This is a genomic window from Mycobacterium sp. E2733, assembly GCF_001667585.1.
Classification (GTDB): Bacteria; Actinomycetota; Actinomycetes; order Mycobacteriales; family Mycobacteriaceae; genus Mycobacterium.
This window is the reverse complement of sequence record NZ_LZJZ01000130.1, coordinates 1-111,730: the sequence shown is the minus strand read 5'-3', so window position 1 is coordinate 111,730 and position 111,730 is coordinate 1. Positions and strand designations below refer to the sequence as shown.

Here is a 111,730-nt window from a genome sequence, read left to right as displayed (position 1 = left end):
CAGACCTCGGGTGACCCGCGGGTGGCGGCCATTCTGGAGAGCCCGCTGGTGGCCGTCGCCCACGAAAACACCGAAACCGGGGCGCTTCTCATGCACCGCACCCGCAGCAGCGCCCTGATGATGTCGGCCGCCATGGACCATGAGATCGACGTTCCCGGCCGCGTCGAGTTCAGCACCGACGCCCGCGACGATCTGGCGCGGACCACCGTGATCTGTGGGCTGCGCGCCGGGCAGAAGCTGCGCATAGTCAAGTACCTGGCGTATGGCTGGTCGAGCATGCGCTCGCGCCCGGCCCTGCGCGACCAGGCCGCCGCCGCCATCCACAGCGCCCGCTACACCGGGTGGCAGGGGCTGCTGGATTCGCAGCGCGCCTACCTGGACGACTTCTGGGACAGCGCCGACGTCGAGGTCGAGGGCGACCCGGAATCCCAGCAAGCGGTGCGCTTCGGGCTTTTCCACCTGTTGCAGGCCAGCGTGCGCGCCGAGCGCCGCGCGATCCCGGCCAAGGGGCTCACCGGAACCGGCTACGACGGCCACGCCTTCTGGGACACCGAAAGTTACGTGCTGCCGGTGCTCACCTACACCGCGCCGCATGCGGTGGCCGACGCGCTGCGGTGGCGGGCGTCGACCCTGGACCTCGCCAAGGAGCGGGCGGCCGAGCTGGGCCTGCAGGGCGCCGCCTTCCCCTGGCGGACCATCCGCGGGCAGGAATGCTCGGCCTACTGGCCGGCCGGCACGGCGGCCTGGCACATCAACGCCGACATCGCCATGGCCTTCGAGCGGTACCGCATCGTCACCGGCGACGAGGAACTGGAGAAGAATTGTGGCCTCGCGGTGCTCGTCGAGACGGCCCGGCTCTGGCTCTCCCTCGGCCACCACGACCGGCACGGCGTCTGGCACCTCGACGGCGTCACCGGCCCCGACGAGTACACGGCGATCGTGCGCGACAACGTCTTCACCAACCTGATGGCCGCGCACAACCTGCGCACCGCCGCCGATGCCTGCAACCGCCACCCAGAGGTGGCGGAGTCGTTGGGCGTCACCACCGAGGAGACGGCTTGCTGGCGCGACGCGGCCGACGCCGCGAACATTCCCTACGACGCCGGCCTGGGGGTCCACCAGCAGTGCGAGGGGTTCACCACGCTGGCGGAGTGGGACTTCCAAGAGAACCACGACTATCCGTTGCTGCTGCACGACCCGTACGTGCGGCTCTATCCGGCGCAGGTGATCAAGCAGGCGGACCTGGTGCTGGCGATGCAGTGGCAGAGCCACGCGTTCACGCCGGAACAGAAGGCGCGCAACGTCGATTACTACGAGCGGCGCATGGTGCGCGACTCGTCGCTGTCCGCCTGCACCCAGGCCGTGATGTGCGCCGAGGTCGGGCACCTGGAGTTGGCGCACGACTACGCCTACGAGGCCGGGCTGATCGACCTGCGCGACCTGCACCACAACACCCGCGACGGCTTGCACATGGCATCGCTCGCCGGCGCGTGGACGGCACTGGTGGGCGGCTTCGGCGGGCTGCGCGACGACGAGGGCATCCTCTCACTAAATCCCGCGCTGCCCGATGGCATTTCGCGGCTGAGATTCCGGCTCCGGTGGCGCGATTTCCGGCTTACTGTCGACGTGAACCATTCCGAAGTCACCTACACGGTGCGCGACGGGCCGGGCGGCCAGCTCACCATCCGGCATGCGGGCGAGGAGATCACCCTGAGCACCGATGCGCCGAAAACGATTGCGGTGCGCCACCGTAAGCCGCTGCTGGCTCCCCCGCAGCAGCCGCCGGGCCGCGAGCCACTACACCGTAGGGCGCTGGCGCGGAACAAGTAGGCATCAGCCGGACCTGAGGATCCGCCCCACCTCCGCGCCCACGGCCTGCCGTATCTCATCGTCCGTCAGCTCGTCGATTTCCGTCGCCGAGCGCAGGATCGGCGCAAACAGCCGCCAACCGAATTGCAGCGCAAGAGCATTGGCGACGGCGAGGCGCGCGTCGATCTCGTTGTCGTGAAGCGGCCGCACCCAGCCGAGTAGCGTCGCGATGTTGGGAAAGCGCTTCTGCAGCTGCCCCGCCGGATACCCGTCGAGCACAGTGCGGGCCATGACCCGCATCTGCCGGTCGAGGGCCCGGTCCAGGACGTCGGCGGGCGCCTCGGCGCTCAGCAGGGCGCTCAGGTTGGCGCCCAGATGATCGAGCACGGCGCCGACCAGATTCTCCTTGGTACCGAAGTGGCGAAACACCAGCCCGTGGTTGACGTTGGAGCGCGCGGCGATGTCGCGGATCGACGTCGCGGCAGGGCCCCGTTCGGCGAACAGGTCGGTGGCGGCCTCCAGGATCGCCGCGGCGACCTCGGCCCGCCCGGTGGGCATGTTTGCGCGGCCACTTGCGGAACGTGTAGTCATGTGACTACAGTACGCGATGTAGTCAGTTGACTACACCCCTTTTCACACGAGGATGATGAAAATGATCGGTCAGATAACCGTCACCAAGCTGGGCAGCCGCATCGGCGCGCGGGTCGACGGGGTGCGCCTCGGGGGGGACCTCGACCCGGGGGCGATCGAGAAGATCCGTCAGGCGCTGCTGGCCCACAAGGTGGTCTTCTTCCGCCACCAGCACCACCTCGACGACGACGCGCAGCTGGCGTTCGCCGGGCTACTGGGCACGCCCGTCGGCCACCCGGCCGCCGAGGTGCTCGCCGCCAAGAACGCGCCGGTCATCACGCCGATCAACTCCGAGTACGGCAAGGCGACCCGCTGGCACACCGACGTCACGTTCGTCGCGAACTACCCGGCGGCGTCGATCCTGCGGGCGGTCACCCTGCCCCGGTATGGCGGATCGACGCTGTGGGCCAACACCGCGGCCGCCTACGAGCACCTGCCGGAGCCGCTCGCCTGGCTCGTCGACGACCTGTGGGCGCTGCACACCAACCGCTACGACTACATCACGCCTGAAGCGTTGACCGACGCGCAGCGCGCATTCCGGCACGCCTTCGAGAAGCCGGATTTCCGCACCGAGCATCCCGTGGTGCGGGTGCACCCGGAGACCGGTGAACGCACGCTGCTACTGGGCGATTTCGTGCGCGGGTTCGTCGGCCTGGACAGCTACGAATCGACGGTGCTCTTCGATCTGCTGCAACGGCGAATAACCATGCCCGAGAACACCATTCGCTGGAGCTGGGCGCCCGGCGACGTGGCCATCTGGGACAACCGGGCCACCCAGCACCGCGCCATCGACGACTACGACGACCAGCCCCGGCTGATGCACCGCGTCACGCTGATGGGTGACGTGCCCTTCAACGTGCACCGTCAACGCAGCCGGGTGGTCAGCGGCGCCCCGCTCGAGGCGATCGCGAGCTAGCCGGCCGAGGGCACCGGGGTGATCGGCAACCAGCGCAGCGCGCCGGGCGCGGTTGCCGGCACCACCGGATGCTCCGGGGCGATCGGGTCCAGCCGGCGGTAGGGCTCGCCCTGCGCCGGGCGCTGATCGTTCTCGCCCTTGTTCGGCCACAGCGAGGCCGCGCGCTCGGCCTGCGCGGTGATGGACAGTGACGGGTTGACGCCCAGGTTAGCCGAGATCGCGGCGCCGTCGACCACGAACATCGTGGGGTAGCCGTAGACCCGGTGGTAGGGGTCGATGACGCCGTGCTCGGCACTGTCGCCGATGGCCGCACCGCCGAGGAAGTGCGCGGTCAGCGGGATGTTGAAGAGCTCACCCCAGGTGCCGCCGGCCACGCCGTCGATCTTTTCCGCAATGCGCCGGGTGACCCTGTTCCCGACGGGGTTCCAGGCCGGGTTGGGTTCACCGTGTCCCTGCTTGCTGGTGTACCAGCGGATGCCCAGCTTCCCGCGCTTGGTGTAGGTGGTGATCGAGTTGTCCAGGTGCTGCATGACCAGAGCGATCAGGGTGCGCTCGCTCCACTGGTGGACGTTGAGCATCCGCATCATGCGCCGCGGATCCTCGCGGGCCTGGTCCAACAGCTGCTTCCAGCGCGGCACGTCGGTGCCCTCCGGACCGGTGCCGTCGGTCATCAGCGTCTGCAACAGGCCCATCGCGTTGGACCCCTTGCCATAACGGCAGGGTTCGACGTGGGTGTCCGAGGTCGGGTGGATCGACGAGGTGATGGCCACCCCGTGCGTCAGATCCAGCTTCGGGTCCACCTCGAGCTTCCCGGCGCCGACGATGGACTCGGAGTTGGTGCGGGTCAGCACGCCGAGCCGCTCCGACAGGCGCGGCAACTTGCCCCTGTCGCGCATCTTGAACAGCAGATGTTGCGTCCCCCAGGTGCCCGCGGCCAGGATCAGGTGCGTCGCGGTGTAGGTGCGCCGGTCCCTGCGTAGCCAGCTTCCGGTGCGCACGGTGCGCACCTCCCACACGCCGTCGGGGCGTTGCTGGAATCCCTTGACCGTCGTCATCGGAATGACTTGCGCGCCAGCCGATTCGGCGAGGCCGAGGTAGTTCTTCAGCAGCGTGTTCTTGGCGCCGTAACGGCAGCCCGTCATGCAGCAACCGCACTCCAGGCAGCCGGTGCGCTCCGGTCCCGCGCCGCCGAAATACGGGTCCGGCACCGTCTTGCCGGGCGTCTTGGCGCCGTCGGGGCCGAAGAACACCCCTACCGGGGTGGGCACAAAGGTGTCACCGCAACCCATCTCGTCGGCGACTTCCTTCAGGACGCGGTCGGCGTCGGTGAAGGTCGGGTTGGTGACCACCCCGAGCATCCGTTTCGCCTGCTCGTAATGCGGCATCAACTCGTCGCGCCAGTTGGTGATGTGCGACCACTGCCGGTCGGAGAAGAACGGCTCCGGCGGCACGTAGAGCGTGTTGGCGTAGTTCAGCGAGCCGCCGCCAACGCCGGCGCCGGCCAAGATCATCACGTTCTTCAAGGGATGGATCCGCTGGATGCCGTAGCAACCCAGCCTCGGCGCCCACAGGAACTTGCGCAGGTCCCAGGACGTCTCGGCGAAGTCCTCGTCGGCGAAGCGCCGCCCCGCCTCCAATACGCCTACGCGGTAGCCCTTTTCGGTGAGCCGCAGCGCGCTGACGCTGCCCCCGAAACCCGAACCGATGATCAGAACGTCGTAATCCGGCCTCATCGCACCAGTATGGCCTTGCTCAGGGGTAACGAGCCACTGCCCCCGGGGCCGGACGTTAGGGGGCGAGCGTCACGCTGGCGTGGCGCTCGATCGTGGCCGTCGCTCTGGCGTGACGCTCGGCGGTGCCCCACGCTCGGCGCTGCCCGACGAGCCACTGCCCCCCGGCCGCAGGTGGCATCAGCTTCCAGTGGTCAGCCCGACCTTCTGGAACTCCTTGAGGTCGCAATAGCCTGCCTTGGCCATCGACCGGCGCAGGCCACCGACCAGGTTCAGGGATCCGAACGGATCGTCGGAGGGCCCGTTGAGCACCCGCTCCAGCGGCGGGCGCTCGCCCAGCGCGATCTGCAGCAGCGCCCCGCGCGGCAACGACGGGTGCGCCGCCGCGGCCGGCCAGAACCAGCCCTCGCCGAGCGCCTCGGCGGATTCGGCGAGCGGGGTGCCGAGCACCACCGCGTCAGCGCCGCAGGCGATCGCCTTCGCCAGCTCGCCGGAGGTGTGGATGTCGCCGTCGGCCAGCACGTGCACGTAGCGGCCGCCGGTCTCGTCGAGGTATTCGCGCCGCGCGGCGGCGGCGTCGGCGATGGCCGTCGCCATCGGCACGCTGATGCCCAGCACCTCGTCGCTGGTCGTCACGCCCCGGGTGGAGCCGTAGCCGACGATGACGCCGGCGGCGCCGGTGCGCATCAGGTGCAGCGCGGTACGGTGGTCGAGCACCCCGCCGGCCACCACCGGGACGTCGAGCTCGGAGATGAAGGTCTTCAGGTTCAGTGGCTCGCCATCGCTGGCCACCCGCTCCGCGGAGACGATGGTGCCCTGGATGACCAGCAGGTCGATGCCGGCCTGCAGCAGTACCGGGGTCAGCGCCTGCGCGTTCTGCGGGCTGACCCGCACCGCCGTGGTCACCCCGGCCTCCCGGATGCGCGCGACGGCGGATCCCAGCAGGTCGGGGTTCAGGGGGGCGGCGTGGAATTCCTGCAGCAGCCGGATCGCGGCCGACGGTTCGGGTTCCTTGCTGGCGGCCTCGACGAGCTGGGCGATCTTGCCCTCTACGTCGGCGTGCCGGCCCATCAGCCCCTCGCCGTTGAGCACGCCGAGCCCGCCCAGCCTGCCGAGCTCGATGGCGAACTCCGGCGACACCAGCGCGTCGGTCGGGTGGGCCACCACCGGGATCTCGAAGCGGTACGCGTCCAGCTGCCAGGTCGTCGACACGTCCTGCGACGACCGGGTGCGCCGCGACGGGACGATGCTGACTTCGCTCAGTTCATAGGTACGGCGGGCGTTACGGCCCATCCCGATTTCGACCATCCCGGCCTCAGCGCGCAAAGTAGTTGGGCGCTTCGACGGTCATCGCGACGTCGTGCGGATGGCTTTCACGCAGCCCGGCCGAGGTGATCCGGACGAATTGCGCCTGCTGCAGCGCCTCGATGGTGGGCGATCCGGTGTAGCCCATCGCGGCGCGCAGACCGCCGGTGAGCTGGTGGATCACCGAGGACAGCGGTCCGCGGAACGGCACCCGGCCCTCGATTCCCTCGGGCACCAGCTTGTCCTCGCTCAAAGCGTCGTCGGCGAAGTAGCGATCCTTGGAGTACGACTTCGCACCGCCCCGGCCCTGCATGGCGCCCAGCGACCCCATCCCGCGATAGCTCTTGAACTGCTTGCCGTTGACGAAGATCAGCTCGCCGGGGGCCTCGGCGGTGCCGGCCAGCAGCGACCCCAGCATGGCCGTCGACGCGCCGGCGGCCAGGGCCTTGGCGATGTCGCCGGAATACTGCAGTCCGCCGTCGGCGATCACCGGCACGCCCGTCGGCCCGCAGGCCGCGACGGCCTCCAGGATCGCCGTGATTTGTGGCGCGCCGACCCCGGCCACCACTCGGGTTGTGCAGATCGAGCCCGGTCCCACGCCCACCTTGACCGCGTCGGCGCCGGCATCGACCAGCGCCAGCGCCGCGGCCCGGGTGGCGACGTTCCCGCCGATCACCTCGACCTTTTGGCCAACCTCGGCCTTGAGCTTGCCGACCATGTCGAGCACCAGCCGGTTGTGCGCGTGCGCGGTGTCGACGATGAGGACGTCGGCCCCGGCGTCGACCAGCATCATCGCGCGGACCCAGGCGTCGCCGCCGACGCCGACGGCGGCACCCACCAGCAGCCGGCCGTCGCTGTCCTTGGTGGCCAGCGGGTGCTGTTCGGTCTTGACGAAGTCCTTGACGGTGATCAGCCCGGTGAGCCGGCCGTGGCCGTCGACGACGGGCAGCTTCTCGATCTTGTTGCGCCGCAACAGCCCGAGCGCCGCGTCGGCGCTCACCCCTTCCTGGGCGGTGATCAGCGGGGCCTTGGTCATCACCTCGGCGACCTTGCGCGTCTGGTCCACCTCGAACCGCATGTCGCGGTTGGTGATGATGCCGACCAGCGCGCCGACGTCGTCGACCACCGGCAGGCCCGAGATGCGGAACCGGGCACACAGCGCGTCCACCTGCGCCAGGGTGTTGTCGGGGCGGCAGGTGACCGGGTCGGTGACCATGCCGGCCTCCGAGCGCTTCACCATCTCGACCTGGCCGGCCTGCTCGGCGACGGGCAGGTTGCGGTGCAGCACGCCCATGCCGCCCGCCCGCGCCATGGCGATGGCCATCCGCGACTCGGTGACCGTGTCCATCGCCGAGCTGACCAGCGGCACTTTGAGCCTGATCTTCTTGGTGAGCTGGCTGGACGTGTCGGCGGTGGCGGGAACCACATCGGAAGCGGCGGGCAGCAGCAGGACGTCGTCGAAGGTGAGGCCGAGCATCGCGATCTTGTGCGGGTTGTCACCCCCGGTGGGCACGGGGTCGTCGATCAGTCCGCCAACGCGCACGTAGGGGCTGCCGACGAGGTCGGAACTGTCTTCCAGGCGGGACATGCCACGGGTCATCGGTGGGGCCCTCCATACGATGCGGCGCGAGAACCCCATCCTATCGGCTCGGCCGCCGCCCCGACCCGCTTGCCGGGGCGCGCCGCGGGCGCCAAAACGGCACGGGAACGACGGGCGGCTTGGCTGCTGGCGTTATCCCGGCCCGGCTGCGTAGGCTAGTGTGCGTGCGCGATCACCTCCCACCGGGTTTGCCGCCCGACCCCTTCGCCGATGACCCCTGCGATCCGTCGGCTGCGCTGGAAGCCGTAGAGCCCGGGCAACCCCTGGACGCCCAAGAGCGGATGGCGGTCGAGGCGGACCTGGCCGACCTGGCGGTTTACGAGGCGCTCTTGGCGCACAAGGGCATTCGCGGACTCGTGGTGTGCTGCGACGAATGTCAGCAGGATCACTACCACGACTGGGACATGCTGCGGGCGAACCTGTTGCAGCTGCTGATCGACGGCACCGTCCGCCCCCACGAGCCCGCCTACGACCCCGAGCCGGACGCCTACGTCACGTGGGACTACTGCCGGGGATACGCCGACGCCTCGCTCAACGAGGCCACCTCGGACGCCGACGGATACCGCCGCTGAGCGGAAGGCCCCCTCGCTAGGGATTGTTCGGCGTCACCGCCGACGGAGTCGAAGTCTGCCCGTGGTGCCTGTGCTTGCTCCAGGACTGACTCGTCGACGGCGTGACCGACGGGCTCGGCGAAGCTTCTGAGGGCGTGGTGGCCGCCGCGGTGGTCGGAGTCGACCACGCCGACGGCGTGTTCGCCGGGGGTGGCAGCGTCGCGTTCGGGTTGCGCGATTGGACCCGGACATTCAACAGCTTCAGCTGGTTCGTCAGCTCCTGTTTGCTGGCCGGGTCGTCGATCGACTGGACCAGGCTGTTCACCTCGGTGAGCTGGTTTTGGGCGCGGTCCCATTCACCCCGGTCGATCGATTCCTGCACCTTGGCGAGGTCGGCCTTGGCCGACAGCATGACCTGATTCTTCTCCTTGACCCGCGGCTGGTCGAAGAACATCGCGTGCAGCCCGTGCAGCGGGGTCCCGGGACGAGCCTCGACCACCATCGCGCCGAAGCCGCTCATCACCAACAGCGCCGCGGCGACCGATCCGAGCGTCGCCAGGCCGCGCCGGCCGCGGCGACGCTCGGCCAATCCGGTGCGCAGCGCGTCGACGGCCTCCTCGGCCGACACCAGCGCGCTGGCCGGTGGCCACCGCAGGTTGTCGCGCCAGTCCTCCAGCAAGGTGGCCATCGCGTCCATGTCGGGGTCACCGACGTGCACGGGCCGCCGCTCGGCGAGCGCGTCGAGAAGCAGATCGGTGTGGGCGAATTCGTCCAGGGATTCAGGCACAGTCACCTGCCGCGATCATTTCGGACTTCAGCCGGGACAGCGCACGGTGCTGGGCCACCCGGACCGCTCCCGTGGTGCTGCCGACGGCGGACGCGGTCTCCTCGGCGGACAGGCCGACGACGACACGCAGGATCAGGATCTCCCGCTGCTTGGCGGGCAGGATTTCGAGCAGCTCGCTCATCCGGCTGACCGAATCGGCTTCGATGGCCCGCTGTTCCGGGCCCGCGTCGGACGACCAACGCTCGGGGATGATCTCGGTGGGATAGGAGAGGTCGCGGCCCGCGGCCCGATGGGCGTCCGCGACCTTGTGCGCCGCGATGCCGTACAGGAAGGCCAGAAACGGACGCCCTCGGTCCCGGTAACGCGGCAGCGCCGTGATGGTCGCCAAGCACACCTCCTGTGCCACGTCATCCGCTGACAGGCCGCCCCGCTCGACTGTCCCGACTCGCGCGCGGCAATATCGCACGACAATCGGACGGATGGTCTCCAGCACCTCCCGTAGTGCGTTACTGTCCCCCGCCACGGCCTTGGCCACCACAGCGTCGAGACGATCCCCTTGAATTGTCATCGACGGCGGTATCTCCAACGTTACGAACCGGACACATCGCGGGCTAACCGGGCTAACTTACGAATTGACAATAACGGCCGGGAGGCCATTTCAAGCGGAACGCCACGTCGCACCGGCGCGCCGCACTTGGCCTGCGGAGACATCGCGAATTTCGCGGAGCTGTTGTGCCGAAAAGGTGAAACTGCCCAGATCAATCAGCAAGCACGCCAACGCCCAACGAAGCGGGACCAGCCCGAGCCGGCCGGCGGTGTCCAGCGCCGCCTCCGCCGCCGCCCGTGCGCGTTCGACGGCCCCGGCGCTGCAGAAGGCGGCGGCCAATACCACCTCGCTCTTGACCGCGTGCCGCGCCGACGGCACGGCCATGGCACCCGCCAGGTCCACCGCTTCTTTCGCATGGCGGATGGCGATTTCGCCGTCGCCGCGGGCCATCGCCAACTCGGCGGCCACCCACCCGCGGCGCACCGGCAGCCGGTCGGGCACCGGCCCGGCCCTCAGCTCGGAGTCCGCGCGGGCCAACAGCGTCGCCGCGGCCGCGAAGCGGCCGACGCCCAGCGCGTCGGCCGCCAGCCCGATCAGGGCGTCGGCGCGCGCCTCGGCGCCGTCGTCGTCCCTGCCGGCCAACGCCAAGGCGCGCCCGTCCCAGCCGCGCGCCGGTGCGTGCCAACCGAGTTGGCGCAGAAACGATCCCTGCGTGCTATGGGCCAGGGAGGCGAGCCGGCCGGCGGGGACGTCGCGCCGCAGCGCCGCCAGATCGCGGTAGGCGCTGCCGTAGCGACCCTGCCCGCCCGCCGCGACGGCGCGCAGCCATAAGCCCTCCGGCGTGCCCGCCGTGGGCAGCGGCCAGGTATCGGGCCGATCGCCGAAGGCGGCGGCGGCCAACTGCCCGCCAATCACGGAAGTGTGACGAGTTTCAATCATGGCGATAGCAGTAAACAGTTTGTGCTGTTCGCGTTACCGAACTGTTAATCACAATAGGTCCTGTATTAATCGCGGACGACCCTCCCCCGGCGCGTGAGCTGGGAAATCTTGTTGCCGCCAAGCGGCCGGTAGCACGGTGCGTGTTTCGCCAATGGGCAGCAGATGAACGCGGCGTTAATTCTTTTATAACCATTACATACTTTGCCGGGCTAAGTGGCTATTGACGCAAATTCACCGCCCGCCCTAACGTCTATGCATGACGGGTAGTCATCGGTGACACCACTTCAATTCAGTTGCACATCGCTTTTCGGACGCTTCGCGAACCTGACCTTACTGGGCGTGCCGTGCAGAGAGGGAAACACCAATGCCACAGCCGGAGCAGCTACCTGGACCCAACGCCGACATCTGGAACTGGCAACTGCAAGGCTTGTGCCGCGGCGTCGACTCGTCGATGTTCTTCCATCCCGACGGTGAGCGCGGCCGCGCCCGCATGCAGCGCGAGCAGCGTGCCAAAGAGATGTGCCGGCAGTGCCCGGTAATTCAGGAGTGCCGTTCCCACGCGCTCGAAGTCGGTGAGCCCTATGGGGTCTGGGGCGGCTTGTCCGAATCGGAGCGCGACTTGTTGCTGAAGGGCGACATCGGCCGCACGCGCGGCATCCGCCGCTCGGCCTGAGTTTCGGCCCGACGAGCCGGCCGCTCAGGCGGCACCGGTTTCAACGGCGCCGATTTCGGGTACGACCGGCGCATGAAAAAGGGCGTATCCTTCGCGGCCGCGGCGCTTGCGGCTGCCATCGCACCGTTGGCAGCATGCGCAAACCAACAGGGTGGCCAATCCACCACGTCGACGTCATCCAGCGCGCCCCCGGGCACGGAGCGGATGACCACGCAGTTGAAGAGCACCGACGGTAACCAGGTCGGCACCGCCACCATCGATTTCGCGAACGGGTACGCAACCGTGACCGTTGAGGCCGGACCCAACCAGGTCCTGAGCCCGGGTTTCCACGGGTTGCAGATCCACTCGGTCGGCAAATGCGACGGGGACTTCAATTCCGCCGGCAGCGTCTACCAGGCGCCGAATCACACGGGATTTCCGGCCAGCGGCGACCTGACCGCACTGCAGGTACGCAACGACGGCTCGGCGAAACTCGTCACCACCACCAACCTGTTCAACGCCTCGGACCTGAGGAGCAGCTCGGGCACCGCGCTGATCGTCCACCAGACGGCGGACAACCTGAGCGGGCCTTCGACCGGTGAGTCGGGCAAGCGGGTGGCGTGCGGTGTGCTGGCCGCGGCGGCCGCGACGACGACCTCGTCCACGTCGACGACGACCAGCGTCACGACGATCACGACGACGACCGAAGTGCCGCCGCCGTCCACCAGCACCAGCACCGTCACCGTCACCAGCAGCCCGGCGTACACGTCCGCTCCGACCACGACGGTGACCACGCCGCCGAGCCTTCCGCCCGGCACCCGCTGACGCGCCGTCGTCGCGGACGGGGCCGCCACGACACATAAAACTCTGCGACGACGAGAACGCCCGCAGCGGTTTATGTCCCGACGAACAAACTCGATCGCCGGCGGGCGCGCGCACCCTAACCTTCTGACATGCAGACGGTACTGTTCACCCTCGGGTTGGTCCTGTTCCTGATCGGCCTGCTCACCGGATTCGCCGTCCCGGCGCTGAAGAACCCGCGGATGGCGCTGTCGAGCCACCTCGAGGCCGTTTTGAACGGCATGTTCCTGGTGCTGCTCGGCCTGCTCTGGCCCCACCTCCACCTGCCCAACGCGTGGGGAGTTACAGCGGTCGGACTGATCGTGTACGCCGGCTACGCGAACTGGTTGGCGACGCTGCTGGCGGCGGCTTGGGGCGCCGGCCGCCGACTCGCACCCATCGCGGCGGCCGACCACGAGGCCTCGGTGGCAAAAGAGCGGACCGTCAGCTTTCTGTTGGTGTCACTCGGGCTGGCGATCGTGGTCGGCGTGGGCATCGTCATCGCGGGGCTGTGACGCCGCCCCACCCCCCAGACCGGACGTCGAGTCAGCTCGCGCCCGCCGCGATCGCCTCGTCCACCTCGAGGGCCCGGGCGGCCATCTCGGCGTGCGCCTTGTCCAGCGCCTCGGCCTGATCTTCGTCGGCCTTCATCAGCGCCTCGATGTTGAAGCCGGCCATGTCGAGGACGCCCATGTCCCGGAAGGCCTGCTGGACCTTGTCGCCCCACAACCCGATGTCCTTGACGATCGGCACGATGCGGCTGAACAGGTGCGAGCGGAACTGGATCATCAGCGGCGACGTGTCGACCCACTCGGCACACGCTTTGACGTCCATGCCGAGGGTCTCGAAGACCTCCTCGCCGCGGAAGCGGTCGCGCATCAGGTAACAGGCGTCCACGACGAACTCTTCACGCTCGTCGCGCTCGGACTCGGTCAGTGCGGAGTAGTAGTCCTTCAGCGAGATCCGGCCGAAGGCGACGTGCCTGGCCTCGTCCTGCATGACGTAGGCCAGCACCTGCTTCGCGAGCGAGTCCGGCGCCGCCATGTCGCGCAGCACCCCAAAGGCCGCGAGTGCGAGTCCTTCGATGAGGACCTGCATGCCGAGATATGGCATGTCCCAGCGGGAATCGCGCAGGGTGTCGTCCAGCAGGGCGGTCAGGTGCTTGTTGATGGGGTAGACCACGTCGACCTTCTCCTGCAGGAACCGCGAGAAGGCCTCGACGTGCCGGGCCTCGTCCATGGTCTGGGTGGCCGCGTAGAACTTCGCGTCCAGGTCCGGGACGACCTCGACGATCTTGGCCGCGCACACCATCGCCCCCTGCTCGCCGTGCAGGAATTGGGAGAGCTGCCAGGCCTGGAAGTGCTGGCGCATCTCGGCGCGACGTGCTTCGTCTGCGGCGTCCCACATCGGGCTGCCGAATAGCGGATGGAACTCGACGGGCAGTTCGATCGGGTTCATCGGGTCGACGTCTTGCGTCCAGTCGATGCGCGACTGGGCGTCCCACTGCTTGTCCTTCCCCTTTTGGTAGAGGGAGAGGAGCCGGGCGCGCCCGTCGTCGTATTCCCATGTGAAGCGCGCGTCGCCGGCACTGGGGACCTCCCACGAGTACGGCGTGGGCACCTCCGTGTACTTGTCTCGTGTCGTCATGCGCTCCGCCTCTCTACCTGGGGTGACCAGTGGTCATATGACAGATATCACACTGCACCGCGCGGCAGCGCGTCAAGCCTGACGTTCGTTGGGGTTCGATCCATCGGTAGCCAGTAACTACCTCGCTAGGGGCACATGAAACTGATCGGCGGGCAATGCCTGATCGTGATCGCCTCGATCGGAGGGTTGTCGCCGTCCCAAATTGAGGTCGGCCGGCCTTGCATGGTGACGTTGCCCATCCCGTATTGGGTCGGGTACCACGTGTGGCAGACATTCCAGTCCCAGTCGATGTACTGGTTCACGACGTAGGGCATCTGCTTCGGGTTGCCCGGGCACCAGCGGTGCGGTTCCATCGTGTCCGCGTGAGCGATGCCCACACCCCACCCGGTTAGCGCGGTACCCCCCGCCAGCAGTGCGGCAGCGGTGAGTCGCTTCGTCATGTGGGCAAGCAGCATGATGGCCGTCCTTTCTGGTGCCTTCGTGGCAACCAGTGCACAAGCCCCACCTCGCTACCGATCCCAACAAACCGAATCCGAGGAATCAACACCCATCGAGAAGTGGTACGACCACCCCACGAACTCACGCGGCGCGTCATGGATGAAAACTGACGCAACGCCGCCCGTGCGAAAACACCCCCGACCATCAGGCCGGAGGTGTTTTGTGTTGCTCGCTCAGTGATGGTGGTGATGCCCGTGCCCGTGTCCCTGGTCGTCCTCCTGGCGTAACAACGCCGAGGGGGCCCGGTTCAACCACCGGGCCTCCTCCGCCATCCAACATCTATGGCGCTAGAGGGCTACGCGAGCGCCCCCCGAGAACATCGAGTCGTGGAACTCGATCGCTTCCGGCACCGCGCCCTGTGGGATGTCGAACGTCACGGTGCCCTCGAGCCCGAGGCCGGGGTTGATGTCGGACATCCAGGTGTTGTCGCTGAGCGAGGTCGTCGCGTCGTACTTCTTGCCGTTGACGATCAGCTTCTGGTTGGACGCCGAGAAGTTCTGCGCCCGGTCGCCGATGTTGGTCACGCGGATGTTGACGGTGAAGAACTCACCCTTGGCGTGCTGCGGGGGGTAACCCTCCTTGGTAGCTGACCGCTCGGGGGCACCCAGCACCTGGAACTCGAACTTGCCGTCCCGCACCGCGGATCCAGCGGGAGCCCCGGCATCCCCAGCGGGCTTCGCCGGGGCGGTGGAGTTGGCCGCTGAGGGGACCGACGCGGCGGTGTTCGCAGACTGCTTGTCGTGGCCGTTGGTGCTAGCGAAGGCGATCAGGAGCACCGCTACGGTCACAGCGGGTACGAGCCACTTGGCCCTGTTGGACTTCTTCTCGGGGACCTGGACAACGCCGGATGGCGGTGCGGGAAAGGGCGCGTAGTTCTCGGTCCACGCATTGCCGTCGAAGTACCGCTGGCGGCTCGGATCAGATGGATCGGGATACCAACCCGCTCTTGGCTGCGTCATCAAAAACCCCTCTATTTAGCTGCGCTACCCATAGGTCGGTGACAGTTAACCACAGCGTCAATAAAGGCGCGGAGGAACCACATCGCGACTTACCCAACTGCCGCAAAAGCGGTGTCGCTGCCGAGTGACAAGCTGCTCACTCCGTAACCGGTACCTCCGCTATCCACTTGCTAGCCGGTACATCTGACGGAGGTATGTAGACGTACGGCGGGACCAGATGGCCGATGCAGGTGATGCCGCTCTCTTCGAGCTCTTCGTAGCTGACCACGCGATCTTCTTCGTTGTCGTCCTGGTCATGGCCGTATCGCATAAGCGCATCGTCACAGCTCAGGCCGACAGGCACAAGAGGTGCATTAGCTGGCATGAAGTGTCCTGCAAAGGGGAACTGATCAGGTGACGGTCTTCGCGGAGGTCACCAAGACCGACTCGGACGGCAACAAGATCACAACCCCCGGCACGATCGGAGTCGTCTGCCGTGCTGTTGTGCAACCGCTGTCGTCCTCGGAGGACGACCGAGCACAACTTCGAAGTATCGCCTTCGGTTGGTGGGTACTCCGGTCTGCTCGGCGCACAGAGCGCCGTGGAGTGGAACGGCAAGCGGTACGCCATCGAAGGTGACGCTCGGATATACAACGGCTCCCGCCGTACGGCTCACGTCGAGTACCTCATAGCTCGGAGATGACTAGCTTGCGCCGATCGGAAAACGCGCATCGGGGTTTCGATCTCCTGGACCGATGTGTAATAAGTCTGTTCACCAGGTTCCCCGATAAACTGAGTCGTTAACAGTTCAACTCTGGAAATCGTCGTGTGGCTTACCTCGCGTTGACCGCAGACGAAAACACCCCCGGCTCTCGGGGCCGGGGGTATCTCGTTCAGCTCACTCAGTGGTGGTGGTGATGACCGTGGCCGTGGTCGTCGTGCTCGTCGGCAGGCTTGTCTACAATCGCCGTCTCGGTGGTCAGCACCATCCGGGCTACCGACGCCGCGTTGAGCACCGCGGACCGGGTCACCTTGACGGGATCGATCACGCCGTCGGCGATCAGGTCACCGTAGGTGAGCTTCTCGGCGTTGAGCCCGTGGCCGGCCGGCAACTCGCCGACCTTGTTCACCGCGACCGCACCGTCCAGGCCGGCGTTGGTGGCGATCCAGTACAGCGGTGCCGCAAGCGCCTCGGCGAACACGTCGACCCCCGCCGCCTGGTCACCCGACAGCGACCCGCGCAGGTCCTTCAGCGCTTTGCGCGCTGCGATGAGGGCCGACCCGCCGCCCGCGACGATGCCCTCCTCGACGGCGGCTTTGGCGGCCGCCACCGCGTCCTCGACGCTTTCCTTGCGCTCCTTGAGGGCCGTCTCGGTGGCGGCACCCACCTTCAGCACGGCCACGCCGCCGGCCAGCTTGGCCAGCCGCTCCTGCAGCTTCTCGCGGTCCCAATCGGAATCGCTCTTCTCGATCTCGGCGCGTAGCTGCTTGATCCGGTCGGCAACCGCATCCTTCGAACCACCCCCGTCGACGATGATGGTGTCGTCCTTGCTGACCACCACGCGACGGGCGGAGCCGAGCACATCGGTGCCCACCTCCCGCAGCAGCAGGCCGGCGTCGGGGTTGATCACCTGGCCGCCGGTGACCACCGCCAGGTCCTCGAGGAACGCCTTGCGCCGGTCGCCGAAGAACGGCGCCTTCACGGCAACCGCCTTGAGCGTCTTGCGAATCGAGTTGACCACCAGCGTCGCCAGGGCTTCACCCTCGACGTCCTCGGCGATGATCAGCAGCGGCTTCCCCGACTCGGCGACCTTCTCCAGCATGGGCAGCAGGTCGGGCAGCGAGCTGATCTTCTCCTGGTGCAACAGGATCAGCGGGTCGTCCAGCACGGCTTCCTGCGAATCGAAATCGGTTACGAAATACGCCGACAGGAAACCCTTGTCGAAACCGACGCCCTCGGTGAACTCCAGCTCGGTGCTCAGCGTCGACGATTCTTCGACGCTGACCACGCCGTCGGTGCCGACCTTGGTCATGGCCTCGCCGACCAGCTCGCCGAGGTGCTGGTCGCGCGACGACACCGTCGCCACCTGAGCAATCCCGTCCTTGCCGGAAACCGGGGTGGCCGCCGCCAGCAGCGCCTCGGACGCCGCGTCGGCCGCCTTGGAGATCCCAAGGCCGAGCTCAATCGGGTTGGCGCCGGCCGCAACCAGGCGCAGCCCGCCCTTGACCAGCGCCTGCGCCAGCACGGTCGCGGTCGTGGTGCCGTCGCCCGCCACGTCGTTGGTCTTGGTGGCCACCGACTTGACCAGTTGCGCGCCCAGGTTCTCGAACGGGTCTTCCAGGTCGATCTCACGCGCGACGGTGACGCCGTCGTTGGTTACCGCGGGTCCGCCAAATGCCTTGGCCAGCACCACATGCCGGCCGCGCGGACCCAATGTCACCCGGACCGCGTCGGCCAGCGCGTTGACGCCGGCCTCGATTGCGCGCCGCGCGGTCTCGTCGTACTCAATTACCTTGCTCATCAGGCTCCTTGTTTGAATGGTGGCGACCCGCTTCGCCCGGCTTCGCCGCGCTTGCGAACGCCACTACCCGCTATGGTGGCGACCCGCTTCGCCCGGCTTCGCCGCGCTTGCGAACGCCACTACCCGCTAACGCATGCCGCCCCGGAAATCACCCGCGGCCATGCGCGGGGATCGCCGGGGCGGAACACGGTGCTTACTTCGATACGACGGCCAGCACGTCGCGCGCCGACAGGATCAGGTACTCCTCGCCGTTGTACTTGATCTCGGTGCCGCCGTACTTGCTGTAGATGACGGTGTCGCCTTCCGAGACGTCGAGCGGGATCCGCTTCTCGCCGTCCTCGTCCCAGCGGCCGGGACCGACTGCGACGACGGTGCCTTCCTGCGGCTTCTCCTTGGCGGTGTCAGGAATGACCAGACCGGACGCGGTCGTGGTCTCGGCCTCGTTGGCCTGCACGAGAATCTTGTCCTCGAGTGGCTTGATGTTCACCTTCGCCACGATTGGAGCCCTCCACTAGTTAGATCGGGTCCGGGGCTGGTGCCCCGGAATTATCAAGGGATTCGGCAGTCGTCCGAGCCCGAGCGCCGTCGTCGCGGGTGCCGGCACAGGGTTTGGCCGATTGCCACCTAGCACTCTATACACGAGAGTGCTAGCACTCAAGGGCGCCCCCGTGCGTCCGCGATGTTCGCTACGGGCGATCACCTGACCTGTGCTTTTACCACCGGAAGCCCCGGATCGGTGGGGGCATCCAACGGTGACTGCGGCGCCCCGGCGGCCACCAGGTGCGCGGCGAAGGAAGCGATCATCGCCCCGTTGTCGGTGCAGAGCCGGGGCTTGGGGATCCGCAGCGCCAACCCGGCCGACGCGCACCGCTGCTCGGCCAGCTCCCGCAGCCGCGAATTGGCCGCCACTCCCCCGGCGATCAGCAGCGTCGAGACGCCGAGCCCGGTCGCCGCGCGCACCGCCTTCATGGTCAGCACGTCGGCGACGGCCTCTTGGAATCCGGCGGCGACATCGGCGTTCACCGCGTCCGGGTGACTCTCCAGATAGCGCGCCACGGCCGTTTTGAGCCCGGAGAAGCTGAAGGCGTACGGGTCGTCACGCGGTCCCGTCATCCCGCGCGGGAAGTTGACGGCGTTCCGATCACCGGCACGGGCCAGGTCGTCGAGCACCTTGCCGCCCGGATAGCCCAGCCCCAGCAGCCGGGCCACCTTGTCGTAGGCCTCGCCGGCGGCGTCGTCGACGGTGCTGCCCAACTCGACGATCGGTTCGCCGAGGGACCGCACGTGCAACAGGTGGGTGTGGCCGCCGGACACCAGCAGCGCCACGCACTCCGGCAGCGGCCCATGCTCGTAGACGTCGGCGGCCAGGTGCCCGCCCAGGTGGTTTACGGCGTAGAACGGCACGCCCCACGCGGCCGAATACGCCTTGGCCGCTGCCACTCCCACCAGCAGGGCGCCGGCCAGGCCGGGCCCGATGGTGGCGGCCACGATGTCGGGCTGCCGCAGGCCGGCTGCCGCGAGCGCCCGCCGCATGGTGGGACCGAGCGCCTCCAGGTGCGCCCGCGACGCGATCTCGGGGACCACGCCGCCGAAGCGGACATGTTCGTCGACGCTGGACGCCACCTCGTCCGCCAACAGCGTCACGGTGCCGTCATCATCGAGCCGCGCGATGCCGACTCCCGTTTCGTCACAGGAGGTTTCGATGGCCAGGACGGTCGTCATCGTGCTGCCCGCCGCATCGTGTAGGCGTCGGCCCCGCTCGCCCGGTAGTAGCGCCGGCGCAGGCCGATCTGCTCGAATCCGACGCTGCGGTACAGCGCGATTGCCGCCTCGTTGTCGGTACGCACCTCCAGGAAGACGACGCCGCCGTCGGCGAAGACGAGCAGCTCGTCGAGCAACCGGCGGCCGATCCCCTGACCTTGATAGGCGGTGTCCACACCGATGGTGTGCACCTCGTACTCGAACGGCGGGGTGCGGCCCAGCCGCGAGATGCCCGCATACCCGACGAGCGTGCCGCCGGCCCGGGCGCCGACGTAATGGTTGTGCGGGCTGGCCAATTCCCGGTTGAACGCCGCCGCGGGCCAGGGGTCGTCGCCGTCGAACAGCTGGCGTTCGAGCTCGGCGCAGCGCGCCGCGTCGGCGGGCATCAACGCGCCGAGCGTCACGGGCTCGCCCAGGGCGGTCATCCGCGTGCCGCCATCGGTTTGGCGTCGGGGCGGCGCAGATACAGCGCCACCAAGGGCAGCGGGCGCTGCGACCAATCGGGCACCGCGGCGACCAGCCCGGCCGGTGTGGGATAGATCGGCCCGCGGTGGGGCAGGTCGAACAGCGCCGCATGCTCCTTCGAGCCGGCCACCGCCTGCGCTGGTCCCGGGTCGACGTCGGCGGCGGCGTTGACTCCGGGCCCCTCCATGCGAAATCCGTCGCGATAACGGGCCCAATAGATTTCGCGCCGGCGCGCGTCGGTCACCACCAACGTCTCGCCGGTGGTGCGCACGCCGATGGCGTCCAGGCTGCACACCCCTCGCACCGGGATGCCCAGCGCATGCCCGTAGGCGGCGGCGGTGGCCATCCCGGCCCGCAACCCGGTGAACGGGCCCGGGCCACAGCCCACCACGACGGATTCGAGGTCCCCCACCTTCAGCCCGGCGTCGGCGAGGGCCTCCAGCACGTTCGGGGTGAGCCGTTCGGCGTGCGCGCGGGCGTCGACGGTGACCCGCTCGGCCAGCACGGTCAGATCGTCACGGCGCACGATCCCGGCGGTGACTGCCGGCGTTGAGGTGTCCAGGGCGAGAACGATGCTCATGAACGAATCCACTGCCACGACGCGATGCGCACGTCGGATCCGCTGAGGCGTTCCAGGCGAATGTCGAGGTGCCGCTCGGCGAGGCGTTCGACCAGGCCCTCGCCCCACTCCACGACCACCACCGCGCCGTCGAGATCCGTGTCGAGGTCCAGCGAGTCGAGCTCGCCCAACAGGTCGGCGCCGTTCTGATCCAAGAGCCGGTACATGTCGACGTGGATCATCGCCGGTGCGCCGGGCCGCCGCGGCGGGTGCACCCGCGCCAGCACGTACGACGGTGACGTGACCGGGCCGTCGACGTCCATCGCCGCGGCAATGCCCTTGGCCAGCACCGTCTTTCCCGCGCCGAGCGGACCGGTGAGCACCACCACGTCGCCCGCCCGCAGCCCCTCACCGAGCCGTGCGCCCAGCGCGATGGTGTCCTCGACGTGTTGCAGCGTGGCAGTCCCCTCATCCACGGCGCCGCAGCCGTTCCCGCATCCACCGCACCGCCAGGGCGGTGCGGCCGGGGGTGGCCCGCTTGACCAGCCGGACCAGCCCGTCGTTGATCGCCTCGGGCTTGTCGAGCAGCGCGAGGTGGCTGGCCCCCCGAACGATGACCAGCTCGGACTGCGGCAGCGAGGCCGCCATCTTGCGGGAGTATTCGTCGGGGGTCAGCAGGTCGTGGTCTCCGCAGGCGATGAGAGTCGGGATGCGCAGCAAGGTCCACAGCCCGGCGGTCTCGTCATGGGCCTCCAGAGCGTCCAGGAACTCCACCATGGTGGGGATCGGGGTGCCGTTCATCATTCGCTGCGAGAAGGCGTCCAGGCTCCGGCTGACGTGCAAGTCGCTGAAGGAGGCCGCCCGCAGGACCGGGCCGATCAGCGAGCGCGACACGTTGCGGCCGCGGTGCATCAGCTTCGGCGCGGACCGTGCGGTGAACCGGAACGCTTCCAGCGCCGGGTTTTTCAGGATCTCGCCCAGCGGCGACTCGGCAACGCCTTCCGCCGCAGAGGAAATCAATGCGGCGCCGACGATCCGGCGCCCGTACTGGCCGGGGAATTGGCGAGCGTGCGACAGCACCGTCATGCCGCCCATGGAGTGGCCGACGAGCACGACCATCCCGCGGGGCGCGACCACCTGAAGCACACTTTGAAGGTCCTTACCGAGTTGAGTCAGGGTGTAGCTCTCGGGCGCGGCCTCGTCGGATTGTCCGTGGCCGCGCTGATCGTAGAAGACCATCCGGACGCCCGGGCCCACGTGTTCGGGCAGCCGCGTCCGCTGAAAATGGAAGGCGCCCATCCGAAGACAGAATCCGTGGACGAAGACCATGGTCAACGGCGCGTCGGCCGGGCCGGCTTCCCGGATTGCCAACGACACCCCGTCGGGGGTGGTTACCACGGACCGGCGATCGTCGTGTATCCGCTCGAAATCCTCGTCGGCGTAAGGATCTTCGACGCCGTGGGTGCGCTGGATCATCGAACGGCGGGCGGAGGCTCCGACGATGGTGGCGAGGGCAGTCACCCCCGCCCCTCCCGCAAGCCAGGCCCCCTTCTGGCGCCTGCGGGTTCTTTCACGGCTCAATGTTTTGCGCCTCGCGGTAGGTCCTGGTGACGCGCCCCCGGGGGCTGGTCACCACTTCGTAGTGGATGGTGCCGAGCAGGTCGGCCCAGTCCTGGGCGGTGGGTTCGCCGCTGCTGCCGGGCCCGAACAGGATCGCCTCGTCGCCCTCGGCCACGTCGGTCCGGCCGGGCCCCAGGTCGACGACGAACTGGTCCATGCAGATCCGACCGACCCCGGGCCGCCGCTTGCCGTTGATCAGCACTTCCAATCGTCCTCCCAACGACCGGAAGACGCCGTCGGCGTAGCCGATCGGGAGCAGGGCCAAATTCGTGTCGCGCTCCGCGGTCCAGGTGTGCCCATACGACACACTCTCGCCCGCCTGAATCGACTTCACCAGTGCCACAGGGCATTTCACCGTCATTGCCGGCACCAGCCCCATGTCTCCGAGTTCGGGCACCGGGCTCAGGCCGTACACCGCGATGCCGGGTCGCACCAGGTCGAAGGCCAGATCGGGACGCGACATGGTGGCCGACGAGTTCGCCAGGTGCGCGACCTCGAACCGCACCCCTTGTTCGCGCGCCTGGGCCAGCATGTCGCTAAACCGTTGGGCCTGAAGATCGTTGACGGGGTTGGCCGGCTGATCGGCGAATACCATGTGCGACATCAGTCCGCGCAGCCGAACGGCTTCCTCGGCGACGGCCCGGCGCAGCGCGGCCAGCATCGAGGGGTACTGCGCCGGGTGGACGCCGTTGCGGTTGAGCCCGGTGTCGGCCTTCAACGTGACCGTCGCGGTCCGGCCCGTCCGGCGCGCCGCGTCCAGCAGCTCGTCCAGCTGACGCTCCGAGGAGACGGCGATCTCCACGTCGGCCAGCAGCGCGGGCCCGAAGTCGATGCCGGGCGGGTGCAGCCAGGCCAGCACCGGCGCGGTGATCCCGTCGGCGCGCAACGCCAGCGCCTCGGCGACGGTGGCGACGCCCAACTCGGCCGCCCCGCCGGCCAGCGCCGCCCGCGCGGCCGGGGTAGCCCCGTGGCCGTAGCCGTCGGCCTTGACGACGGCCATCACCTGCGCGCGGCCGGCATGCTCGCACAACGTCCGGACGTTGTGCTCGATGGCGCGCAGGTCCACCACGGCCTCCGCGAGGAGGCCGGGTGTCAGCGATATCGGCGTAACGGCCATGGCGGCCATTGTCCCAGAACCGGTCCGGCAAGCCGACCGTCGAGCCACGAAGCTCACATTCGCCCAGGCCGTCACATCAGTCCCTGTGGTGGCCGACACACAATTTGCCCCACCGTTGAGCGCCGATTCCGCTCAGATCGTCTGGTGTCGCCCGAAGTACTTGTGGTCTTCGCTATAACCGCCGTACCCGCTGCCGATCTCGGAGTAATGGGCCAGAAACTCGATGCCCTTGATCCACTTCACTTGCTTGAAGCCGTGCTGTAACTCGTTGCGCAGCCGCAACGGTGCGCCGTGGCCGTAGCTCAGCGGTTCGTCGTTCATCGTGTAGGCGAGCATGGTCAGGTGGTGGCCCATCTGCTCGATGGGGTGGACGTTGTAGTAGATGCCGCCGGTCGCGCCCAGGCCCATCGAGTAGAACGCCACCCATTGCGCCTCGGGCTTCGGTTTGACGATGTCCATGATGGTCTGCATCGACACCCCGCCCCACTTGGCGACGCCCGACCAGGCCTGGATGCAGAAGTGCTGGGTGATCTGCTCGTGGTAGGGCAGCGCCTTCAACTCGTCGAGTGAGAACTCCCTCGGATGCGCGACGAGGCCGGTGACCCGCAGCCGCCAATCGCGAAAGCCGTTGCGCTCCAACTCCTTGTACTCGACGCTGTCCGGCAGCCGGCCGTTGTGCCAGAAGTACGGCGAGATGTCCTTTTCGGTGAAGGCGCCCGGTTCGGGATTCATCCGCTCCAGCAGGCGTTGCAGCGGCCCCACCAGGGCGTCCCCCACCCGCTGCACGACACGGGGATGCCGGATGGTGACGGGGGTGGCCGCCACCCAGCCGACCGCAGTCACCACCATGGCCACACAAAAGACGGCGAAACCGATCCAGCCGGTGTCGTCGCGGTTGGCGAACATGTGGTTGAGGTTGCGCAGCGCCTCGGTGGCAAAGACCAGGGTGACGTGCACCAGGATGAAGAAGAGGAAGAACACCAGCACCAGGAAGTGCAGCGAGCGCGCGGCCTGAATGCTCAATCGCTTGCTGATCACGGTCAGCCGCATCGACAGCGCCGGGGACATCCCCAACCCGGTGATCAGCGCCGCCGGCGCCGCGATGAACACCACCGTGAAGTAGGCCAGCAACTGCAAACCGTTGTAGGCGATCCACCCGTTGTCGTTGGCCGGCCAGTCGAGCGACAGGTACTGGATCGCCACCGACGCGGCGTTGGGGAAGACGTCCCAACTCATCGGTACCAGGTGGCGCCATTGCCCGGTGGCGAAGAGCAGCACGTAGAAGACCAGCCCGTTGACCAGCCAGAGCACGTCGGTGCCCAGGTGCCACCAGCGGGCCAGCCCGATCGAGTGCCGGAAGCCGGGCAGCCCGAACTGCCCGGGCAGGGCGACCGTGTCGTCGTTGGCGGTCCAATACCCCTCCGGCACCGGCGGTCCCACCCGCACCCACTCGTCCTTGCCGGGCGTGCAGTTGCGGCTGAAGTACAGCCGCGGGTGGTCGCACAGGATCTGGATCCCCGACCGGATGATGAAGGTCATCAGGAACAGGTTGAAGAAGTGCGTCCAGCCCTCCCAGGCGTGCATGCCGCGCGGGACGCCGCGGCTGTCGGTGCCCGGGTAGCGCTGGATGAACGCCTGCACCGCCGGCATGTTGTGCAAGCCCTTGCCGATCGCCACCGCCGCCACCAGGAGCGCGAAGCCGATGGGCAGCAGCCACAGCAGGTTGAACCATTTGTCCCGGCCCACCCGCAGCTTCGGCGCGGTCGCGCGTCTGGTCAGATCGAACCCGCCGCCGTAGGTCTTCAGGTCGATCTGGTCGTGGGCGGGATGGATTTCGGCGCTGTATGACTCCAGCGCCAGTTCGACCAGTTCCACCTCTTTGAGTTCCGTGGATCCGCCCGACGCCTCCCCGGTCCCGGGCCAGTTGATCTGCTGTACCGAATGCTTGCCGCTGCCCGCGCTGCTCATGCGAGTGCGCTTACCCCACGGCCGGGCTGCGAAACCGGCCTAGTGCGCGAAGTGCTGCGCGGCGTAGTGGCCGCCGGGTTTCAGCTTGTCCAGCGAGGTCAGCGCCGAGACGGCGTCGTCGTGCAGTGCGCGGGCCAGGTCGGCCGACAGCCCTTCGCGCACCACGACGCGCAGCACCGAGACGTTGGTGGCGTTGTCCGGCATGGTGTACGCGGGCACCTGCCAGCCGTACGTGCGCAACTCGTGCGAGACGTCGAACTCGGTGTAGCCGCGGTCCCCGGCGAGCCGGAAGGCGACCACCGGTATCGCCGAACCGTCCGAGATGAGCTCGCAGTGGTCGCTGACCCGCAGTTGCTCGCCCAGCCACCGCGCCGTCCCGGACAGCGCCTGCATCACCTTGGCGTAGCCGTCGCGGCCCAGCCGCAGGAAGTTGTAGTACTGGCCCACCACCTGGTTGCCGGGGCGGGAGAAGTTCAGCGTGAAGGTCGGCATGTCGCCGCCGAGGTAGTTGACCCGGAATACCAGCTCGTCGGGCAGGTGTTCCTTGCTGCGCCACACCACGAACCCGACGCCGGGGTAGGTCAGGCCGTACTTGTGGCCGCTGACGTTGATCGACACCACCCGGGGCAGCCGGAAATCCCACTTCAGTTCGGGGTGCAGGAAGGGCACCACGAATCCGCCGCTGGCGGCATCGACGTGCACCGGGACGTCCACCCCGCCGCCGGCCGCCAGCTTGTCCAGCGCGCCGCAGATCTCGGCGACCGGTTCCAGTTCACCGGTGTACGTGGTGCCCAGGATCGCCACCACGCCGATGGTGTCCTCGTCGACAGCGTCGACGACCTGTTCCGGCGTGATGACGTAGCGGCCCTCCTCCATCGGCAGATAGCGGGGCTCGACGTCGAAGTAGCGGCAGAACTTCTCCCACACCACCTGCACGTTGGAGCCCATCACCAGGTTGGGGGTGCGGCCCTTCCAGTCTCCCCCTTTTTTGGAGCCGACTTTCTGGCGCCACCGCCACTTCATGGCCAGCCCGCCCAGCATGACCGCCTCGCTGGAGCCGATCGTGGACACCCCGCACGCGCTGTAGGGGTCGGCGTCGTTCAAATCCTCGGCGTGGAACAGGTCGGCCACCATGCACACGCAGCGCTGCTCGATGGCCGCGGTCGCCGGGTACTCGTCCTTGTCGATCATGTTCTTGTCGAACGTCTCGGCCATCAGCCGGCCCGCCTCGGGGTCCATCCACGTGGTGACGAAGGTGGCCAGATTCAGCCGCGAGCTGCCGTCGAGCATCAGCTCGTCGTGAATGAAGCGGTAGGCGGCCTCGGGGTCCATCGACTCGTCGGGCATCCGCAGTGCGGGTACCGGCGCGGTGAACAGGCGCCCGGTGTAGGCGGGCGCGATGGCGTGGGCCGGCAGGGACGGATGTTGGGGCACTGCGGAATCCTCTCGTTATAGGGCGGCCAGGGCGGCCCTGATGTGCGGCACGATGCGCGACGCCGACGTCGGCGCGTCGCCGGGACCCGGGTCGGCGGCCGACAGCGCCGCCGCCCGCGCGTGGACGAAAGCGGCCGCCGCGGCGGCCTCGACCGCCGGCAGTCCCGCCGCGAGCAGCGCGCCGATCATCCCGGACAACACGTCGCCGGAACCGGCGGTGGCCGCCCAGGATTGCCCGGCCGGGTTGAGGAACACCGGGCCGCCCGGCTCGGCGATGACGGTGACGTTGCCCTTCAGCAGCACGGTGGCGCCGAAGGCGTCGGCCAGCTTTTGGCACGCGCCGACCCGGTCGTCCCCTGGCGGGTAACCCGCCAGGCGGGCGAATTCACCGGCGTGCGGGGTCAGCACCGTCGGCGCCTTCCGGTTGGCGACCAGCTCGGGGTGGGCGGCCAGGATGGTCAGCCCGTCGGCGTCCACGATCACCGGCAGGTCGGTCTCCAGCGCGAACCACAACGCGGCGGCCCCGGTGTCGTCGGTGCCCAAGCCCGGCCCGACGACCCAGGATTGGACCTTTCCGGCCGACGTGGGGGTGGGCGACGCGATCACCTCGGGCCAGTGCGCGAGCACCTCGCGGTGCGCGCTGCCGGCGTAGCGGACCATGCCGGACGTCGCCGCGACCGCGGCACCGGTGCACAACACGGCCGCACCCGGATACGTCGATGAGCCGGCCATCACGCCGGTCACGCCCTGGGTGTACTTGTCGTCGTGCGGCCCGGGCACCGGCCAGCGGGCGGCCGCGTCGGCGGCCTCGAAACCCAGCGCCTCTATTCCAGCGGGCCCCGGCAAGCTCAGCCCGATGTCGATCAGCTTCACCCGGCCGCAGTCGGCGAGCGCGTGCACGGGTTTGAGCCCGCCGAAGGTGACCGTAAGCGCCGCGTGCACCGCGGGGCCGGTGATCGCCCCGGTCGCCACGTCGATGCCGCTGGGGATGTCGACGGCGACAACCGGGATGCCCGCGTCATTCGCCGCGGCGAAAACGTCGGCCGCGGCCGGACGCAGCGGCCCGGATCCGGAGATGCCGACCACCCCGTCGATGACGAGATCGGTTGTCGGCGAAACACTTTCGACAATGCGCCCACCGGCCTTGGTGAACGCCTCCAGCCCCTTGCGGTGGGTGCGTTCGGGGTTGAGCAGCACCGCGTAGGCGGCCGCGCCGCGCCGGCGCGCGAAGGTGGCGGCCCACAGCGCGTCACCGCCGTTGTCGCCCGAGCCGACGACCGCGCACACCCGGCGGCCGGCCACCCCGCCGGTGCGGGCCCGCAATTCGGCGACGATCTCGGTGGCCAGCCCGAAGGCCGCGCGCCGCATCAAGGCCCCGTCGGGCAGGCTGGCCAGCAGCGGTGCCTCGGCCCGGCGGATCGCGTCTACGGAGTAGTAGTGCCGCACGAGTGCCACATTACGGGTCAGCGGCCGCCCGGCTCAGGCAGATCCCTCGGGTGAGCGGCGGCGCCGCGCGGCGGCCCGCAGGCGCGCCGGGCTCAGCTGCCGGGGGTCCTGGTGCCGCGTCATCGGGTAGAAGCAGAGGCCGACGAGGATCGAGGTGAAGTGCCCGATCGCGGTGAAGTTCAGCTCAATCCGGTCCATGGCGATCAACGGGAAGCCGAAGATGATGAACAGGACGCCCAGGTAGCCCCAGCGCCACGGGCGCGCGATGTGATAGGCCAGCACGGCCATCACCCCGACCAGGAAGTAGCTGACGCCGATGTCGCGGGCGTGCACCAGCCGCTCCGACGCGTCGTGTTCCTCGATCGCGAAGTACAGCAGCCCCTCGCTGAAATAGGTGGACAGGATGTGGGCGCTCAATCCCACTGTGAGCCAGCGTAATTGGCCCAGCCAGTGTTCGGCCGGGGCCAGGAACAACGAGAACAGGATCAGGTACGGGGCCAGGTTGTCGCCGTCGATCCACAGCAGACTGGAGAACAGCACATCGAGCGGATCCCGCGCCAACCCGTGGATGTTGGTGGAATGGTGCATCAGCATCGAGTGCAATTGCCGCTGGGGCAGCCAGTGCTGGGCGAGCGTCGTGATCAGCAGGACGAGCAACCACCCGTACGTCAGCGGCGCACTGCTGACGTAGTGCCAGACCGCGAGCCCCATGTTGCGCAGTCGGGACCGCACCGGTGCATTCGTCACTTCACTACCTTCGCACGCGGACCGTTGCGTCGCTGCACCTAAGCGGCGGACGCGCCGGGCCGTCGGACATGTGACAGCGGCATACCCGCGAAAAGCATTGCGGCATAGCGGGTTGTCACGGGCTCGAGGGCGCCGGGGCCGGATTCGCCGGGGCAGGGGCCTCCGGGCGCAGGTGCCGCCACCAGCACATGATGTAGAGCAGCATGGAGATCACCAGCACGACGAGCACCCACAGCACGAGCGTGATGTCGATCCAGCCGCCGAAGGGCGGCGAACCCGGCAGCGCGTTGCGCAGCGGTACCACCGCGAAGAGCATCGCCGCATACCACGTCGTCATCGGCGGCTGGAACTTCCGCCGGTCGCGCACCGTCTGAACGGCGACGAACAGGCCCAGGCCGGCGATGGCGACCAGGACGCAGAGGATGACGATCCCGAACGCCGCCGCGCTGAGCGAGCGGTGCACGCTCACCTGGTAGGGACCGGTTCCGTCGGCGGACACCCGCCAACCGGAGAGGTGGTTGACGAAGGTCACCGGCACCCGTTCGGGGACGTTGCCGGGGCCGTGCATGAGCTCGATCTCGACGGGCCCCGAGCCGTAGTGGTCGAAGGGCCAGTTCTCGATCTCCCCCGCGATGGTGAGCGGCACGGGGAAGACACCGGGCAGCATGCCCTTGGTCCACGAGCGGCGGACGGGCGTCGCCACGGATCGCACTCGGAGGTTGAGGTCTTCGTTGAGATGCTGGGTCTGCGGATCCAGCAGAGCCGATCCCGGCGAGATGGACAGGTTGGCCATCAGCACGCTGTAGTTGGACTGGATGTCTTCGATGACCAGCGTGGCCGTGCTCCGGTCGCCGCCGGCCGGGGTTTCCTGGTGGTAGCGGTGACCCCCGCTGTCGGCATACAGCGCAACCGAGCCGACATACGCCGCAATGATGCCCACGACCAGAGCGATGATCCCGTATCTCACGACGCCCCCTACCCAGCTTGGCCCCGAGGCCGTCTCACGGATGAATCGCTTGCCCAGGGGGCAATGTAGTGGAACAGCTGGCGGAAACATCTTGAAACGGAAGGAATTCGATCCAATCCCGGGGGTCAGCCCGACGGCACCGGGACCGGATCCGGCGCCGGGGCGGCGACCTCGGGGACCTCGGGCCTCAGATGCCGCCACCAGCAGGCGATGTAGAGCAGCATCGCCACCACGAGCGCGACGATCACCCAGAGCACGATGGTCACATCGATCCATGCCCCGAACGGGGGCGACCCGGGAAGCGCGTTGCGCAGCGGTACCACCGCGAAGAGCATCGCCGCATACCACGTCGTCATCGGCGGCTGAAACTTTCGCCGGTCCCGCATCGTCTGAACGGCGACGAACAGGCCCAGGACGGCGATGGCGATGAGCACACCGCAAATCACGATCCCGAACACCGCGGTACTCATCGCGCGGCGCACGCTCAGTCTGTACCCCTCGTGGCTGGCGATCTTGGTCGCGGAGACCTTGAATCCGGGCAGGTGGTCGACGAGCCGCACCGGGATGAGCTCGGGCGGTTTCGTCGTATCGCCACCATGGAATAGCTGCACCTCGATCGGCCCCGAGGTGTAGTTGTCGAACGGCCAGCGTTCGACGTGACCCGCGATGGTCAGCGGGAGCGGAAAGACGCCGGGAAGCATGCCTTTCGTGTAGTCGCGTCGACTGGGCTGGGCCGACGATCTGACGCGCACCATCAGGTCTTCCTTGAGACGGTGGGTGACCGGATCCAACATCGCGGGTCCGGGTGCGACAGCCACGTTGGCAACCACCGCGCTGTAGTTCGACTGCATCTCTTCCACGGTCAACGTCGCCGTGCTCCGGGTGGCCGTCTCCGCGTTGTCGTTCAGCGTGCCGGCCGAAACCGTTTCGACCGTGTTCTGGTAGAGCTCGATCAGCGCGACGTAGGTCCCGACGATGAGCACGATGACACCCACCGCGGCGAATCTTCTGGCCGACGATCGCATGCTGCTCCTACCCCTGTGGAGTCGATCTGTCCCAGGGAAACTTAGCGGAGCGACTGCGGTTTTCGCGGCGATACGGCCGGAGCGGCGCTGGCTATGCTCGCCTATTCCACGGTGACGGACTTGGCGAGGTTTCGCGGCTTGTCGACGTCGTAGCCGCGGGCCTGCGCGACCGACGCGGCGAACACCTGCAGCGGGATGGTCGACAGCAACGGCTGCAGAAGCGTTGACACCGAAGGTATTTCGATCAGGTGGTCGGCGTAGGGCCGCACGGTGTCGTCGCCCTCTTCGGCGATCACGATGGTGATCGCGCCGCGGGCCTGGATCTCCCGGATGTTGGACAGCAGCTTGGAGTGCAGGGTGGCCTGCCCCTTGGGCGAGGGCATGACGACGATGACGGGCAGGTCGTCCTCGATCAACGCGATCGGGCCGTGCTTGAGCTCGCCCGCGGCGAATCCCTCGGCGTGCATGTAGGCCAGTTCCTTGAGTTTCAGCGCGCCTTCCAGCGCCACCGGGTAGCCGACGTGGCGCCCCAGGAACAGCACGGTCTCCGACTGCGCGAACCGATACGCCAGGGCGGCCACCGGCTCGATCATCGCGAGCACCCGCGCGACCAAGTCCGGCATGGCTTCCAGCTCCCGATACTCCCGCTCGACCTCGTCGGGGTACTTCGTGCCGCGGGCCTGCGCCAGCGCCAGGCCCACCAGGTAGTTGGCGGCGATCTGGGCCAGGAACGTTTTCGTCGAAGCGACGCCGATCTCGGGACCGGCGCGGGTGTAGAGCACGGCGTCGCATTCGCGGGGGATCTGCGAGCCGTTGGTGTTGCAGATGGCCAGCACCTTGGCCTTCTGCTCCTTGGCGTGCCGGACGGCTTCGAGCGTGTCGGCGGTTTCCCCGGACTGCGAGATGGCGACCACCAGGGTGCTGCGGTCCAGCACCGGGTCCCGGTAGCGGAATTCGCTGGCCAATTCGACTTCCACGGGCAGCCGGGTCCAGTGCTCGATCGCGTATTTGGCGAGCAGCCCGGAGTGATACGCGGTGCCGCAGGCCACCACGAACACCTTGTCGATCTCGCGGAGCTCTTGGTCGGAGAGCCGCTGCTCGTCGAGCACGATCCGGCCGTCGACGAAGTGCCCGAGCAGAGTGTCGGCCACCGCGGCGGGCTGCTCGGCGATCTCCTTGAGCATGAAGTACTCGTAGCCGCCCTTTTCCGCGGCGGCCAGATCCCAGTCGATGTGAAAGTGGCGAGCACTCGCGGCCTCATCGTTCCCGTCGAAGTCGGTGATCCGGTAGCTGTCGGCGGTGATCACCACGGCCTGGTCCTGGCCGAGTTCGATGGCGTTGCGGGTGTGGGGGATGAACGCGGCCACGTCCGAGCCGACGAACATCTCGCCGTCGCCGATCCCGATCACCAGCGGCGTGGAGCGGCGGGCGGCCACGATGGTGCCGGGCTCGTCGGCGTTGGTGAACACCAGCGTGAAGTGGCCCTCCAGCCGGCGCAGCACCGCCAGCACCGAGGCGGCGAAGTCGCCCGCGGTCTCGCCGTGCCGGTAGGCCCGCGCCACCAGGTGCACCGCGACCTCGGTGTCGGTGTCGCTGGTGAATTCCACGCCCAGGGCCTCCAGCTCGTGGCGCAGGATCGGGTAGTTCTCGATGATGCCGTTGTGGACGACGGCTATCTTGCCGGCAGCGTCACGGTGCGGGTGCGCGTTGCGGTCGGTGGGGCGCCCGTGGGTGGCCCAGCGGGTGTGGCCCAGGCCGGTGGTGCCGCTCAGCGATTCCGGCGGCATCTGGGCGACCGCTTCCTCCAGGTTGGCGAGCCGACCGGCGCGGCGGCACACGGTAAGCGTCCCGGTGCCGTTGACCAGTGCGATCCCCGAGGAGTCGTAGCCCCGGTACTCCATCCGGCGCAGCGCATCCATGACGACCTTGCAGGCAGGCTGCTGCCCGACGTAGCCGACGATTCCGCACATTCACAACAGGGTAGTGCAGCCTTCGGCCCAGCACGGCATGCCGACGCTGACGTTAGGGCCCCCACCTGCGCGAAAGGCCCACGTCGACCGGCCCCTACCGCGGTTTTCATCTCGTACTTTGCAAGCACATTGGCGCGGTCTTCTTCTGCCAGCACCGCCGCCGGGCACCGCTACTGGGACGGAGCCCGGTGGACGTCGTGGACAAATCCACCCGGATTTCCCCCGCAGGCACGCTGACCGTCCGCTTCATGTTGTCTTCATAAACGGTAGAAACGTCTTCACCTGATGTATTTGTGGCGTTTTCGTCTGCGCCATCGCTCTAGCAATCCAGCTACCTAGAATTCTGCATATCAGCCAAGACTGGCAACCAGCGAAGCCAGCAGAAAGGACAGCTTGTTGACGCCCGCCTGAACATCATCACCTGGATCTATCCGGTGCTCATGCGCGCAGCGCGAACAAATCTTTTCAGCAATAACCGTTTATGACTGACATCAATGCCGACAGTCCAGCTACCCAGTGCCTCCATTTAAAATCCTGCAATCAATTCCGCTCAATACGGAGAAGTAAACCGCCGGACAGGTAAATGTTCATAACTGTTAATCCGAAATTTTTGTAAGCCTTCTTCAAGGGGAGAATCATGACTGCGGTTCTGTTCGACGATGTGGTGACCACTTCGCCCGGGGCCAGCCTGACGCTGACGCCGGCGCCGGCAGCCAAGCGGCGCCGCCGTGAGCCGATCGGCGGTGGCGACCCGATGGTGGACGCGGCCGCCCGACTGCTGAGCATCCCGCTGCGCCAGGTGTATGCGGTGCTCTGGCGGGTGGGCGTGATCGAGGTCAGGGCCTGAGCGCGATGCGCTAACGTCGACGCGTGGCCCGCACCCGCAAGCTCGTCGCAGCCCTCAGCCGCCGTGGCCCGCATCGCGTTTTGCGCGGTGACCTGGCGTTTGCCGGTTTGCCCGGGGTGGTGTACACGCCGGAAGAGGGGCTGAATCTGCCCGGGATCGCGTTCGGTCACGACTGGCTCACCAAGGCCGCCAACTATTCGGGCCTGCTCGAGCATCTCGCGTCGTGGGGCATCGTGGCCGGCGCCCCCGACACCGAGCGCGGGCTGGCCCCCTCCGTCCTGAACTTCGCCTTCGACCTCGGCACCGCCCTGGACATCGTGTCGGGTGTGCGGCTCGGGCCGGGCAAGATCAGCGTGCATCCCGCCAAGCTCGGCGTTGCCGGGCACGGTTTCGGCGGCTCGGCCGCGGTGTTCGCCGCGGCCGGCATACCGAACAAGCTGGCCGCGGGGGCGGCGCTGTTTCCCGCCGTCACCAGCCCCCCGGCCGAGGCACCGGCGACGACGCTGAAGCTGCCGGGGTTGATCTTGACCGCACCCGGGGATCCGCAGTCGCTGACGTCCAACGCGCTGTCGCTGTCCCGCGCGTGGGAGGCGGCCACGCTGCGCATCGTCAGCAAGGCAAAGCCGGGCGGGCTGGTGGAGGGCCGGCGGTTGACGAAGGTGTTCGGCCTGGCCAGCCCGCACCGACGCACGCAGCGCACGGTCCGCGCGCTGCTGACCGGTTACCTGCTCTACACGCTGGGTGGCGACAAGACGTACCGCGACTTCGCCGATCCCGACGCCCACCTGCCCAAGACGGATCCGCTGGATCCCGAGGCGGCGCCGGTTGCCTTGGAAGAGAAGATCGTGGCGCTGTTGAAGTGATGCGGTAGCGGGTAATTGCCCACTGTGTCGAACGTGCCAGCGCTGTATGCCCGCTGGATCACCGAGCTGTGGGCCGGCCGCCCCGTCGCGGCCGAGATCGTCACCGACGACTTCGTGGGGCACTGGCCCGGCCGCGAAGTTCATGGCCCGGCCGAGCTTCAGCGGATCGTCGAGGAAACCCGAAACATGATGGCGGACTTGACCTTTGCCATCGAGCTCGGCCCGCTGTCCGAGGGCGACCTGGTGGCGGGCCGCTGGGTGGGCACGGGCCGCGGCCCGGACGGCCCGGTCCACTTCACCGGCAACGACATCCTCCGCCTCGACGGCGACGGTCAGCGCTTCGCGGAGTACTGGACGGGCACCTCGGCGGGCTGAAGTTCCCGAGCCGTCGCGGCGCGCGGGTGCCGCCGTGATATCTGTCGTGGATGCGCATCGGGATCGCTCTGGATTATTCGGGCGGCTTTCATCAGGCCGTGGACCGCGTGGTCGAGCTTGAGCAGGCCGGCATCGACATCGCGGTGGTGGCCGAGGCGTACGCCTTCGACGCGGTGAGCCAGCTCGGGTACTTGGCCGCCAAGACGAACACCGTCGAGTTGGCCTCGGGCGTGTTTCCCATCTATATCCGCACGCCCTCGCTGCTGGCGATGACGGCCGCGGGGCTTGACTTCGTGTCCGACGGGCGCTTCCGGCTGGGGATCGGCACGTCTGGACCGCAGGTGATCGAGGGCTTTCACGGCGTCGAGTTCGCCGCCCCGCTGAGCCGCACCCGCGAGATCGTGGAGATCTGCCGCAAGGTGTGGCGCCGGGAACGGCTGGAGTACAACGGCAAGCACTACCAGATCCCGTTGCCGCGGGGCCGCGGAACGGGTCTGGGCAAGTCGCTGCAGCTCATCAATCATCCTGTGCGCGAACGCATTCCGATCACGATCGCGGCGCTCGGCCCGAAGAACGTCGAGCTGACCGCCGAGATCGCCGAAGGCTGGCAGCCCGTCTTCTACCTTCCCGACAAGGCCGCGTCGGTGTGGGGCGACGCGCTCGCGGCCGGTGCGGCCAAGCGGGATCCGGCGCTGGGGCCGCTTGACGTCATGGTGCACGCGTCGGTGGCCATCGGCGACAACGTCGACGACCGGCTGGCGTGGGTGAAGCCGCAGCTGGGCCTCTACCTCGGCGGGATGGGCGCCAAGGGCCGCAATTTCTACCACGCCCTCGCCACGCGTTACGGGTTCGGCGAGGTCGCCGACCGGGTCCAGGAGCTGTACCTGTCCGGCCGCAAGAAGGAGGCCATCGACGCGGTGCCCGACGAACTGGTGCGCGGCATGTCGCTGGTCGGCCCGCGCGGGTACGTCGCCGAACGTCTGGCGGCGTTCTCCGAGGCCGGCGTGACGACGCTGTTGCTCAGCCCGCTGGCCACCGACCGCGCAGAATCCATCCGCTTCGTCGAGGACGTGCTGCAGCTGCGCCCCGCCTGAGCCCTCACTGTCCCGCCTGCGGTAGCTGGTCGGCGGCGATCTCGCAGGGCGTCTTCCCGTCGGTCGCCGGAGCCGGCGGATCCCCCGCCGGTGGAGCGGCAGCCGGGGCAGGCGCGTCGACCGGGGCGGCAATCGGCGGTGGCGGCGGACCGGCAGGTACCGGCGCATCGGCAGGTAAAGGTGCGTCGACCGGTTGAGCCGCCGCCTCGGGCTGGGTCTCTTCGGTGTCCTCGGCGTCTTCGGCCTTCGCGGGCTCGTCGCCCGTAGTGTCGGTCTCGTCGTCCTTGTCGTCCGCCTCAAAGGGGTCCTCGTCGAAGGCATCTCCGTCGTCGAAGGGATCGGCGGCGCCCCGCTCGTCACCCGCCGAGCCGAGCAGACCGCCGACCGCGTCGACGATCCTGCCGGCCAACCCGAGGAGACCGGCTCCCCCGCCGCCGAGGCCACCGCTCAGATCACCCGCCGGCATGCCGGCGCCAGCACCGAGCCCGGTTCCCCAGTCCGGTTGGGACGCGGCCGGGACCGGTGCCGGAGCGAGCGTCGCCGCGGTCGGCGCCGGATCGACCGGCGGATCCGCCGGTGGGCTCGGCGCCGTCAGAGTCGGATCCACCGGCGGGCTCGGGACCGCGGCCGGTTGCGTGACCGCGACGGGCGGTGCGCTGGATGGGAACGGCCGCAACGGTTGGTAACCGGGCCCGAGATCGCCGGGGGCTTCGAAGCGCGCCGTCGGCACGGCGGACATTCTGTCGGTGACCATGTCATAGGAGGTCGCCACCCCGTCGCGCGTCGAGCGCATCGTGGTCAGCCAGTCGTCGCGAATCTCGTTGTCCACGTAGGGCATCACCTGCGCGCGCACCACCTCTTCGGCGGCTTGCCGATCGCCCGCCCCGGCCGTGACCGCGGCCGCGGCGGCCAACCACGCCGGTCGCTGCGCCTGCGTGCGGTCATCTACGGCGATGGCGGTCGCAACCTTCGAGTCGACCAAGTACCAGAGGTTGTCGCGCAGCGATTCGCACCGTTGCGCCGCCGCGCGCAGTTCGGTGACCACCGCGGCGGCGGCGTCACAGTGGCGCTGAAGAAACCGCGCCGCGCCCTCGCCGCCCGGGCCGGTCCACGCCGCGGCCAGCTCGGCCGTTTGGGCGCGCTGTATCCGCAGCGCTTCCATGACCGTCTCGCCCGCCGCCCGCAGCTCCGCGCAGTCGCGGTCGAGGGTGCGCAGGTCCAGGCCGTCTTCGGTGTCGTACCAGTCGCGGACCTGCGTGGGGTGCGCCGTCAGGTCGGGATGGTGGTAGCCCTCGACATGGCAGGCCTGCACATAACTCTGGGTGTGCTCGACGGCGGGCAGGCCCTCGGCGAGGCGCTCCGCGACGTCCATCCGGTCGGCCACGATCAGGCGATCCGTGCCGCGGCATACAGTTCGGCGTCGGCGTAGCGGTCGGCGCTGGCCCGCAGGGCGGCTGCGATCTCGACCGACGCGCGCGACCATTGCGCGACTTGGGCGGCCAGCCGCTCCAGCTCGACCCGCAGCGCCTCACCTCGCGCGGTGTGTGCCCGCCCCGCGCTGGGCCCGCCGAACGCCAACCGGCCCAGCTGATCGCTGAGGGCGCGGTCGATGATGTCGGCGGCGGCGCGGAATTGGTCGGCGATTCGGTGCGTCGCCGGAACGTCAATCTCGGTACGGGCCAACGTGGCCGGTCGTACTCCCCTGTCGAATCTCATGCCTAATCCGACGCTCGGAGATGCGCCGGGGTTCCGTCCGCATTCAGTGTGCGGAGCTGACCGCCTCGGCGACTCGATTCGCGACGCGCTGGGCGACGTCCGCCTCGGGCGCTTCCACCATGACCCGGATGACGGGCTCGGTTCCGGAGGGGCGCAACAGGATTCGGCCCGTGTCGCCGAGTTCGGCCTCGGCGTCGCCGACGGCGGTGCGCACCGCGGGCGCCGCGGCGGCGATGTCCTTGTCGGCGACGCGGACGTTGATCAGCACCTGCGGTAGGGTCTGCATCGGCGCGGCGAGCGCGGTCAGCGACGAGCCCGTCTGCACCATCCGGTTCATCAGGCGCAGTCCGGTGACGATGCCGTCCCCGGTGGAACCCAGCGCGGGCATCACGATGTGGCCGGACTGCTCGCCGCCGAGGCTGAAATCGCCGGCCCGCAGTTCCTCGAGGACATAGCGGTCACCCACGCCGGTGGTGCGCACGGTGATCCCGGCGGAGCGCATGGCCAGGTGCAGCCCGAGGTTGCTCATCACGGTGGCCACCAGCGTGTCCGAGGCCAGCTCGCCAGCCTCCCGCATCGCCAGCGCGAGCACGACCATGATCGCGTCGCCGTCGACGAGGTCGCCGTTGGCGTCGATGGCCAGGCAGCGGTCGGCGTCGCCGTCGTGGGCCAGGCCGAGGTCCGCCCGGTGGGCGATGACCGCGGCGCGCAGCGAATCCAGGTGTGTCGAGCCGCAGTTGTCGTTGATGTTGAGGCCGTTGGGCTCGGCGTTGATCGCGATCACCCGGGCGCCGGCCGCGCGGTAGGCGCGCGGCGCCACCGACGAGGCCGCGCCGTGCGCGCAGTCGACCACCACGGTCAGGCCGTCGAGCCGCAACGTGGTGGCCTTGCTCAGGTGGCGCAGGTAGCGGTCGTCGGCATCCTCGGCGTCGATGACGCGGCCGATCCCGGCGCCGACGGGGCGCGGCCCGGCCTCCGCGGTGACCAGCGCCTCGATCCGGTCCTCGGTGTCGTCGTCGAGCTTGCGGCCGCCGGGGCCGAAGATCTTGATGCCGTTGTCAGGCATCGGGTTGTGCGACGCCGAGATCATCACCCCGAAGTCGGCGTCATACGCGCCGGTCAGGTAGGCCACCGCGGGCGTGGGCAAAACCCCGACCCGCAGCGCGTCGACGCCCTGGCTGGTCAACCCGGCGATCACCGCGGCCTCCAGCATCTCGCCGCTGGCCCGGGGGTCGCGGCCGATCACGGCGACGCGCCGGCCCGGTCCGCCCGAACTCGCCAGGTGCCGGGCGGCCGCGGCGCCCAGCTCCAGCGCCAGTTCGGCGGTCAACTCCCGATTGGCGACCCCGCGGACGCCATCGGTGCCGAATAGTCGGCCCATGCGGACAAACCTCTCACAATCGACGGTTCAGCACCTAACGTGCCCGTTCTTTTCTGACCGAAACGGGGCGCGTTTGCGCGCAGACACGCCGACGCAAGCGCGGGGCTTCCCAGTTCGAAGCCCCGTTGCGGCCAGAAAGTGATGGTTGATCAGCGCTTGCTGTACTGAGGCGCCTTGCGGGCCTTCTTCAGGCCGTACTTCTTGCGCTCGGTGGCGCGCGGGTCACGGGTGAGGAAGCCGGCCTTCTTCAGCGCGGGCCGGTCCTCGGGCTGCGCCACGATCAGCGCCCGGGCGATGCCGAGGCGCAGCGCACCGGCCTGCCCCGACGGGCCGCCGCCGTGCAGCAGGGCGAAGATGTCGAAGCTCTCCACCCGGTCGACCGTGACCAGCGGAGCCTTGATGAGCTGCTGGTGCACCTTGTTGGGGAAGTAGTCCTCCAGGCTGCGGCCGTTCAGGTCGAACTTGCCGGTGCCGGGCACCAGGCGCACCCGCACCACGGCCTCCTTGCGGCGGCCGACGGTCTGGATGGGCCGGTCGAAGACGTACGCCTCGGCGGCCGCGGGGGCGGGCGCCTCGGCCGGAACGTCAGGCGTCTCCGGGGTGGCCGTGGATTCCAGGGCCTCGGTAGTTTCGGTCACTGGGCCACCTGCTTGATCTCGTACGGAACCGGCTGCTGAGCGGCGTGCGGGTGCTCCGGGCCGGCGTAGACGTGGAGTTTGCGCTGGATTTGACGGCTGAGCTTGTTTTTGGGCAGCATGCCGACGATCGCCTTCTCGACGACGCGGTCGGGGTGCTTGTCCATCAGCTCGCCGATGGTGCGCGAGTGCAGGCCGCCGGGATACCCCGAGTGGCGGTAAGCCAGCTTGCTCTGCAGTTTGTCGCCGCTGAGGGAGACTTTGTCGGCGTTGATGACGATGACGAAGTCACCGCCATCGACGTTGGGGGCGAACGTCGGCTTGTGCTTGCCGCGCAGCAGGGTGGCTGCCGCGACGGCAAGACGGCCAAGCACCACGTCCGTGGCGTCGATGACGTACCACGACCGCGTGGTGTCACCCGCCTTTGGCGCGTAGGTGGGCACAGCGCTTACCTTTTCTTTCTCGAGGTGGATCCCGGGTCGAGCCGGGTGCCGGTCAGGCGTTCGCGGTGGGTCCGAAAGGAAGGGTTCTCGGCGACCGACATTGACCCGAGGCCCGGCGTACCGCACGCCAACCGAGCAGCTTACCGATGCGTGTCCCCGCAGGTCAAAACGACTGTGTGGTCCCGGCGGCTCTCCTCCGACCGGGACCACACAGACGGCCATGGGCGCGGCTACCGTCCCCAGAGGCCGGCCGCCCGCCGATCGGCGTCCGCCACCTGGTCTGCGCCGTCGCGCACCGCGTTTCCGAGGTCGATCAACATCTCGTTGAGGGCGGTCGCCGCCTGGTGCCACTTCTGCTGCTCAACCTGGTAGGCGGCCGCGGCCTCGCGGGTCCAGAGCTGCTGCAACGGGGCGATCTGCGACCTCAATTCGTCCAGCGCCGCGTTGAACCGCGCCGATGTGGTGTGGATTTCCTGGCGCACCGAATACTCGATTTCGCCGAAGTCATAGGAAAGCGCCGAATCCACGGATGATCCCTTCGATCACAGTTTCCCGCCGGCGGCGGTGATGTGGTTTGCGTGGTCGTGGCCGGCCTCCTGCAGCGTGGCCGCGTTGTGCCGAATCGTCTCGCCGATCGCGTGCAGGACGTGATAGAGCCGCAACGACTCGGCGTTCCAGCGATCCACCACATCTTTGAACCGCGCGGCCGCGACCCCACCCCATACCGATGGCGGCACCCCGCTCATGCGGCCGATGAACGCCTGCAGCATGGCCCGGATTTCCTCGTTGCGGGCGTCCGTCATCCCCGCGACCGACCGCATCAGGTCGAAGTCGGTACTCAGTGTGTCAGGTGCAGCCATATTGAGTTCGACCCCGGCGATCCTCATTTGGTTCCACCCGATTCCCAGGTTCATCCGATGGCGTGGGCGGACCGTACCGCCTGCTCGCAGACCGCGCGGACGGCATCTTCCATCGCGGGCCGGCTCTGGCACCCGAGGCTGATCCGGACCGGCCCGTCCACGAACACCGCCCATCGCACGTGATGGCCGGCGCGGACTTCGCGGTACGTCACCGCCGGTCTGCCGGCACTGGTCCCGGAGGGATTGAAGTCGACGAACACACCCGGGGGTTCGGCGTCGATCGCGTGTTTCAACCGCTCGGCGGTACCACTCAGCGTCTCGCCGGCGATCGGTGACTGGGTGACGTGCAAGGCCACTTCCGGATCGGACGGCGAAGTCACCTGCACACGGGCCGAGCCCGGCCCGGCGACCACTCGTTGGGTGGGCCAATCCGCGGGCACCGTGAGTGCGATCCGGCCTTCCACCAGGAATGCGGGGGGCGCGGCCTCCACCCGCGACGGGGCCACCGTGCCGTGCCGGCCCAGGGTGACGGCGGCCGGGGCCGCCGCGGCCAGCACCATGGTGGCCGCGCCGAGACCGCTCAGTGTCCGTGCGCGCGATCGGACACGATCGCCAGGTCCGCGTTGTTCAGTCGGCTCGTCGTGATCGGACGCCCCGGATCGGGCCAGCCGGGCCAGCCGGGCGTCGTCGATTCGCAGCACAGTCTGCCCGCCGCCGCGCACCGCGTCGGCGATCGACGCCGCAAGGGCGGTCGCTCCGGCGACCGTGCCCGGCGTGTCGATCAGGACGGTGGCAGCGGGCAGGCCGGCGACGATGGTCGCCACCTCGTCGGCGACGCGACGCGGTTGCGGCCGACGCGCTACGGCGACTTCGGCGCCACCTATCACCACCATCCGCTCGGTGATCTCCACTACGACCGACGATTCCGCAAAGGCAGCCCGCGTCAGCAACCACGACCGGGGTCGCGCCAGGACACCATCGAACACGGTGGCCGCTGCCGCGCTGACCACCCCGACGCGCGACGACGACCACCAGGACGGATGCACGACGACCGTGCCCTTGCCGCGCGTACAGGCCGCCGATCGCAGCGCTTCACGCCACAGCGAAGCAACGGCGACCGGGTGCCCGCCCACCAACGTGACCCGATCGTCTATCGCGTCGAGGGCCGCCCGAACGATCTCGGACGCCTCGTTGTCAGCGACCGCGCTTGCCCCGCAACATAATCGGCGGACGGTGCCGGGACCCGCTTCGACGACCGCGCGATGTGCGTTCACGGCCGAGTCCAGGCCACCTGGACGAGCTCTTCGTCGCCCGCGCTGGTGTGCAGGAAACCGCGGCCGGGCGGTAACCGCGCTGGGCGACGGGATGCGAACGGCACGTCCCCGACGGGAGATCCGCTCATCACCAGCGTCATGCAGCCGAGGTCACGTAGGCCCGCCAGCAACGGCTCGAAAAACGCCCGCTCCACCCCACCGCTGCGCCGCGCTATGACGAGATGCAACCCCAGATCCGTTGCGTAGGGCAGGTATTCGGCGATCGGCGCCAGCGGGTTGCCTGCCGGACCGGCGACCAGATCGTAATCGTCGACGACGAGGTAGAGATCGGGCCCCGACCACCAGGCACCGGAACGCAGTTGGGCATGGCTCGCGTCGGCCGGGGCCATTCGGCGCCGCAACAGGTCGAGCAGGTCTGGCAGCATTCCGGCGAGCGCGCCAGGCGACATGGCATACCCCGCGAGGTGCTCGGACTCGACGACGCCGAGCAGCGAGCGCCGGAAATCGACGACCACGAGGTGGGCTTGCGCGTGGGTCTTCGTCCGGACTATCTCGCGGCACAGTGTCCGTAGCGTCGCGGTCTTCCCGCACTCCTTGTCGCCAACCACGAGAAGATGAGCCTGTCGGTCGAACTCACACGTCACCGGCCGCAGCCGACGCTCGTCGATGCCCAAAACGATTTGTCCGCCGCCCACCCGGTCTACGAGGGTGTCACGCTCCACCATGCTGGGCAGCAACGGTATTGGCGGAGCAACAGATTCGGCCGGACCGATCTCGGCCAGGGGCAGGGCGATCATCATGTGCGAACCGTCGCCGGCAAGACCGCGGCCCGGTTTGCCGTGGGGCACGTGTTGCGCGGCTTTGCGGTCCACTTCGGAATCGGCGGGGTCACCTAACCGCAGCTCGATGCGGGTGCCGATCTGGTCCCGCAGTGCCGGCCTGATCTCGGCCCATCGCGAGGCTGACAACGCGACGTGCACGCCGAACGAAAGGCCTTGCGTCGCAAGAGCGGTGATCGACTCCGCCAGCGTGCCGAATTCCTCGCGCAGAGTCGCCCAGCCGTCGACGAGAAGGAAGACGTCCCCAAACTGATCCGTGTCGGGCGCCGTGCGTTGCGCCCGTAGCTGACGGTATTGCGTGATCGACCCGATTCCGTGGTCACCGAAGATGGCCTCCCGCGAACGGACAACCGACTCGCATTCGGCAACGATCCGCGCGACGAGTCGCTGTTCGGCCCTGCCGGCGACCGCACCGACATGCGGGATTGCCCGTGTCGATGTCAACGTCCCGCCGCCGAAATCCAGGCAGTAGAACTGCACCTGCACCGGGTCGTGAGTGGCCGCCAGCGCCGTGATCAATGTGCGCAGTGCCGTCGACTTACCCGCCTGCGGCGCCCCGACAACCGCCACATTGCCTGCGGCTCCGCGCAAATCGACCATCAGCGGTGTCCGGGACTGCTCGAAGGGACGGTCGACTATGCCGAGCGGAACCGTCAGGGCGGCCGGCTCGAGCACAGCATCGCGAAGCAGGCTGTGCAGCTCGGGCGCCCTGCCCAGCGGCGGCAGCCAGACTCTATGCGCGGGCGGCCCGTGGCCGGACAACCGGTCCAGGACCGCGTGCAGGACCGTCCGCTCGGTGGATCCGCGGGCCTCGATGGCATGGGCGATCGCGCCGACTCTCTGAGTGCCGAACGGACGCACGGAAGGTCCCGGAACGGGTGCTGCGGCCGGGGTACCGGCATGCAGCGGTCCCGACACGTATGCAGCGTGGAATCGGGTCAGCTCTCCGTCGCTCGTGCGGAGGTAACCCGCCCCAGGAGTATTCGGCAGTTGATGGGCGTCGAGTGTTCCCAGCACCGCGCGCGATTCTCCGGCCGATAGGGTTTTCAAGCAGAGCCGATAGGAAAGGTGGGCATCCAGTCCGCGCAACCGGCCCTCGTCGAGTCGTTGGCTGGCCAGTAACAGATGCATGCCCAACGACCGGCCGAGCCGCCCGATCGCCACGAACAGGTCTGCGAAATCCGGATGCTGGCTGAGCAACTCGGAAAATTCGTCCACGATGACGAACAAGGTGGGCAGGGCCGTCGATGCGGCACCGGCCCGGCGCACCCGTTCGTATGCCGCGGCGCTGACACAGCCCGACTCGCGCAGCAGCCGTTGTCGACGGTTCATTTCACCGGCCAGGGCGTCGCGCATCCGAGCTACCAGCGGCGCGTCGTCGGCGAGGTTCGTGATGACCGCGGCCACGTGCGGCGCTCGCGCGTAATCGAGAAACGTTGCTCCGCCTTTGAAGTCGATGAGCAGTAGATTGAGCACATCGGGAGCGTTACGCGCCATCATCCCCAGTGCGATCGCGCGCAGTAGCTCCGACTTGCCCGACCCCGTGGCGCCGACACAGAGGCCGTGTGGGCCCATGCCGTTCTCCGCGGCCTCTTTGATGTCCAGCTCCACCCGGGTGCCGTCAGCCCGGGTCCCAATCGGGACGCGAAGCCGATCGCGGTGGTGTTGGCTGCGCCACAACAGGACCGGATCGAAATCGTCCACATCGCCGATTCCGGCCTGGCCCGGCCAATCCGCACGGTTGTCGCCGGGAAGGGCCGTGCCGGCCCGGTACATCGCCAACCGGCGTGCACATACCAGCGCGTCCAGGGGGTCCAACCAGTCCGGATCCGTCAGCGTCTGAGCTTCACCCGGCCGGCTTAGCGTCACCGGCGCACCGTCGCGACCGCTGCCGACCTCGACGAGGGTCGCGCCCCCGAAGTCGTCGACGTTCTCGTCCAGGTCGGCGATCACCACCGCGTGCGCCGGCCCCGCACCCGTGAGCGCGCTTCGCGCCTCCCGCACACTCCGATACACCATCCGAACCGCGCCCAACCCATCGGCAGCGGTCGGATGCTGGTTGTGCGGCAACCATTTCAGCCACTCCCACCACGCACCGCTCCGGTCGCTGGCCACCGCGACGATCAGTAGCTCATCGGGAGGGTGCAAGACGGCAAGTTGGCAGATCATCGCGCGCAGCGTCCCCCGCGCCGCGGTCGCATCGCCGTCGACCCTCACACGCGGGAGCCCCCGCAAGCCGATGGCCGCCGGCGCGACGATCGTGGAATGCGTGCGCAGGAAGTGGTGCAGGGCGGTGGTGATCACCGGGTCGGCAGGCTCGCCGGTCGGCGGGGCTACCAGGCGGGTGGCCAGCGGCTGGGTGGCAGTGCCGAATCGAACTAGGCAGAAGTCGGGGTCGGTCGCCCGCCGCTCCCACATGCGGGGGCCGCCGATCAATGTCCACAGGGTGTCGGGGTCGGGCTGACTCCATATCAGCGACGAACGCTGTGCCACAGCGGTTTCGGTGACGATTGCGCGCAGCCGGCTGAGGTATTCGAGGTAGCGAAGGCGTTCGACGTCGATGCCGCCGCCCTGGCGGCCCCCGCGCCCGGCCAGAGCCGTCACCACCGACGAGGCCAGCATCACGATCGGGAATGCCAGGAACATCGGGGCGCGGCTGCCGCCCAGCCCCGACCCGAAGACCGCCGCCATGACGCTCATTCCGGCGACGGTCAGCACCGCCGGCAACAGGCGCAGCAGGCCTGGTGCCGCCGGAGACGGTGGCCCGGGCGGCGGATCGACAACGAGGTCCGCGGTCGGTACAGCCGGTGGCCGGAGCCGCGCTCCGGGCACGAAGACTTGGGTCATCTCCTCCCTCCTCTTTCGCGACCGTAGGTAGCACCGAAAACCACGACAAGTCACCTGTGGACAACCGCATGCCCGGCGGCCGAAACCTGGCTATGTTCGCGGCAATCCAACCGAAGGGGTCCCCGTTGCCTGCGACCGATCCGGGATTGCGCCGTGTGTCAATCCATTCCGGCGCCGATGCCGTCGACCTGTCTCTACCGGCCGGGATTCCCGTCGCCATTCTGACGCCATCGATCGTCGACCTCCTAAAGGTCCGCGACGGCGACGACGATCTGACCGCCAGGCGCTATCACCTGTCACCGCCAGGCTCCTCGGCCCTGGATCCATCGAAGACGCTGGCGCAGAACGACATTGCCGATGGCGCCGTTCTGCTACTGAGCCGGTCGTCCGCCCCGCCACCGATCACTCGTCATCACGACGTCGCCGAGGCCATGGCGGAGGCGCTGTCGTCGGCTCCGGAGCCTGGGACAAATGCCCGGCGTCGACTAGCGGCCCGGCGCATCGGTGCGGTCGGCGCGAGCTGCTCGACCGCCATCGGCATGCTCGCGCTCGTGCGAAATGCGCTCAGCGGCAACCCCGACCACGGGCTCCGCACGACGGCGGGCGTGGCGGCAGGCGCCGCCCTGGTCGCACTGCTGTCCGCTGTGGTTGCGCACCGGGCCTCTCGGAACGCGATCGCCGGGCTGGCGCTGAGCGCGATGGCCACCGCGTTTGCGGCCCTCGCCGGTTTTCTGGCGGTGCCTGGCGCCCCCGGCGTCTGCAACGTATTGCTGGCCGCGACAGCGGCCGCCGTCACCTGCGTGTTGGCGATGCGGGCATCGGGCTGTGGCGTGGTCACCCTGACCGCCGTAGCGTGCGTCGCGACGATCGTCGCCGTGGCCGCACTGGTGGGGGTGATCACCGCCACCCCGCCGCACGCCCTCGGCGCGGGCGCGGCGCTGTTGTCACTGGGCCTGCTTGGGGCGGCGGCGCGGGTGTCGATCGTATTGGCGGGGTTGTCGCCCCAGCTGTCGCCGCCAGCGGAAATGGACGGGACCGAAGCAAGCGCGGCCCACCTGGCGGCGCAAGCGCTCCGCGCCGACGCCTGGTTGTCGAGCCTGCTTGGCGGGTTTTCGTCAGCGGCGGCCGTCGGCGCCGTCGTCACCGTTCTGGCCGGCGCACCTCGCCTGTCCTGCATGGCATTCGGCAGCATCACCGGCGCCTTGCTCCTGCTACGGGCGCGTTCCGGTGACGACACAAGAACGCAGACGTTCGCCATCGCTGGAATAGCCGTGGTGGGAACAACTTTCGGTGTCGGCGCCTTGAGCACAACCGGGCACGGGCCGTGGGTCGCCGCCGCGGCGGCAACGCTGAGCGCCGCGGCGCTGTACCTCGGTTTCGCCGCTCCGGCGATGTCGCTTTCGCCGCTTACGCGGCGAAGCTTCGATGCGTTGGAGTGGCTGGGCCTGGTTGTGTTGGTCCCACTGACGTGCTGGATATGTGGACTCTATGGCGCCGTCCGGGGATTGAATCTCAAGTGAGGACCTCGCGCGTCGTCCGCCTCCTGTCGGCGTCGGCGCTGGCATGGGTGGCGCTGCTCGGAGCGCCGCGGGCGCAAGCGGTTTCGCCGCCACAGATCGACGATAGGTGGTTACCGAAGCCCGCGCGGCCCGCGCCCCCGTGGCCGACCGTGCAACGCGAGGTTTGTGCGACGATGACGACCGGATCGGCGCCTAACCGGCTGACTGACCTCCTCGACCTGGCGCGGGTTTGGCAGCTCACCCGTGGCACCGGACAACGGGTCGCGGTCATCGACACCGGCGTCTCGCCGCATCGCCTGCTATCCGGTGTGGTGCCGGGCGGGGATTATGTGTCCGGCGGCGACGGGGCCCAGGATTGTGACGCGCACGGCACCCTGGTCGCCGGAATCATCGCTGCTACAGCGGATTCAGGCATTGCTCCCGAAGCCACCGTGATCAGCATTCGCCAGTCCAGCGGGAAGTTCTCCCCCGCCAACGACCGGTCCCAAGGGGGCGTCGGCGACGTCGACACCATGGCGAAAGCCGTCCGCACCGCCGCCGATCTCGGCGCGTCGGTGATCAACATCTCCTCGGTCGCCTGCGTTCCGGTCGCGTCGGCGCTCGACGATCGCGCGCTGGGCGCCGCGCTGGCCTACGCCGTCGACGTCAAGAATGTCGTCATCGTGGCCGCGGCCGGCAACACCGGCGGAGCCGGGCAGTGCCCTCCCCAGCGCCCGGACTCCACCTGGCAGACGGCCACGGTTGCGGTCAGCCCGGCGTGGTACGACGACTTCGTGCTGACCGTCGGTTCGGTGGATCCCGAAGGCGCGCCGTCGGCCTTCACCCTTGCCGGCCCTTGGGTGGACGTCGCGGCCCCCGGCGAGGCGGTGACACCACTCGGCTCGGAACCGGTGTCCGGCACCAGTTATGCCGCGCCGGTGGTCAGTGGGCTGGCCGCGCTGATCCGGGCGCGGTTTCCGATATTGTCCGCACGGCAAGTGATGCAGCGGATCGAGTCCACTGCGCATCACCCACCCGCCGGTTGGGACCCCCTGGTCGGCAACGGCACCGTCGACGCGCTGTCGGCGGTCAGCACCGATACCGGTCCACCCGGGACCACGTCGACGCCTACGCCCGCGCCGATCGCCGCACCGCCACCGGCCGCACCACAGAACGACCACGCGCGGGACACCGCTTTGCGCGGCGTCGCCGCCTGCCTCGCCGCGCTGGGGGTTGCGCTGGCCGCCGGTGTGGCCAGGCGGCGACTACGGACTTCCCGCCACGAAGTCACGGGCGGTTGACGCCTTCTCTCTGCTCAGCTCCGGTCCGGCCGGAAGGGCCCCCAGAACCGGCCACGGCGCCGGGTTCGCCGCCGCTAGCCCAAGGTCGTGTGCGGCGTCGTCGTCGTGGATCGCGAACCGCACCCCGCTGTCGGTGACCAGGTACCGCGTGCCGCCTCGCACGTAGGCGCTTCGGCCGGGCGGCAGGTACACGGCGTCCAGCGCCGGGCCCGGGCCGTCGGCCTGGGACAACGTCACCGGCGACTGACCGACCGGCAGCGGCAGCCGACTTCCGGCCAGGAAGGTGACGCTGGATTGACCGGGTGGACCGGGCTGCCACGAGACGCACAAAGCGCTGCCGTCCGCGAGGGTGGGCGCCCGGTCGGGGAAGCCGGCCACCGGCAGCGCCTCGACGACCGGAGCCGTGCGAATCGCATCGGGGGCCACCGGGATGGCATTGGTCGTGCCCTGGGAGTCGCTGGAGCGCAGGAGGTCGGCGGCCACCTCTCCGATGCGCTGGACCCCGGCGGCGAGCACCGCGTAGTACTCATCACCCCCGGCCCGTGTGATGCGCACCACACTTCCAACCGCAAATGCGGGCACCGCGGGCGCTCTTCCGCCGGCGCCGCGGATAAGGGGCGTCCTGATCGGTGGCGCCTCGGGGATAGCGTTCAGCAACGCGGAGGACACGCGTCGCGGCGCCCGGCCTTCCAGCCGCAGTGCGCGCACCACTGCGGCGTCCGCGAGGTCCACCAGCGCCCGCTTGCCGTCGTAGAGCAGATAGGTTGGCGAACCCGAGGCGGGTACGACGAGGGCGGCCTGCCCGGTACTCAGCCGCCAGACCATCGCGTCGTCTGTGCGGCCCACGACGACCGTCGTCGCGGCGGCCCCGTCCGCATCGCAGATCGTCCAGGCCGCTTCGTCCGCCGACAGCGGCTCGCCGATCAAGTGCGGTGCGCCCGGAATACCCAGCAGCGGCCCACGTTTGACGCGGGCCAGGTCCGCTTCGGGCACCGGCCGGGGATTCGCCGCCGTCGCCGCGATCAACCGGGCCGACGCCAGGTTCAGGACCGGGTGCCAGGTATCGCCCACCCGCACATAAAGCGCTCCGGATTCCTGTCCCATCACCAATTGGGCGCCGTCGAGCTTCACACGTGGCCGCAGCAAAGCAAGGAGCGCAGCTCCCGCGATGGCGATCGCCGCCAGCGCGCACCCGATCGTCAGCGCCACCGTCTGCGCGCGCGAGCCGGCGCTGAGGGTATGGATGTTTCCGCCCAACAACGCGCACTCGAGGCGACGCAGCAGGAACCGGTATCCGCTGATGTGCAGCCGCGTGGTCGGCTGACGGGGCATTCATTCCCCCAACCTGCGTAGTCGTTGCGCATACGGTAGAGCGGCCGACGTTGGGGCCGCTTAATTGATCCACAGGTCAGCGAACTTTCGAACCGTGCTTAGGGTAGGTAAAGTTACGGCGTGCTTTCTCACCGGATAGGTCGCTGCGTCGGGCTCGGGGCCTCTGCACTGGTCACTGCCTCTGGCCTGGTCTTATCCCCCGCCACGGCGCCAACAGCCTCCGCCTTCGACTGCCCGGACGTCGAGGTCATCTTCGCCCGTGGCACCAACGAGCCGCCCGGTCTGGGCCGGGTGGGCGACGCCTTCGTGGACTCGCTGCGCCAGCAGACCAACCTGAACATCCTGCCCTACGGCGTGAACTACGCCGCCAGCAAGCTGCAGCTGCACGGCGGTGACGGCGCCAACGACACCATCGACCGCGTCAAGAAGAGCGTCGAAACCTGCCCGAACACCAAGATCGTGCTGGGCGGCTACTCCCAGGGCGCATCGGTGATGGACATCGTGGCCGGCGTGCCGATCGGCGGCATCAGCTGGGGTAACTCGCTGCCGGCGCAGTACGCGAAAAACATCGCGGCCGTCGCCACCTTCGGTGACGTGGCGGACCGCGCCGGCGGCACGCTGCCCAGCCAGAGCGCGCTGCTGGGATCCAAGGCGATCGACCTGTGCAACCCCAACGACCCCATCTGCCATGCGGGCCCCGGTAACGAGTGGAGCGGGCACACCGAGGGCTACGTCCCCGTGTACACCACCCAGGCCGCGGCGTTCGTCGCCCAGAAGTTACTGGCCGGCTCGGGTCAGTCGGTGCCCGGGTTCGGGCCGCCGCTCGGCCCCGTTCCGACACAGCCCGGCGGCCAGCCGTCACCGATCTACGGGCAGCAGACCCCGCCCGGGTCCCCGCCCTCGATCCACGGCGGAACCGGTCCCACGCCCGCCCCGTCCGCGCCGACCACGGTGACTCCGCAAGCTCCTCTCGTCTGAATCGTTACCGGCCCGCGACCAACGCGCCCCTAACATCGTGGGGTGCGGCTCATTCCGTTGACGCTGGGCGCCGGGCTGCTCGCCGGCGCCGCGATAGTGGTTGCTCCCCAACTGCTTCCGCAGGCCTTCGCCTCGTGCCCCGGCGTTGAGGTGGTGTTCGCCCGCGGAACCGACGAACCGCCCGGCGTCGGCAAGGTCGGCGGGGCATTCGTGAACTCGCTGCGCCAGCAGACCGGCAAAAGCGTTGGCGCATATGGGGTGAACTACCCGGCCAATAAGGACTTCCTGGCCGCCGCGGACGGCGCCAACGACGCCAGCAACCACATCCAGCAGATGGCCGGCAACTGCCCCAACACCAAGCTGGTGCTCGGCGGTTACTCCCAGGGGGCCGCCGTCGTCGACATCGTCACGGCCGCACCGTTGCCCGGCCTGGGCTTTCGCCAGCCCCTGCCGGCCGCGGCCGCCGATCACGTCGCCGCCGTCGCCCTGTTCGGGAATCCGTCGAGCCGGGCGGGTGGGCTGATGAGCGCCCTGACCCCGGAATTCGCCGGCAAGACAATCGACCTGTGCAACCCGGGCGACCCGATCTGCTCGGGCGGCACCCGGTGGGCATCGCACTTGAACTACGTGCCCGGATTGACCAACCAGGCCGCGCATTTCGTCGCGACCAAGGTTTAGCGGGTACGCAAGTCCCGGGTGACCAGGTTGCGCGCTTCCAGCTGGTCATCGGGCGGATAGTCGACGCTCACCAGCGTCAGCCCGTGCGCCGGCGCCGCCGCAAAGCTGCTGGAACGGCTCGTGGCGGTGAGCAACTCGCGGCACCACGACACCGGGCGCCGGTGCTCGCCCACCGCAAGCAGCGCCCCCACCAACGACCGCACCATCTGCCAGCAGAACGCGTCGGCGGTGACATGCGCGGTGATCAGGTCGCCGTCGCGCGACCACTCCAGGCGTTGCAGGTCGCGGATGGTGGTGGCGTTCTCCCGCTGACGGCAGAACCCCGCAAAGTCGTGCAATCCCAGCAGGTCTCGCGACGCGGCGGCCATCGCGCCCACATCCAGGGGGCGCGGCCAGGCGGTGACGTAGCGGGCCTGCTGCGGCTCCACCCCGTAGGGCGCCGTCGACAACCGGTAGGAGTAATGACGCCGCAGCGCCGAGAACCGGGCGTCGAAACCCGCTGGGGCGCGGACGATGTCGAGCACTCGGACATCGGTGGGCAGGAACCGGCCCAGTCGGCGCACCAGCGGTTCGAATTCCGTCTCCCCGATGCGCGGGGCGCGCGGATAGGCGTTCGGCAGCGCGGACGACGGCACGTCGACGTGGGCCACCTGCCCGGTGGCGTGGACACCGGTGTCGGTGCGCCCGGCCGCCCGCAGCCGCATCGGCGTGCGGAAGACCGTCGTCAGCGCCTCGTCGAGCACTCCGGCAACCGTGCGCTGACCGGACTGGGGTGCCCAGCCCGCGAATTCCGTTCCGTCATAGGCGATGTCGAGCCTGAGACGGACGGCGTCGCTAACTCTCGTCAGCCTCGTCAGCCTCGGCGGCCTTCTCGGCCTCGGCCCGCGCGGCGACGGCCTTGTCGGCCTTCTCCTCGGCCTTGGCCTGAGCGTCGGTGGCCTCGCCGGCTTCGCCGGCCTCGGCTTCCGAGGTCTCGGCCGGCTCGGTCACCTCTTCGGCCGTCGGGCCGACGGCTTCCTCAGGCTCGACCGCTGCCTGAGGTGCCGCCGCCGCCGCGACCGGAGCTTCCTTGGTTTCCGGAGCCTTTTTGGTCGCCTTCACCCGGCGCGCCCGGTCGGCCTCCGACGTCACCGTCTTCTCCAGCACCAGCTGGATCACGGCCATCGGAGCGTTGTCGCCCTTGCGTGGCTCCACCTTGATGATCCGGGTGTAGCCGCCGTTGCGGTCGGCGAAGAACGGCCCGATCTCCTCGAACAGCTTGTGCACGACGTCCTTGTCGCGGATCTTCTTGAGAACCTCTCGACGATTGTGCAGCGTGCCCTTTTTCGCATGCGTGATCAGCTTCTCCGCATACGGCCGCAACGCGCGCGCCTTCGGCTCCGTCGTCTTGATCTGGTTGTGCTCGAACAGCGACGTCGCCAGATTGGCCAGCAAGGCCTTTTGGTGCGAAGATGACCCGCCGAGGCGAGGGCCCTTGGTGGGCTTGGGCATTGCGCTATCTCCTAAGTGGGGCCGGCCCCCGTATCAGGTAGGGCCGGGACGGACTTCTATTACAGCTGTTCGGTTTCCGCGTAGTCCTGGTCGTCGTAGGCGCCCTCGGTGGACCAGGTGCCGGTCGCCACGTCGTAGCCGGCGACCTGCGACGGGTCGAAGCTCGGCGGGCTGTCCTTGAGCGACAGGCCCAGCTGGTGCAGCTTGACCTTCACCTCGTCAATCGACTTCTGACCGAAGTTGCGGATGTCGAGCAGGTCGGACTCGGTGCGGCTCACCAGCTCGCCGACGGTGTGCACACCCTCGCGCTTGAGGCAGTTGTACGACCGCACCGTCAGGTCCAGGTCGTCGATCGGCAGCGCGAACGAGGCGATGTGGTCGGCCTCGGCCGGCGACGGCCCGATCTCGATGCCCTCGGCCTCGACGTTGAGTTCGCGTGCCAGACCGAACAATTCGACCAGGGTCTTACCGGCCGAAGCCAGCGCGTCGCGCGGGGTGATCGAGCTCTTGGTCTCGACGTCCAGGATCAGCTTGTCGAAGTCGGTGCGTTGCTCGACACGGGTGGCGTCGACCTTGTAGGTCACCTTGAGCACCGGCGAGTAGATGGAATCAACCGGTATGCGGCCGATTTCGGCACCGGAGGCCCGGTTCTGCACCGCCGGGACGTAACCGCGGCCGCGCTCGACGACGAGCTCGACCTCGAGCTTGCCCTTGTCGTTCAGCGTCGCGATGTGCATCTCGGGGTTGTGCACCGTGACACCGGCGGGCGGCACGATGTCACCCGCGGTGACCGCACCCGGGCCCTGCTTGCGCAGGTACATGGTGACCGGCTCGTCCTCCTCGGAGGACACGACCAGGCCCTTGAGGTTCAGGATGATCGCGGTGACGTCTTCCTTCACTCCGGCGACGGTGGTGAACTCGTGCAGCACGCCGTCGATGCGAATGCTGGTGACCGCCGCGCCGGGAATCGACGAGAGCAGTGTCCGGCGCAGCGAATTGCCCAGGGTGTAACCGAATCCGGGCTCCAGGGGCTCGATGACGAACTGGGAGCGGCTGTCGGTGAGGACTTCCTCCGACAGTGTGGGTCGCTGAGAGATCAGCATGGTGTTTCTTCTTCTCCTTCTCGGCACCCGCTATTTGATGCCGTTAGGGTTTTCGAGCCGGCCGGCTCGAAAGTCCGTTACTTCGAGTAGAACTCGACGATCAGCTGCTCGGCGAGCGGCACGTCGATCTGCGCCCGCTCGGGCAGCTGGTGGATGAGGATGCGCTGGCGCTCCCCCACCACCTGCAGCCAGCTGGGAATCGGGCGGTCGCCCGCCGTCTCCCGCGCGATCTGGAACGGCACCGTGTTCAGCGAACCGTCCCGCACGTCGATGATGTCGTACTGCGACACCCGGTAGCTGGGCACGTTGACGTGCACGCCGTTGACGCTGAAGTGGCCGTGGCTGACAAGCTGGCGGGCCATCCGGCGGGTGCGGGCCAGCCCGGCCCGGTACACGACGTTGTCCAGCCGGCTTTCCAGTATCTTGAGCAGCTCCTCACCCGTCTTGCCGGGCTGCCGGGTTGCCTCTTCGTAGTAGCGGCGGAACTGCTTCTCCATGACGCCGTAGGTGAAGCGGGCCTTCTGCTTCTCCTGCAGCTGCTGCAGGTATTCGCTTTCCTTGATCCGCGCGCGGCCGTGCTGGCCGGGAGGGTAGGGACGCTTCTCGAAGGCCTGGTCGCCACCGATGAGGTCGGTGCGCAGCCGGCGCGACTTGCGGGTGATGGGTCCGGTGTAACGAGCCATGATTGCTTCCTAGACCCTTCTGCGCTTGGGCGGACGGCAGCCGTTGTGGGGTTGCGGGGTGACGTCGGAGATCGCGCCGACCTCGAGGCCAGCGGCCTGCAGCGAGCGGATCGCCGTCTCCCGGCCCGAGCCCGGGCCCTTGACGAACACGTCGACCTTGCGCACGCCGTGCTCCTGGGCCTTGCGCGCGGCGTTCTCGGCGGCGAGCTGCGCGGCGAACGGGGTCGATTTCCGGGAGCCCTTGAAGCCCACATGACCCGACGACGCCCAGGCGATGACGTTGCCCTGGGGGTCGGTGATGCTCACGATCGTGTTGTTGAACGTGCTCTTGATGTGCGCGGCACCGTGCGGGATGTTCTTCTTTTCCCGCTTGCGGGTCTTCTGCCCCTTCTTGGGGGCAGAGGATGCCTTCTTGGCTGGTGGCATGGGCGATTACCTGGCCTTCTTTTTGCCTGCGATGGTGCGCTTGGGGCCCTTGCGGGTGCGCGCATTGGTCTTGGTCCGCTGGCCGCGCACCGGCAGGCCGCGGCGATGCCGCAGGCCCTGGTAGCAGCCGATCTCGATCTTGCGGCGAATGTCGGCCTGCACCTCGCGGCGCAGGTCACCCTCAACCTTGAGGTTCGCTTCGATGTAGTCACGCAAGTGGGTCAGCTGGTCGTCGGTGAGGTCCCTGGTGCGCAGGTCCTTATCGATCCCCGTAGCTGCCAGGATCTCGTTCGACCGGGTACGGCCGACGCCGAAGATGTAGGTCAGCGCGATCTCCATCCGCTTGTCGCGCGGCAGATCGACGCCTACTAATCGAGCCATAGGTGGCGTTTCCTCTTTTTCTCAGCGGAGGTCTTTTCCCAGCCCGTTCCCGCTTCGCGGGGCCCGGCCTCCGTCCGGGCGTGGATGAACCGGCCCATCTCTGTAGATGCCAGCCGTTCACTGGTGCTGGGAGGTCTGCATTCAGTTGTGGAGCAAGCGCTTGCGTATCAGGTACATGGCGGCGCCGCGTATGCGATCGCCGCTAGCCCTGACGCTGCTTGTGACGCGGATCCGAGCAGATCACCATGACCCGCCCATGCCGACGGATCACCCTGCACTTGTCACAGATTGGCTTGACGCTCGGGTTCACCTTCACGGCTGTTCGATCCTGTTCTTTGTTGTCTGATTCGGGCTTTACTTGTACCGGTACACGATGCGGCCCCGGGACAGGTCGTAGGGAGACAGCTCCACCACCACCCGGTCCTCGGGCAGGATGCGGATGTAGTGCTGCCGCATCTTGCCGCTGATGTGGGCGAGCACCTTGTGACCGTTCTCCAGCTCAATGCGAAACATCGCATTGGGCAGGGGCTCGACCACGCGGCCCTCGACCTCTATGGCACCGTCCTTCTTGGCCATAACTATTTAGCAATCCTCGTCTTTGGTTTCGTATCCTGTGTGCGCCCTTACCGGCGCAGCATTCGCCCGACTAGAAACGTGAGCCGGTTACAGGAAATTCCTCAGACAGGCACGCAAAAAGTCGGCGCGGATGACGCACCGTTGTCCCACAATACCTGGTCGGACGCCCGGACCCAAAATCGCGGACAGCGAAATCCGGCCGGCCGCTAATCCGCCTCCTCGACCTGCCGCCAGCGCCCTGACGAGGGCATACTTATCCCCGATGACGAGCCCCGCGAGCCCAGCAACCCCCTCACTTCAGCCTCGCAAGCCGGTCCTGCTGACCGTCGACGACGATCCCTCCGTCTCCCGCGCGGTCGCCCGCGACCTGCGTCGCCAATACGGGGACCGGCACCGCATCGTGCGGGCCGAGTCGGGCCCCGACGCCCTCGAGACGCTGAAGGAGCTCAAGCTGCGGGGCGAGACGGTCGCGGTGCTGATCGCCGACTACCGGATGCCGCAGATGAGCGGCATCGAATTCCTCGAGCGGGCGATGGACCTCTACCCGGCGGCGCGCCGGGTGCTGCTGACGGCCTACGCCGACACCCACGCCGCCATCGACGCCATCAACGTCGTCGACCTCGATCATTACCTGCTCAAGCCGTGGGATCCCCCGCAGGAGAAGTTCTACCCCGTCATCGACGCGCTGCTGGACGCCTGGCGTGCGGCGCCCGAACGTCCCATCCCGCACACCAAGGTGATCGGGCACCGCTGGTCGGAGCGGTCCTGGCAGGTGCGCGACTTCCTGGCCCGCAACGGACTGCACTACTCGTGGTTCATGGCCGACGAGCCCGACGGCGAGCGACTGCTGAAGGCGGCCGGCGAGGATGGCCTGCGGCTGCCCATCGTGGTCACCGAACGCGGCGACGCCCTCGTCGAGCCCACCGACGCGCAGCTGGCCGACACGCTGGGCCTGACCACTACGCCGTCGCAGGAGTTCTACGACCTGATCGTCATCGGCGGCGGGCCGGCAGGGCTGGCCGCCGCCGTGTACGGCGCCTCCGAGGGGCTGCGCACGGTGCTCATCGAAGGCACCGCGACGGGCGGTCAGGCGGGCCAGAGCTCACGGATCGAGAACTACCTGGGCTTCCCCGACGGGGTGTCGGGCGGCCAGCTGGCCGACCGCGCCCGCAGGCAGGCCGAGAAGTTCGGGGCCGAACTGATCACCGCCCGCACCGCCACGGCGCTGGAGGTCAACGGCCCCAAGCGGACCGTGCGGTTCGCCGACGGTGGCTCGATCGACGCGCACGCCGTCATCCTGGCCACCGGCGTCGCCTACCGCCAGCTGCCGGCGGAAGGCTGCGGCGAGCTGACCGGTCGCGGCGTCTACTACGGCGCGGCCGTGTCCATCGCGTCGGAATGCGCGGGCGAGGAGGTCTACGTCGTCGGCGGGGCCAATTCCGCCGGCCAGGCCGCGATGTATCTGTCCCGCGAGGCCAAGTCGGTGACCATCGTGGTGCGCGCGCCGTCGCTGGACGCCTCGATGTCCTACTACCTCATTCAGCAGATCCAGCAGCGACCCAACATCACCGTGCGCACCTGCACCGAGGTGCGCCGCGCCGTCGGGGACGACCATCTGGAGCGGCTGACCCTGGTCGACAACCGGACCGGGGACACCGAGGACGTCACCTGCGCCCGGATGTTCATCTTCATCGGCGCCGCGCCGCGCACCGAATGGCTGGACGGGGTGCTCGCCCGCGACGACCACGGCTTCGTCCTCACCGGGCCGGACCTGCGCAACGTCTGCGGCTGGACGCTGGACCGCCCGCCCCACCACCTCGAGACGAGCGTGCCGGGCGTGTTCGCCACCGGCGACGTGCGGGCCGAGTCCGCCAAGCGCGTCGCGGCCGCCGTCGGCGAGGGATCGATGGCCGTGATGCTCGTGCACCGCTACCTGGCGGAATCGTGACCGCCAAGACGCCGTGCGAGCCCGACGAGCTGCGCAGCCTGTTCCTGTTCGAGGCGCTCACCGACGAGCAGCTGGCGGTGTTGTGCGCCAACGGGCACATCGAGAACTACGAACCGGGCCCAATCTGCGTCGAGGGCGAGCCGGCGACCTGCTTCTACGTCCTCATCGAAGGGGAGCTGATGATGTCCAAGCTCTCCGGCGGCCAGGACATCGAAACCAACCGCACTTCGCAACGCGGCGTGTACTGCGGGGCCTGGCGGGCATTCACCGGCGGGAAGCAGAAGAGCTACGACGCCTCGGTGCACGTGACCAAACCGTCGCGGTTCTTTGTGATGGATGCGCCGGTGTTCGCCCGGTTCATGAAGGACCAGTTCCCGATGGCCGTCCACCTGCTCGACGGCATCGCCGTCGGCACCGACCGGACCCGCCGGATCATCGACAACCGGGAGAAGCTGCTGGCGCTGGGCCGGTTGTCGGCCGGGCTGACGCATCAACTGAACAACCCGGCGGCGGCGATCGCCCGCGCGGCGGCCGACTTGCGGCAGCGGGTCGCCGGCATGCGCCAGAAACTCGAGATGCTCGCCGACGGCACCGTCACCCCCGAGGCGCTGCGGGCGCTGGTGCGGCTCCAGGAAGAGGTGGCCGCCCAGGTCGCCAAGTCCGCCTCGGCGAACATGAGCGCGATCGAGACGGCCGATCTGGAGGACGCGGTCGGCGAATGGCTCGAGGATCACGGCGTCGAGGGCGGTTGGGAGATCGCAGCGACGTTGGTCGAGGGCGGCATCGACACCGATTGGCTGGAACGCATAGCCGCGGCGACCGAGGAGCTCGGCGCGTCGACGTCGCTGGAGAAGGCGATCCGCTGGCTGACCTACACCGTGGAGGGCGAGCTGCTGCTCAACCAGATCTTGGAGGCGAGCAAGCGGATCTCGGCGCTGGTCGCCGACGCCAAACAGTATTCGCAGATGGATCGGGCCCCGTTCCAGGTGGCCGACGTCCACGAACTGCTGCACAGCACGCTCACGATGTTCGCCGACCGGTTGGGCAAAGACGCCGGCGTCCAGGTGGTCAAGGAATTGGACCGCTCGCTTCCCCAGATCCCTTGCTACCCGGGTGATCTCAATCAAGTGTGGACCAACATCATCGACAACGCGATCGCCGCGATGCGCGACACGGGCGGCACGCTGACCATCCGCACCTGTCGGGACGGCGAGAACATGGCCCGCGTCGAGATCTGCGACACCGGGCCCGGGGTGCCCGAGGAGGTGCGCGAGCACATCTTCGAGCCGTTCTTCACCACCAAACCGTTCGGCGAGGGCACCGGTCTGGGGCTGGATCTGGCGTTCAACATCGTCGTCAAAAAACATCGCGGGGACCTGCGCGTGGAATCGGCGCCCGGCGACACCCGGTTCATCGTGCTGCTGCCGCTCGAGACGCCGCCGGCCGTGGATTTAGACCTTTCGGAATAGCCGCACCAGGCGCCCGGTTGGGAACAACCATGACCGATGCAGCGAGCAAGCCCGATCTCGGCCGGTTCGGATCGTTCGGACGCGGCGTGACGCCAGAACAAGCCAAAGACATCGAATCCCTGGGCTACGGGGCCGTGTGGGTGGGCGGTTCGCCGCCGGCCGAGCTGGCCTGGGTGGAGCCCATCCTCGAAGCGACGACCACCCTGCAGGTGGCCACCGGCATAGTCAACATCTGGACGGCCGCGGCCAAGCCGGTGGCGGAGTCGTTCCACCGCATCGACAAGGCCTATCCAGGCCGCTTCTTGTTGGGCATCGGCGTCGGCCACCCTGAGGCGCACACCGAGTACCGCAAGCCCTACGACGCGCTCGCGGAGTACTTGCAGCAGCTCGACGACTACGGGGTGCCCGCCAACCGTCGAGTGGTGGCCGCGCTGGGCCCGCGCGTCCTCAAGCTGTCGGCGGAGCGCGCCGCAGGGGCGCACCCGTACCTCACCACGCCCGAGCACACCGCGCAGGCGCGCGAGTTGATCGGCCCGTCGGCCTTTTTGGCGCCCGAACACAAGGCGGTGCTGACCACCGACCCCGAGAAGGCTCGCGCGGTCGGCCGCAGGGCGCTCGACATCTATTTCCAGCTCGCCAACTACCGCAACAGCTGGAAGCGGCTCGGCTTCACCGACGAGGAGGTCACCAAGCCGGGAAGCGACCGCCTGGTCGACGCGGTGGTGGCCTACGGCACCCCCGAAGCGATCGCGGCCCGGCTGAAGGAGCACCTCGATGCGGGGGCGGACCACGTGCCCGTGCAGGTCCTCACGAAGGATGAAAACCTGGTTCCTGCGCTGGCCGAATTGGCGGGGCCGCTCGGGCTGAGCTAGCAGACGTTAGAGGGGGACGTAGATGACCGAGGCAGTAGGACTCAAACCCGACCTGGGCCGATTCGGTGTATGGCTGCCCACCCGCTCCATCACCCCCGAACTGGCGGCGCGGATCGAGTCGCTGGGCTACGGCGCCGCGTGGATCGGCGGTTCACCGGACGCCGAACTGTCGTGGGTGGAACCGGCCCTCGAGCAGACGACGTCGCTGCAACTGGCGACCGGGATCGTCAACATCTGGACCGCGCCGGCCCGGGCCGTCGCAGAATCTTTCAAGCGCATCGAAAACGCCCATGCCGGAAGGTTTTTGCTGGGAGTCGGGGTTGGACACCCCGAGCGCACCGAGGAATATGCCAAGCCGTACGACGCGCTGGTCTCCTACCTCGACGAACTCGACGCGGCGGTGGTGCCGACCAGTCGCCGGGTGCTCGCGGCGCTCGGGCCGCGCGTGTTGCGGCTGGCGGCGCAGCGCAGCGCCGGCGCGCACCCGTATCTGACCACCCCGCAACACACCGCCAAGGCGCGCGAACTGGTCGGCAAGTCGGTGTTCCTGGCGCCGGAACACAAGGTGGTGCTCACCACTGACGCCGACCACGCCCGCGCGGTCGGCCGGCAGACGGTCGAGTTCTACCTGGGCCTGAGCAACTACGTGAACAACTGGCTGCGGCTGGAGTTCACCGAAGCCGACGTCCGCAAGCCGGGCAGCGACAGGCTGATCGACGCGGTGGTTGCCTACGGCAGCCCGGAGGCCATTGCGCAACGCCTCCGCGAACACTGCGACGCCGGGGCCGATCACGTGGCAGTCCAGGTGCTGGGCGCTGGAGACGACGACGCGCTGATCTCTGCGCTGAGCGAATTGGCCGGGCCGCTGGGGCTGACTAGCGCAAGCTGACCGACCCACTCGGTTAGGGTTTGGGCATGCGGTTACTGGTCACCGGCGGCGCTGGCTTCATCGGCGCGAATTTCGTGCACAGCACCGTCCGCGAGCACCCCGAGGACTCCGTGACGGTGCTCGACGCCATGACCTACGCCGGCCGGCGGGAGTCATTGGCCGACGTCGAGGGCGCCATCCGGCTGGTGGTGGGGGACATCTGCGACACCGAACTGGTCTCCCGGTTGGTCGCCGAGTCCGACGCGGTGGTGCACTTCGCCGCCGAGAGCCACGTGGACAACGCGCTGGACGACCCGGGCCCGTTCCTGCACACCAACGTCGTCGGGACGTTCACCATCCTGGAAGCGGTGCGGCGCCACGGCGTGCGGCTGCACCACATTTCGACCGACGAGGTCTACGGCGACCTCCAACTCGACGACCCCCACCGATTCACCGAGTCGACGCCGTACAACCCGTCGAGCCCGTACTCGGCCACCAAGGCCGGCGCCGACATGCTGGTCCGGGCCTGGGTGCGGTCGTACGGCGTGCGCGCGACGATCTCGAATTGCTCCAACAACTACGGGCCGTATCAGCACGTCGAGAAGTTCATCCCGCGCCAGATCACCAACGTGCTCACCGGCCGGCGGCCGAAGCTGTACGGTGGCGGCGCCAACGTCCGCGACTGGATCCACGTCGACGACCACAACAGCGCCGTGCGACGGATCCTGGAAAAGGGCGAAATCGGCCGCACCTACCTGATCAGCTCCGAGGGCGAACGCGACAACCTGAGTGTGCTGCGCACGCTGCTGAAGATGATGGGTCGCGAACCCGATGACTTCGACCACGTGACCGACCGCGTCGGTCACGATCTGCGCTACGCCATCGACCCTTCGACGTTGTACGACGAACTTTGTTGGGCCCCAAAGCATACCGATTTCGAAGAGGGATTGAGCGCCACCATCGACTGGTATCGTGCCAACGAATCATGGTGGCGCCCTTTGAAGGACGCCGCGGAAGCCCGTTACGAAGAGCGTGGTCAGTAGATGAAGGTTCGCGAACTCGCCATCCCCGGCGCGTGGGAGATCACCCCCACCATTCACGGCGATTCCCGTGGGCTGTTCTTCGAGTGGCTCACCGACCACGGGTTCACCGAATTCGCCGGTCACCGCTTGGATGTCCGGCAAGCGAACTGTTCGGTCTCGTCGGCCGGCGTGCTGCGCGGCCTGCACTTCGCCCAGCTGCCGCCGAGCCAGGCCAAATATGTGACCTGCGTGCGCGGCTCGGTTTTCGACGTCGTGGTGGACATTCGGGAGGGTTCACCGACGTTCGGACAGTGGGATTCGGTGCTGCTCGACGACAAGGACCGCAGGACGATTTACATCTCGGAGGGCTTGGCGCACGGCTTCCTTGCCCTGCAGGACGATTCGACGGTGATGTACCTGTGCTCGGCCGAATACAACCCCCAGCGCGAGCGCACCATTTGTGCGACCGACCCGGCGATCGGGGTCGACTGGCCACTGGTGAACGGTGTGGCCCCCAGCCTTTCCGACCGCGACGCCGCGGCCCCCGGCTTCGACGAGATCCGTGGCGCCGGTCTCTTGCCCAAGTGGGACGAGACGCAGAAGTTTATTGACGGGATGCGTGACCGATAACCGTCACGGGATTTTGGGGTCGCGAGACGGTATAGCGGCGACCAAGCATTCGGTTGGTTGTCTCCTGTGCGAACGCATCGGATCCCATTTTGGCAAATTAATCCCCGCCCGCTCGTGGTAAATGGTGGAATCGGTGGTGCGGGGGAGCGCGAATCCACCTTTGTGGTGCTCAGAAACGCTACGATGGCGTCGAGCAATGGCGCTCGGGCGAAGGGGGCCGATGAAGCTAGGGCACGTCTTCAATCCGCGGAGCAACGCATTGAACGCGTGGCGCCTGCTGCTGGCGGCCGAAGTGATCGTGTGCCACTCCTGGGGGATGACGGGCCGCGTCCCGTCGCTGCGGCCTTTCTATCAGTTACTTCTCAACGTAGGCGTCGACGGGTTCTTTGCGATTTCGGGGTTCCTCATCACCGCGAGTTGGCTCAGCAACCCGCGGCTCCGTGAGTTTCTCGGCGCGCGGGCCCTTCGCATCCTTCCCGGATTTTACGTATGCCTGCTGGTGACGGCCTTCGTCATCGCCCCGATCGGCGTGGCAATGCAAGGCGGCTCGGGTACGAAGCTCATAACCTCCGGCGCGTCGTTGGAGTTTGTCTTGAAAAACAGCGCAGTGGCGCTGTTCAAGTTCGATATCGGCGGCACGCCGCGCGGCATACCGGCGGCGGGTGCGTGGAATGGGTCGCTGTGGTCGCTCATCTGGGAAGTGATGTGCTACCTCGTAGTGGCCGCCATCGGCGTCGTCGGACTCGCCAACCGCCGTTGGATTTCCCCGGCGATATTTGTAGCGGCCCTACTCGGGACCATCTCCTTGCCGACGATTACCGTCGCCGAAGGCACGGGCGATCACCAGCAAGGCGGCGCGGCCTTCGCGCTGATATATCTGGCCGCACGGGCGGCGATCATGTTCTCGGCGGGCGCGTTCCTGTACCAGTGGCGAGATGTGATCCCCGCTCGGTGGTCACTGGTCGCGGTGAGCGTGGTTGTCGTTGCAGCGTCAAGCGTCCTCCCTAACTACCGAATGGTTGCCGCGATCCCGCTTGCCTATGCGGTGATCGTTTCGGGGGCGCTGATCCACAGCCGACGCCTTCGATTGCGTACGGATCTGTCCTATGGCGTCTACATCTACGCGAGCCCGATGCAGCAGGTGCTGGCCATGAACGGGCTTATCTGGCTTACTCCCTTGGCCTTCGCCGCCCTGTCGGCGGTGGTGACGTTGCCGCTGGCCGCGCTGAGCTGGTTCCTGGTGGAGAAGCCGGCACAAGCGTTGAAACATCGCTTGAAACGAAAGGAGCTGGCCTCCCACGTCGCCGAGGATGGGAACGGTTGCGCCGAGCCGGTGGTCGTCACGGACCGGCCGACGGCCCAGGTCCGCGATGCCTTCCCGCCGCACGCGCCGGCGCCCGAGGTACTCAGCCCACAAGTCGCAAACGGGCCGACGACCAACGGCTCCCGCCCGCGTCTCGACCAGCCGGAAATCCCGACGGTCCCGAACAAGGTCGTCGTGCAATTGCATCCGAATCGGACCGCGAAGGATGGGCTCGGATGAGGTCGCCGGGTGCGGCTCGGGCTGCCAGGGTACGAAAAGCCCAGCACCTCAACCGTTCTCGATAAGCCGAACGCCAATCCAGCAGCTGCTGGCAGTCGGCGGCCGCAAATGGCTAAATCCATTCCCGTTCCTCGTCGTTGCGACGACGGCGACGCTGCCGCTGGCCGCGGCAAGCTGGCTTTTAGTCGAGACCCCCCGAGAGCAGACAACGCAAACGGTGCTCGTGCTGCCACGGAGATTCGAGGTACCACGCTTCCTCCGGAATTCCGGGTCACCGCCTGGTCACGGCCGATACGATGGCCGACTACGGGCCGGGTATAGACGACAGGCGGAGGCGGATGAAGCTCGGACTGGTATTCGATCCGCGAAACAACGCGCTGAACGCATTCCGGTTGGCGCTGGCGGCCGAAGTGATGCTCTTTCATTCCTGGCCGATCACGGGTCGCATGCCGCCCGCGCTGATTCTCCAACTGTTCTTCTCCGTGGGCGTTGACGGGTTCTTTGCGATCTCCGGATTCCTCATCAGCGCCAGCTGGCTCAACAACCCACGAGTCCGCGACTACCTGGTCGCTCGAGGCCTGCGCATCCTTCCCGGGTTCTATGTCTGCTTGATCGTGACCGCGTTCGTCATCGCCCCGATAAGTGTGGCGATTCAAGGTGGCTCGGCGGTCAGGCTGCTCCTATCCAGCGACCCGATTGAGTACGTCTGGAAGAACTCGGCGGTGGCTTACCTTCATCAGGGTGTCGGTGCCACACCGAGCGGGATCCCGGATGCGGGGAAATGGGACGCTTCCCTGTGGTCCCTGATCTGGGAATTGATGTGCTACCTGGTCGTCGCTGTCATCGGTGTCACCGGACTCGCCAATCGCCGGTGGGTGTCCCCCGCAATATTGCTGCTGGCGGTGTTCGGGGCAATGGTGCTGCCGCCCCTGACGTTTCCGGGCGTATGGACTATCCCGCAGCTCGCAGTGCGATCGGCGATCATGTTTGCGGCCGGCGCGGTCCTTTATCAGTGGCGAGACGTGATTCCCGCCCGGTGGTCACTGGTCGCGGTGAGCGTGGTGATCGTCCTGGTGGCAGGTCTATTGCCCGATTACCGCGTGGTGGCCGCGATTCCGCTGGCCTATGCCGTAATCGTGTCGGGTGCCTTGATCCACAACAAGCGCCTGAGATTGCGTACGGATCTTTCCTACGGCGTCTACATTTACGCGTACCCAATGCAGCAGTTGCTGGCGGTCTGTGGGCTCATTTGGCTGCATCCGATTGGGTTTTTTCTCGTTTCGGCGTTGGCCACCCTGCCTCTGGCGGCGCTGAGCTGGTATTTGGTCGAAAAGCCCGCGCAAACTCTAAGGTCTCGTCTCAAGCGGAAGTGGTCTGTCCGCGACCTTGCTGAAGTTGGCGAACTTCCCGGTCCCGCGCAGTCGCCAGATCCCCCGCCCACAGCAGCACCGTCAACACCTCCGCTCCCACACTGATCGCGGCGTGTGGCGCGGGCTGCCAGCCCTGCTCGAAAAAGCCCAGAACCCCAACCGTTCTCGATAAGGCGAACGCGACCAGCGACCCGCCCGCCAGGGCGGCACCGGCCCAGCGGAGCCATGCGGGACCGCCCAGGAGGATCAGAGGGGCTATCGCGAACGACGCACTGGCCTGAAACAAGAAGGCGGCGCCGACGTCCGGGATGTGTCGATAGCCGTGCACATAGAGGTAGGCGTGGCTGGTGGCACTGACCGCCAGTGACGCGGCCAGGCCGATGCGAATCAGCAGAGTCATTGCAGCGCCCGCTCTTTCAGCGCCAGGGCCGCCTCGCCCCTGGTGTAACTCACCTCTCGGATGCCGAGCGCGTCCCGAAGCTTGCCGGCGGGCAGGGTGACCGGCTTGGGCGCCGGTCCGTCACCGGGCCGCGGCAGCGGGTACGCGGTCGTCGTCCCGCTGTAGAACGTCACATTGCCTTCCGTCTTGGAAAACAATTGGTGCACATGCCCGTTGAGGCAGGTGACCGACGAGAACCGGCGCAAATAGCTCAGCGCCCGGGCCGCGTCGTCGGTGCCCCAGCCCCAGTTGGGATACATGGCGAACAACGGGATGTGGCTGAACACGATGATGGGAGTGTCGCTCGACAGCCGCGCGACGTCCTTCTCGACGAACGCCAATTGGTCGGCCCCCAGATGCCCGAGCTTGCGCAGGTTCAGGGTGTTCACCAGTGCGATCACGTGCACGCCCGCGGTGTCGAAGCTGTACCAGCCGTCACCGACGGATCCCGCACCGAAGGCGCTTCGATACTTCTGCCCCGCGTCGTCGACCGAGTCGTGCTCCCCGGGCACGGTGAACACGTGCGGCGTCTTGAGTGCCGTCATCATCTGCTTCACCTGGTCGAACTGCTCCGGGCCGGACAGGTGCGTCAGGTCGCCGGTGTGAACGACGAAATCCGGTGTGTAGCCGAGGTTGTTGACCTGCTCGATCGCGTGGCCGAACGTGCCGGCGACGTCCGGGTTGGGCGCCCCGGTGAAGCCGATGTGGCTGTCGCTGATCTGGGCGAACCTCAGGGTGGGCCTGGCGTGCGCGTGCTCGGCCGCCGCACCCGCAACATGCGAAATCACCTCACCGCCAACCACGGCGAAGCCCACCGCCGCCCCGAACCACGCCGTGTGTCGCATCAGCTGGCGGCGACTCATGTTCGGGTTCATCGCGTCACCACCACGCTCCCGCGCATCATCGGGTGGATGGAGCAGACGTAGTCGAAAGTCCCGGCGTCGGAGAAGGTGTGGGTGTAAGTGGCCCCGGTCCCCATCCCGGGTGAGTGGAACGAACCGTCGGACGCGGCCACCGTGTGCGGTTCTTCGTCGCGGTTGGTCCACGTGACGGTGGTGCCCACGGTGACGGTCAGCGTGGCGGGCGCGAACGCGAACCCATCGATGTTGACCTGGTCGCCGCTCACCGGAGCCGCCGGCGCCGTCACGGAGCCGATGGGCATGCTGCTACCGGAGCCGGCGGCGGGCCGCGAAGCCGAGCACCCCGCCAAGAGGACTGTGGCGGCCAAGGCGACCGCGGAGTGTTTTCGAAGCATCATGCCCAGGAATAGGGCGGCGGGTTACACCACTCAGGCCGGCTGATCGGGACGCGGGGGCGCGAACACCTCGATGACGCCGTCGACCTCACGAACCAGCAACGCCGGCAACGGCTTCGGTGCGATCGGCAGTTGATGGGTGAGCACCTGCCCGCTGGGCGAGAACGACGTCGAGTGGCAGGGGCAGCGCAGCGTGTCGTCGGGCGCGTCGAACCAGAGCCGGCACCCTTGGTGCGTGCACACCCCGGAGACGGCCTGAGGCTTGCCTTCGACGCGGCGGACGAATCCGCTGACCGAACCCAGGTCGAAGGGATGCATGACCCCGTCGGGTAGCTGCGAGCTGGCCGCCACCCGCTGCCAGGTCCCGGCGTTGGGCGTGAGCGGCGCATTGTCGGCGGCGGGGACCCCGCCGGACTGACCGGCGATCACGGCTCGGTCGATGGACACGGCGGTGACGGCGGCGGCCGCCGCGGCCGACGTGCCGACGATGACCTGGCGGCGGGTGCTGCTGTGCTTCGGCGCCGCTTGCGGGGGCGCGTCGGACATCTGCTCGGCGAGGCGACCGTGCAGCTCGTCGAGGAATTCCGGGCGCGGGGCCTCGCCCCGGCGCCCGGCCGCGCGCAATTCGATCGCCGTGCGCAGCTGCGCCGCCTCGAAATCGTCGGGCGCGAACGGCCTGGGCCGCCGGCCCCGCAGCAGGTCGTCGACGTATCGGCGCAGCCCTCGCGCGTTCATGGTGAGCCCCCATCGTTGACCTGCGCCGCCAACCGCAGCGCGCGATGCTGGAGCACCTTGGCGTTGACGACGCTGACCCCGAGTTCCGCGGCGGAAGCCTTGATCGAATGCCCTTGCAGGAAGCGCAATTCCAGGATGTGCCGGTAACGGTCCGGCAGGTTGTCCAGAACCCGGGCAACACGCTGCGGCGCGGTGCTGATCGCTTCCTCGCTTTCCGGTGGTTGTTCGATGTCGTCGATCGAGGTTATCTCCCGGCCCAGGGTTTCCCGCCAATGCGCGGCCAGCACCGTGCGCGCGGTGACCCGCAGGTAGGCGCGCACCTCGCCGACGCTCGCGGTCAGCCGGAGCGGCCGCAGCGCGGCGAGAAAGACCTCGGCGGTGAGGTCCTCGGCGTCGGCCCTGTTACCGACCCGGGCGAACAGCGTGCGGTAAACCCAGGACGCGTTGTCCTGGTACACGGCCTCCCAGTCGGGATAGCCATCGTCAAAGCCGCTGTCGGGCACCGCCCGCAGCGGCCGTTTGACGGGTTCGCTTTGTGCCGCCACGTGCCTCCTCCACCCGATGAATATCGGGCCGGGTTACACCGGTTATCACGGTGCGGCAAGCGAGGTTTGTTCACTGAGCAGTTCGTCGAGTTTGGTGGCGGTGGCCGAGAACACCGACTTGGCGATGCTCAGCAGCCGGTCGCGCACGCGGGGCTTCGCCGACGCCGGCGGCAGCAGATGGCCGATCAGATGCCCGAACAAGTCCAAGCGCGCCGCGGACAGCCAGGCGGTCAGGTCCGGATCGTCGAGCCAGCGCAGCTGGTTGCTGTAGTCGGCCAGCGCCAACCGCAACCAGTCGACATCGGTGTCCGGATGGGGCAACGGCACGCAAAGCGCGTTCTTCACCTGGTCGTCGGGGTACCCGGCCTCCACATGCGCGATCAGCGCGGCGCTGAAGATCTGCTGGCATCCGCGCACGCTTTGCAGCGTGATCCGACCGGCGTCGAAAATCGGTGTCGCCGGACGCTTTTCGGCGCCGTCGGCGGTGCAGTCGATGTACAGCGCGTCGCCGTTGTGCCCCACCGTGCCGCCCTCGAGCACCATCCGGTCCGCGTCGGCTCGCAGGAGGTGACCCATGCGCACCACATCGCCGATGCGCCGCAGCTGTTCGAGTTCGGCCCGGGTGACGGTCGCGCAGCGATACATCGTCGGCCGGATCGCCGGATCGATCCGCAGCACACTGCCGGCGTCCTCGAGCCGGGAGAACAAGTCATCGACGGACGCGGCGTCGTTGATCGCGCGCAGCTGCGCGATGAAGCCGGCTTTGATCTTGTCGGCGAACAGGGGCCCCGGCTGCATCGTCGCGCGATCCAGCAGCCAGGAGTCGCGGGGCATGATCCAGGTCAGCCGGTCCGGCGCGATGCCCTGGCCGAGCAGCCACAGGCAGGTGTCGATGCCGGTCTTGCCCGCGCCGACGATCACGTAACGCTGGTGCGCGCCGAGCCTGGGCAGGTCGTTGGGGGGCACGCAGGTGATGCCGGGCGCGACCGGGTAGGGCGGCGGGCGCATGGCCGGCACCGTGACGTGCATGTACGTGGCGTCGACGATGCGGCGCGCCGCGTCGACGGTGTGGTCCCCGCCGGCGAGCGTGGTGAAGCGGCCATCACCGCGGTATTCGCTCATCGGGAAGTAGGAGACGCGCCCGCTCGCCAACAGCTGCTGGCGCATCACATGGTCGTAGTAGGCGCACACCTCCCCGGCGGTGGCCAACTCGTAAAGCCCTCGGTTCCAACCGATTTGGTCGATGGAGTCGCTGCCGAGGCGAAGCGAATTGACGCCGTAGAACGCCGACGGCTGATGCAGCCGCACGAACGGGTAGGCCATGTTCCAGTGCCCGCCCGGCTGGTGATTGCGGTCCACCAGCACCACGCGGGCGTCCGTCTCGGACACCAGCGTGTCGACGAACGCCATGCCCATGGCGCCCGCGCCGACCACCAGGTAGTCGGCCTCGATGGTGTGCATACGCCTGAAGGCTAGCCTGCTCCGCCGAGGTCGGCCGCCGCGGCGCGGAGGTCGTTCAAGGCTTTGCGAGCCAGTTCGGCGAGGTCTTGCTCATTCTCTGCGGCAACCAATTCGGCGTAGGCCTCCTTGAACGCGAGCACCCCCAACTCGGCCGCCAGGGCCGCGGCGCGGGCCGGTACCCCCCGCGCGCGCAGCGCGTCCGCCATGGCCGCGGCGAGGCCGACCTGTTTGAGCGCGTCGCGCTCCTGCAACTCGGTGCTGGTGGCGATGACGGCTTGCACCCGGGGACCGAGCTCGCGGTTGAACGGCGTCATCGGCCCTGCGGCCCGATCGAGCCCCGCGGCGACGGCGGCGAGCGGACTCGCATCCGCCGGAGCCGAGGCGATGCCGTCGGTCAGGAGTTGCGCCAGGGTCTCCTGACCGGCCGCCAGCACCTCGCGCTTATCGGGGAAATACCGGAAGAACGTGCTCTTGGTCAGGCCGGCCTGATCGGCGATCTCGGCGACGGTGGTCCGGTCGTAGCCCTGCTCGGAAAACAGCTGCAGCGCGGCGGCGACCAGCCGTGCTCGCGCATCCGGTTCCCAGCGGGGCATCCCGCCATCGTAGGTGATGGGACTTTTATCCCATCACTCTGTAGCGTGATGAGACATCAGTCCCATCACTCAGAGGAATTGCTCATGCGCGTTTTCGTCACGGGTGCCACCGGCGGGATCGGCTTGGCCGTCGTGCCCGAGCTGATCGGCGCGGGTGGGTGGCGACCCACCCACCCGAGACTGCTCGAGGACTTGGAGGCCGGCGGCTATCCGGCGTGAAACCGGTGTCCTTGCGACGCCCGGCGACGGTTACTAGGATATCCAAGTATCCGCCTCTCCTGTGCGTACGAACCCGAGGACACCATGACCACACAGATCCCCCACTTCATCGATGGGCAGCGCACCGCCGGCCAGTCCACCCGCACCGCCGACGTCTTCAACCCCAGCACCGGCGAGGTGCAAGCGCAGGTGCCGATGGCCGGCAAGGCCGACATCGACGCCGCGGTGGCCTCGGCCGTCGAGGCCCAAAAGGGTTGGGCCGCGTGGAATCCGCAGCGGCGAGCCCGCGTGCTGATGCGATTCGTCGAGCTCGTCAACGACCACATGGACGAGCTCGCCGAGATGCTGTCCCTCGAACACGGCAAGACGCTGGCCGACTCGCGCGGCGACGTCCAGCGCGGCATCGAGGTCATCGAGTTCTCCATCGGGATTCCGCACCTGCTCAAGGGCGAATACACCGAGGGCGCCGGCCCGGGCATCGACGTCTACTCGCTGCGCCAGCCCCTGGGCGTGGTTGCCGGCATCACGCCGTTCAACTTCCCGGCCATGATCCCGCTGTGGAAGGCCGGGCCGGCCCTCGCGTGCGGCAACGCCTTCGTGCTCAAGCCGAGCGAGCGTGACCCGTCGGTTCCGGTACGGCTGGCCGAGCTCTTTCTCGAGGCCGGCCTCCCGCCGGGCGTCTTCCAGGTCGTGCACGGCGACAAGGAAGCCGTCGACGCCATCCTGCACCACCCCGACATCCAGGCGGTGGGCTTCGTCGGCAGCTCCGACATCGCCCAGTACATCTACGCCACGGCCGCGGCCACCGGGAAGCGGTCGCAGTGCTTCGGCGGCGCGAAGAACCACATGATCGTGATGCCCGACGCCGATCTGGACCAGGCCGTCGACGCGCTGATCGGCGCCGGGTATGGGAGCGCCGGCGAACGGTGCATGGCGATCAGCGTCGCGGTGCCCGTCGGCGAGCGAACCGCGGAACGGTTGCGCGCCAGGCTCGTTGACCGGATCAACAACCTGCGTGTCGGGCACAGCCTGGACCCCAAGGCCGACTACGGTCCGCTGGTCACCGAGGCCGCGCTGGCGCGGGTGCGCGACTACATCGGCCAGGGCGTCGAAGCGGGCGCCGAACTGGTGATCGACGGCCGCGAGCGTGCGAGCGACGACCTGACCTTCGACGATGCCAGCCTCGAGGGCGGATTCTTCATCGGCCCAACGTTGTTCGACCACGTCACCCCCGAGATGTCGGTCTACACCGACGAGATCTTCGGGCCGGTGCTGTGCATCGTGCGCGCCCACGACTACGAGGAGGCGCTGCGGCTGCCGTCGGAGCACGAGTACGGCAACGGCGTGGCGGTGTTCACCCGCGACGGCGACGCCGCCCGCGATTTCGTCTCCCGGGTGCAGGTGGGCATGGTCGGCGTGAACGTGCCGATCCCGGTTCCGGTGGCCTACCACACCTTCGGCGGTTGGAAGCGCTCCGGATTCGGCGACCTCAACCAGCACGGCCCGTCGTCCATCATCTTCTACACCAAGACCAAGACGGTGACGTCGCGGTGGCCGTCCGGCATCAAGGACGGCGCCGAATTCGCCATCCCCACAATGGATTAGGGCCCTATGTTCACCCTCAACGACGACGAGCGGGTCATCACCGAGACGGCGGCCGCGTTCGCCGCCAAGCGCCTCGCCCCGCACGCCCTGGAATGGGACGCCGCCAAACACTTCCCGACCGACGTGTTGCGCGAATCCGCCGAGCTCGGCATGGCGGCGATCTACTGCCGCGAGGACGTCGGCGGCAGCGGCCTGCGCCGGCTCGACGGGGTCCGCATCTTCGAACAGCTGGCCATCGCCGACCCGACGACCGCCGCGTTCCTGTCCATCCACAACATGTGCGCGTGGATGATCGACAAGTTCGGCACCGCCGAGCAGCGCAAGGCCTGGGTGCCGCGGCTGGCCTCGATGGACGTTATCGCCAGTTACTGCCTCACCGAGCCGGGTGCCGGCTCGGACGCCGGCGCGTTGAGCACCCGGGCCGTCCGGGAGGGCGGCGATTATGTGCTCGACGGCGTCAAGCAGTTCATCTCCGGCGCGGGCGCATCGGACGTCTACGTGGTGATGGCCAGGACCGGCGGCGAGGGTCCGCGCGGCATCTCGGCCTTCGTCGTCGAAAAGGGCGCCGCGGGGCTCAGTTTCGGGGCGCTGGAAGAGAAGATGGGCTGGCATGCCCAGCCCACCGCGCAGGTGATTCTGGAGGGCGTGCGGGTACCCGCCGAGGCCATGCTGGGCGGAGCGGACGGCGAAGGCGCCGGCTTCGGGATCGCGATGAACGGCCTCAACGGCGGCCGGCTCAACATCGCGGCGTGCTCGCTGGGGGGCGCCCAGTCCGCGTTCGACAAGGCCGGTGCCTACGTGCGGGAACGCGAGGCGTTCGGCAAGGCCTTGCTCGACGAGCCCACCATCCGGTTCACCCTGGCCGACATGGCCACCGGGCTGGAAACGTCGCGAATGATGTTGTGGCGGGCCGCGGATGCGCTGGACAACGACGACCCCGACAAGGTCGAGCTGTGCGCGATGGCCAAGCGCTACGTGACCGACACCTGCTTCGACGTGGCCGATAAGGCCCTGCAGCTGCACGGCGGCTATGGCTACCTGCGTGAGTATGGTCTCGAGAAGATCGTCCGCGATCTGCGGGTGCATCGAATCCTGGAAGGGACCAACGAAATCATGCGGGTGGTCATCGGCAGGGCCGAGGCCGCGCGCGTGCAGGCGAGCGCGTAGAAAGGTCGGCGATGACCGAGCACCTGACGGTGGCTTTCCTGGGTCTGGGCAATATGGGCGGGCCGATGTCGGCGAACCTTGTTGCCGCCAAACATGCGGTGCGCGGGTTCGACCCCGTGCCGGCCGCCGTCGCCGCCGCAGCAGGCAACGGGGTCACCACGTTCGACACCGCGGCCGACGCGGTGACGGGGGCCGACGTGGTGATCACCATGCTGCCCAACGGCGACCTGGTGAAGCGGTGCTACGCCGACGTGCTGCCGGCCGCCCGGTCGGGCGCACTGTTCATCGACAGCTCCACCATCTCGGTCAACGACGCCCGCGAGGTGCACGCGCTCGCCGAATCGCAAGGGGTCGCGCAGCTGGACGCGCCCGTCTCCGGCGGGGTGAAGGGCGCCGTCGCCGGGACGCTGGCGTTCATGGTCGGCGGCGACGAGGCGGCCCTGGAGCGCGCCCGTCCCGTGCTGGAACCCATGGCGGGCAAGGTCATTCACTGCGGCGCGGCCGGTGCCGGGCAGGCGGCCAAGGTGTGCAACAACATGGTGCTGGCGGTGCAGCAGATCGCCATCGGCGAGGCGTTCCTGCTGGCCGAAAAGCTCGGGCTCTCGGCGCAGTCGCTCTTCGACGTCATCACCGGCGCGACCGGCAACTGCTGGGCCGTGCACACCAATTGCCCGGTGCCGGGACCGGTGCCGACTTCGCCGGCCAACAACGACTTCAAGCCGGGTTTCGCGACCGCACTGATGAACAAGGACCTGGGCCTGGCCATGGACGCGGTGGTCTCGACCGGATCGGCGGCGCCGCTGGGCAGACACGCCGCCGAGATCTACGCCAAGTTCGCGGCCTCCCACGCCGACAAGGACTTCAGCGCGGTGATCGAGATGCTGCGCGACAGCTGAGTCCGGCCTCGGCGAAGGATGGTCTCTGGTTCAATCCGAGAAGTCGCCCGCGTCGCGGCGCAGCGTCTCGATCGATGAAACCAGCGCCCGCGCTTCGGCTTCGGACATTCCGATGTCGGCGAACACCTGCTCGTTGAGCGTCACCGTGGCGTCCTCGACCGTCGAGCGGCCCAGGTCGGTGATCTGCACCAGGGTGGTGCGCCCGTCGGTGGGGTGCGGCACCCGCTGCACCAGCCCATCGGCCTCCAGCCGGCGGATCGCATGCGTCACGCTGGTGACGTGGACCTGCAGCCGGTCGGACGCCTTGGTGATGGGCAGCGCGCCGGTCCGGCTGAACGCCAGCAGGCGCAGCAACTCGTAGCGCGAGAAACTCAGGTCGTAGGGACGCAACGCGGTCTCGACGCGGGCCAGCAAGATCTGGTGCGCCCGCATCACCGATGTCACCGCGACCATGCCCTGCGCCACGTCGCTCCAACCGGAGCGCTCCCAGTTGTCGCGCGCCGCGGCGATCGGATCACGCTTCGGCGGTCGTGAGGCAGCCACGCCCCTTCATACCGCACTTGGCGCGCGAGCGTGGCCTTTCCCCAGCGCCGACAGCACCGCCAGTGTCGAGGCACGATTGCCAACGGTGATCCGCGCACCGCCGTCCGGGTAGCACCGCACCCGCGGGCCGCCGCCGGTGAAAACCTCATGCCACGGCCCACCCCTCGAGGGCAGGTACATGAAGTTCGCGTGCGCGTCCGTCGTGTAGATCCCCAGCGCGCTCAGCCGCATGCGGAGATAGCAGCGCTCGGCGTTGATCACCCGGACCCGCTGCAGCAGTTGGCCTTCCGCGCCGTAGGACGCGGCGACCGCGACCAGACTGGTGATCGGGGCGCCGAACGGCAGCTGATGGGACCACAGCCTTGAGGCCAGCTCCTTCGATGCCACCCCGTAACCGATCCGCAGCCCCGCCAGGCCGTACGCCTTGGAGAAGGTCCGCACCACCACCACATTGGGGAAGCGGGAGACCAACGCCGACACGGCGATGCGGTGCTCGGGTGCGGTGAACTCGATGTACGCCTCGTCGAGCAGGACGACGGTGTCACGCGGCACGCGGCGCAGGAACGCCGAAACCGCGGCCGCGGACTCGAGCGTCCCGGTGGGATTGTGCGGCCGACACAGGACGACGACCCGGGAATCTGCGGCGGCGCGGGCCAACCCGTCGAGGTCGTGGTGACCGCGCTCGTCCAGGGGAACCGTCCGCGTCTTCAGCCGCGCCATCCGCGCGAGGATCGGGTATCCGTCGAAGGTCGGTGTCGCCATCGCCATCGTGTCGCCCGGAGCGGTCAGCGCCTGCAGGGCCAGCAGCACGACGCCCGTCGCGCCGGCGCCCGGCACGACCCGGTCGGCCGGCACCCCGATATGGTCGGCGATCACGCCGCGCAACCGCTCGGGCAGGAACTCCGGGTAACGGTTGACGGCGTGGACCGACCGGATCAGCGCCGACCGCACCGCCGACAGCGGAGGGAACGGATTCTCGTTGAGCGACAACGCAAGCGGATCCACCGCCTCGGGCAGCGCGTCGCGGCCGTCGCCGGACACCCGGCTCGGGACGGGTTGCATCAGCCTCGCCCGCCCCAGCGCACCGCCGCCGCACCGGCGAAGTCGCCGGCATGTGCGAAGGCGGCCATCATGACGACGTCACCGGTCTCGACCTGGCCGTCGGAGATGGCGCGGTCCAGGTTGATCGGGATCCCTGCCCCGAACAGGTTGCCGCACTCGTCAAAGGTGTCTCGATGACGTTCGGGCGGCAACTCGAGCGCCTCGCGCCAGTTGCGCAGGAACACCCGGTTCGGCTGGTTGGTGACCAGCAGGTCGATGTCCTTGGCGGGCAGTCCTATTCGATCGCACACCGCCAGCGCCACCTCGGGAACCTGCCGGTTGCCGCGGGCCAGCACCTTGGTGATCTTGCTTTCGGTGAAGCCGATGCTGCCCTCACCGGCCCCGGCCTGCCACCACTTGCGGGGAGGGTCGTACGACAGCGTCATTTCGCCGGCGTATGCACCGTAGGTGCGGCACTCGACGTCGAGAATGGGCGACTGGTCGCCCAGCGTGACCAGACCCACCGCCGCGCCATCCCCGGGCACCGCGGACTGCGCCTTGCGGCGGATGGTCGGCTGATCGAAGAACTGGCCGGCCGCGTTCTGTGCGATGGCGATCAGCGCGGTATGCCCGTCGCCGGAGGCCAGCAGTTTACGAGCCACGTTGAGCGCCAACACAAAAGCCGCGCAGCCGCCGTTGTTGAGGTCGAGCACCCAGGACGGCCGCATGCCCAGCCGGTGCGCGATGCCGCCGCCTTGCCCGTAGAAGGCCATGTCCGGCACCTGCGTGTGGGTGATCAGCACATCGGCGCCCTCGACCACGTCGTGGCCGTGCCGCTCGATCATGCCCTGCGCCGCCCGTTCGATCATGTCGATGGAACTCTCGTCCGGCCCGACGTGGTGGCGAAACTTCGGGGCGCGGAACATCACGTTCTCGCGCAGGTCGTCGGACTCGGCGAACTGCGCGTAGTAGTCGGCGCCGATCGGCTCACCGGGCAGATAGGTGGAGACGTCGATCAGGCTGACGTTCGGTTGGCTCATGTTGCTACCTCATCCATTTCGGAGTCGCCGGCAGGCCGTTGCGGTGCCGGTATTCGGCGATCGCCTTGAGGTTCTGCAGCTCCAGCGCATGCCCGGCACCGAACATGTCCCAGAAGTCGCCCACCCACACCGGCCGCTGCGCCGGTGCGGTCTCCGGATACGGGTTGTTGTCATAGAACGGATGATGACAATTGGTCCACAGCACAACCGATCCCGGCTTGTCGAGCACGAGCTGCGCGTCGACGACGCGCATCAGATAGATCATCCACAGGTGCTTGCCCTGGTCCCACGCGCAGTGGTAGTCGACCGTCCGCGCCGCAGCGTTGGCAATCGTCCGCGTATAGATCTTCGTCTCCGAGCCGAGCCGGTCGTAGGCCAGCCACAGCCCCGGTTCGTCGGTGGGCGTGAAACCGCGCAGGCTGTAGGTCCACTCCTCGAGGCTGCGCGTGTCGGCCAGGTACTCGTACAACTCATCGGGCGGGCACGCAACGTAATCGTTTACCGTGCAGTACTCCCCGAAAACCTGATCGTGCGGGTAGACCGACCGCATCATCTCCATGATGATCGGGGTCGCCTTCTCCCGCGGGCTGGTTTCGATGCGGACCACCCCGTCGATGGGGGTGGGGATGTCCTCAAGCGCTGGCAGCGACATCGGTCCGGTTCTCCTTCGCGGTCGGAACCTGTTCTGTGACAACCGCGTTTCCTGACAGCGCGGTGAGAAATGGAGCAAACGGCGGGATCTCGTCGGCGTCGCATTCGACGCTGACCACCGCCGGGCCCTCGATGTCGAGCGCTGTCCGAAGCGCCGCGGCAAGTTGGGCGGGGTCGCTGACGTCGACCGATGTCAGCCCGGGAAACATCGCCGCCAGACCGGTTCCCAGCGCGCTGGGCCGGAAGCGGTTGTAGCTGTAGCGGTTCTCGTAGAACAGCTGCTCACGGGTCACGCACATCGCGTGGGCGTTGTTGTTGAACAACACGAATGTCACGGGAAGCCGGTATTGCACCGCGGTGTGCACTTCCAGCCCGTGCATGAAAAAGGCGCCGTCCCCGGCGATCACGACGGTGCGGCCGCGGGGCCGGCCGCCGTTCGCACGGCCGAACGCCATCCCGATCCCGGCCCCGAAGCTGTAACCCATGCCGCCCATGCCGAGGGCGGCAACGAACCTGCCGCCGCGCCGCGCCGGCAGGTAGTGGATCGCGGCCGCGCCCGTGTTGCCGGCGTCGACCACGATGTCGGCCCCGTCGGGCAGGGCACGGTCCAGCACCGCCATGGCGTCGCGGTACCGCACGCCCGGCCCGGCGCAGTCCTTCGGCGTCAGCTCGGTGCGCCGCACCAGATCCGGCACGCGCACGCCGCTCGGGCGTCCACGACCGCGCAGCGCCTGGGTCAGCAGGCGCAGCGAAGCGCGCAGGTCGTCGGTGTGCACGTGAGTGCAGCGCAGATAGGGGCGCGCCGATCCGATCGATACCGTTCGCACCGCCGCCAGCGCGTCGTCCAGGCCGCCGCGCGCGGTTACCGTCAGCCGGGTGCCGACGATGAGACACACGGCGCTGGCGGCCAGCGTTTCGGCCACGCTCGGATGGCCCATCACGCCGGTCACGCCGAGGGCCGACGACGAGCCGAAACCCGGTGTGCCGGCGACGTCTTTGGCGTCCGGGACGGTAGCCACCCGCGCACGCAGCAGCGCGCGCAGGTCCTCGAGTTCGGCCCGGGCGTCGTCGCGGGCCACCTGCTCGCCGGCGATGATCGTGACCTGACCGGTCGCCTGGCGGAGTTCCCGGGCGATGGGATGCGGGTCGCCGATCGACGCGCTGAAACCGTTGACATGCTCGGCAGTCTCATCGACGGCGATGAACGCCTGCTGAATGTCCTTGGGCAGCAACAACACCGCCGGGCCACCGGTGCGCGCAGCACTGATCGCCCTGGGCAGCGCCGACACGATGTCCGCGGGCGCGAGCAGGCGCTCGCAGAACACCGACACCACCGAGAACAGCGCCCGGGCATCCAGTGATCCGTTGCGGCCGCTGGTGTCCTGGAAGCTGCCCCTGCCGTCCATCGTGGTCGCGGGCTGGCCGACCAAGGCCAGCACCGGAACCCGGCTCGCGAACGACTCGCCGAGGCCGGCGACCAGGTTCAGCGCTCCGCCACCCGACGTCGCCGCCACCACACCGAGCCCCGCGCCGCTGCGGCTGTACCCGTCGGCCATGGTGGCCGCCGAGAACTCGTGTTTGGCCAGCACCGCAGTGAGCTCGGGCCGGAAGTGCGCGGCGTCGTACAGATCCTCGATGTTGGCGCCGTCGACACCGAAAACATGATCCACCCCGAGCGAGGCGAGGTGTCCGACGATGTGATCGACCACCCGGTACTTGCCGAACATGTTCTGACGCTCTCCTGACGTCCGCCGTGCATTCACCCGATGACACGAGCCCGGCACTTGGTGGGTTCACCCGCGAGTGAACCGCGCGCCGGCGGCCCTCGTGGTGTCTAGATGACCATCGAACTGCGCAACGTGGTGCGCGAGTATCGGGTCGGCGGTCAAACGGTCCGGGCGGTCGACGGGATCAGCCTGCGCCTCGCGGGCGGCCAGTTCGTGTCGGTGGTCGGACCCTCCGGCGCGGGTAAGAGCACGCTGCTTCACCTGCTCGGTGCGCTGGACTCCCCGGATTCCGGCTCGATCACGTTCGATGGCGAGGAGATCGGCCGCCTGGGCGACGAGCAGCAGTCGGAGTTCCGTCATCACCGGGTCGGTTTCATCTTTCAGTTCTTCAACCTGTTGCCGACGCTCTCGGCCTGGGAGAACGTGGCGGTGCCCAAACTGCTCGACGGCGTCCGGCTGGGCAGGGTCAAACCGGACGCGATTCGGTTGCTGGACCGCGTCGGGCTCGGCAACCGGACCGAGCACCGGCCGGCGGAGCTGTCCGGCGGCCAGATGCAGCGGGTGGCGGTGGCGCGCGCGTTGATGATGGACCCGCCGCTCATCCTCGCCGACGAGCCCACCGGCAACCTCGACTCCGCGACCGGCGCCTCGATCTTGAAGCTGCTCGCCGAGGTGGCGCACGAAGACGGGCGCGGTCGGCTCGTGGTGATGGTGACCCACAATGCGGACGCCGCCGCGGCGACCGATCGGGTGATCACGCTGCAGGACGGCCGGGTCGGTTCGGACGTACCGGCGGTCCCTGCGTGAGAATCACGGCGGCGGCGAGCCGACTGCGCGTGTTCAGCCTGCGTGAGCTCGCCGTGCACCGCCGGCGCACGCTCGCGTCGATCGCCGTAATGGCCGTTTCCGCAACGTATTTGGTCGCGATCTTCGGCATTTTCGGCTCGATCACCGGATCGGTCAACCGACTGGCCGACGGGATCGCCGGCGCGGCCGCGCTGGAGGTGTCGGGCATCACCGACGCCGGATTCCCCGACACGGTACTGGCCGACGTCGCCGCCGTTCCCGGCGTCGCCACCGCGGCGCCGATGATCCGGACCTCCGCGTCCACGGCGACGGGACCGGTGCTGCTGTTCGGTGCGGACGCGAACACCGCCGCACTGGGCGGTGCCCTGAAGGACGCGGTCGCACGGCCGGTGCAGGCGCTGTCCTCGACGCCCAACGGCGTCCAGGTCGGGCCGCGGGTGGGATGTGCGAAAGGACAGACGCTGCAACTGGGCTCGGGCTCGGTCACGGTCAGCGAGGTGCTCGCGGAAAAGCAGTTCGCCGACCTCAACGGCGGGCACTACGTCCTTGCCCCACTTGCGTTGGCGCAGAGCGTCACCGGACGCCCCGGGCAGCTCGACTCGATCCTGATCACCACCAAGCCGGGCGTCGACGCGGGCGCCGTCCGCGCCGCGATCACCGCCGCGGTGCACGACCGCGCCATCGTCGCCGCCCCGAGCCTGCGGGCGGCGCGGGCCGGTGACGGCGTCAAGCTGATGAACTACATGGCCCTGCTGGGTGCCGCGGTCGCGTTGGTGGTCGGCGCGTTTCTGATCTACACCACGATGAGCATGGCGATCACCCGGCGCCGGCCGGTCATCTCCATGCTGCGCGCGATCGGCGGCCGGCGCGTCACCATCGTCGGCGACATGCTGGGTGAGGCGGCGATCCTCGGGCTACTCGGCGGGGCCATCGGCTCCGGCATCGGAATCCTGGCCGGTCGCACGGCAATTGGCCGCCTACCCCCGGCGATGACCCAGGGGCTCGAGGCCCGCGTCCAGTACTGGCTGCCCGGCTACGCCATCCCGCTGGCGCTCGCGGCCACGGCGCTCACCAGCGTGGCCGCCTCGGCGATGGCCGCGCGGCAAGTGTACAAGGTCGCGCCGATCGAGGCGCTGGCGCCGGTCGGCGCGTCCGCGGCGGACGTCGTGCCCCGCTGGCTGCGGGTCGCCGCCGGGGTGGGCGCCGTCGCGGTGTTCGCGGTGTCGGTCTGGGTGGTCCTCGGCCAGCACGGCACCTTCGCTTTCGTCGCGATGGCCGCATTGCTGAGCGCCGAGATCGCGCTCGGCTTCGCGCTCGCCGCACCCATCGTCAAGGCCACGGCCGCGGTGGCCCGCGTCTTCGGACCGTTCGGCGCACTCGCGGCGGCCACCATCGAACGCGCGCCGCGACGAGTGTGGGCCACCGTGATGACCGTGCTCATCGGGGTGGTCACCACCGTGGTGATCACCGGCACCAACGCCGACATGATCCGCTCGGCCCGCGCCATGTTCGCTCCCGTCGCCGACGTCGGCGTGTGGGTGAGCGCGAATCCTCCCGACAGCTACCCCACCGACGCTCTGCCGCAAGGCCTTTCCGAAAAGGTGGCCGCGGTGCCGGGAGTGGCGCGGGTGACCGAGGGCGCGTTCGGGTTCGCCGTCGTCGGCGGCACGCGCGTCCTGCTCGACGGCTTCTCCGACGGAACACACGATTCGCTGTTCCGCGCGCTCGACGAACGGGTGCGCGCCGACGTTCTGGCCGGCCGCGGCGTGGTGCTCACGCAGAATTTGGGCACCACTCTGCACGTCCGCGCCGGCGACCGGCTACAGCTGCAGACGCCGCACGGCCCGCGCCAGACGGCGGTGCTTGCCCTGGTGCCCTTCTTCTCGACCGTGATCGGAACGGTCGGAATCGATCTCGGGCACATGCGGGCGTGGTTCGATCGCCCGGAGGCGACACTCCTGCAAATCACCGCCGCCCCGGGGGTGGACGCGCGGCGCCTGTTGACGGAGGTCCGCCGCGTGGTGCCCGCCCCGAACCACGTGTACGACGGCCGCACGGCGCTGGCGGGGCTGGAAGCCCCGTTGCATCAGAGCATGTTCATCGCCAACGCCGTGTGGATCATCGTCGTGGCCGTGGCCGCCGTCGCGCTGCTCAACACGCTGACGCTGTCGGTGCTGGAACGGCGCCGCGAAATCGGTGTGCTGCGGGCCATGGGGTCCAGCCGGCGGTTCACCCTGCGGACGGTCCTGGCCGAGGCCGCCGGAATCGGTTTTGTCGGCGGCATTTTGGGGCTGCTTTTCGGGTTGATCGACCAGTGGCTGTTCAGCCTCATCAGCGGGGACATCATGAATTTCCAGGTCGGCTTCCGCCTGAGCCCGACGCCCCTGGTGTTCACCGCAGGGGCACTGGCGATCTGCCTGCTCGGCTCGCTGCCACCCGCGCAGCGGGCGGCGCGGCTGAACATCATCGAGGCCGTCAGCGTGGAGTGAGGACCGCGAACCCCTGCAAATGCGGTTTACACGGGAAGGGCACCGGCGTGCGCGGGACGGTGCGCAGCCCCGTGATGTCGAATCCGGCCGCCGCTATGGAATCCAGGGTTCTCCGGTTCGGCTCGCAGCCGGCCGCCAGCCACGACCACGGCTTGGCGACCATGTCCTGCAACCGGCCGGTCGCGCCGTCCCCGCGCACATGCTCGAGGACCACCAGCCTGCCTCCGGGCGCGAGCACGCGCCGGATCTCGCCCAGCGTGGCGGCCACGTCGTCGACCGAGCACAACACCAGCCCGATGTGCACCGAGTCGAAAGCGTTGTCCGGGAAGGGAATCGATTCACCGGTTCCCGCGACGATGTCGACGGCGATGCCGTGGCGACGGGCAAGCCGGGACGCCATCCGCCGGAACGGCGCGTCCGGCTCCACGGCGGCGACCGTCGTCACCGCGGCGGGCAGGAACCTCAAGTCGGTGCCCGGCCCCAGACCGAGCATCAGCAGCCGGCCGGTCGCGTTGCTGAGCGCCTCACGGCGATAGCGGTGATAAAAGAGTCGGTCGAAGACCGGCTGGCCGAACCTGTACACATACGGGAACAACGGATTACGGCGCGTCATTGGCACCCAGATCCATTCGGAACGGCGGGTATTCGTCGCGCATCAGGGACACGTACACGGCCACCCGATAGCGCCACCGAACGATGCCCAGCAGAAGATCGAACATGCCCACCGGGATGGTCCCCGTGCACAACAACGACACCGCCGCCATCACGCACAGCACCTGCAGCAGCGGCTCCATCGACCAGCAGAGCAGCACCTGCGGGATGGCCAGCAGCCACTTCACCAGCACGGCCCAGTTCCTCAGCCGCTCCGGGTAGTCGACCTGCAGATCGCCCGGGTAGTCGGGCCGCGACGCGAGGGTGAAGGGCGGATACCTGTCCGTGCTGTTCATCGGGAACCTGAAGTTCATCACCCGCCACGACCAGCGCAGCACGCCGACGTTGAAGTCGAAGATGGGCCGCGGATACCGCCCGGTGAACAGGATGGCGACGCCGGCCACGACGGTCGACAGCGGGTATATCAGATACAGGCCGATCAAGATGGGGTAGTGCGGGAACGCCAGCACGCACCACTTCACCAGCCAGAGCCAGCGTGAGGGTGTATCGAATTCCCCTCGCACCCTGATGGATTCGCCCGGACTGCTCATGCGCTGGATCGGCTGGTCGTCACTGCCCCCAGTTCTCGGCTGATCTCCGCGGACATCCGCGGGTGACTCGTCCAGCGCAGAAACATCGTCAGTGCGCCGGCCTGCAGCCGGTCGGGGATCAGGCCGGCCGGCCGCAACACCAACTCACCGTGCGACACCGGCAGCGACGCCACCCGGGACACGGCCCTCACCTTGCGCCGGCGGGTCTTCTCATACCAGCGCAGCGCGCTCGGCACGTCGCCGTTGGGGGCGCCGCCCTGCAGACCCGACAACGCCTTGCACAGCACCATGGTGTCCAGCAGCGCCTGGTTGGTCCCCTGCGCCAGGGTGGGTGGCATCGTGTGGGCGGCGTCGCCGAGCAACGTGACCCGGCCCCGGCCCGCCGGGGGTATCGGATGCCGGAAATGCGGATAAGGCGAGTGCGCCAGATCGTCGTCGGTCAGGGTAGCCAGCACCCGGTCGACGGCTTCGGACCAGCCGGTGAAGTGGGACCGGATCGTCTCGATCGGACGTTGCGGCCGCACGAAGCCGTACGACCACGGCAGGTCGAACCACCACTGCACCTCGGAGCCCCCGGCCGGCCACAGGCCAAGGTTTCCGCGCTCGCCGATGACCATGAGCGCGGTGTTTTTGTCCGGCATCTCCGCGAGCGTGATGAGCCCCTGCCAACTGCACCAGCCGGTGGGTTTCGCCTCCGGCCCGCCGACGCTGTCCCGCACCATCGAGTGCAGGCCGTCGGCGCCGATCAACAGGTCTCCCTCGGCCGAGCTGCCGTCGTCGAACCCGACGCGCACGGCGTCGCGCGTGGCGGCCAGCGCGATGGCGCGGGAGTCGCATCGAATGCGGTCGGCCGGAAAGCCGTCCAGCAACCGTTCCAGCAGGACCCGGCGCGGAACCATCCGGACGGGCGCGCCCAGCCGATCCGCCATCGCGGACACATCGAGCGTCGCAAGCGGATGCCCGGTGGCAGTCACGGCCCGCACGGTGGACAGCAGCTGACCGGCCCGGTCCATGTCGACGCCCAGCTGCCGAAGCACCGTGTCACCGTTGGACCAGATCGTCACCGCGCCGCCGGGAGCCCGCACATCCGGTCGACGCTCGAAGACGGTGACGTCGTGCCCGTCGCGCAGCAATCCCCGGGCAACGGCGATGCCCCCGACACCGGCGCCCACCACCAGCGCCCTCAGTGGACGCCCGCGGCCAGACACCTGCGCTCCCGACCCCTAGAGCGAACGCTGCAACAGAACCTGGCCGCTATCGGCGGCCACCACCTGCACCGCGGCGATCTGGTCGACCGGCGTCGAGATGCTGCCCGCGGGCGTCGCGGTGTGGCCGGGTTCGGCCACCCAGGTCGCCAGCCGGGTCTGGCTGCCGTCGCGACCCACCACGACCATCGCCAGCGTGTCGTGGTGCGCGTTGAGCGGGGCCAGACACACGCACCGCAGGTTGATGGAGGTTCCCCAGTGCTGGCTGGACAGCTCCACCGTCGACGCCAGCAGGGTGGTGCCCACCTGCGCCATGGGCGCCGAGGACGCGGTCACCTGCTGCGACGGGGACGAGGAATACCCCTGCACCCCGACGAACACGCCGATCGCCAGCACCACCGCCGCGGCGGACGAGGCCACCCAGGTCACTATCCGCGTGCGCCGCCGGCGCCAGCTCACCTTGCCCAGCAACGACGCCAACAGCTCCGGCGACATCTCCGGTGTCGCCGACAATGCGGCGGCCGGACTTGAGTCGTTGATCGCCGCCACCTCGTCCGGGCCGAGCTGCGAAAGCAGGGCCGGCACACCGCTCAGGTCGGCGACGGCCCCCCGGCACGCCGGGCAGTGCGCCAGGTGCGCCTCGAACTCGCGCCGCTCCGCGGCCGACAACGAACCCAACACGTATGCGGCATCCCACGTCACGTACGGGTCGTCCGGCGGGCCGATGCCCCGTAACGGCGTCTTCATCTCATCCATCTCCCCAGCACCCTTCAAGCATTCGGAGCCCCTCAGCGGGTAACTCCAAGTTCCTGCAGAGTGAGTCGCAACGCCCGCACGGCGTAGTGTAATCGCGACTTCACCGTTCCTTCTGCGATCCCGAGGTCTGCAGCAATCTGCGCGGTGGTCCATCCGCGGTAGTACGACCGGTCGATCACGGCCCGGTGCTCGGCGGACAGCTGCGCCATCGCGTCGGCGATCAGCAGCTTGTCCAGGGCCGCGTTGACCTCGTCCGGGGTCGACCGTTCGGGCGCGCCGGCCTCGTCGGTCGAACCGACGACGTTGCGGAACCGCGCGCTGCGACGGTCGTCGATGATCATGTTGCGGGCGACGGTGAAAAGCCAGGCCCGCGCCGAGCGCTCGGTGTCCCCGACGACCTCGGGATGCTGCCAGGCCCGCAGCAACGTCTCCTGCACGACGTCCTCGGACTGGGCGGCATCCCCCGTCAGCCGGAGCGCGTAACGCCACAAGACCGCGGCGTGCTCGTCGTAGAGCGCCTTCATCAGAGCGGCTTCGGCGACCCCCGACGCCCTCCAACCGCCTGCCACACGAGCCACTCGATCACCTCCGACTACAGAAACGAGTCGAGCGGGTGCGTGGTTCAACAGCCACGACCCGCAGCGCCCGGCTTCGCCGCGCTTGCGATCGCGGCTAGTTCAGCCGGCTAAGCCAGAGTCAGGATGCGCGGCCCGGCATCAGTGACCGCGACGGTGTGCTCCCAGTGTGCCGCACGGGAGCCGTCGGAGGTGGTGACGGTCCACGCGTCGTCGAGCACCACCGTCTTGCCCGAGCCGAGGGTGAGCATCGGTTCGATCGCGAGCACCGAGCCGGGGGCCAGCAGCGGGCCGCGTCCGGGCGACCCCTCGTTGGGCAGGAACGGGTCCATGTGCATGTGCCGCCCGATGCCGTGGCCGCCGTAACCCTCCACGATCCCGAACGCGCGCCCGTGCCGGTCCGCGGCCGCGCGCGTGCCGGTTTCGATGGCGTGCGAGACGTCGGTCAGCCGGTTGCCGGGGACCATCGCCGCGATCCCGGCCTCCAGCGATTCCCGGGTGGCGTCGCAGAGCGCCTGGTCGGCCGCGTCGAGGGCGCCGACGCCGAATGTGATCGCGGCGTCACCGTGCCAGCCGTCCAGGATCGCGCCGCAGTCGATGGACACCAGGTCGCCGGGCGCCAGGATCTCTGCGGCCGACGGAATCCCATGCACCACCCGCTCGTTGACCGACGCGCAGATCGACGCGGGGTAACCGTGATAGCCGAGGAACGACGGTATCGCGCCCGCCTCCCGGATCACGGACTCGGCGATGTGGTCGAGGCCCAGCGTCGAAACCCCGGGCACCGCGGCCGCCCGCACAGCCTGCAGCGCGGCCGCGACCACCGCCCCTGCCGCCGCCATCGCGTCGAGCTCGTCGGCGCTGCGCTGCGGCACGACTTTACGACTCCGCAGCCGCGCCAGCGCGCTCATGCCTATTTGCCCAGCGCTTGCAGGGCGCGGGCGAACACTTCGTCCATGGTGCCGATGGCGTCGACCGTCTTGAGCTCGTCGCGGTAGTACTCGAGCAGCGGCGCGGTCTCGTCGCGGTACACCTTCATCCGGTTCAGGATGATGTCGTCGGTGTCGTCGGCGCGGCCGCGCGCTTTGAGCCGTTGCAGCAGCTCGTCCTCCGAGACGCGGAACTCCAGCACCGCGTCGATGTCGGTGCCGCGGCGTTCGAGCATTTCGTGCAGCGCCTTGGCCTGCTGCGTCGACCGCGGATACCCGTCGAGGACGAAGCCGCCGGCCGCGTCGGAATCGCTGAGCCGGTCGTCGACGAGCTGGTTGGTCAGCTCCGCGGGCACCAGGTCGCCGGCGTCCAGGTAGCGCTTGGCCTCCAGGCCGAGTTTGGTTCCGTTCTCGATGTTGCTGCGGAACAGCTCACCGGTGGAGATGTGCGGGATCCCGAGCTTGTCGGAGAGCTTCTGGGCCTGCGTCCCCTTGCCCGCCCCCGGCGGGCCCAGCAAAACGACTCTCACTTCAGGAACCCTTCATAGTTGCGCTGCATCAGCTGGCTCTCGATCTGTTTGACCGTATCCAAACCGACGCCAATCATGATCAAAACCGCGGTGCCGCCGAACGGCAAATTCTGAACCGCCCCGCCATTGCCGATTTGCAGGAACAAGTTGGGCAGCACCGAGATGGCGCCGAGGTAGATCGAGCCCGGCAGGGTAATCCGGCTCAGCACATAACGCAGGTAGTCGGCGGTGGGCTTGCCCGGCCGGATGCCGGGGATGAACCCGCCGAACTTCTTCATCTCGTCGGCACGTTCGTCGGGGTTGAATGTGATGGACACATAGAAGTACGTGAAGAAGATGATCAGCCCGAAGTAGATGCCGATGTAGATGGGATCGCTGGGATCGGACAGGTAGCTGCCGACGAACTTGTCCCACCAGCTGTTGCCCACTCCCCCGCTGCCGCTGCGGATCAGCTGGGTGATCAGGTGCGGAATGTAGATGAGCGACGACGCGAAGATGACCGGGATGACGCCGGCCTGGTTGACCTTGAGCGGCAGGTACGTCGAGGTTCCGCCGTACATGCGCCGGCCCACCATGCGCTTGGCGTATTGCACGGGGATGCGGCGCTGGCCCTGCTCGACGAAGACCACGCCGACGATGATCACCAGGGCGGCCACACAGACGGCGGCGAAAATCATCCCGCCGCGGCTGTCCAGGATCGTCTTGCCCTCGGACGGGATGCGCGCCGCGATACCGACGAAGATCAGCAACGACATGCCGTTTCCGATGCCCCGCTCGGTGATCAGCTCGCCCATCCACATCACCAGGGCCGCGCCGGCCGTCATCACCATCACGATGACGACCAGGGTGAAGATGCTCTGATCGGCGATGATGTCCAGCGAGCAGCCCTGTAGCAACCCGCCGTTGGCCGCCAGCGCCACGATGCTGGTCGCCTGCAGGATCGCCAGCGCGATCGCCAGGTAGCGGGTGTACTGCGTCATCTTGGCCTGGCCGGACTGGCCCTCCTTGCGCAGTTCCTCGAACCGCGGGATGACCACCGTGAGCAGCTGCACGATGATGCTGGCGGTGATGTAGGGCATCACCCCGACCGCGAACACCGTGAGCTTCAGCAGCGCACCGCCGGAGAACAGGTTGATCAGTGAATAGATCTGCCCGGCCGCGCCGCCGCTGGCCTCCTTGATGCATTGCTGGACGTTCGGGAAATTGACGCCAGGGGACGGCAAGGCAGCGCCCAGCCGATAGAGAACGACGATTCCCAGCGTGAAGAGGATCTTCCGTCTCAGGTCGACTGTCCGCAGCGATGAGATGAAAGCCGAAAGCACTCTTCCTCCTGCGCAGCCGGGGGTGTCCTGTATTACGCGCCCAACACCCGCAGGCCAGGACGTACGGCCGACCTATCTACGGCGCGTCAAACCGTGTACGAGACTAACAGCTGATCTGGGCAAGTCCGTCCAGGGCCGTCAACCTCAGCCCATTTGAGACCCGTAAAAAGCACAGCAAGCCGTAAGCCGTCGAGCGTAGAGTGCTCTTGGTTCGTTGCATTTGCTAAGTAAATGGGAGCAGCATGACACGCACTGACCAAGACAGCTGGGACCTGGCCTCCAGCGTCGGTGCCACGGCCACGATGGTCGCCGCGGCCCGCGCGCTGGCCACCGAGGCCGCCGACCCGATCATCGACGACCCGTTCGCGGCGCCGCTGGTGCGGGCTGTCGGCCTGGAATTCTTCCGCCAACTGGTCGACGGTGAACTGGCTCCGGGGGACGTAGAGGACGGCGAACGGGACCTGCAGCTGGAAACGGATTCGATCGCGGTGCGCACGCGCTTCTTCGACGACTTCTTTCTGAACGCCGCCCGGGACGGGATCCGCCAGTCGGTGATCCTGGCCGCCGGCCTCGACGCCCGCGCATACCGGCTGGGCTGGCCGCCCGCGAGCGTGGTCTACGAGGTGGACCAACCCAAGGTCGTCGAGTTCAAGACCGCCGCCATGGCGGAGCTGGGCGCCGCCCCGACCGCGGACCGGCGGACCGTCAGCGTCGATCTGCGCGACGATTGGCCGGAAGCGTTGCGGCGCAGCGGTTTCGACCCGACGCAACCGACGTCGTGGAGCGCCGAGGGGCTGCTCATGTACCTGCCACCCGAAGCTCAGGACCGGCTCTTCGACAACATCACCGAGCTCAGCGCGCCCGGAAGCAAGCTGGCCACCGAATTCCACGGCGACTCGGGCCGGACGATGAGCGAACGCGCGCAGCAGCTCAACGAGCGGTGGGCAAACCTGGGATGCGACATCGACCTGTCGGGGCTGTTCTTCGACGGGGAGCGCAGCAACGTCGTGGACTACCTGACCGGCTGCGGTTGGCGGGTGAGCACCCGGGAGCGACGCGAGTACTTCGCCGACTACGGCCTCGTCTTCCCGGACAACGAGAAGTCCCAGCTGCGCAACATCGTCACCGCCACCGCGACGCTGACCTAGGCGCCGGCAAAAGCCCGAGGCCGCCAACGGCTTTGCCGTGGCTCAGGCGGGCCGGGCGGACGGCGCGCGCACCACCATCGGCACGGCGGGGAAGCACCACGCCATCTCGGTGCGCGACTTGCGCAGCGCGGCCGTGCCGTAGCCCTTCTTGCGGTGCTCGGGGTGGATCCAGATGCGCACGTTGACCTCGCCACCGAGCAGCTCGCCGAACACCATCCCGACCTTCTCGCCGGAATCGACGGCCACGAACCAGGCGGCCTCCTCGTCGTCGAGGCGGCCCAGCGCCGCGCTGATCTCGTCGTCGAGGTTGCCGGCCGGCACGCCGGATCCGTCGCCGGCGGCGCCCATGTCCTCGGTGCGGGCGGCGAAGATGTCGCGGTCTTTTTCGGCGGAGAAGGGCCGCAGCTCCAGGGTCTCCCCCGAGCTGGCCGGCCGCTCGCCGAGGGTGAAGCTGAGCTGCTTGTTCAGGTCCTCGAGTTCGGCCAGGATCTTGCGGCGCGAGTCGATGGTGAGCCGATCGAACGACATCCCCATCACCGCTTCGGCGGCCACGTGGGAGGTGTCGAGCAGGCGGACGATCGCCTCGACCGCGGCCGCCTTGTTCTCGGACTCCACCACGACGTCGGCGATTTCATGCCGCCGTTCAAGAGCTTTCAGCAGGGCATCGGCGATCTCGCGACGGGCGGCTTTGCGATCGTGGTCGGTCATTGCACCAGCCTAGAACGCCGCCGGGGGGAGCGCGCCACATCTCCGGGTTCCCAGTTCCAGGAACCGCTGGTAGCGGTCGTCGACCGCGAGCGCCCACGCGGGATCGGGTTCGACGACGCGCTCGGTGGAGACCCAACGGGCGGCGTCGGCGATCGAGGTTTCCAGGCCGGCCGCCATGCGCGCGAGGAAGGCCGCGCCCAGCGCGGCCCCCTCAGGCACCGCCGACACCTCCACCGGCCGCCCGGTGGCGTCGGCGATGGCCTGCATCCACGGTCCGACCCGGGTGCCGCCGCCCGTGGCGACGACGCGTGCCACCGGCGCCCCGCTCAGCTCGATGAGCTGGCGGACCACGAACCCCGACGCCTCGTAGGCGGCCCGGCGCAACGCGGCCGCGTCGTGGGTGAGGTCCAGCGCGTCGAGCACGGCCCGGCGATCCGGGTCGTGGAACGGGGTGCGCTCCCCGCGGATGTAGGGCGACCACACCGGCACCCGCCCGGGCTGCGCCGCGGCCGGGTTGCCGGGCGCGATCACCCGGTCCACCCAGCCGAGGAACAGCCCGCCGGCATTGCTGGCCCCGCCGATCTGACTCTTGCCCGCGGCGGTGTGCGGGATGGTCCACAGGCCCGGCACCTGCCGGGCCTCGGGGATGGTGGTCCACACGATCAATGTCGTGCCGCACAGCACCAGCACGTCGCCGTCGCGGTCGGCACCGGCCACGATCTGCTCGCACAACGCGTCGATCGCGCCGATCCCCAGCGCGGCGCCGCCGTGCACCTGCCCCACGGCGGCGCCCATGCTCTCCACGCGCGGCATCTGATCCGGCCGCGCGCCGCGTTCGGCGCACGCATCTGGATTCCAGCCCGTCCCGTCGAACAGCGGGTACGCGGTCGCGGCGGTGGCGAAGTCGATCACCGCCTCGCCCGCAAGGGCGTGGTTGGCCACCGCCGGCGCCGGCCAGTAGCCGGCCGCGTCCGGCGCCTGCGCCGCCGTCCAGCGCAAAAACTCGGCGGCCTCGCCCAGGGCCGGCAGCGGCTGCGCCGGTTGTTCGGGTGTTCGGCCGCGTTCGTCGCCGTACAGCAGGCCCGGCGTCATCGGCACGCCCGCGGCGTCGACGGCTGTCAGCGACGGCACCATCGCCGACACGGCCACCGCGCGGACGTTCGGCCCGGCATTCAGCTGCTTCAGGGCGGCCACCGGCCCGCGCCGCCACGCCTCGCCGGCGTCGTGCTCGAGCCGGTCGGGCGCCGGCACCCGCAATTCGTGCGGGACGCGCGCCCGCGCCGTCACCCGGCCGTCGGCGTCCGCCGCGACCGCTTTGACCGCCGTGCTGCCGATGTCGATGCCGATTGTGACGACTTCACGTGACACGGGCGTCACCGTACGCCAGCATTGGGGTTCGTGACATCAAGACCGCGCGCCCTGGTGACGGCCCCGCTGCGGGGGCCGGGGTTCGCCAAGCTGAAGCAGCTGGCCGACGTGGTGTACGACCCTTGGATAAGTGAGCTCGAGCAGACCCCGCTGCGGATCTACAGCGCCGAACAACTGGCCGACCGCATCTCCGCCGAAGCCGCCGATGTCATTGTGGTGGAAAGCGACTCGGTAAGCGGCCCGGTGTTCGGGCAGGGCCTGCGCGTGATCGCGTCCACCCGCGGGGACCCGAACAACGTCGACATAGCCGGGGCCACGGCGGCGGGTGTCCCGGTGCTGAACACCCCGGGCCGCAACGCCGACGCGGTGGCCGAGATGACGGTGGCCCTGCTGCTCGCCGCCACCCGCCGGCTGTTGCCCGCCGACGGAGATGTCCGTAGCGGCAACATCTTTCGCGACGGCAGCATCCCGTATCAGCGGTTTCGCGGCTGGGAAATCGCCGGGCGCACCGCGGGTCTGGTGGGCCTCGGCGCCGTCGGCCGCGCCACCCGATGGCGGCTGTCCGGCCTGGGAATGCGGGTCATCGCCCACGATCCGTACAACGACGAGGCCGAGCACGGCCTCGACGAGCTGCTGGCCGAGGCCGACGTCGTTTCCCTGCACGCGCCCGTCACCGACGACACGGTCGGCATGATCGGGGCGCCGCAGTTCGCCGCCATGCGCGACGGCGCGGTCTTCCTCAACACCGCCCGCGCCCAGCTGCACGACACGGACGCGCTCGTCGACGCGCTGCGCGGCGGCAAGGTGGCCGCCGCCGGCCTGGACCACTTCGTCGGCGAGTGGCTGCCGACCGACCACCCGCTGGCCAGCATGGCCAACGTCGTGCTGACGCCCCACATCGGGGGCGCCACGTGGAACACTGAGGCTCGGCAGGCGCAGATGGTGGCCGACGACCTGGAAGCGCTGCTCGCCGGCGACACGCCCGCCCACATCGTCAACCCGGAGGTGCTCGGCCCATGACGTCCGTGAAATCGGTGGCCCAGCCCGAAACCGCCGTGCTGGACGCGGCCAAGGACATGCTGCGCCGCGGTCTGGTCGAGGGAACCGCGGGCAACATCTCCGCGCGGCGCTCCGACGGCAACATCGTGATCACGCCGTCGTCGGTCGACTACCGCGACATGCAGCTCGACGACCTCGTCCTGGTCGACCCCGACGGGGCCGTGCTGCACGCCGCGGACGGCCGCTCGCCGTCGTCGGAGATGCAGCTGCACCTGGCCTGCTACCGCGCGTTCGACGACATCGGCAGCGTCATCCACAGCCATCCGGTGTGGGCGACCATGTTCGCCATTGCGCACCAACCGATTCCGGCGTGCATCGACGAGTTCGCGGTGTACTGCGGCGGCGACGTCCAGTGCACCGACTACGCCGCCTCCGGCACGCCCGACGTCGGCGCCAACGCCGTCAGGGCGCTCGACGGGCGGGGTGCCGCGTTGATCGCCAACCATGGCCTGGTGGCCGTCGGGCCGCGCCCGGACAAGGTGCTGCACATCACCGCCCTGGTCGAGCGCACCGCCCAAATCGTCTGGGGCGCAAGGGCACTCGGGGGCCCAGTGCCGATCCCGGAGGACGTGAACCGCAATTTCGCCAGCGTGTACGGCTACCTGCGCGCGAACGCCTGATGCACCCGGTCCGGTTCGGCCAGGCGCGCGTAACGCGAGTCGCCGAACTCCAATTCGACCTGGCGACACGTCTTTTCGCGCAGACGCCGCCGTCCGGTTGGCGCGACAACGCCGACCTGCTGGTGCCGGACTTCTTCGACCCGACCACCGATCAGTGGCACATCGCGATCCAGAGCTGGGTCGTCCAGGTCGACGGGTTGACCGTCGTCGTGGACACCGGTGTCGGCAACGACCGCCAACGTCCCCACATGCCGCCCCTCGACCACTTGAACACCGGTTTCCTGGCCGCGCTGCGCACCGCGGGCGTCGACCGCGCCGCCGTCGACGTAGTGGTCAACACCCACATCCACTCCGACCACGTCGGGTGGAACACCATGCTGGACAACGACTCCTGGGTGCCCACCTTTCCCAACGCGCGATACATGGTGCCGGCCGCCGACTACCGTCACTTCGCGCCCGACGGGCCCGCGGCGAGGCAAACGCCGCGCAACGAAGAGGAAGCGGCCCAGCAGCGCGGCGACCAACTGGTGTTCGCCGACAGCGTCGCGCCCATTGACGAAGCGGGCCAACTCGTCGAGTGGTCGGGCGATTACCAGATCAGTGCGTCCCTGCGGCTGCGGCCCGCGCCCGGGCACACGCCGGGATCCTCGGTGCTGTGGCTGGACGCGGGTGAGCCGGCGGTCTTCGTCGGCGATCTCACCCACAGCCCGGTGCAACTCCGCCGACCCGCCGACGCCTGCGCCTTCGACATCGACGCGCCGGCCGCCGCGCTGACCCGCTGCCGGATATTCACCGAGGCCGCGCAGGGGAAAGCGGCCGTGATACCCGCGCACTACCCCGGCCACGGCGGCGCGACGATCCGGGCCGTCGAGGACCAATTCGACGTCGACCATTGGCTGGATTTCGGGCCGCTTTGAGCATCGCCGAAGTTACGGTTGGGCATGGCGCGCTACCGAGTGGTCCAGTGGTCGACCGGCAACATCGGCAAGCGAGCGCTCGGCGCCCTCTTGGAGCGCGACGACTTCGACGTGGTCGGCGTCCATGCGTTCGGTTCGGACAAGGTGGGCCGCGACGCCGGCGAGCTGGCGGGCCAGGCCTCGGCCGGTGTTGTCGCGACCAACGACGCCGACGCGTTGATCGAACTTCGACCGGATTGCGTGTGCTACATGCCCCGCGCCATCGACTACGACCTGGTGATCAGGTTGCTGCGCTCCGGCATCAACGTCGTCACGACGGGTGATTTCCTGACCGGCACCCATCACCCCGTCGAACTCCCGGCGCTCGAGGCGGCCGCGCGAGAGGGCCGCGCCACCTTCCTGGGCACGGGATTCGAACCGGGTTTCATCAACGTCGTCGCCGGCTTCCTCACCGGCGCATGCCGGAAAGTCCACAGTGTCAAGCTCGTTGAGACACTGGACTGCACCACCTATCCCGTGCAGGACGTGTGGAAGGTGCTCGGATTCGGCAAACCACCCCGTGAGCGGCTGACGCACCTCGACCCACAGGCGCAACGTTATGGCCTCGGTTACTTCGAGACGCTGGACATGATCGCCACCATGCTGGGTATCCAACTCGACTCCAAGGACGCGTTCGTCGAGCCCGCGGTGCTGACCCGAGACCTGAATCTGGGCTGGGTGGACTACGCCGCCGGCACCGCCGGGGGCCAACGCCGCACCTATCGCGGCTATCGCGGCGGCCGCCCGGTGATCGAGCTGGCCATCTGCTGGACCATGAGCGACGACGCGCTCGACCCGAGATGGACCGACCCCAAGGGCTTCAGTGTGGTGATCGAAGGCCAGCCGCGCGTGGACGCGACCATCCGGTTCGGCGAGCCGGGCGAGGACGTGATGACCGTGCTGATGGACAGCACCGCCGTCGCGGCGGTCAACGCCATCCCGTTCGTCTGCGACGCGCAACCGGGCGTCATCACCCCGATCGACCTGCCCATCACCGGGTCCCACGGAGCCGTTGTCTGAGTTGCGGCAGTCAGGCCGCCCGGCCGCGCCATGCGCGGGGCGAGACACCGTGGGTCCGGCTGAACAGCCTGCTGAAGTAGCCCGCGTCGCCGATCCCGACCCGCCCCGCGACCTCCGCGATAGGAAGAGCGGTTTCGGCGAGCAACCGACGCGCCTCGGCCATGCGGCGATCGGTGATCCACTCCCCGACGGTGCGTCCGGTGCGGCGCCGGACCACGGTGGTCAGGTGTCCGGGGGTGATCCCGAGTTCACCCGCCACGTCGCGCAGCGACAACTGCTCGCCATGCCGACGGTCGATCACCTCGAATACCTCGGCCAGCAGCGGTTCACCGCTGCGCCGCAACTCGGCGACCACCGGACCGGCCAGGCGCGCCAGGTCGATCAACAACAGGGTGAGGTGCGCCAGCGCCGCCTGCCGATAACCGTCCTGCCTCGTGTCCAGTTCCGCTTCGATCGAACGGATCGCGGCATCCCACGCCGGCCGGCGATCCGCGGGGACATCCAGGCGCAGGATCCCGCCGGCCTGTCCGTGCAAGAACGGGAACAGCAGTGGGTGCGCCCGCCACGCCGGCCACGGCGATCGCGCGTCCTCGCCGAGCGCCGCGGGGTCGAAGAACACCGCCACACCGGCGTCGTGAAGCTCTAGCCGCCCGGGTTCGAGCACCCGACCGGCGGCCGCCACGTAGACCAGCCCGGCGGCGGGAAAGTACCAGAGGGCCGGAAAGTCGTGAATGTGGCGACCGCGCTCGATGAAATCCTCGGGACCCGAACGCACCACCGACACCGGTGGCGTGTCCGGGTCGGTGCGATATTCGTAGATCGGCACCCCCGCCTGCCGCCGAACCATCCGAGCAGGCCGCGTCATGTCGCCAAAAATAGTCTAATTTTCGCCGAGGATCACCCAATTATTCTGCGGTCCACCGATTCACCATGGACTACGTGACGAAGCATCATCCACATGACTACCTGCCCGCGGCCGGCCACGACGCGCTGCTACCCTGCTACGACTTGATCTCACGCCTGCTGGGCATCAAACGTGTCCACCAGGCTCTCATCGCTCAGGCCGACCTGGCCGAGTGCCGACGCGTGTTGGAGATCGGCTGCGGCACAGGGAATCTCATCCTTCGGGCCAAGCGCGACTATCCCCACCTGGAGGCGGTCGGATGCGACCCCGACCCGCGGGCGCTCGACCGGGCGCGGCGAAAGGGAAGCGATGTCCGTTTCGAGCACGGCTACGCGGAGCGGCTGCCCTACGCCGACCGCGAATTCGACCGGGTGCTGTCGTCGATGATGCTGCATCATATCGACGAACAGGCGAAAACCGCTGCGGCTCAAGAGGTCTTCCGCGTACTGCGGCCCGGCGGCAGGCTGCACCTCGTCGACATCGGCGGTGAGCAGACCACCGACCACGGTCTGCTGGCGCGGCTGGTCAGGCGCAACCCCCACGCGGCCGCCAACCTGGGCGACGCGATCCCTCGACTGCTGAATGCGGCGGGATTCGACTGCGCCGAAGTCGCATCGGAGCCGCACCGCGTCCTCGGGCGAGTCAACTACTACCGCGCGACCCGCCCTGCCTGACGCTGGTCGATAGCGACCTTCACCGCTCCACTTTCGCCCTGGTTGGCGATCGCCAGGAACGCGTCGCGCCACTGCTCGAGCGAGAACGTGTGGGTGAGCATCGGACGCAGGTCGACCCGGCCGGCGGCCGCCAGGTCCAGGTAGTGGGCGATGGCATGCTTGCGCTGCCCGTCGACCTCTTCGACGCCGAAGGCGTTGGAGCCCACCAGGGCGATCTCCTTGAAATACAGGGGACTCCACTCCCAGCGCCCGGGCGCGTGAACGCCGGCCTGCACCAGCGTGCCCCGGGAGCGCAGCACCCGCACCCCCACCTCGAACGTCTCGGGTTTGCCCACGGTGTCGTAGACCACGTCGACCGCGCCCGGGTGCGCCATCGGCAGGCCCAGCAGCGGCTTCCGCAGCCGGCCACCGCCCCAGGCGACCAATTCTTCGATGACGGCCCCTCGCGGTTCGTGCGCCAGCACCTCGGCGGCTCCGAACCGCCGGGCCAGCTCTGCCTGGGCCGAGAAGCGCGCCACCACCGCGACGGCCACGTCCGGGTAGAGCGCCCGCACGATCGCGACCGCGCACAACCCCAGCGAGCCGGCCCCGTACACCAGGGCGCGGCCGGAGCGCGGCGGCGGGTGGCGGGTGATCGCGTGCAGGGACACCGAAAACGGATCGGCGAACACCGCCGCCTCGTCCGGGATCGAATCCGGGACACCGAACAGCATGCTGTCGTGCGCGGGCATCAACTCGGCGTAACCGCCCGTCACGTCGGCGGACACCCCGGTGTGGATGCCCGGCTTGATGTCCCCGTCGGTGAAGCTCCAGCAGAGACTGAAGTCACCGGCCTCGCATGCGGGACAAGGCGGTTCGATGCGGCGGGGTCCGCAGGACAACCACGGGTTGAGCACCACCCGCTGCCCCACCTCTAGCCCGCGGGCCTTCGGCCCCAGCGCCACCACGTCGGCCACCACCTCGTGACCCATCACCTGCGGGAAGGAGCAGAAGGACGACATGGCGTTGTCCGCGTCGCCCTCGCCGAGGTCCATCAAGATCTGCTTGGAATCCGAGCCGCAGATGCCGGTCAGCCGCGGCCGGGTCAGCACCCAATCATCGTGCGGCAGGCGCGGTTCCGGCACCCGCCGCAGGGCCGTCGGGGTCCGCGCCAGGTTCGCCGTCAGCGTGTTGGCGCCCTCGGCGACCTCGAACGGCTCCGGCGGCACGCCGTACACCAGGGCTCTCATCGCGGCGACTCCCTGGTTTTGAGGCCGGCCGCGCTGGCGATGAACGCGTCGAGGTCGGCGTTCTTGGCGTCGACGACCGCTTTCAGGTCGGGCACGTAGTGCTCGAAGCCGTCGCCGTCCATCGCCGCGATGATGCCGTCGGCCACCGCGTCGGCGGCCATCTTCGGCCCCTGGTACAGGGGTTCCTCGCTGCCCGGCTGGTCCCAGATCTCGGTGTCGACCGGACCCGGTTCGATCAACTTCACCGAGACACCGGAGCCGTGCAAATCCACTGCCATCGCCTCGCTCCACCCACACAGCGCGAACTTGCTTGCGCAATAAGCGGATTCGTGGATGATTCCGAGCCGGCCACCGACGCTCGACACGTTGACGATCAGGCCGGATCCGCGCGCCAGCATCCGTGGCAGCAGGGCCAGCGTCAGCCGCATCGGGGCGAAGAAGTTCACCCGCATGACATCCTCGACCTCGTCCGCGGCCAGCGCGGTGACGGGCCGCCGCTTCGGCACGGCGGCGTTGTTGATCAGCACGTCGACGCCGCCGAGCGCGTCCCAGGCCCGGACGGCCAGGTCGCCCAGCGCCGCGGTGTCGGCCAGATCGGCCACCCACATCGCCGACTCCGGTGAGGCCCGCCGGCAGTCCGCCAGCACCGCTTCCAGCCGGTCCCGCCGGCGCGCGACGAGCCCCACCACTGCGTGCCGCGCGGCCAGCTTTCGCGCCAGGGCCGCCCCCAGTCCTGACGACGCACCCGTGATGAGCACCCGATCAGCCATCCGTCAAGGTTGCCGCGAATCACGGGAAGCGTACAGTGGTGGAGGCTTGTTAAATAAGCTAAATATTAGATGGACTATTCCTGAACAGGGGCGAATATGACTTCAACCAGGTATGAGGGCGACACCTGGGACCTGGCGTCCAGCGTCGGGGTGACCGCGACGATGGTCGCCGCCGCCCGCGCGGTGGCCACCCGCGCCGACCGTCCGCTGATCAACGACCCGTTTGCCGAGCCGTTGGTGCGGGCCGTCGGCGTGGACCTGCTCACCCGGCTGGCGACCGGCGAGGTGAACCCGGACGAGCTCAACGACGCGCACGACGGCGCGACCGGGTCCGCCGGCGCGATGTCCCGGATGGCCGACAACATGGCGGTGCGCACGAAATTCTTCGACGAGTTCTTCCTGGACGCGACGCGTGCCGGCATCGAGCAGGCGGTGATCCTGGCCTCGGGTCTGGATGCCCGCGCCTACCGGCTGACGTGGCCCGCCGGGACCGTCGTCTACGAGGTAGACCAGCCGCAGGTGATCGACTTCAAGTCGCGCACGCTGGCCGACCTGGGCGCGGCACCCACCGCCGAGCGGCGCGTGGTGGCCGTCGACCTGCGCGACAACTGGCCCGCCGCGTTGCGGGCCGCCGGATTCGACCCGGCCCAACCGACCGCGTGGAGCGCCGAGGGTCTGCTGGGCTACCTGCCCCCGGCAGCGCAGGACCGCCTGCTGGACACCATCACCGAGCTCAGCGCGCCGGGCAGCCGGCTGGCCGTCGAGAGCGCGCCCAACCCCGAGCCCGGCGACGAGGACAAGCTGAAGGAGCGCATGCAGCACATCTCCGAACGCTGGCGTGCGCACGGTTTCGACCTGGACATGGCGGGGCTCGTCTACTTCGGGGACCGCAACGAGGCCGCCCCCTACCTCGGCGAGCGCGGTTGGTCGCTGAACGGCGTCAGCATTCGGGAGTTGTTCTCCGCCAACGGGCTTCCGCCACTCGAGGACGACGACGTCCGCATGGGCGAGGTGCTCTATGTAAGTGGCACCTATGAGTGAGGGACGCACGCAAGGTGACAGCTGGGGACCCGGGTCCAGCGTGGGAGCGACGGCCACCCTGGTCGCCGCATCCCGCGCGGTGGCGTCGCAGGGACCCGATGCGTTACTCGACGACCCGCTGGCCGCCCCGCTGGTCCGCGCCGTCGGCCTGGAGCCCTTCATCCGCATCGTCGACGGACAGGTCGATTTCGAGGACGGCCCGCTGTTCAATCGCAAGGCCCGGGCCGAGCAGATCACGGTTCGCACCCGGTTTTTCGACGACTTCTTCACCGCCGCATCCGAAGACGGTGTGCGGCAGGCGGTGATCCTGGCGGCCGGGCTGGATACCCGCGCCTACCGGTTGCGGTGGCCGGCGGGGACCCTGGTCTACGAGATCGACCAGCCACAGGTCATCGCGTTCAAGACCGACACGCTGGCCGGCCTCGGCGCCGAGCCGACGGCCGAGCGCCGCGCGATCGCCATCGACCTGCGGGACGACTGGCCGGCGGCGTTGCGGGACGGCGGGTTCGACGTGACGCAGCCGACGGCGTGGAGCGCGGAAGGGCTGCTGCCCTATCTGCCGCCCGAAGCGCAGGACAGGTTGTTCGACAACATCACCGCGCTCAGCGCGCCCGGCAGCCGGGTGGCCACCGAACACCTGCCCGATCCCAACGCGTTCTCCGACGAGCGGTTGCAGCGCATCAGCGAACGGTGGCAGCGCTTCGGCTTCAACCTCAACGCGGCCGACCTGTTCTACCAGGGCGAACGCAGCGTCGTCGTCGACTACCTGAGAACCCACGGCTGGCGGGTGACCGCCCACCCGGCTCGTGAGCTGTACGCGCAGAACGGGTTTGAATTCCCCGAGGACGAGATGTCGGCCACGTTCGGCGAGTTGAGCTACGTCGCCGCGACGCTGGCGTAGCGGGTTGGCTAGGGTCTTCTTATGTCACGCGCTCACGACGACGAGTGGGATCTGGCGTCCAGTGTGGGCGCGACCGCGACCATGGTGGCCGCCGGGCGCGCCATGGCGACGAAGGATTCCCGCGGCCTGATCCACGACCCGTTCGCCGAGCCGCTGGTGCGCGCGGTCGGGGTGGACTTCTTCACCAAGATGATGGACGGGGAGCTGGACCTCGAGGCGATCGAGAACGCGTCGCAGGTGCGCATGCAGGCGATGGTCGACGGAATGGCCGTGCGCACCAAGTACTTCGACGACTACCTCATCGACGCCACCGGCGGCGGAATCCGGCAGGTGGTGATCCTCGCGTCCGGGCTGGACTCGCGCGCCTACCGGTTGCCGTGGCCGGACGGCACGGTGGTCTACGAGATCGACCAGCCCCGCGTGATCGAGTTCAAGACCGGCACGTTGGCAGGCATCGGCGCGGAGCCGGCCGCCACGAGGCGCACCGTGCCGATCGACCTGCGTGCCGACTGGCCGACCGCCCTGAAAGCGGCCGGGTTCGATACGACGGCGCCGACCGCGTGGCTGGCCGAGGGCCTGCTGATCTACCTGCCGCCGGAAGCCCAGGACAGGTTGTTCGACAACATCACCACGCTCAGCGCGCCTGGAAGCACGATCGCCACCGAATTCGTGCCCGGCATCATCGATTTCAACGCGGACAGAGTGCGGGAAATGTCCGGTTCCTTCCGCGACCACGGCGTGGACATCGACATGGCGGGGCTGGTCTACGCCGGCGAACGCAACCACGTCGTGGACTATCTGCGGTCCAAGCGCTGGAACGTCGAAGGCACGACCCGAACGGAACTGTTCCGGCGCCAGGGCATCGACGCGCCCGCCCCGGAAAACGACGATCCGCTCGGCGAGATCATCTTCATCAGCGGCGGTCTCACCGGCTAGCTTTCTAGAACCGCGACGGGCCCGGCCACAGCACGCTGGCGCCGCTCAGCGTCTGCTCGACGTTGCCCAGGATGCCGGTGACCGTGCGGCCCAGCAGGGCGGCCAGCGCGTCCGGCAGCGACGCCGCGGCGGGTTGCGACGAGGCCCGGGGCCGCACCATGTCCAGCAGCGAGGAGCCTGGATAGTTGACGATGCGGACATCGCTGTCCTCGTCCAGGTCGGCCAGGACCTTGGCCCGGCGCACCGCGGTACGGAACCCGCCGAGTTCGTCGACCAAGCCGCGGTCCAGGGCGTCGGCGCCGGTCCAAATCCTTCCCTGCGCAACACGATCGACAGCCTCGGCCGTCAGATTGCGGGCTTCGGCGACCCGCTGCACGAAGTCCGCGTAGAACAGGTCCGCCTCGGCTTCCCGATGTGCCTGCTGCTCGGGCGTGAACGGCGCGTCGATCGACCAGGCGTCGGCATTGGCGTTGGTGCGCACGGTATCCGACCCGACCCCCAACCGCTCCAAGAGATCGCGGATCACCAGCTTGCCGGTGATCACACCGATCGAACCCGTGACCGTCGCCGGGTTGGCGACGATCGCGTCGGCCCCCATCGAGACGTAGTAACCGCCGGAGGCGGCGACCGCGCCCATGGACGCCACCACCGGCTTGCCGCGCTTGCGGACCCTGGTCACCTCGCGCCAGATGCTTTCCGACGCGGTGATCGTGCCGCCGGGGCTGTTCACCCGCAGCACGATCGCGGACACCGAGTCGTCGGCGCCGGCCTCCCGCAGCGCCGCCCCGATGGTGTCGCCGCCGGCGGTGGCGGCGCCCAGCGGCAGGAACTGCGGACCGCCGCGTCCGTCGACGATCATGCCGTCGACGGTGATGACGGCCAGCGTCGGCTTCGGCCGGCGGCCGGGAACCGGCGGCTTGGGTGGGGCCAGCCGGGAGCGGGCCGCACCGGCGTAACGCGCCAAATACAGCCGCGGTGGGGCGGTGTCGTCGGAGACATCTTTGACTCCAACCAGTTCCGCTATCCGGGCGTAGGCTTCGTCGCGGAACCCGATCCGGTCGAGCAGGCCGGCGGCCACGGCGTCGTCGCGCAACAGCGGGGCGCGGTCGGCCACCGCGTCGAGCGCGCCGGCGTCGAGCTTGCGCGATTCGGCGATTGCCTGCCACGCCTGCTGCTGCAGGCTTTCCAGCATCCGGGTGACGGCCTCGCGATGGGCCGTCGTGAAGCCGTGCTCGGTGAAACGGTTTGCCGCCGACTTGTATTGGCCGCGCGCGACGAATTGGGGTTCGATCCCGGCCTTGTCGAACGCGTCGCGCAGGAAGGTGGCGTTGCTCGCGAAGCCGATCAGCCCGACGCTTCCCGACGGCTGCATCCAGACCTCGCCGAACGCCGAGGCCAGGTAGTAGGACAGCGTGCCAGGATAGGTTTCGGCCCACGCCAGCGACGGCTTGGCGGCGGTGAACGCCACGATGGCCTCGCGCAGCTCCTGCACCGCCGCCGGCGGGGATGCCGCAAGTTGCACCCGGGCGATCAGTCCGGCCACCCGCGGGTCGTCGGCGGCACGGTGGATGGCGGCGACGGCGTCGCGCAGCGCCATCGGCCTACCGCCGGTGAAGATCGCGAGCGGATCGAATCCCGCCGCCTCCGGCGGCGCGCTACGCAGGTCGAGCTCGAGGACACAGCCGTTGGGCACGCCGTGGTGACGGGCGGTGTCGACGCGGTCGGCCAGCGCGCGGACGTCGTCGATCCCGGGCATAGAGGGCAGGAAGGCGAACATGTTTGCAGCGTACCGACACCGCAGCCGTACGGTGGTGGGGTGAGGCTCTCCGTCGCCATCCCCCAATTCGACTACGACCGGTTCGACGCCGAAGGACTGCGTGCTTACCTACTCCGCGCCGAGGAGCTGGGGTTCGAGGGGGGTTGGGTGCTCGAGCAGATCATCGGGGACGCACCGCTGCTGGCGCCGCTCGAACTGCTGGCCTACTGCGCGGCCTGCACCGAGCGGATGCGCCTGGGGGTCGCCGTGCTGGTGACGTCGCTGCACGATCCGCTGCAGCTGGCCTCTTCCGTCACCGCTGTCGACCGGCTCAGCCATGGCCGCCTGGACGTCGGCGTCGGGACGGGCGGCGGCTTTCGCAGGTTCGCGGCGTTCGGCGTCGAAAAGGCAACGTACATCTCGTATTTCACCGAGGGCCTGAAGCTGATGAAGGCCGCCTGGTCCGACGAGCCCCGGGTGACGTTCCATGGCCGGTTCCGCGACGTCGACGACGTGCCGATTGCGCCCAAGCCGGTGCAGCGGCCGCACCCGCCCATCTGGTTCGGCGGCCTGGTCCCGAAGGCCCTGGCCAGGGCGGTGCGCCACGGCGACTCGTTCATGGGCGCCGGTTCGTCGACCACCCAGGCCTTCGCCGGTGCCGTGACCGTGGTGCGTCGTGAACTCGACGAACAGCAAAAGGACCCAGCGCATTTCACCATCGGCAAACGCGTCTACCTGATGGTCGACGATGATGCGGCGCGGGCACGTGAGCGCGTGCTCGCGGGGCTGCGGCGGATCTACGGGAAGATGCCCGGCGTGGAAGACGTTCCGGTGTCGGGCACGCCCGACGACGTGGCACGCGGGCTGCGCGCGGTGATCGACGCCGGGGCCGAATACCTACTGCTCAATCCCGTCGGCGTCGACGTGTCAGAGAACCGCGAGCAAATGGAACGCCTTGCCGCGGAAGTCATTCCGCGGCTAGGCTGATTACAGCTCGGTCGCCGAGCCGCCCGCGGCGGTGATCTTCTCGCGAGCGCTGCCGCTGAACTTGTGCGCGGACACATCGACCTTGACAGTCAGCTTGCCGTCGCCGAGGACCTTGACCAACGAGTTCTTGCGAACCGCGCCCTTGGCCACCAGCTCGTCGATACCGATGGAACCGCCCTTGGGGAACAGCCGGTTGAGGTCGCCGACGTTGACGATCTCGTACTCGGTGCGGAACCGGTTGCGGAAGCCCTTGAGCTTGGGCAGCCGCATGTGAATCGGCATCTGCCCGCCCTCGAAGGTGGCCGGCACGTTCTTGCGGGCCTTGGTGCCCTTCGTACCGCGACCGGCCGTCTTGCCCTTCGAACCCTCGCCGCGACCGACGCGGGTGCGGGCGGTCTTCGACCCGGGCGCGGGCTTCAGGTCGTGCAGCTTGATCGTCATTTCTTCTTCCCTCCGGTCCCTGCGGCTTGCGCCTCGGCCGGCTCCACCTCGACGAGGTGGTTGACCACCGCGATCAGGCCGCGGGTCGCTGCGTTGTCCTCACGGATCACCGAGTGGCGGATCCGTCGCAGGCCCAGGGTGCGCAGGCTCTCCCGCTGCTTCCAGCGGGCCCCGATGGTGCTGCGCACCTGGGTGATCTTCAGTTGGCTCATTGCGGTGCCGTTCCCTCACGCGCGGCACTGGCGGCCAGCGCTTCACTTTCCCGTCGCGCCTTGAGCATTCCAGCCGGGGCGACGTCCTCGATGGGCAGTCCGCGCCGGGCGGCCACCTCCTCGGGACGCTGCAGCAGCTTGAGCGCGGTGACGGTGGCGTGGACCACGTTGATCGCGTTGTCGCTGCCCAACGACTTGGCCAGGATGTCGCGCACCCCAGCGCATTCCAGCACCGCACGCGCCGCGCCGCCGGCGATCACACCGGTACCCGGACTGGCCGGGCGCAGCAGCACCACGCCGGCGGCGGCTTCGCCCTGCACCGGGTGCGTGATGGTGCCGCCGATCAGCGGCACCCGGAAGAAGCCCTTGCGCGCCTCCTCCACGCCCTTGGCGATGGCGGCCGGGACTTCCTTGGCCTTGCCGTAGCCGACGCCGACCATGCCGTTGCCGTCGCCCACGATGACCAATGCGGTGAAGCTGAAGCGCCGACCACCCTTGACCACCTTGGAGACGCGGTTGATGGCGACGACCCGCTCCAGGTAGTTGCTCTTGTCGCCGTCGCGGTCGCGGCCACCACGACCGCCGCCATCGCGCCGGCCGCGGCTGTCGCGGTCACCGCGCGAGTCACGGCTGTCTGGGGCGCCCTGCCCGCCGGCCGACTGTTCCGCCATTATGCGGTCCTTCCGGTCTTGTTCGAGGTCTCGATCATCTAGAAACTCAATCCGTTCTCGCGGGCGGCATCGGCCAGCGCCGCGATCCGTCCCGCGTAGGTGTACCCGCCGCGGTCGAACACCACGGTGTCGACACCGGCGGCCTTGGCGCGCTCGGCGATCAACTGGCCGACCCGCACGCTGCGGGCCTTCTTGTCACCCTGCAGGCCGCGCACGTCGTCCTCGATGGACGACGCGGCGGCCACCGTGGTGCCGTTCTCGTCGTTGACCAGCTGCACGTGGATGTGCCGCGCGGATCGATTGACGACGAGCCGCGGACGCTCCGGGGTGCCCGCAATCTTCTTGCGAAGCCGGGCGTGCCTACGCAACCGCGAGACCCGACGAGTTTCGGATACGTTCTGCCCCACCGGCTTTCGCGCGACGGTGTCAGCTTGCTTTTGCGCCATGACTACTTACCTGTCTTTCCGACCTTGCGGCGGATCTGCTCGCCCTCGTAGCGCACGCCCTTGCCCTTGTACGGGTCGGGACGGCGCAGGCGGCGGATGTTCGCCGAGATCTGGCCGACCTTTTGCTTGTCGATGCCGGTGATCGAGAACTTCGTCGGGGATTGGACCGCGAACGTGATGCCCTCGGGCGCCTCGATGACGACCGGATGGCTGTAGCCCAGCGCGAACTCGAGGTTGGCGCCCTTGAGCTGGACGCGGTAACCGACCCCGAAGATCTCCATCTTGGTGGTGTAGCCCTCGGTCACGCCGGTGACCAGGTTGGACACCAGGGTGCGCGACAGCCCGTGCAGCGAGCGGTTGCGCCGCTCGTCGTTGGGACGGGTGACCACGATGGCGCCGTCGTCGTTGCGGGCCACCGTAATCGGTTCGGCGACCGTCAAATTCAGGCTGCCCTTGGGCCCCTTCACCGAGACGTTCTGGCCCTCGATCGTTACGTCGACTCCGGCGGGAACCGGAACCGGCTGCTTACCAATGCGCGACATAATCTATTGCTGCCTCTCCCGCTACCACACGTACGCGAGGACTTCGCCGCCCACGCCCTGTCTGGCTGCCTGACGGTCGGTCAGCAGGCCCGAGGAGGTCGAGATGATCGCCACGCCCAGGCCGCCGAGCACGCGCGGCAGGTTGGTCGATTTCGCGTACACCCGCAGACCGGGCTTGGACACTCGCCGCAGACCGGCGATGCTGCGCTCCCGGCTGGGTCCGTACTTGAGCTGGACGACCAGCGACTTGCCCACCCGAGCGTCTTCGGTCCGGTAATCGCTGATGTAACCCTCGCTCTTGAGGATCTGGGCGATGTTGGCCTTGATCTTGGAGTGCGGCAACGTCACCTCGTCGTGATACGCCGAATTGGCGTTGCGCAGACGTGTCAAGAAGTCTGCGATCGGGTCCGTCATCGTCATGACAGCGTTGGTACCTTCCTCGCGGTGGTTCCCGGTCCGGGCCTGTCGCGCGCCTGTTCTGGGTTGGTCTTGGGGTCCTGGTTCTTACCAGCTGCTCTTTTGCACGCCGGGCAGCTCGCCCGCATGCGCCATCTCGCGCAGGCAGATCCTGCACAGGCCGAATTTGCGGAAGACCGCGCGCGGGCGGCCGCACCTGTTGCAGCGCGTGTAGCCGCGCACCGCGAACTTCGGCTTGCGTGCGGCCTTGTTGACCAGTGCCTTCTTCGCCATCTACTCAGTTCTCCTTGAAGGGAAAGCCGAGGGCCCGCAACAGCGCTCGTCCTTCGTCGTCGGTCGTCGCCGAGGTGACGACGTTGATGTCCATTCCGCGGACCCGGTCGATCTTGTCCACGTCGATCTCGTGGAACACCGACTGCTCGGCCAGCCCGAACGTGTAGTTGCCGACACCGTCGAACTGCTTGGGCGAAAGCCCGCGGAAGTCACGGATACGGGGCAGCGCGATCGAGGTGAGGCGGTCGAGGAACTCCCACATCCGGTCTCCGCGCAGGGTGACGCGGGCGCCGATCGGCATGCCCTCGCGCAGCTTGAACTGCGCGATGGACTTGCGCGCCCTGCGGATCTCGGGCTTCTGCCCGGTGATCAGCGCAAGGTCGTTGACCGCGCCGTTGATCAGCTTCGCGTCCCGCGCCGCATCGCCGACGCCCATGTTGACGACGACCTTCGTTACGGTCGGGATCTGCATGACGTTCGCGTAGCCGAACTGCTGCTGCAGCGAATCACGAATCTCGCTGCGGTAGCGCTCTTTCAGGCGCGGCTGAACCTTCTCTGTTGTGGTCACGCTAGATGTCCTTGCCGTTGCGCTTGGAGATACGAACCCGCTTGCCGGTCTCCTCGTCGACCCGGTAGCCGACGCGGGTGGGCTTACCGTCCGAGTCGACCACCATGACGTTGGAGGCATCGATCGGCGCCTCCTGGGTGACGATTCCACCCGACTGGGCTCCGCGCTGGTTGCTCGAAACCGCGGTGTGCTTCTTGATCGAGTTGACGCCCTGGACCAGGACCCGGTTGCGCTCGGGGTAAACCTTGAGCACCTTGCCTTTGGCGCCCTTGTCCTTGCCGGCGATGACCAGGACGGTGTCGTCCTTCTTGATTTTCATCTACAACACCTCCGGGGCCAGCGAAATGATCTTCATGAACCGCTTCTCACGCAGCTCGCGGCCGACGGGGCCGAAGATGCGCGTGCCGCGCGGGTCGTTGTCGGGCTTGATGATCACCGCGGCATTCTCGTCGAACTTGATGTAGCTGCCGTCCGGGCGGCGGCGCTCCTTGACCGTGCGTACCACGACGGCCTTGACAACATCCCCGCGCTTGACGTTGCCGCCGGGAATGGCGTCCTTGACGGTGGCGACGATGACGTCCCCGATGCCGGCGTAGCGTCGCGACGAACCGCCGAGCACCCGGATGCACAAGATCTCCTTGGCGCCGGTGTTGTCGGCGACCTTCAGCCGCGATTCCTGCTGAATCACTCGATCTCCTGACCTGGTTGCGTGTGCACGGCAGGAGGCAAGCCACAGCCCACCGAATAACCTGACATGCGCGGTCTTTGTCACCGAAGGGCACGCGGGGCCGATTCGCACCGGCCGAGGTCTGCCCAAGGCAACCCCTAGAGTCTAGGGGAAGACCAGCTCAGAGCCAAATTCACGGCCCAGGCGGCTTAAGGGCGGCTTAGGGGCAGGTTCACGGAGCCGTTTCGCCGATTCTCCGGATATCACGGAGGTGGTGCACGCCTTCGTGCATCGCCTGGCGCACGAACCAGCGGGCGGTGCGCCGCTCGCCCGGCAGCCGGGTCGCGATGCGGTCCCAGTCGTGGTCTTTGACGCGCGCGACCTCGTCGCGAAAGCCCGCCACGGCTGCCCCCAGTTCGTCGAGCGTGGCGTCGATGTCGCAATCGTTGTACCGGAAGCGGCGGGCCCGCAGATCGTTGAACATCGGCTCCAGGGAGGGCTGGTGCTCGGTGCGCACGCGGTACAGCCGGATGGTGAAGGAGACGTAGACGTCGCGCAGATGGCAGAGGTATTCGGCGACCGACCACACGTCGGGACCGGGCCGTGACCGCCGCGCCCCGGGCGGGATCGCGGAGAGCGCCTTCCGAACGGCGTCCGGCAGGCCGGCGATGACGCCGATCGCGTCCTCGGTCCGAGTGTCCGAGTAACTCATCCCACAGGCAGCGCAGACGTGGTCTTCGGCGGCCAGCGGGGGCAGGGGCGCGGGCATGTCCAAATCCTTCACCTAGGTCGGCCGCAGCTCTGCGCCGCCGCGAAGGATTGCCGGCTCAGCCGTCGATGTGCATCGGCGGGTCGGCGAAGGCGGGATCCGCAGGGTGCTGGTCGGGACCCATCGACTCGCAGTGCCCGTCGGGCACCAAGTAGGAACTGGCGCCGTTGGGAATCAAGCGGGGAACCGCCACGCAACGTTGCCAGGTGCCGTCGGGCTGGACCGGTCCGTCGCACTTGCTGAGAACGTTTCCTCCGTACTGGCAGCCGGCGCTGGCCGGCGCCGCGAAGGCGATCAGCTCTGCGGCCAGTAGCAGGCCGGCCAAGCCTCCGACGATGCCGCGCTTCATGCTTGCCTCCCGTCACCAACCCAGCCGACAACCAATGACGCTACCGCTTAGGCGAGCGGCGTTGGCTGCCTTTGAGGTCCCGAATGCACCTCTTCTTCGGCTGGGTCAGGACTGGAGTTCGAGGAGCGCGGCTCTCAAAGCTTAAGGGCGCGCCCGGCGAGTGGCGTCTATTCGCCGTCGCCTCCAGGTAAGACCGATGATGGCTCGTCAGAATGGTGGCGGATCGTCATCG

The 111,730-nt window shown here is 68.5% G+C and carries 118 protein-coding genes and 3 pseudogenes (1 of these 121 cut by a window edge); 39 read left to right on the top strand and 82 right to left on the bottom strand.

The window, feature by feature from the left end; all coding sequences use genetic code 11:
• Positions 1 to 1,830 carry the 3' portion of a glycoside hydrolase family 65 protein gene (locus tag A5678_RS23690; RefSeq protein ID WP_068047704.1) on the top strand. Its footprint begins 537 nt before the window's first position, so only the last 1,830 of its 2,367 coding nucleotides appear in the window; its start codon lies off the left edge, out of view; the stop codon is at positions 1,828 to 1,830.
• Positions 1,831 to 1,833: 3 nt separating this feature from the next.
• On the opposite strand, the gene A5678_RS23685 is transcribed toward A5678_RS23690, so the two are convergent.
• Entirely contained in the window at positions 1,834 to 2,400 is a 567-nt protein-coding gene (locus A5678_RS23685; RefSeq protein WP_068047701.1) for a TetR/AcrR family transcriptional regulator, read from the bottom strand.
• A 61-nt stretch (positions 2,401 to 2,461) separates the two neighbouring features.
• Here A5678_RS23685 and A5678_RS23680 point away from each other — a divergent pair, with 61 nt between their 5' ends.
• Positions 2,462 to 3,355 carry a TauD/TfdA family dioxygenase gene (locus tag A5678_RS23680; RefSeq protein ID WP_068047773.1) on the top strand — a complete coding sequence of 298 codons (894 nt, stop codon included), beginning with the start codon at positions 2,462 to 2,464 and terminating at the stop codon, positions 3,353 to 3,355.
• On the opposite strand, the gene A5678_RS23675 is transcribed toward A5678_RS23680, so the two are convergent.
• The 3 genes from A5678_RS23675 to guaB all read right to left on the bottom strand — a co-directional run bounded on the left by A5678_RS23675 (position 3,352) and on the right by guaB (position 7,990).
• Complete coding sequence (locus tag A5678_RS23675) at positions 3,352 to 5,088, bottom strand: GMC family oxidoreductase (protein WP_068047698.1); 1,737 nt, start codon at positions 5,086 to 5,088, stop codon at positions 3,352 to 3,354. The two genes, A5678_RS23680 and A5678_RS23675, sit on opposite strands and share 4 nt — an antisense overlap.
• A gap of 177 nt (positions 5,089 to 5,265) precedes the next feature.
• Entirely contained in the window at positions 5,266 to 6,393 is a 1,128-nt protein-coding gene (locus tag A5678_RS23670) for a GuaB3 family IMP dehydrogenase-related protein (RefSeq protein WP_068047695.1), read from the bottom strand.
• Between the two features lie 7 nt (positions 6,394 to 6,400).
• Positions 6,401 to 7,990 (bottom strand): IMP dehydrogenase, encoded by a 1,590-nt coding sequence (gene guaB, locus A5678_RS23665; protein WP_068047692.1) that lies wholly within the window; start codon positions 7,988 to 7,990, stop codon positions 6,401 to 6,403.
• Positions 7,991 to 8,154: 164 nt separating this feature from the next.
• Here guaB and A5678_RS23660 point away from each other — a divergent pair, with 164 nt between their 5' ends.
• On the top strand, positions 8,155 to 8,562 hold the full coding sequence (locus tag A5678_RS23660) for a DUF5319 domain-containing protein (protein ID WP_046186907.1): 408 nt from the start codon (positions 8,155 to 8,157) through the stop codon (positions 8,560 to 8,562).
• Positions 8,563 to 8,578: 16 nt separating this feature from the next.
• Here A5678_RS23660 and A5678_RS23655 read toward each other — a convergent pair whose 3' ends face one another.
• From A5678_RS23655 to A5678_RS23645, 3 genes are all read right to left on the bottom strand, one after another.
• The gene (locus A5678_RS23655; RefSeq protein ID WP_231983744.1) at positions 8,579 to 9,334 is read right to left on the bottom strand and encodes an anti-sigma-D factor RsdA; all 756 of its coding nucleotides are present in this window, start codon (positions 9,332 to 9,334) and stop codon (positions 8,579 to 8,581) included.
• Complete coding sequence (locus A5678_RS23650) at positions 9,321 to 9,896, bottom strand: sigma-70 family RNA polymerase sigma factor (protein WP_068047685.1); 576 nt, start codon at positions 9,894 to 9,896, stop codon at positions 9,321 to 9,323. Before A5678_RS23650 ends, A5678_RS23655 begins: the two co-directional genes overlap by 14 nt.
• A 90-nt stretch (positions 9,897 to 9,986) precedes the next feature.
• Entirely contained in the window at positions 9,987 to 10,814 is an 828-nt protein-coding gene (locus A5678_RS23645; RefSeq protein WP_068047682.1) for a hypothetical protein, read from the bottom strand.
• A 364-nt stretch (positions 10,815 to 11,178) separates the two neighbouring features.
• On the opposite strand from A5678_RS23645, the gene A5678_RS23640 reads away from it, so the two are divergent.
• The 3 genes from A5678_RS23640 (at position 11,179) to A5678_RS23630 (ending at position 12,821) form a co-directional block, all read left to right on the top strand.
• Positions 11,179 to 11,487: a WhiB family transcriptional regulator gene (locus tag A5678_RS23640; RefSeq protein ID WP_046184677.1), complete on the top strand. Its 309-nt coding sequence runs from the start codon at positions 11,179 to 11,181 to the stop codon at positions 11,485 to 11,487.
• 72 nt (positions 11,488 to 11,559) lie between these two features.
• Positions 11,560 to 12,291, top strand: a complete 732-nt coding sequence (locus A5678_RS23635; RefSeq protein ID WP_068047679.1) for a superoxide dismutase family protein — start codon at positions 11,560 to 11,562, stop codon at positions 12,289 to 12,291.
• A gap of 128 nt (positions 12,292 to 12,419) precedes the next feature.
• The gene (locus A5678_RS23630; protein ID WP_068047676.1) at positions 12,420 to 12,821 is read left to right on the top strand and encodes a hydrogenase; all 402 of its coding nucleotides are present in this window, start codon (positions 12,420 to 12,422) and stop codon (positions 12,819 to 12,821) included.
• A 31-nt stretch (positions 12,822 to 12,852) separates the two neighbouring features.
• Here the strand turns inward: A5678_RS23630 and A5678_RS23625 are convergent, their stop codons facing one another.
• The 19 genes from A5678_RS23625 to glmS all read right to left on the bottom strand — a co-directional run bounded on the left by A5678_RS23625 (position 12,853) and on the right by glmS (position 32,990).
• A complete protein-coding gene (locus A5678_RS23625; RefSeq protein ID WP_068047673.1) occupies positions 12,853 to 13,953 on the bottom strand; it encodes a ferritin-like domain-containing protein in 1,101 nt (366 codons plus the stop codon).
• A 125-nt stretch (positions 13,954 to 14,078) separates the two neighbouring features.
• Positions 14,079 to 14,408 carry a hypothetical protein gene (locus A5678_RS23620; protein ID WP_068047670.1) on the bottom strand — a complete coding sequence of 110 codons (330 nt, stop codon included), beginning with the start codon at positions 14,406 to 14,408 and terminating at the stop codon, positions 14,079 to 14,081.
• Between the two features lie 330 nt (positions 14,409 to 14,738).
• On the bottom strand, positions 14,739 to 15,410 hold the full coding sequence (locus tag A5678_RS23615; RefSeq protein ID WP_082945712.1) for a DUF4352 domain-containing protein: 672 nt from the start codon (positions 15,408 to 15,410) through the stop codon (positions 14,739 to 14,741).
• Between the two features lie 136 nt (positions 15,411 to 15,546).
• A complete protein-coding gene (locus A5678_RS27345; RefSeq protein WP_156747054.1) occupies positions 15,547 to 15,720 on the bottom strand; it encodes a hypothetical protein in 174 nt (57 codons plus the stop codon).
• A 571-nt stretch (positions 15,721 to 16,291) separates the two neighbouring features.
• The gene (gene groL, locus A5678_RS23605) at positions 16,292 to 17,911 is read right to left on the bottom strand and encodes a chaperonin GroEL (RefSeq protein ID WP_068047664.1); all 1,620 of its coding nucleotides are present in this window, start codon (positions 17,909 to 17,911) and stop codon (positions 16,292 to 16,294) included.
• A 193-nt stretch (positions 17,912 to 18,104) separates the two neighbouring features.
• Entirely contained in the window at positions 18,105 to 18,407 is a 303-nt protein-coding gene (groES, locus tag A5678_RS23600; protein ID WP_007167930.1) for a co-chaperone GroES, read from the bottom strand.
• Positions 18,408 to 18,607: 200 nt separating this feature from the next.
• Entirely contained in the window at positions 18,608 to 19,633 is a 1,026-nt protein-coding gene (tsaD, locus tag A5678_RS23595; RefSeq protein ID WP_068047661.1) for a tRNA (adenosine(37)-N6)-threonylcarbamoyltransferase complex transferase subunit TsaD, read from the bottom strand.
• Entirely contained in the window at positions 19,630 to 20,097 is a 468-nt protein-coding gene (rimI, locus tag A5678_RS23590; protein ID WP_068047658.1) for a ribosomal protein S18-alanine N-acetyltransferase, read from the bottom strand. Before rimI ends, tsaD begins: the two co-directional genes overlap by 4 nt.
• Positions 20,094 to 20,717: a tRNA (adenosine(37)-N6)-threonylcarbamoyltransferase complex dimerization subunit type 1 TsaB gene (gene tsaB, locus A5678_RS23585; RefSeq protein ID WP_068047654.1), complete on the bottom strand. Its 624-nt coding sequence runs from the start codon at positions 20,715 to 20,717 to the stop codon at positions 20,094 to 20,096. Before tsaB ends, rimI begins: the two co-directional genes overlap by 4 nt.
• Positions 20,714 to 21,172: a tRNA (adenosine(37)-N6)-threonylcarbamoyltransferase complex ATPase subunit type 1 TsaE gene (gene tsaE / locus A5678_RS23580; RefSeq protein WP_068047651.1), complete on the bottom strand. Its 459-nt coding sequence runs from the start codon at positions 21,170 to 21,172 to the stop codon at positions 20,714 to 20,716. The genes tsaB and tsaE overlap by 4 nt, the downstream gene beginning before the upstream one ends.
• The gene (locus A5678_RS23575; RefSeq protein WP_197502235.1) at positions 21,165 to 22,217 is read right to left on the bottom strand and encodes an alpha/beta fold hydrolase; all 1,053 of its coding nucleotides are present in this window, start codon (positions 22,215 to 22,217) and stop codon (positions 21,165 to 21,167) included. The genes tsaE and A5678_RS23575 overlap by 8 nt, the downstream gene beginning before the upstream one ends.
• Before the next feature lie 49 nt (positions 22,218 to 22,266).
• A complete protein-coding gene (gene alr, locus A5678_RS23570; RefSeq protein ID WP_068047768.1) occupies positions 22,267 to 23,433 on the bottom strand; it encodes an alanine racemase in 1,167 nt (388 codons plus the stop codon).
• Between the two features lie 132 nt (positions 23,434 to 23,565).
• Positions 23,566 to 25,401 (bottom strand): molybdopterin-dependent oxidoreductase, encoded by a 1,836-nt coding sequence (locus A5678_RS23565; protein WP_082945710.1) that lies wholly within the window; start codon positions 25,399 to 25,401, stop codon positions 23,566 to 23,568.
• A 39-nt stretch (positions 25,402 to 25,440) separates the two neighbouring features.
• Positions 25,441 to 26,835 carry a glutamate decarboxylase gene (locus A5678_RS23560; RefSeq protein WP_068047645.1) on the bottom strand — a complete coding sequence of 465 codons (1,395 nt, stop codon included), beginning with the start codon at positions 26,833 to 26,835 and terminating at the stop codon, positions 25,441 to 25,443.
• Between the two features lie 15 nt (positions 26,836 to 26,850).
• Positions 26,851 to 28,281 (bottom strand): bifunctional ADP-dependent NAD(P)H-hydrate dehydratase/NAD(P)H-hydrate epimerase, encoded by a 1,431-nt coding sequence (locus A5678_RS23555; protein WP_068047642.1) that lies wholly within the window; start codon positions 28,279 to 28,281, stop codon positions 26,851 to 26,853.
• 33 nt (positions 28,282 to 28,314) lie between these two features.
• Positions 28,315 to 28,992 (bottom strand): rhomboid-like protein, encoded by a 678-nt coding sequence (locus tag A5678_RS23550; RefSeq protein WP_068047763.1) that lies wholly within the window; start codon positions 28,990 to 28,992, stop codon positions 28,315 to 28,317.
• A gap of 151 nt (positions 28,993 to 29,143) precedes the next feature.
• On the bottom strand, positions 29,144 to 29,995 hold the full coding sequence (locus A5678_RS23545) for a DUF4436 domain-containing protein (RefSeq protein WP_068047639.1): 852 nt from the start codon (positions 29,993 to 29,995) through the stop codon (positions 29,144 to 29,146).
• Between the two features lie 125 nt (positions 29,996 to 30,120).
• Positions 30,121 to 31,020, bottom strand: a complete 900-nt coding sequence (locus A5678_RS23540) for a DUF4436 domain-containing protein (RefSeq protein WP_068047636.1) — start codon at positions 31,018 to 31,020, stop codon at positions 30,121 to 30,123.
• Positions 31,021 to 31,121: 101 nt separating this feature from the next.
• The gene (gene glmS / locus A5678_RS23535; protein WP_068047634.1) at positions 31,122 to 32,990 is read right to left on the bottom strand and encodes a glutamine--fructose-6-phosphate transaminase (isomerizing); all 1,869 of its coding nucleotides are present in this window, start codon (positions 32,988 to 32,990) and stop codon (positions 31,122 to 31,124) included.
• Between the two features lie 637 nt (positions 32,991 to 33,627).
• On the opposite strand from glmS, the gene A5678_RS23530 reads away from it, so the two are divergent.
• From A5678_RS23530 to A5678_RS23515, 4 genes are read left to right on the top strand one after another with little or no spacing between them, the layout of a single operon-like run.
• Positions 33,628 to 33,837 carry an Rv1535 family protein gene (locus A5678_RS23530; protein WP_068047631.1) on the top strand — a complete coding sequence of 70 codons (210 nt, stop codon included), beginning with the start codon at positions 33,628 to 33,630 and terminating at the stop codon, positions 33,835 to 33,837.
• A gap of 23 nt (positions 33,838 to 33,860) precedes the next feature.
• Entirely contained in the window at positions 33,861 to 34,700 is an 840-nt protein-coding gene (locus tag A5678_RS23525) for a dienelactone hydrolase family protein (protein ID WP_068047628.1), read from the top strand.
• Between the two features lie 24 nt (positions 34,701 to 34,724).
• On the top strand, positions 34,725 to 35,075 hold the full coding sequence (locus tag A5678_RS23520; protein ID WP_068047625.1) for an ester cyclase: 351 nt from the start codon (positions 34,725 to 34,727) through the stop codon (positions 35,073 to 35,075).
• A 50-nt stretch (positions 35,076 to 35,125) separates the two neighbouring features.
• Positions 35,126 to 36,169: an LLM class F420-dependent oxidoreductase gene (locus A5678_RS23515; protein WP_068047622.1), complete on the top strand. Its 1,044-nt coding sequence runs from the start codon at positions 35,126 to 35,128 to the stop codon at positions 36,167 to 36,169.
• Positions 36,170 to 36,173: 4 nt separating this feature from the next.
• Here A5678_RS23515 and A5678_RS23510 read toward each other — a convergent pair whose 3' ends face one another.
• The 9 genes from A5678_RS23510 to eccCa all read right to left on the bottom strand — a co-directional run bounded on the left by A5678_RS23510 (position 36,174) and on the right by eccCa (position 46,164).
• Positions 36,174 to 37,553 carry a hypothetical protein gene (locus A5678_RS23510; RefSeq protein WP_068047619.1) on the bottom strand — a complete coding sequence of 460 codons (1,380 nt, stop codon included), beginning with the start codon at positions 37,551 to 37,553 and terminating at the stop codon, positions 36,174 to 36,176.
• Positions 37,554 to 37,555: 2 nt separating this feature from the next.
• Entirely contained in the window at positions 37,556 to 37,885 is a 330-nt protein-coding gene (locus A5678_RS23505; RefSeq protein WP_068047616.1) for a type VII secretion target, read from the bottom strand.
• Between the two features lie 43 nt (positions 37,886 to 37,928).
• Positions 37,929 to 39,266: a phosphoglucosamine mutase gene (glmM, locus tag A5678_RS23500; RefSeq protein ID WP_068047613.1), complete on the bottom strand. Its 1,338-nt coding sequence runs from the start codon at positions 39,264 to 39,266 to the stop codon at positions 37,929 to 37,931.
• 149 nt (positions 39,267 to 39,415) lie between these two features.
• Positions 39,416 to 39,904: a 30S ribosomal protein S9 gene (gene rpsI, locus A5678_RS23495; protein ID WP_082945708.1), complete on the bottom strand. Its 489-nt coding sequence runs from the start codon at positions 39,902 to 39,904 to the stop codon at positions 39,416 to 39,418.
• On the bottom strand, positions 39,901 to 40,344 hold the full coding sequence (rplM, locus tag A5678_RS23490) for a 50S ribosomal protein L13 (protein ID WP_068047610.1): 444 nt from the start codon (positions 40,342 to 40,344) through the stop codon (positions 39,901 to 39,903). Before rplM ends, rpsI begins: the two co-directional genes overlap by 4 nt.
• A 230-nt stretch (positions 40,345 to 40,574) precedes the next feature.
• Complete coding sequence (locus A5678_RS23485) at positions 40,575 to 40,871, bottom strand: WXG100 family type VII secretion target (protein WP_068047607.1); 297 nt, start codon at positions 40,869 to 40,871, stop codon at positions 40,575 to 40,577.
• A 15-nt stretch (positions 40,872 to 40,886) separates the two neighbouring features.
• On the bottom strand, positions 40,887 to 41,204 hold the full coding sequence (locus tag A5678_RS23480; protein ID WP_068047759.1) for a WXG100 family type VII secretion target: 318 nt from the start codon (positions 41,202 to 41,204) through the stop codon (positions 40,887 to 40,889).
• Between the two features lie 50 nt (positions 41,205 to 41,254).
• Positions 41,255 to 42,478: a type VII secretion-associated protein gene (locus A5678_RS23475; RefSeq protein ID WP_068047604.1), complete on the bottom strand. Its 1,224-nt coding sequence runs from the start codon at positions 42,476 to 42,478 to the stop codon at positions 41,255 to 41,257.
• The gene (eccCa, locus tag A5678_RS23470; RefSeq protein WP_068047601.1) at positions 42,475 to 46,164 is read right to left on the bottom strand and encodes a type VII secretion protein EccCa; all 3,690 of its coding nucleotides are present in this window, start codon (positions 46,162 to 46,164) and stop codon (positions 42,475 to 42,477) included. The genes A5678_RS23475 and eccCa overlap by 4 nt, the downstream gene beginning before the upstream one ends.
• A gap of 92 nt (positions 46,165 to 46,256) precedes the next feature.
• On the opposite strand from eccCa, the gene eccD reads away from it, so the two are divergent.
• On the top strand, positions 46,257 to 47,684 hold the full coding sequence (gene eccD / locus A5678_RS23465; RefSeq protein WP_068047756.1) for a type VII secretion integral membrane protein EccD: 1,428 nt from the start codon (positions 46,257 to 46,259) through the stop codon (positions 47,682 to 47,684).
• Positions 47,681 to 48,964 carry a type VII secretion-associated serine protease mycosin gene (gene mycP / locus A5678_RS23460; protein WP_068047598.1) on the top strand — a complete coding sequence of 428 codons (1,284 nt, stop codon included), beginning with the start codon at positions 47,681 to 47,683 and terminating at the stop codon, positions 48,962 to 48,964. The genes eccD and mycP overlap by 4 nt, the downstream gene beginning before the upstream one ends.
• Here mycP and eccB read toward each other — a convergent pair.
• A complete protein-coding gene (eccB, locus tag A5678_RS23455) occupies positions 48,929 to 50,296 on the bottom strand; it encodes a type VII secretion protein EccB (RefSeq protein ID WP_068047595.1) in 1,368 nt (455 codons plus the stop codon). The genes mycP and eccB overlap by 36 nt on opposite strands.
• Before the next feature lie 120 nt (positions 50,297 to 50,416).
• Between eccB and A5678_RS23450 the strand changes: the two genes are divergently transcribed.
• Together A5678_RS23450 and A5678_RS23445 are read left to right on the top strand one after the other, a co-directional pair.
• Positions 50,417 to 51,274 carry a cutinase family protein gene (locus A5678_RS23450; RefSeq protein ID WP_068047592.1) on the top strand — a complete coding sequence of 286 codons (858 nt, stop codon included), beginning with the start codon at positions 50,417 to 50,419 and terminating at the stop codon, positions 51,272 to 51,274.
• Positions 51,275 to 51,331: 57 nt separating this feature from the next.
• On the top strand, positions 51,332 to 51,952 hold the full coding sequence (locus tag A5678_RS23445; protein WP_068047751.1) for a cutinase family protein: 621 nt from the start codon (positions 51,332 to 51,334) through the stop codon (positions 51,950 to 51,952).
• Here A5678_RS23445 and truA read toward each other — a convergent pair.
• The 8 genes from truA to infA form a co-directional block, all read right to left on the bottom strand.
• Positions 51,949 to 52,809: a tRNA pseudouridine(38-40) synthase TruA gene (truA, locus tag A5678_RS23440; protein WP_082945706.1), complete on the bottom strand. Its 861-nt coding sequence runs from the start codon at positions 52,807 to 52,809 to the stop codon at positions 51,949 to 51,951. The genes A5678_RS23445 and truA overlap by 4 nt on opposite strands.
• Positions 52,787 to 53,443, bottom strand: a complete 657-nt coding sequence (gene rplQ, locus A5678_RS23435) for a 50S ribosomal protein L17 (protein WP_068047589.1) — start codon at positions 53,441 to 53,443, stop codon at positions 52,787 to 52,789. The genes truA and rplQ overlap by 23 nt, the downstream gene beginning before the upstream one ends.
• Positions 53,444 to 53,502: 59 nt before the next feature.
• Positions 53,503 to 54,546, bottom strand: a complete 1,044-nt coding sequence (locus tag A5678_RS23430) for a DNA-directed RNA polymerase subunit alpha (protein ID WP_067950710.1) — start codon at positions 54,544 to 54,546, stop codon at positions 53,503 to 53,505.
• Between the two features lie 77 nt (positions 54,547 to 54,623).
• Positions 54,624 to 55,229, bottom strand: coding sequence for a 30S ribosomal protein S4 (gene rpsD, locus A5678_RS23425; RefSeq protein ID WP_067950708.1), 606 nt, complete (start codon positions 55,227 to 55,229; stop codon positions 54,624 to 54,626).
• Between the two features lie 9 nt (positions 55,230 to 55,238).
• Positions 55,239 to 55,655, bottom strand: coding sequence for a 30S ribosomal protein S11 (rpsK, locus tag A5678_RS23420; protein ID WP_066945725.1), 417 nt, complete (start codon positions 55,653 to 55,655; stop codon positions 55,239 to 55,241).
• A 6-nt stretch (positions 55,656 to 55,661) separates the two neighbouring features.
• Positions 55,662 to 56,036 (bottom strand): 30S ribosomal protein S13, encoded by a 375-nt coding sequence (gene rpsM / locus A5678_RS23415; protein WP_007167900.1) that lies wholly within the window; start codon positions 56,034 to 56,036, stop codon positions 55,662 to 55,664.
• A 202-nt stretch (positions 56,037 to 56,238) separates the two neighbouring features.
• Positions 56,239 to 56,352, bottom strand: a complete 114-nt coding sequence (rpmJ, locus tag A5678_RS26790; RefSeq protein ID WP_003879483.1) for a 50S ribosomal protein L36 — start codon at positions 56,350 to 56,352, stop codon at positions 56,239 to 56,241.
• A 38-nt stretch (positions 56,353 to 56,390) separates the two neighbouring features.
• Positions 56,391 to 56,612 carry a translation initiation factor IF-1 gene (gene infA / locus A5678_RS23410; protein ID WP_003418601.1) on the bottom strand — a complete coding sequence of 74 codons (222 nt, stop codon included), beginning with the start codon at positions 56,610 to 56,612 and terminating at the stop codon, positions 56,391 to 56,393.
• Between the two features lie 262 nt (positions 56,613 to 56,874).
• On the opposite strand from infA, the gene A5678_RS23405 reads away from it, so the two are divergent.
• The 9 genes and pseudogenes from A5678_RS23405 (at position 56,875) to A5678_RS23370 (ending at position 66,439) form a co-directional block, all read left to right on the top strand.
• Positions 56,875 to 58,560, top strand: a complete 1,686-nt coding sequence (locus tag A5678_RS23405) for an FAD-dependent oxidoreductase (protein ID WP_068047587.1) — start codon at positions 56,875 to 56,877, stop codon at positions 58,558 to 58,560.
• Complete coding sequence (locus A5678_RS23400; RefSeq protein ID WP_082945705.1) at positions 58,557 to 60,029, top strand: ATP-binding protein; 1,473 nt, start codon at positions 58,557 to 58,559, stop codon at positions 60,027 to 60,029. The genes A5678_RS23405 and A5678_RS23400 overlap by 4 nt, the downstream gene beginning before the upstream one ends.
• Positions 60,030 to 60,058: 29 nt before the next feature.
• Positions 60,059 to 60,901: an LLM class F420-dependent oxidoreductase gene (locus A5678_RS23395; protein WP_068047584.1), complete on the top strand. Its 843-nt coding sequence runs from the start codon at positions 60,059 to 60,061 to the stop codon at positions 60,899 to 60,901.
• A gap of 22 nt (positions 60,902 to 60,923) precedes the next feature.
• Positions 60,924 to 61,790 (top strand): LLM class F420-dependent oxidoreductase, encoded by an 867-nt coding sequence (locus A5678_RS23390; protein WP_068047581.1) that lies wholly within the window; start codon positions 60,924 to 60,926, stop codon positions 61,788 to 61,790.
• Positions 61,791 to 61,816: 26 nt separating this feature from the next.
• Complete coding sequence (gene rfbB / locus A5678_RS23385; protein WP_068047578.1) at positions 61,817 to 62,812, top strand: dTDP-glucose 4,6-dehydratase; 996 nt, start codon at positions 61,817 to 61,819, stop codon at positions 62,810 to 62,812.
• Positions 62,813 to 63,421, top strand: coding sequence for a dTDP-4-dehydrorhamnose 3,5-epimerase (rfbC, locus tag A5678_RS23380; RefSeq protein ID WP_068047575.1), 609 nt, complete (start codon positions 62,813 to 62,815; stop codon positions 63,419 to 63,421). It begins immediately after the preceding gene.
• 220 nt (positions 63,422 to 63,641) lie between these two features.
• A pseudogene (locus A5678_RS23375) lies at positions 63,642 to 64,706 on the top strand (acyltransferase family protein); the annotation flags it as partial.
• Between the two features lie 331 nt (positions 64,707 to 65,037).
• Positions 65,038 to 65,154 (top strand): annotated as a pseudogene (locus tag A5678_RS28090) (acyltransferase); the annotation flags it as partial.
• A gap of 148 nt (positions 65,155 to 65,302) precedes the next feature.
• Positions 65,303 to 66,439 (top strand): acyltransferase, encoded by a 1,137-nt coding sequence (locus A5678_RS23370; protein ID WP_082945704.1) that lies wholly within the window; start codon positions 65,303 to 65,305, stop codon positions 66,437 to 66,439.
• Here A5678_RS23370 and A5678_RS28085 read toward each other — a convergent pair.
• From A5678_RS28085 to A5678_RS23340, 7 genes are read right to left on the bottom strand one after another with little or no spacing between them, the layout of a single operon-like run.
• A complete protein-coding gene (locus A5678_RS28085) occupies positions 66,324 to 66,734 on the bottom strand; it encodes a hypothetical protein (protein ID WP_231983742.1) in 411 nt (136 codons plus the stop codon). The two genes, A5678_RS23370 and A5678_RS28085, sit on opposite strands and share 116 nt — an antisense overlap.
• Positions 66,731 to 67,648 carry a metallophosphoesterase gene (locus tag A5678_RS23365; RefSeq protein ID WP_068047569.1) on the bottom strand — a complete coding sequence of 306 codons (918 nt, stop codon included), beginning with the start codon at positions 67,646 to 67,648 and terminating at the stop codon, positions 66,731 to 66,733. Before A5678_RS23365 ends, A5678_RS28085 begins: the two co-directional genes overlap by 4 nt.
• A complete protein-coding gene (locus tag A5678_RS23360) occupies positions 67,645 to 68,031 on the bottom strand; it encodes a plastocyanin/azurin family copper-binding protein (protein WP_082945703.1) in 387 nt (128 codons plus the stop codon). The genes A5678_RS23365 and A5678_RS23360 overlap by 4 nt, the downstream gene beginning before the upstream one ends.
• A gap of 30 nt (positions 68,032 to 68,061) precedes the next feature.
• On the bottom strand, positions 68,062 to 68,763 hold the full coding sequence (locus A5678_RS23355; protein ID WP_068047564.1) for a Rieske (2Fe-2S) protein: 702 nt from the start codon (positions 68,761 to 68,763) through the stop codon (positions 68,062 to 68,064).
• A complete protein-coding gene (locus A5678_RS23350; RefSeq protein ID WP_068047561.1) occupies positions 68,760 to 69,308 on the bottom strand; it encodes an RNA polymerase sigma factor in 549 nt (182 codons plus the stop codon). Before A5678_RS23350 ends, A5678_RS23355 begins: the two co-directional genes overlap by 4 nt.
• Positions 69,309 to 69,353: 45 nt before the next feature.
• Positions 69,354 to 70,769 carry an NAD(P)-binding protein gene (locus A5678_RS23345; protein WP_068047558.1) on the bottom strand — a complete coding sequence of 472 codons (1,416 nt, stop codon included), beginning with the start codon at positions 70,767 to 70,769 and terminating at the stop codon, positions 69,354 to 69,356.
• A gap of 11 nt (positions 70,770 to 70,780) precedes the next feature.
• Positions 70,781 to 71,362 (bottom strand): TetR/AcrR family transcriptional regulator, encoded by a 582-nt coding sequence (locus A5678_RS23340; RefSeq protein ID WP_068047555.1) that lies wholly within the window; start codon positions 71,360 to 71,362, stop codon positions 70,781 to 70,783.
• A gap of 84 nt (positions 71,363 to 71,446) precedes the next feature.
• Between A5678_RS23340 and A5678_RS28235 the strand changes: the two genes are divergently transcribed.
• From A5678_RS28235 to mmsB, 4 genes are all read left to right on the top strand, one after another.
• The gene (locus tag A5678_RS28235; protein ID WP_255396940.1) at positions 71,447 to 71,581 is read left to right on the top strand and encodes a hypothetical protein; all 135 of its coding nucleotides are present in this window, start codon (positions 71,447 to 71,449) and stop codon (positions 71,579 to 71,581) included.
• A gap of 84 nt (positions 71,582 to 71,665) precedes the next feature.
• Positions 71,666 to 73,186 (top strand): CoA-acylating methylmalonate-semialdehyde dehydrogenase, encoded by a 1,521-nt coding sequence (locus A5678_RS23335; RefSeq protein ID WP_068047552.1) that lies wholly within the window; start codon positions 71,666 to 71,668, stop codon positions 73,184 to 73,186.
• A gap of 6 nt (positions 73,187 to 73,192) precedes the next feature.
• Entirely contained in the window at positions 73,193 to 74,353 is a 1,161-nt protein-coding gene (locus tag A5678_RS23330) for an isobutyryl-CoA dehydrogenase (RefSeq protein WP_068047549.1), read from the top strand.
• Positions 74,354 to 74,364: 11 nt separating this feature from the next.
• Entirely contained in the window at positions 74,365 to 75,249 is an 885-nt protein-coding gene (gene mmsB, locus A5678_RS23325; protein ID WP_068047545.1) for a 3-hydroxyisobutyrate dehydrogenase, read from the top strand.
• Between the two features lie 30 nt (positions 75,250 to 75,279).
• On the opposite strand, the gene A5678_RS23320 is transcribed toward mmsB, so the two are convergent.
• The 5 genes and pseudogenes from A5678_RS23320 to A5678_RS23300 form a co-directional block, all read right to left on the bottom strand.
• On the bottom strand, positions 75,280 to 75,792 hold the full coding sequence (locus tag A5678_RS23320) for a MarR family transcriptional regulator (protein WP_068047543.1): 513 nt from the start codon (positions 75,790 to 75,792) through the stop codon (positions 75,280 to 75,282).
• Between the two features lie 11 nt (positions 75,793 to 75,803).
• Positions 75,804 to 76,854, bottom strand: a pseudogene (locus A5678_RS23315) (histidinol-phosphate transaminase); the annotation flags it as partial.
• Positions 76,854 to 77,873 (bottom strand): 3-oxoacyl-ACP synthase III family protein, encoded by a 1,020-nt coding sequence (locus tag A5678_RS23310; RefSeq protein ID WP_068047537.1) that lies wholly within the window; start codon positions 77,871 to 77,873, stop codon positions 76,854 to 76,856. The gene A5678_RS23310 and the pseudogene A5678_RS23315, both read right to left, overlap by 1 nt.
• Positions 77,874 to 77,877: 4 nt before the next feature.
• Entirely contained in the window at positions 77,878 to 78,525 is a 648-nt protein-coding gene (locus A5678_RS23305) for a hypothetical protein (RefSeq protein WP_068047534.1), read from the bottom strand.
• Positions 78,506 to 80,251: a thiamine pyrophosphate-binding protein gene (locus A5678_RS23300; RefSeq protein WP_068047531.1), complete on the bottom strand. Its 1,746-nt coding sequence runs from the start codon at positions 80,249 to 80,251 to the stop codon at positions 78,506 to 78,508. Before A5678_RS23300 ends, A5678_RS23305 begins: the two co-directional genes overlap by 20 nt.
• A gap of 111 nt (positions 80,252 to 80,362) precedes the next feature.
• On the opposite strand from A5678_RS23300, the gene A5678_RS23295 reads away from it, so the two are divergent.
• Together A5678_RS23295 and A5678_RS23290 are read left to right on the top strand one after the other, a co-directional pair.
• Positions 80,363 to 81,058, top strand: coding sequence for an ABC transporter ATP-binding protein (locus A5678_RS23295; protein WP_068047528.1), 696 nt, complete (start codon positions 80,363 to 80,365; stop codon positions 81,056 to 81,058).
• Between the two features lie 89 nt (positions 81,059 to 81,147).
• Positions 81,148 to 83,547: an FtsX-like permease family protein gene (locus A5678_RS23290; protein ID WP_231983745.1), complete on the top strand. Its 2,400-nt coding sequence runs from the start codon at positions 81,148 to 81,150 to the stop codon at positions 83,545 to 83,547.
• Here A5678_RS23290 and A5678_RS23285 read toward each other — a convergent pair.
• The 8 genes from A5678_RS23285 to secY all read right to left on the bottom strand — a co-directional run bounded on the left by A5678_RS23285 (position 83,534) and on the right by secY (position 90,066).
• Complete coding sequence (locus A5678_RS23285) at positions 83,534 to 84,160, bottom strand: class I SAM-dependent methyltransferase (protein ID WP_068047522.1); 627 nt, start codon at positions 84,158 to 84,160, stop codon at positions 83,534 to 83,536. The two genes, A5678_RS23290 and A5678_RS23285, sit on opposite strands and share 14 nt — an antisense overlap.
• Positions 84,147 to 84,722: a DUF4389 domain-containing protein gene (locus A5678_RS23280; RefSeq protein ID WP_068047742.1), complete on the bottom strand. Its 576-nt coding sequence runs from the start codon at positions 84,720 to 84,722 to the stop codon at positions 84,147 to 84,149. The genes A5678_RS23285 and A5678_RS23280 overlap by 14 nt, the downstream gene beginning before the upstream one ends.
• A 23-nt stretch (positions 84,723 to 84,745) precedes the next feature.
• On the bottom strand, positions 84,746 to 85,957 hold the full coding sequence (locus A5678_RS23275; protein ID WP_068047519.1) for an NAD(P)/FAD-dependent oxidoreductase: 1,212 nt from the start codon (positions 85,955 to 85,957) through the stop codon (positions 84,746 to 84,748).
• A gap of 15 nt (positions 85,958 to 85,972) precedes the next feature.
• Entirely contained in the window at positions 85,973 to 86,701 is a 729-nt protein-coding gene (locus tag A5678_RS23270) for an anti-sigma factor (RefSeq protein ID WP_156747056.1), read from the bottom strand.
• Positions 86,702 to 86,742: 41 nt separating this feature from the next.
• Entirely contained in the window at positions 86,743 to 87,288 is a 546-nt protein-coding gene (locus A5678_RS23265) for a sigma-70 family RNA polymerase sigma factor (RefSeq protein WP_082945702.1), read from the bottom strand.
• Between the two features lie 107 nt (positions 87,289 to 87,395).
• The gene (gene map, locus A5678_RS23260; RefSeq protein ID WP_068047511.1) at positions 87,396 to 88,196 is read right to left on the bottom strand and encodes a type I methionyl aminopeptidase; all 801 of its coding nucleotides are present in this window, start codon (positions 88,194 to 88,196) and stop codon (positions 87,396 to 87,398) included.
• Positions 88,197 to 88,198: 2 nt separating this feature from the next.
• On the bottom strand, positions 88,199 to 88,744 hold the full coding sequence (locus A5678_RS23255; RefSeq protein WP_068047508.1) for an adenylate kinase: 546 nt from the start codon (positions 88,742 to 88,744) through the stop codon (positions 88,199 to 88,201).
• Entirely contained in the window at positions 88,741 to 90,066 is a 1,326-nt protein-coding gene (secY, locus tag A5678_RS23250) for a preprotein translocase subunit SecY (RefSeq protein WP_068047504.1), read from the bottom strand. Before secY ends, A5678_RS23255 begins: the two co-directional genes overlap by 4 nt.
• A 242-nt stretch (positions 90,067 to 90,308) precedes the next feature.
• Here secY and A5678_RS23245 point away from each other — a divergent pair, with 242 nt between their 5' ends.
• Complete coding sequence (locus tag A5678_RS23245) at positions 90,309 to 91,214, top strand: class I SAM-dependent methyltransferase (RefSeq protein WP_068047501.1); 906 nt, start codon at positions 90,309 to 90,311, stop codon at positions 91,212 to 91,214.
• Between the two features lie 42 nt (positions 91,215 to 91,256).
• Here the strand turns inward: A5678_RS23245 and A5678_RS23240 are convergent, their stop codons facing one another.
• Both A5678_RS23240 and A5678_RS23235 read right to left on the bottom strand, forming a co-directional pair.
• On the bottom strand, positions 91,257 to 91,922 hold the full coding sequence (locus A5678_RS23240) for a GNAT family N-acetyltransferase (protein ID WP_068047498.1): 666 nt from the start codon (positions 91,920 to 91,922) through the stop codon (positions 91,257 to 91,259).
• Between the two features lie 9 nt (positions 91,923 to 91,931).
• Positions 91,932 to 93,290 carry an FGGY-family carbohydrate kinase gene (locus A5678_RS23235; protein ID WP_068047739.1) on the bottom strand — a complete coding sequence of 453 codons (1,359 nt, stop codon included), beginning with the start codon at positions 93,288 to 93,290 and terminating at the stop codon, positions 91,932 to 91,934.
• A gap of 30 nt (positions 93,291 to 93,320) precedes the next feature.
• Here A5678_RS23235 and A5678_RS23230 point away from each other — a divergent pair, with 30 nt between their 5' ends.
• The 4 genes from A5678_RS23230 to A5678_RS23215 are packed head-to-tail and all read left to right on the top strand — an operon-like array spanning position 93,321 to position 96,945.
• A complete protein-coding gene (locus A5678_RS23230) occupies positions 93,321 to 94,310 on the top strand; it encodes an NAD(P)-dependent oxidoreductase (protein WP_068047736.1) in 990 nt (329 codons plus the stop codon).
• On the top strand, positions 94,307 to 94,969 hold the full coding sequence (locus tag A5678_RS23225; protein WP_156747052.1) for an L-fuculose-phosphate aldolase: 663 nt from the start codon (positions 94,307 to 94,309) through the stop codon (positions 94,967 to 94,969). Before A5678_RS23230 ends, A5678_RS23225 begins: the two co-directional genes overlap by 4 nt.
• Positions 94,969 to 95,886 (top strand): MBL fold metallo-hydrolase, encoded by a 918-nt coding sequence (locus A5678_RS23220; protein WP_068047496.1) that lies wholly within the window; start codon positions 94,969 to 94,971, stop codon positions 95,884 to 95,886. Before A5678_RS23225 ends, A5678_RS23220 begins: the two co-directional genes overlap by 1 nt.
• A gap of 24 nt (positions 95,887 to 95,910) precedes the next feature.
• On the top strand, positions 95,911 to 96,945 hold the full coding sequence (locus A5678_RS23215) for a dihydrodipicolinate reductase (RefSeq protein WP_068047493.1): 1,035 nt from the start codon (positions 95,911 to 95,913) through the stop codon (positions 96,943 to 96,945).
• Between the two features lie 10 nt (positions 96,946 to 96,955).
• On the opposite strand, the gene A5678_RS23210 is transcribed toward A5678_RS23215, so the two are convergent.
• Positions 96,956 to 97,810: an AraC family transcriptional regulator gene (locus tag A5678_RS23210; RefSeq protein ID WP_068047490.1), complete on the bottom strand. Its 855-nt coding sequence runs from the start codon at positions 97,808 to 97,810 to the stop codon at positions 96,956 to 96,958.
• Between the two features lie 65 nt (positions 97,811 to 97,875).
• Between A5678_RS23210 and A5678_RS23205 the strand changes: the two genes are divergently transcribed.
• Positions 97,876 to 98,523, top strand: a complete 648-nt coding sequence (locus A5678_RS23205; protein ID WP_068047487.1) for a class I SAM-dependent methyltransferase — start codon at positions 97,876 to 97,878, stop codon at positions 98,521 to 98,523.
• On the opposite strand, the gene A5678_RS23200 is transcribed toward A5678_RS23205, so the two are convergent.
• Positions 98,499 to 99,752 carry a zinc-binding dehydrogenase gene (locus A5678_RS23200; protein ID WP_068047484.1) on the bottom strand — a complete coding sequence of 418 codons (1,254 nt, stop codon included), beginning with the start codon at positions 99,750 to 99,752 and terminating at the stop codon, positions 98,499 to 98,501. The genes A5678_RS23205 and A5678_RS23200 overlap by 25 nt on opposite strands.
• Positions 99,749 to 100,522 (bottom strand): SDR family oxidoreductase, encoded by a 774-nt coding sequence (locus tag A5678_RS23195; protein WP_068047480.1) that lies wholly within the window; start codon positions 100,520 to 100,522, stop codon positions 99,749 to 99,751. The genes A5678_RS23200 and A5678_RS23195 overlap by 4 nt, the downstream gene beginning before the upstream one ends.
• A gap of 96 nt (positions 100,523 to 100,618) precedes the next feature.
• Between A5678_RS23195 and A5678_RS23190 the strand changes: the two genes are divergently transcribed.
• Genes A5678_RS23190 through A5678_RS23180 form a run of 3 tightly spaced genes read left to right on the top strand, consistent with a single transcriptional unit; the run spans position 100,619 to position 103,400 of the window.
• On the top strand, positions 100,619 to 101,563 hold the full coding sequence (locus A5678_RS23190; protein WP_068047477.1) for a class I SAM-dependent methyltransferase: 945 nt from the start codon (positions 100,619 to 100,621) through the stop codon (positions 101,561 to 101,563).
• Entirely contained in the window at positions 101,556 to 102,464 is a 909-nt protein-coding gene (locus A5678_RS23185; RefSeq protein ID WP_068047474.1) for a class I SAM-dependent methyltransferase, read from the top strand. The genes A5678_RS23190 and A5678_RS23185 overlap by 8 nt, the downstream gene beginning before the upstream one ends.
• A 21-nt stretch (positions 102,465 to 102,485) precedes the next feature.
• Positions 102,486 to 103,400: a class I SAM-dependent methyltransferase gene (locus A5678_RS23180; protein ID WP_068047471.1), complete on the top strand. Its 915-nt coding sequence runs from the start codon at positions 102,486 to 102,488 to the stop codon at positions 103,398 to 103,400.
• A gap of 4 nt (positions 103,401 to 103,404) precedes the next feature.
• On the opposite strand, the gene sppA is transcribed toward A5678_RS23180, so the two are convergent.
• Entirely contained in the window at positions 103,405 to 105,177 is a 1,773-nt protein-coding gene (gene sppA / locus A5678_RS23175) for a signal peptide peptidase SppA (RefSeq protein WP_068047469.1), read from the bottom strand.
• A 39-nt stretch (positions 105,178 to 105,216) separates the two neighbouring features.
• Here sppA and A5678_RS23170 point away from each other — a divergent pair, with 39 nt between their 5' ends.
• A complete protein-coding gene (locus A5678_RS23170; protein WP_068047466.1) occupies positions 105,217 to 106,143 on the top strand; it encodes an LLM class flavin-dependent oxidoreductase in 927 nt (308 codons plus the stop codon).
• On the opposite strand, the gene rplO is transcribed toward A5678_RS23170, so the two are convergent.
• The 12 genes from rplO to A5678_RS23110 form a co-directional block, all read right to left on the bottom strand.
• Complete coding sequence (gene rplO / locus A5678_RS23165) at positions 106,144 to 106,584, bottom strand: 50S ribosomal protein L15 (RefSeq protein WP_068047463.1); 441 nt, start codon at positions 106,582 to 106,584, stop codon at positions 106,144 to 106,146.
• Positions 106,581 to 106,796: a 50S ribosomal protein L30 gene (gene rpmD, locus A5678_RS23160; RefSeq protein ID WP_068047460.1), complete on the bottom strand. Its 216-nt coding sequence runs from the start codon at positions 106,794 to 106,796 to the stop codon at positions 106,581 to 106,583. Before rpmD ends, rplO begins: the two co-directional genes overlap by 4 nt.
• On the bottom strand, positions 106,793 to 107,467 hold the full coding sequence (gene rpsE, locus A5678_RS23155) for a 30S ribosomal protein S5 (protein ID WP_066945871.1): 675 nt from the start codon (positions 107,465 to 107,467) through the stop codon (positions 106,793 to 106,795). Before rpsE ends, rpmD begins: the two co-directional genes overlap by 4 nt.
• 38 nt (positions 107,468 to 107,505) lie before the next feature.
• On the bottom strand, positions 107,506 to 107,874 hold the full coding sequence (rplR, locus tag A5678_RS23150) for a 50S ribosomal protein L18 (protein WP_197502236.1): 369 nt from the start codon (positions 107,872 to 107,874) through the stop codon (positions 107,506 to 107,508).
• A gap of 41 nt (positions 107,875 to 107,915) precedes the next feature.
• Positions 107,916 to 108,455, bottom strand: a complete 540-nt coding sequence (gene rplF / locus A5678_RS23145; RefSeq protein ID WP_068047454.1) for a 50S ribosomal protein L6 — start codon at positions 108,453 to 108,455, stop codon at positions 107,916 to 107,918.
• 21 nt (positions 108,456 to 108,476) lie between these two features.
• The gene (gene rpsH, locus A5678_RS23140) at positions 108,477 to 108,875 is read right to left on the bottom strand and encodes a 30S ribosomal protein S8 (protein WP_068047451.1); all 399 of its coding nucleotides are present in this window, start codon (positions 108,873 to 108,875) and stop codon (positions 108,477 to 108,479) included.
• Between the two features lie 84 nt (positions 108,876 to 108,959).
• On the bottom strand, positions 108,960 to 109,145 hold the full coding sequence (locus A5678_RS23135) for a type Z 30S ribosomal protein S14 (protein WP_007167851.1): 186 nt from the start codon (positions 109,143 to 109,145) through the stop codon (positions 108,960 to 108,962).
• Between the two features lie 4 nt (positions 109,146 to 109,149).
• Complete coding sequence (gene rplE / locus A5678_RS23130; RefSeq protein WP_068047448.1) at positions 109,150 to 109,713, bottom strand: 50S ribosomal protein L5; 564 nt, start codon at positions 109,711 to 109,713, stop codon at positions 109,150 to 109,152.
• A gap of 1 nt (position 109,714) precedes the next feature.
• Positions 109,715 to 110,032 (bottom strand): 50S ribosomal protein L24, encoded by a 318-nt coding sequence (gene rplX, locus A5678_RS23125; RefSeq protein WP_066945894.1) that lies wholly within the window; start codon positions 110,030 to 110,032, stop codon positions 109,715 to 109,717.
• A complete protein-coding gene (rplN, locus tag A5678_RS23120; RefSeq protein WP_003403649.1) occupies positions 110,033 to 110,401 on the bottom strand; it encodes a 50S ribosomal protein L14 in 369 nt (122 codons plus the stop codon).
• A gap of 211 nt (positions 110,402 to 110,612) precedes the next feature.
• Positions 110,613 to 111,149 carry a DinB family protein gene (locus tag A5678_RS23115; RefSeq protein ID WP_068047730.1) on the bottom strand — a complete coding sequence of 179 codons (537 nt, stop codon included), beginning with the start codon at positions 111,147 to 111,149 and terminating at the stop codon, positions 110,613 to 110,615.
• A 58-nt stretch (positions 111,150 to 111,207) separates the two neighbouring features.
• Complete coding sequence (locus A5678_RS23110; RefSeq protein ID WP_068047445.1) at positions 111,208 to 111,498, bottom strand: hypothetical protein; 291 nt, start codon at positions 111,496 to 111,498, stop codon at positions 111,208 to 111,210.
• Positions 111,499 to 111,730: the final 232 nt, after the last annotated feature.

Bases quoted from the DNA above. Each gene is read 5' to 3' on its own strand.
- A5678_RS23685 (WP_068047701.1), bottom strand. From the start codon at position 2,400: ATGACTACACGTTCCGCAAGTGGCCGCGCAAACATGCCCACCGGGCGG.
- A5678_RS23680 (WP_068047773.1), top strand. From the start codon at position 2,462: ATGATCGGTCAGATAACCGTCACCAAGCTGGGCAGCCGCATCGGCGCG.
- A5678_RS23675 (WP_068047698.1), bottom strand. From the start codon at position 5,088: ATGAGGCCGGATTACGACGTTCTGATCATCGGTTCGGGTTTCGGGGGC.
- A5678_RS23670 (WP_068047695.1), bottom strand. From the start codon at position 6,393: ATGGTCGAAATCGGGATGGGCCGTAACGCCCGCCGTACCTATGAACTG.
- guaB (WP_068047692.1), bottom strand. From the start codon at position 7,990: ATGACCCGTGGCATGTCCCGCCTGGAAGACAGTTCCGACCTCGTCGGC.
- A5678_RS23650 (WP_068047685.1), bottom strand. From the start codon at position 9,896: ATGACAATTCAAGGGGATCGTCTCGACGCTGTGGTGGCCAAGGCCGTG.
- A5678_RS23645 (WP_068047682.1), bottom strand. From the start codon at position 10,814: ATGATTGAAACTCGTCACACTTCCGTGATTGGCGGGCAGTTGGCCGCC.
- A5678_RS23640 (WP_046184677.1), top strand. From the start codon at position 11,179: ATGCCACAGCCGGAGCAGCTACCTGGACCCAACGCCGACATCTGGAAC.
- A5678_RS23635 (WP_068047679.1), top strand. From the start codon at position 11,560: ATGAAAAAGGGCGTATCCTTCGCGGCCGCGGCGCTTGCGGCTGCCATC.
- A5678_RS23630 (WP_068047676.1), top strand. From the start codon at position 12,420: ATGCAGACGGTACTGTTCACCCTCGGGTTGGTCCTGTTCCTGATCGGC.
- A5678_RS23625 (WP_068047673.1), bottom strand. From the start codon at position 13,953: ATGACGACACGAGACAAGTACACGGAGGTGCCCACGCCGTACTCGTGG.
- A5678_RS23620 (WP_068047670.1), bottom strand. From the start codon at position 14,408: ATGCTGCTTGCCCACATGACGAAGCGACTCACCGCTGCCGCACTGCTG.
- A5678_RS23615 (WP_082945712.1), bottom strand. From the start codon at position 15,410: ATGACGCAGCCAAGAGCGGGTTGGTATCCCGATCCATCTGATCCGAGC.
- A5678_RS27345 (WP_156747054.1), bottom strand. From the start codon at position 15,720: ATGCGATACGGCCATGACCAGGACGACAACGAAGAAGATCGCGTGGTC.
- groL (WP_068047664.1), bottom strand. From the start codon at position 17,911: ATGAGCAAGGTAATTGAGTACGACGAGACCGCGCGGCGCGCAATCGAG.
- tsaD (WP_068047661.1), bottom strand. From the start codon at position 19,633: ATGACGACCGTCCTGGCCATCGAAACCTCCTGTGACGAAACGGGAGTC.
- rimI (WP_068047658.1), bottom strand. From the start codon at position 20,097: ATGACCGCCCTGGGCGAGCCCGTGACGCTCGGCGCGTTGATGCCCGCC.
- tsaB (WP_068047654.1), bottom strand. From the start codon at position 20,717: ATGAGCATCGTTCTCGCCCTGGACACCTCAACGCCGGCAGTCACCGCC.
- alr (WP_068047768.1), bottom strand. From the start codon at position 23,433: ATGGCCGTTACGCCGATATCGCTGACACCCGGCCTCCTCGCGGAGGCC.
- A5678_RS23565 (WP_082945710.1), bottom strand. From the start codon at position 25,401: ATGAGCAGCGCGGGCAGCGGCAAGCATTCGGTACAGCAGATCAACTGG.
- A5678_RS23550 (WP_068047763.1), bottom strand. From the start codon at position 28,992: ATGGGGCTCGCGGTCTGGCACTACGTCAGCAGTGCGCCGCTGACGTAC.
- A5678_RS23540 (WP_068047636.1), bottom strand. From the start codon at position 31,020: ATGCGATCGTCGGCCAGAAGATTCGCCGCGGTGGGTGTCATCGTGCTC.
- glmS (WP_068047634.1), bottom strand. From the start codon at position 32,990: ATGTGCGGAATCGTCGGCTACGTCGGGCAGCAGCCTGCCTGCAAGGTC.
- A5678_RS23530 (WP_068047631.1), top strand. From the start codon at position 33,628: ATGACTGCGGTTCTGTTCGACGATGTGGTGACCACTTCGCCCGGGGCC.
- A5678_RS23515 (WP_068047622.1), top strand. From the start codon at position 35,126: ATGCGCATCGGGATCGCTCTGGATTATTCGGGCGGCTTTCATCAGGCC.
- A5678_RS23505 (WP_068047616.1), bottom strand. From the start codon at position 37,885: ATGAGATTCGACAGGGGAGTACGACCGGCCACGTTGGCCCGTACCGAG.
- glmM (WP_068047613.1), bottom strand. From the start codon at position 39,266: ATGGGCCGACTATTCGGCACCGATGGCGTCCGCGGGGTCGCCAATCGG.
- A5678_RS23480 (WP_068047759.1), bottom strand. From the start codon at position 41,204: ATGGCTGCACCTGACACACTGAGTACCGACTTCGACCTGATGCGGTCG.
- eccCa (WP_068047601.1), bottom strand. From the start codon at position 46,164: ATGACCCAAGTCTTCGTGCCCGGAGCGCGGCTCCGGCCACCGGCTGTA.
- eccD (WP_068047756.1), top strand. From the start codon at position 46,257: ATGTTCGCGGCAATCCAACCGAAGGGGTCCCCGTTGCCTGCGACCGAT.
- eccB (WP_068047595.1), bottom strand. From the start codon at position 50,296: ATGCCCCGTCAGCCGACCACGCGGCTGCACATCAGCGGATACCGGTTC.
- rplQ (WP_068047589.1), bottom strand. From the start codon at position 53,443: ATGCCCAAGCCCACCAAGGGCCCTCGCCTCGGCGGGTCATCTTCGCAC.
- A5678_RS23430 (WP_067950710.1), bottom strand. From the start codon at position 54,546: ATGCTGATCTCTCAGCGACCCACACTGTCGGAGGAAGTCCTCACCGAC.
- rpsD (WP_067950708.1), bottom strand. From the start codon at position 55,229: ATGGCTCGTTACACCGGACCCATCACCCGCAAGTCGCGCCGGCTGCGC.
- rpsK (WP_066945725.1), bottom strand. From the start codon at position 55,655: ATGCCACCAGCCAAGAAGGCATCCTCTGCCCCCAAGAAGGGGCAGAAG.
- rpsM (WP_007167900.1), bottom strand. From the start codon at position 56,036: ATGGCTCGATTAGTAGGCGTCGATCTGCCGCGCGACAAGCGGATGGAG.
- infA (WP_003418601.1), bottom strand. From the start codon at position 56,612: ATGGCCAAGAAGGACGGTGCCATAGAGGTCGAGGGCCGCGTGGTCGAG.
- A5678_RS23405 (WP_068047587.1), top strand. From the start codon at position 56,875: ATGACGAGCCCCGCGAGCCCAGCAACCCCCTCACTTCAGCCTCGCAAG.
- A5678_RS23395 (WP_068047584.1), top strand. From the start codon at position 60,059: ATGACCGATGCAGCGAGCAAGCCCGATCTCGGCCGGTTCGGATCGTTC.
- A5678_RS23390 (WP_068047581.1), top strand. From the start codon at position 60,924: ATGACCGAGGCAGTAGGACTCAAACCCGACCTGGGCCGATTCGGTGTA.
- rfbB (WP_068047578.1), top strand. From the start codon at position 61,817: ATGCGGTTACTGGTCACCGGCGGCGCTGGCTTCATCGGCGCGAATTTC.
- rfbC (WP_068047575.1), top strand. From the start codon at position 62,813: ATGAAGGTTCGCGAACTCGCCATCCCCGGCGCGTGGGAGATCACCCCC.
- A5678_RS23370 (WP_082945704.1), top strand. From the start codon at position 65,303: ATGAAGCTCGGACTGGTATTCGATCCGCGAAACAACGCGCTGAACGCA.
- A5678_RS28085 (WP_231983742.1), bottom strand. From the start codon at position 66,734: ATGACTCTGCTGATTCGCATCGGCCTGGCCGCGTCACTGGCGGTCAGT.
- A5678_RS23365 (WP_068047569.1), bottom strand. From the start codon at position 67,648: ATGAACCCGAACATGAGTCGCCGCCAGCTGATGCGACACACGGCGTGG.
- A5678_RS23360 (WP_082945703.1), bottom strand. From the start codon at position 68,031: ATGATGCTTCGAAAACACTCCGCGGTCGCCTTGGCCGCCACAGTCCTC.
- A5678_RS23355 (WP_068047564.1), bottom strand. From the start codon at position 68,763: ATGAACGCGCGAGGGCTGCGCCGATACGTCGACGACCTGCTGCGGGGC.
- A5678_RS23345 (WP_068047558.1), bottom strand. From the start codon at position 70,769: ATGCACACCATCGAGGCCGACTACCTGGTGGTCGGCGCGGGCGCCATG.
- A5678_RS23340 (WP_068047555.1), bottom strand. From the start codon at position 71,362: ATGCCCCGCTGGGAACCGGATGCGCGAGCACGGCTGGTCGCCGCCGCG.
- A5678_RS28235 (WP_255396940.1), top strand. From the start codon at position 71,447: ATGCGCGTTTTCGTCACGGGTGCCACCGGCGGGATCGGCTTGGCCGTC.
- A5678_RS23335 (WP_068047552.1), top strand. From the start codon at position 71,666: ATGACCACACAGATCCCCCACTTCATCGATGGGCAGCGCACCGCCGGC.
- A5678_RS23330 (WP_068047549.1), top strand. From the start codon at position 73,193: ATGTTCACCCTCAACGACGACGAGCGGGTCATCACCGAGACGGCGGCC.
- mmsB (WP_068047545.1), top strand. From the start codon at position 74,365: ATGACCGAGCACCTGACGGTGGCTTTCCTGGGTCTGGGCAATATGGGC.
- A5678_RS23310 (WP_068047537.1), bottom strand. From the start codon at position 77,873: ATGAGCCAACCGAACGTCAGCCTGATCGACGTCTCCACCTATCTGCCC.
- A5678_RS23305 (WP_068047534.1), bottom strand. From the start codon at position 78,525: ATGTCGCTGCCAGCGCTTGAGGACATCCCCACCCCCATCGACGGGGTG.
- A5678_RS23300 (WP_068047531.1), bottom strand. From the start codon at position 80,251: ATGTTCGGCAAGTACCGGGTGGTCGATCACATCGTCGGACACCTCGCC.
- A5678_RS23295 (WP_068047528.1), top strand. From the start codon at position 80,363: ATGACCATCGAACTGCGCAACGTGGTGCGCGAGTATCGGGTCGGCGGT.
- A5678_RS23290 (WP_231983745.1), top strand. From the start codon at position 81,148: ATGGCCGTTTCCGCAACGTATTTGGTCGCGATCTTCGGCATTTTCGGC.
- A5678_RS23285 (WP_068047522.1), bottom strand. From the start codon at position 84,160: ATGACGCGCCGTAATCCGTTGTTCCCGTATGTGTACAGGTTCGGCCAG.
- A5678_RS23270 (WP_156747056.1), bottom strand. From the start codon at position 86,701: ATGAAGACGCCGTTACGGGGCATCGGCCCGCCGGACGACCCGTACGTG.
- map (WP_068047511.1), bottom strand. From the start codon at position 88,196: ATGAGCGCGCTGGCGCGGCTGCGGAGTCGTAAAGTCGTGCCGCAGCGC.
- A5678_RS23245 (WP_068047501.1), top strand. From the start codon at position 90,309: ATGACACGCACTGACCAAGACAGCTGGGACCTGGCCTCCAGCGTCGGT.
- A5678_RS23240 (WP_068047498.1), bottom strand. From the start codon at position 91,922: ATGACCGACCACGATCGCAAAGCCGCCCGTCGCGAGATCGCCGATGCC.
- A5678_RS23225 (WP_156747052.1), top strand. From the start codon at position 94,307: ATGACGTCCGTGAAATCGGTGGCCCAGCCCGAAACCGCCGTGCTGGAC.
- A5678_RS23220 (WP_068047496.1), top strand. From the start codon at position 94,969: ATGCACCCGGTCCGGTTCGGCCAGGCGCGCGTAACGCGAGTCGCCGAA.
- A5678_RS23215 (WP_068047493.1), top strand. From the start codon at position 95,911: ATGGCGCGCTACCGAGTGGTCCAGTGGTCGACCGGCAACATCGGCAAG.
- A5678_RS23210 (WP_068047490.1), bottom strand. From the start codon at position 97,810: ATGACGCGGCCTGCTCGGATGGTTCGGCGGCAGGCGGGGGTGCCGATC.
- A5678_RS23205 (WP_068047487.1), top strand. From the start codon at position 97,876: ATGGACTACGTGACGAAGCATCATCCACATGACTACCTGCCCGCGGCC.
- A5678_RS23200 (WP_068047484.1), bottom strand. From the start codon at position 99,752: ATGAGAGCCCTGGTGTACGGCGTGCCGCCGGAGCCGTTCGAGGTCGCC.
- A5678_RS23195 (WP_068047480.1), bottom strand. From the start codon at position 100,522: ATGGCTGATCGGGTGCTCATCACGGGTGCGTCGTCAGGACTGGGGGCG.
- A5678_RS23190 (WP_068047477.1), top strand. From the start codon at position 100,619: ATGACTTCAACCAGGTATGAGGGCGACACCTGGGACCTGGCGTCCAGC.
- A5678_RS23185 (WP_068047474.1), top strand. From the start codon at position 101,556: ATGAGTGAGGGACGCACGCAAGGTGACAGCTGGGGACCCGGGTCCAGC.
- A5678_RS23180 (WP_068047471.1), top strand. From the start codon at position 102,486: ATGTCACGCGCTCACGACGACGAGTGGGATCTGGCGTCCAGTGTGGGC.
- sppA (WP_068047469.1), bottom strand. From the start codon at position 105,177: ATGTTCGCCTTCCTGCCCTCTATGCCCGGGATCGACGACGTCCGCGCG.
- rplO (WP_068047463.1), bottom strand. From the start codon at position 106,584: ATGACGATCAAGCTGCACGACCTGAAGCCCGCGCCCGGGTCGAAGACC.
- rpmD (WP_068047460.1), bottom strand. From the start codon at position 106,796: ATGAGCCAACTGAAGATCACCCAGGTGCGCAGCACCATCGGGGCCCGC.
- rpsE (WP_066945871.1), bottom strand. From the start codon at position 107,467: ATGGCGGAACAGTCGGCCGGCGGGCAGGGCGCCCCAGACAGCCGTGAC.
- rplF (WP_068047454.1), bottom strand. From the start codon at position 108,455: ATGTCGCGCATTGGTAAGCAGCCGGTTCCGGTTCCCGCCGGAGTCGAC.
- rpsH (WP_068047451.1), bottom strand. From the start codon at position 108,875: ATGACGATGACGGACCCGATCGCAGACTTCTTGACACGTCTGCGCAAC.
- A5678_RS23135 (WP_007167851.1), bottom strand. From the start codon at position 109,145: ATGGCGAAGAAGGCACTGGTCAACAAGGCCGCACGCAAGCCGAAGTTC.
- rplX (WP_066945894.1), bottom strand. From the start codon at position 110,032: ATGAAAATCAAGAAGGACGACACCGTCCTGGTCATCGCCGGCAAGGAC.
- A5678_RS23115 (WP_068047730.1), bottom strand. From the start codon at position 111,149: ATGCCCGCGCCCCTGCCCCCGCTGGCCGCCGAAGACCACGTCTGCGCT.
- A5678_RS23110 (WP_068047445.1), bottom strand. From the start codon at position 111,498: ATGAAGCGCGGCATCGTCGGAGGCTTGGCCGGCCTGCTACTGGCCGCA.